Here is a 112280-nt window from a genome sequence, read left to right on the forward strand (position 1 = left end):
GTCAATGAATCTCGGAGTCAAACCGCCACCAGGGTGAACCGGCAACCCCATCATCCCGCCAGAGCGCCAATGGATTTCTGGGTCAGGCAGCCATCAGGACCGGGCCACTCCCATGCTCTCTATGGATCTCGCACCACCCGGCGGGAACACCGCAGCCGGGGATGATGCATCCGCCGTCCCGCAGCGCGATCGCGCGGCGCTGGTAGCGGTTGAACACGCGCTCCTCGGTGCCGAGGCGCAGGATGCGTCCGTTGTCGCCGAGGACCACCCGCTGCACAACGCCCGCGCAGCCGATGTGCCGCGCTGAAGTGAGCGACAGGGGCTCGTCGGTGCCCTCGGTATGCGCCCAGCCGCGGCCGGACTCGAGGTCTTCTGACCGCACGGACACCACCAGGGTGGGGGCCGCGCCGCCGATCGTCGGCAGCTCGCCGCTGACGGCCGCGGCCGCGAGCGCACCCGCGAAGGCATCGTGCTGCTGTTGCGGGCGGGCGCGATCATCGAGGGGCGCCGGGATGTCCGAGGCATTCGCTTCGATGAACCGCACGCCATCGCCCGCGACCTTCGGCGAGAGTGATGCGTCGAAGATGCGCTGCAACTGCGCGGCGACCTCGGGCAGCAGCCGCCCCTGGATCGGCACGAGCCCGTCGCGCGCCGGGCCCAGTGTGAGCGCGCGCTTGAGTAGCGCCTGCCGTTCGCGCGGCTCGGCGCCGTCCTGGTCGAGCACGACCGCCCACACTCGGGCCTGCACCTTGAGCAGGTCGGCGCAGAGGGGCGGGGCGCCGTCGGGCCCCTCGCCGCGGGCTTCGGCGGCGAGAACCTGGTCGGCGACGAGCAGTGCCTCGCGCGACACCCCCGACACCAGCGACGAGAGCGGCTCGGCCACGGCCAGGACGCCGTCCAGCCCGACCTCACCGTCTAGCAGGGCCTCGCGCATCGCGGGAAGCGCGGCGGGCTCGAGCTCACCCGAGAAGACCGAGCGACCCTGCCGAGTGGCCCGCGCCGCGCGCTCCAGACGACCCACGGTCTGCGGGCCGAGACGCGTCGTGCGCTGCACGAGCTCGCTCACGCCCCGGCATCCGAGTCGCGACGTCAGCCGCTCCTCCCGCACCACCGATTCGGACCGCACCGCAACCTCCGAAACGGCCTCGATCGTCAGCGCATCGACACGGCGACCGAGTCGCCCCAACAACTCGAGTGCAACCGCCTGATCGGCATCGGATGCCGCGGCCACGAGCCCCTCGCGGTGCACCCGATCGACAACCTCTCCGACGTGCGCGACCAGATCGCGCAGGGTGTCGACGAGGTTTTTCATACCTCTATTCTGCCGAGGGCCACCGACATTGAAGGGGGTGTTTGAGCCCGGTCAGAAGATAAATCTCAACCAAAATCAGCGACCACTCTCAGCATCCGAAAGGCGCGCCACCCGTACCCTTGATATATGACGCTGACCTCGACGATCTTGCGCCGCCGGGCCATCCTCACCGCTCTCATCAATATGGTTCGCGGTGGCCTGATCGGGATCGCCGAGTTGCTGCCCGGTATCTCGGGCGGAACCGTGGCGCTGATCACGGGCGTCTACGAGCGTCTGATCGACTCTGCGGCCCACCTGACGTCCGCGGTCAAGGTTCTCGCGACGGGCCCGGACCGCAAGCCGGGTTTCGCCGCCGAGATCCGCCGCGTCGAGTGGTCTCTGATCCTTCCCCTCCTGGTCGGGATGATCGCGATGGTCGTGCTCTTGGCGGGCACGATCGAATCCCTGGTCTCGGCCCACGCCGAGGCATCCCGCGGACTCTTCTTCGGTCTCGTCGCGGCCAGCATCGTCGTGCCTCTCACACTGATCCCGAAGCGCAGCCGATCGATCGTGTCTCGTCTGCTCGGGTTTCTCGCCTTCGCCGCCGCCGCCGTGACGGCATACCTGCTCGTGGATCTGGCCAGCGGCACGATCACCGTCGACCCGCCCCTGTGGGTCGTGTTCATCGCCGCGGCGATCGCGGTCTGTGCGCTCGTCGTGCCGGGCATCTCGGGCTCCTTCTTTCTCCTGGCCATCGGGCTCTACTCTCCGACGCTCATCGCCGTGGACGAACGCGACTTCGCCTACCTCGGCGTCTTCGCCGCGGGCGCTCTGCTCGGGTTGGTGACGATCGTCCGGGTCATGAAGTGGTTGCTCGACCACGTCCGCCGCTTCACCCTGCTCGCGATGGCGGGCCTGATGCTCGGGTCTCTCCGCGCCCTGTGGCCGTGGCAGGAGTTGGCTCCCGGGCAGACCAGCGGTGTCGGTGTTCCGATTGCTCCGACCGATCCGGTGTTCGCCCCGGTCGCGTTCGCGGTGCTCGGCGCTGCCCTCGTGATCGGCATGGTCGTCGTCGAGCGACGGTTGGGCGGGCTCGCTGGCAAAGACCGCGCAGAATCGGCCGTCGAGAACTGAACGCGCGCACCCGGCACGTCGGGTAAAGAACCTACAATCCTGACCCGCGGCCTGCGGACTAGCGTTGCCCGCATGGACGTTGACGCCGCTACGAGCACGATGATTGCGAACCTCCCTGAGCGAACGGGGCGGCCTCTCGACGAGTGGTTCGCTGTCCTCGACGATGCCGGTCTCGAGAAGCATGCGCAGGCGATGGCCCTCCTCAAGTCCGAATACGGCGTCACCCACGGGTTCGCCAACCTGATCGTGACGCTGCATCGATCCCGCGGGATTGCGACAAGCGATGAGTCCCTCGTCGACGCACAGTACTCGGGGAAGAAGGGCGCTCTCAGACCGATCTACGAAAGATTGGTCGAGCTCGTGACGACTTTTGGCGACGATGTTCAGGTCGACCCGAAGAAGACGGGGGTTTCGCTCCGCCGGAGCAAGCAGTTCGCCCTGATCGAGGCGCCGAGTGCCGCTCGTGTTCAGCTCGGGGTGAATCTGCGCGACGTGGCGCCTGAGGGTCGACTGCGTGCGGCAACCGGGATGTGTACGCACCGGATCGACGTGACGGCGGTCGACGAGGTGGATGACGAACTCGTCAGTTGGCTGCGGGAGGCGTATCGGCGCGCGTGACGTCGTGCCCGGTTCAATCGGGTGTTGTGGGTAGCTCCGCCAGCGGAACGAATAGGGCCTCGTCCGGACCGAACTCAGCGACAAGGCGCCCGTATTCCGACGGCGTCCAGCCGGTGAATCGTCGAAAGGCCCGGATGACGTGGGGCTGATCGTAGTACCCGGCGGCCGTGGCTAGCGCGCCCCAGTCGGGTGAGCCCGTGGCATCCCGGGCTGCGCCGACAAAGGCGTGAAACCGGGTGACCTGAGCGAAGACCTTGGGGGTGAGGCCCGTCGACGCCCGAAAGTGCGCGATCAACGTGCGGTGCGAGACACCGAGTCGCGCCGCGAGGTCGCCGACCGGTGTCTCTGGTCGGCTCGCCAGTGCGTCGGCCGCGCACTCGGCAACCGGATCCGGCGGGGCCAAGGGTACAGACAGGAGATAGGACGCGAGCTCATCGAGCGCCGCCGATGGCGTGGGCGCGGCGCGGAGTCGCGTGACGAGCGGACCGACGTCCGTGTACAGCGTGCGTGCGTCCTCAACCCGATTTACGATCTGCTCGGCCGGTGCCCGCGTGGTTCGGGCCAACCCGGCGGGGGTGAACGCGGCACCGACATGACGGATCTGCGGCGGTGACTCGATCACCAGATAGTCCGAGTGCACCCCCGAGACGAACGCGTCCGAAACCGTCGTCGGCACGCCGCCGCGATCGAAGAGTCGGTAGGGCGCCGAGAGATTCACGATCAGGTGGGCGGACGGTTGGGGCAGGATCTTTTCGAACGGGCGGCTCCTCGCAGTGTCGAGAAACCACAGTGACGTGACGATCCCGCGCAGTCCCGTCGGGGGCGGGCGCTCGTCGTAGATCACGGGGCAAAGATAGCGCCTAGGCCCCGGGCGCTCACGGCCCCCGCCCAGATTCGCGCCGTGTCCGCCGACGTAGACTGAAGAGGTGCCCGCCGACCGCCTCCACCTCGTGCGGCATGGCGAGGTGCACAACCCGATGCGCGTGCTCTATGGCCGCCTTCCCGGGTTCGGGCTGAGCGCCGACGGGCGCCGGATGGCCGCCGACGCGGCGCGGTACGTCAATGATCTCGACCGGCCCCTGGCATCCCTCGTCTGCTCTCCGCTGCAGCGCGCTCGCGAATCGTCGATTCCGTTCTCCGAACTCTTCGGCTTCGAACCGCGCGTCGATGAGCGCGTGATCGAGCCCACCAACGTCTTCGAGGGGCGCCGCATGAAGCAGGCGCTCGCGAATCCCGCCAACTGGCGGTATCTGCGTCGGCCCGAGATCCCGAGTTGGGGCGAGCCCTACGTGAGCGTCGTCGAGCGGATGCACGCGGCGATGAACGAGGCGTGGGACGCCACCGACGGCGGCGACGTCGCGATCGTGTCGCACCAACTGCCGATCTGGGTCACACATCTCTCGGTCGCGGGGCTGCCGTTGCGCCACGATCCCCGCCGTCGGCGCTGCGCGCTCTCGAGCGTGACGAGCTTCGAGCGCCACGGCGATGTGTGGCGCGAGGTGGACTATGCGGAGCCCGCGAACACCGCTGGCGCCGTGGATGTGGGGGCGGTATGAACGTGCGACGGATGCTGGGTGGCCTTGCCGCTCTGGCGCTCGCGGTGACACTGGCGGCGTGCACGGGTGGCGGTGACCCCCTCGCCGACGAGTACCGCGAGGGTAGCGACAAGGGTTACATCGCCGGCAGCTACGACGTCGTCGAGATTCCCGCCGCCGAGCGCGGCGAACCGGTCGAGTTTGCGGGCGTGACCGAGCTCGGCGATCCGGTCTCGAACGAGGACTCCGCGGGCGAGGTGCTGGTCGTCAACTTCTGGTACGCCGCGTGCGGCCCGTGCCGCGTCGAGGCCCCCTTGCTCGAGCAGGTCTGGCAGGAATATGAGGGACAGGATGTCTCGTTCCTCGGCGTCAACACCTACGACCAACCCGATACGGCCCTGGCCTTCGCCGAGACCTACGGCGTCACGTACCCGAGCGTGATCGACATCAACGACAAGAACGTCGGACTCGCCTTCGCCGATGCGACCCCGATCCAGGCAACCCCGACGACGCTCGTGCTCGATCGCCAGGGTCGGGTCGCTGCCCGGATCATCGGTCAGCTCCAGAGCGCGTCGATCCTCTCGACCCTCGTCGGCGATCTCCTGGCGGAGTCGTCGTGATGGCGGAGAACCTGTGAACCCCGGGGCCACGATCGTTGATGGCGCTCTGTGGCTCGCGATCCCCGTCGCCCTGCTCGCGGGGTTGATCTCGTTCCTCTCGCCGTGCGTCCTCCCGCTCGTGCCGGGATACCTCGGCTTCATCGGCGGCTCCGTCGCGCCGCGCGGCGCGGGTTCGAGCGCCGCAAAAGCGGGTCGTGGACGTCTGCTGGGCGGGGTCCTGCTCTTCATCGCCGGATTCACGGTCGTCTTCATGACCGTCACGATCCTCGGCGGTGCGGCCGGCCGCTTCTTCATCCAGTACGGCGACCTCATCACCCGCATCATGGGCGTCGTCATCATCCTGCTGGGGCTGGTCTTCATCGGCATGTTCGGCGTCGCTCAGCGCACGCTCCGCCCGCAACTGCGAGGCAACGCCGGGCTGATCGGTGCCCCGCTGCTCGGGCTCGCGATGGGCATCGGCTGGACCCCGTGCATCGGCCCGACCCTCACCGCGATCGTCTCGGTCTCCTGGAACCTCGGCGACCCCTGGCGCGCGGCCTGGCTGGGTCTGGCGTATTCGCTCGGGCTCGGCATCCCGTTCATCCTGATCGCCCTTGGCCTCGGCTGGGCGACGCGGTCGGTCGACTTCCTGCGCCGCCACATCCGTGTCGTCAACATCATCGGGGGCCTCATGCTCGTCGCCCTCGGTCTGCTCATGGTCACCGGATTCTGGGGTCAGATCATGTCGCGTCTCGGGGCGGTGATAAGCGGTGTCGAACTCCCTCTCTGACCCGCTTCGCCCGAGCGATCACGCGGACGGCGCGGCGGATGTCTCGGCCCCGCGCCTCGGACCCGTCGAGTGGCTGCGATGGGCGTGGCGTCAGGTCACGAGCATGCGCACAGCCCTCGTGCTGCTGCTTCTGCTCGCGATCGCGGCCATTCCCGGATCCCTCGTTCCCCAGCGCAGCGCCGACCCGAACGGCGTCACGCAGTACTACACCGATCAGCCCGATCTCGCGCCGATCCTCGATGGGCTGAGCCTCTTCGACGTCTACACGTCGCCCTGGTTCTCCGCGATCTACCTCCTGCTCTTCCTGTCGCTGATCGGCTGCGTCATCCCGCGTGCGAAGCACCACGCGAAGGCGCTCATGTCGCGCCCGCCGCGGACGCCCGTGCGCCTGTCGCGTCTCGCGGACTACGAGAAGCACAGCGTCGAGGCTTCGGAGAGGACGGATGCCGCGGCCCAGGCATCCGACGCCATCGACCTCGCCGCCCAGCAGCTGCGCCGCGGCGGATACCGCGTCGAGCGGGACGATTCCCGCGGCACCTGGTCGGTCTCGGCGGAGCGTGGGTACCTGCGCGAGACCGGAAACCTCGTCTTCCACATCGCCCTCGTCGGCGTGCTGATCGCGGTCGGTTTCGGTGGCGGCTTCGCATACACCGCTCAGCGCGTGGTGGTCGAGGGTACGACCTTTGTGAACACGCTCACCGACTACTCATCCTTCAACCCGGGTCGGTTCGTCGACGGCACGAGCCTCGCGCCCTACGCCGTCACCCTCGACGAATTCCAGGTCTCGTACCAGGGCTTCGGCACGAACGCCGTCGGCCAGGCCGGAGACTTCGCCGCCGTCATCACGACGCGCGAGCCCGATGGTCAGTCCGCCGAGGACGCGATCCGCGTCAACCACCCGGTCGACCTCGCGGGCGACAAGCTCTATCTGCTGGGCAACGGCTACGCGCCGACGATCGTCGTGCGCGATGCCGAGGGCGTCGTGCAGTATCGCGAATCGCAGCCCTTCCTGCCTCAAGACACCAACATGACCTCGCTCGGCGTGGTGAAGGTCGCGGACGGCTTCCCCGAGCAGCTCGGCATGATCGGATTCTTCTATCCGACGCAGGACGTACTCACGTCGGGGGCCTACACGTCGACCTTCCCCGACCTGATCAACCCGGTCCTCACGTTGAACGTCTTCCAGGGCGACCTCGGCATCAACGACGGCACACCCCGCTCGGTCTACACGCTCGATGTCGGCGAGATGACCCAGCTCACCGGTGGGTCGACCGGCACCGACTCGATCGAGCTGCGCCCCGGCGAGACGGCGGATCTGCCGAACGGCCTCGGCACGGTCACGTTCGAGGACGAGTCCGCGACGATCGCCTCGGAGGCTCCGGTCAAGCGCTTCGCATCGCTGCAGGTGCACCGCGATCCGTCCGCCGTGTGGGTGCTGGTGTTCGCCGTGCTGGCGCTGCTCGGTCTGCTCACGGCCCTGTTCGTGCCGCGTCGACGCGTGTGGGTCAAGGCATCTGTGCGGAACACGGCCGAGGGCGCCGACCTCGAGTTCGAATACGCCGGCCTCGCCCGCGGTGAGGACCCGGCGCTCCGCGCGGCCGTCACGCAGATGGCAGAACGCCACCTCGCTGCCCTCGGCGAGCCGCCCGCAGAGCAACGCGGCGACCGCCGCGATGCCCCCACCCCCGACGTAAACTGAGGCCATGCCCGCCGACGAAACGCTCTCGCTGGACGCCGTATCGGTGCTCCTGATCTGGACGGCCATCACGATCTACGCACTCGCGTTCATCGCCTACGCCCTCGACCTTGCGCGTCGCTCGGCCATGGCGGTCGATGCCAAGGCGGTTCCCGAATACGCCACGCAGCGCGAGCTGGTCGGGGCGGGCACGCGCCTGGGTTCGGGTGCGCCGGTCCGTGGGACGGGCTCGGTCGACGTCGCTCAGCCGCCCGCGACTCCCCGTCGCCCGCGACAGATGTGGGCCCGCGTCGGCACGGCGTTGACGGTCTTGGCGTTCCTGTTCCACCTGGGTGCCACGATCACGCGCGGAATCGCGGCGGAACGCGTCCCGTGGTCGAACATGTACGAGTTCTCGATGACCGGCACCCTGTTGATCGTCGCGGTGTACCTCGCCGTTCTGTTCCGCTACGACCTCCGATTCCTCGGAACCTTCATCACCGGCCTCATCGTGATCCTTCTCGCTGGCGTGCTGCTCGGGGGTCTGTACACCGAGGTCGTTCCGTTGATGGACCCGCTGAAGAGCGTGTGGCTCGTCATCCACGTCTTCGTCGCCTCGCTCGGCACGGCGTTCTTCGCGCTCGCCTTCGCCCTGTCGGTCGTGCAGCTCATGCAGGCGCGTCGTGAGCGGCGTGCGGTTGAAGCATCCGAGGCGGCCGCCGAAGCGAAGCCCTCGCCGCGCTTCCTGCGCACGCTGCCGACCGCCGATGCGCTCGAGAGCCTGGCCTACCGCTTCGCGATCGTCGGTTTCATCTTCTGGACGTTCACGCTGATCGCCGGCTCGATCTGGGCGCAGGATGCCTGGGGTCGCTACTGGGGCTTCGACACGAAGGAAGTCTGGACCTTCGTGATCTGGGTGCTCTACGCCGGATACATCCACGCCCGTGCGACCCGCGGCTGGCGCGGCACGCGGTCGGCGTGGCTCGCGATCATCGGCTTTGCGGCGGTCATGTTCAACTTCACGATCGTGAACATGTTCTTCAAGGGACTGCACGCGTACAGCGGCCTGTCTTGAGCCGGCTGCACGCGCGCTGATCAGACCGGAGTCGCCGCGAGCAGGGCCCGAGCCGAGGTCGAGCGGCGCTGGGCCACGACGATCATGGTCGCGATCAGCGACAGCGCGCCCCACGCGATGAGGCCGACGGCGCCGGCGGTCACCCCTCCGGCGCTCGTGAGTGCACCGACCATGGCGTGATACGCCGGCGCAGTCGGCAGCAGCCCGGCGATCGAGGCGAGGGGACCCGGAACGGTCGAGACGATGCCGGTCGCGAGTGCCAGCACCCCGATGAGCGCCGCGACCCAGCGGCCCGCGCCCCCGAGAACAGCGACGAGCGCCTGGTTGACAGCCGCGAAGGCGACCCCGGCGATCACGCACACGGCCGCGAACGTCCACCACTGGCCCCAGTCATACGAGGCCGCGAACTGCGCGACGATCGCCACGAGCAGACCCTGGGCCGCCCCGAGAAGGGCGGCGGGCAGGAAGGCCCGCAGCGTCAGGCGCACCGTGGATTCGCGTGCGGCGAGAGCCCGGCCGGTCGCTGCGCGCAGTGCGACGAATGTCGCCACGCCGCCGAACCAGAGCACGACCATCGACAGCAACGGGATCGCGGATGCGCCGAAGAGCGACGTTCCGATGCCCTCCGTGCCGACGGGGTTGCTGAGGACGGTGGCCAGGCTCGTCGCCTCGTCGTCGGTGTAGGTGGGCAGGGCGGCGGTCGCCTGATTAAGGCCGTCCGCGAGCGAAGACGCCCCGGTCGCGAGCGAGCCGACACCGTCGACGAGGGACTGGGCTCCTGCGCCGAGCTGTTCGGCCCCGGTCGCGAGCTGCGCGGTGCCGTTCTGTAAACCTCGGGCTCCGTTCGCGCTCGATGTCGTGCCGTCGGCAAGTTGGGTGAGCCCGGACGAGAGCAAGTTCGCGCCTCCTGCGGACTGCCGCAGCCCGTCCACGACGGGCGAGGTCGGACCGGTGATCTGACCGACACCGGCCGCGGTTCCCGCGGCGGCGGGCACGAGCTGATCGGCGTACGCATCGGTCGTGCTGGACCTCACGAGCGCGCCCTGCAGCGACGTGCAGAATGCGCCCGAAGCCCCGGAGGCCCCGCAATCGGCGACGAGCTGCGTGAGAGCGGCGGTCGTGCCGGCGCTCTGCCCGTCGACAGCGGCGGCGAGTTGCGACGCCCCGTTCGCTGCCTGGGAGAGCTGCGTGCCCGACAGCTGATCCGCGATCTGCGTGATTCCCGAGCCGATCCCCGCAGCCCCTCCCGCCGAGCTGCGAATGCCCCCGGCGATCGTGTCGAGCCCGCCCGCGAGCTGCGCAGCTCCGGTGGATGCCGAACTCGCGCCGCTGGCGAGCTCTGTCGCGCCGCTGGGGAGCGCCGCACCGCCCTCGGCCGCCTGCGCGGCACCGTCGGCGAGCTGCCCTGCCCCGTCCGCCGCCTGACCGATCTGGTCGGAGAGCGTGGTGAAGCTCAGGAACACGTTCTCGAGTGTCAATGTCGAGATCTGCTCACCCATCACCGTCGCGGCCGTCTGCGTGACCTGCGCGGTGATCGCGTCGTCGACGAGCAGGGATTCGGATGACGTCGCCACCTCGATGACCGCCTTCTCGGGCGTCGTCGAGGCCGAGTCGGCCAGAGCCTGACCCGACGAGGTCGCGGCGGACGAGAAGCCCGACGGGATCGTCACGACGGCGTCGTACATGCCGTCCGCGAGCCCTTCGGCGGCGTCCTCGTCGTTCGAGAGCACCCAGCTCAGGTTGGAGTCGAGGTCGTCCGATCCCTCGACGAGTCCGGCCGAGAGCTGGCGTCCCAGAGGCGTGTACTGGTCGTTCACGGTGACGGGCTCGTCGTCGTTCACGATCGCGGCGGTGATCTCGTTCAGCCGCTCGGTCGGGTTGTAGAGGGCGGTGACGAGGATGCCTCCCAGCACCGCGGGCAGCAGCAGCACCCCCAGCACGGTCAGCCAGGTCACGGGTCGGCGCGAGCGCGCGCGCTCAATCGGAAGAGTCATGCGTTCACCTCATTCGAGCTCGTGCGAGCTTCGTTCTTCGTCAGAGTCAATCCCGTCACGTCCGGCCGTCGAGCTTCGGCGAGCAGGGCGAGGGCGGCGGGCTCCCGCCGGGCCGAGGCGATCACGGTGAGCCTTCCATCGGGCGACCGGTCGGCGGCGTCGCGCAGCAGCGCGGATGCCTGGTCTCTTTCGGCGTCGCCGATGACGGCGTCGAGGCCGTCGATCACGACGAGGCGCGGCGACCCGGCGAGCGCTCTCCGCAGCTCGCTCATCGGGTCATCCGTGTCCGTGAGCAACGCGACGCCGACGTGCGAGCGCACCCAGGCGCTCCGCCCGGGCAGCAGGTGCCCGCAGACCTTCAGTAAGCCGTCGCTGGGTGCGATGCGTCCGGCGAGGGTCAGGAGCAGGCTCCGTGCGGCGACGGGGTCGGGTGAGGACACGACCAGGGTCTGTCCGGGCTCGAGGCGCAGGTCGACTGCCGAGAACAGCACGCGGTCGCCCTCTTCGAGCGAGAGGTCCGCGGCGACGGCCACGGCGGACGTGTCGGGCTCGGGCCAGTCCGCGTACTCGATCTCGCGACGAACGGCATCGCCTTCGATGTCGATGTGCGGCAGGATGCGGTCGAGCCAGCGGGGGATCCACCATGCCTTGTCGGCGAGGAGCGCCATGACGGCGGGGATGAGCGTCATTCGGACGAGGAAGGCGTCGATCGCGATTCCCGCGGCCAGCCCGAGCGCGATCGGCTTGATCGAGGTGTCGCCCTCGGGCACGAACGCGGCGAACACCGCGAACATGATCAAGCCGGCCGCCGTGACCACGCGTGCGGACGCGGTGAACCCGGATCGGACGGCGCCGATCGCGGTGAGCCGGTCCGCGCGGCCACGCCGCTCGCGGGAGGCGTGCACGAAGTCCTCGCGCATGCGGGTCACCAGGAACACCTGGTAGTCCATGGCGAGCCCGAACAGCACGCCCATCAGAACGATCGGCATGAAGCTGATCACGGGGCCCGTTCGGGTGACGTGCAACAGGTCGGCGAACCATCCCCATTCGAACACGGCGGCGACGATGCCGAAGGCGGCGGCCACCGAGAGCAGGTAGCCGAGCGCTGCCGTGAGCGGCACGGCGATGGAGCGGAACACGATCATCAGCAGGATGAACGAGAGTCCGACGACGAAGATCGCGAAGGGCAGCAGTGCGGCGCCGAGCCGATCGGAGATGTCGATCGCGATGGCGGTGAACCCCGTCACCTTGAGATCGACGCCGTACTCGTCGAGCAACTGGTCGTGCTGCGCGCGCAGATCGCGCACGAGTTGCGCGGTGGCCGGATCATCCGGAGCGGTCGTCGGAATGATCTGGATGATGCCCGTGTCGGCGGTTTCGTTGGGCGTCGCGAGGGCGATCGTGTCGACCCCCGGAGTCTTCTCGATCTCGGCGGCGAGGTCGTCCATCAGGGCGACGGGGTCCGTCGAGGTGACGATCGTGCCGGTCATGATGAGCGGGCCGTTGAACCCGGGCCCGAACTCCTCGGCGATCAGGTCGTAGCTCTTACGCGCTTCGGACGACTCGGGCAGCATCCCCGCGTTCGGCAGGGCGAGGGCGAGCTGAGTGGCGGGGATCGCGGTGATGCCGAGGCCGACGATCAGCGCCACGGTCGTGATGACCGGATGCCGCGTCACGCCGCCGACCCACCGCTGCGCGAAGCCGAGGCGCGGACGCGCCGGGCCCGACCGGCGGGCGCGGGGTGCACGCGGCCGCGGCATCCGTCCACGCACGCGCCCCTTGATGAATCCCAAAAGGGCGGGGGTGAGGGTCAACGCGACGAGCACGGCGATGGCGACGGCCAGGGCGGCCGCGATACCCATCGTGGTGAGGAAGGGGATGTTCGCGAAGGAGAGCCCGATCAGGGCGATGAGCACCGTGATTCCGGCGAAGACGACCGCCGAACCCGCCGTTCCCGTCGCGCGCGCGACGGACTCTTCCGGATCGATCCCCGACCGCACCTGGTCCTGGTGTCGGGCGACGATGAAGAGCGCGTAGTCGATGCCCACCGCGAGACCGAGCATCAGGGCGAGCAAAGGTGTCGTCGACGAGATGGTCGTGAACACCGTGGCGAACAGGATCAGTGCCATCGACAGCCCGACACCGATGAGCGCCGTGACGAGGGGGAGCCCCGCGACCAGGAATGATCGGAAGGTCACGATCAGCACGAGCAGGGCGATCAGGATGCCGACGGCCTCTGTGATCGTCACGCCCGGGACGGAGGTCGAGAACAGGTCGCCGCCGAGCTCGGCTTCGGATCCGGCGGGAAGTTCGTCACGCAGCTCGGTCACGACGTTCGTCAGCTCTTCGCGTGTTCCGGCCGAGACATCCGTCGCCTGCCCGTTGAACTGCAGCCGGACGATCGCGGCGGACGCGTTCTCGGTGACGAGACCCGAAACCGCCTCGTTGAACGGATCGGTGACGGCGAGCACGCCGTCGATGTCTTCGAGCTCGGCGATGGACGCCTGGATGTCGTCGAGGTAGGGGGCTTCATCGACGCGATCGCCGTCCGCGGCGACGATGATGTACTGGGCGCTCGTGCCGCTCGCCTGGGGGAAGGTGCGGCTCAGTTGCTCAAGCCCCTCTTGCGCCTCGGTGCCGGGGATCGAGAAGGTGTTATCGGTGCCCTGGCCGAGCAGAACAGCCCCTGCGCCACCGATACCGAGCAGCAGAAGCCACGCGATCACCACCCGCCAACCGTGACGGTACGCCCAACGTCCCAGTGAGTAGAGCAGAGTGGACACACGGCCTCCAGGGCGTTCGAGTAGTCATATCGATACGCCGGTGTATCCGATACATAGGTGTATCGTAAATGCTCCCACGGATGCGAGGCTGTGGAGTCGATGTGAGGATTTCTCGAAGGGAGCGCGCATGGGTGAAACGGCTGTCGCGACCACCCGGCGCCGCGAGGCGACCCGGCAGCGACTTCTCGATGCCGCCGCGCAGGTGTTCGCCGAGGTCGGCCTGGACGCGGCATCCGTCGAGGCCGTCTGCGAGCGCGCCGGGTACACCCGCGGAGCGTTCTACTCCAACTTCGAGACGAAGGAAGAACTCTTCCTCGAGCTCGCCGGTCGCGTCGCGCGTGAGCGGGTCGCCGCCGTACGCGCGCGGGTCGGGGAGCTCGAGCACGCTCACGCCGCTCCGAGTGCCGACGCGTTCTCGATCGTTCAGGAGGTCTTGGACGTCTCGTACGACGATCGTCTCGGCGTGCTGCTCATGAGCGAGATCCGGATCCATGCGCTCCGCAATCGTGTGCTCGCCGATGCGTACCTCGCCCAAGAGGCGGAGATGGTGGCGAGCGTCGCTCAGATCATCGCCGACATCGTTCGCGCCCGCAGCCTCGCGCTCCGAATCCCCGCGGAGGAGGCTGCGCGCCTCATGCTGATGGCGTGGGAGGGTGCATCGGTGCGAGCGGTGATGGCAGGGCTCGACTACGAGGAGCTCTGCCGTCGCACGAGCGTCGACATCGGCCGCCTCGCGCAGCTGATCATCGACCCTCCCGCGCACTGATCACGGCCAGGCAGCGCTCGAGGCGGGCGAGCCACCACTCCCGCCGCTCGGGCGGTGCCGCCAACCGTTCGAGCGCATCGGCATCCGGCCAGATGCGTCCCACGGCGATCGTGCCGGCCCGCGGGGCGAAGCTCGCGACGTCCGTATCGAACAGCGCCGAGGTGCCCAGCCCGCAGTCGTAGTCGAGGTCGGGGAGCGCCGCCGCGAGCGCGGCGCCCATCGACAGCCCGATCGCCGTGTCGAGGGCGCTGGAGACGATCACGGGAAGCCCCGCACGTTCGACGATGTCCAGGGCTCGGCGGATGCCGCCGAGCGGTTGGGCCTTGATCACGAGAAGGTCGGCGGCGCCGGCGCGCGCGACCGCGACCGGATCCTCGGCCTTGCGCACGCTCTCGTCGGCCGCGATCGGGATGTCGAGGTAGCGGATGCGTTCGCGCAGCTGCACGAGCTCGTCGATGGACGCGCACGGTTGCTCGATGTATTCGAGGTCGAACTCGGCGAGCGCGTGCACCGCATGCTCGGCCTCGTCGACGTTCCACCCGCCGTTCGCATCGACGCGGATGCGCCCCTCGGCACCGAGCTCGTGCCGGACGGCGCGTACGCGTTCGACGTCGTCGGCGAGTCGCTGCCCGGGCTCGGCGACCTTCACCTTTGCCGTCCGGCATCCCGGGAAACGCGCGAGCACGTCGGCAACGGATGCCGCGGGCACCGCGGGCACGGTCGCGTTGACCATGATCTCCGTCCGCTTCGGCTCGGGCAGCTCCTGCCATCCGTAGTCGAGCGCAGCCTCGAGCCAGGTCGCGGCCTCGTCGTCGCCGTATTCGGCGAAGGGCGAGAACTCGGTCCACCCGGCCGGCCCTTCCAGCAGCAGCGCCTCGCGGACATCGAGCCCGCGGAAGCGGACGCGCAGCGGAAGCGCGACGACGACCGCGCGTTCGCGGAGTTCGTCGAACGAGGGCAGGGGCGATGCATCCGTCATGTCCCCATCTTGCTCCTGCCGGTGCCTAGGCTGAGTCTCATGGTTTCGGAGATCTTCGATTCCGCGGAGTGGCGCCTCGCGCCCGGCGCGGACGCCTACACGGACATCACGGCGCACGTGTCGGTCGACGGTCGCATCGCGCGCGTCGCCTTCAACCGCCCCGAGGTGCGGAACGCCTTCCGCCCGCGCACGGTGGACGAGCTCTACCGCGCCCTCGACGTCGCACGGCAGGACCCGAAGATCGGTGTCGTGCTGCTGACGGGCAACGGGCCGAGCCCGAAGGACGGCGGATGGGCGTTCTGCTCGGGAGGAGATCAGCGCATTCGCGGCCGCGACGGCTACAAGTACTCCGAGGACGAGACTTCCGTCACCGATCCGGCGCGTTCGGGGCGCCTGCACATCCTCGAGGTGCAGAGACTCATCCGGTTCATGCCGAAGGTCGTGATCGCGGTCGTACCCGGGTGGGCTGCCGGCGGTGGACACAGCCTGCACGTGATCTGCGACCTGACGATCGCGAGCGCCGAGCACGGGAAGTTCAAGCAGACGGATGCGGATGTCGGTTCGTTCGATGCCGGTTACGGCAGCGCGTATTTCGCCAAGCAGGTCGGCCAGAAGTTCGCCCGCGAGGTGTTCTTCCTCGCCGAGGAGTACTCCGCCGAGCGCGGCCGCGAGATGGGCACGGTCAACCGGGTCGTGCCGCACGCCGATCTGGAGCACGAAGCTCTCGCGATGGCGCGGACCATCCTGGGCAAGTCGCCGACCTCGATCCGCATGCTCAAGTTCGCGATGAATGCGGTCGATGACGGACTCGTCGGGCAACAGGTCTTCGCCGGCGAGGCGACGCGGCTCGCCTACGGCACGGACGAGGCGACCGAGGGTCGTGATGCCTTCCTCGAGCGCCGAGAGCCCGACTGGGCGCCGTACCCCTGGCAGTTCTAGTGCCCGCATGAGTGACACGTCGAGCGAGCCGCGCGCCGTCGCCGCGGGCCTGCCCGCCGCGCTCAGCGGCGTCGAACCGGTCCTGATCACGACGTCCGGCTCGACGGGCGTGCCGAAGACGGTCGTCTTGAGCCCCGCGGCCCTGCGGGCGTCCGCTTCGGCGACGGCCGCGCGGATCGGTGAGGGTGCGTGGCTGCTCGCGTTGCCCGTGACCTACGTCGCGGGTCTGCAGGTGCTCGTGCGCGCGCACCTCGCGGGGACGAGTCCGGCCTACCTCGACGGGCCGTTCACCCCGGATGCGTTCGTCGCAGCCACGCACGAAATGCCCGTTTCGGCGGCGCGCTACACCTCGCTCGTGCCGGCGCAGCTCGCAACTCTCGTCGCGGCTGCCGAGACCGAGCCGGGCGTGCGGGACGCCGTGCGGTCCTTCGAAGCGCTCCTGATCGGCGGGCAGGCCCTCCCCGTGCCGCTGCGCGAGCGCGCCGATGCCCTCGGCGTCCGCGTCGTCCGCACGTATGGCTCGACCGAGACGAGCGGCGGGTGTGTGTACGACGGCGTGCCGCTCGACGGGGTCGATGTGCGGGTGATGGGCGGCGAACTGGTGATCGCGGGACCGACTCTGGCCGACGGATACCTGGGTGATGACGCCCTGACGGCCGCGGCCTTCCCCGTCGACCGCGACGGCATCCGTCGTTACCGCACGGGTGACACCGGTGCGGTCGAGGATGGCGTCGTGCGTGTCACCGGCCGCCGCGACAACGTCATCGTCTCGGGCGGGATCAACGTCTCGCTCGATCGTGTCGAGGCGGTCGTGCGCGGTGTGGGCGGACTCGAGCACGCCGTCGTGATCGGCGTGGCGGACGAGCGCTGGGGTGAGGCATCCGTCATCGTCGTCGAGTCGATCGAAGGCGGAGACGGCGCCGCGCTGCTCGAAGCCGCCCGCGCCGCCGTCGCCGGGGCGATCGGACCTGCCGCCCGCCCGTCGCGCCTCGTGCGACGACCCGTGCCGCACCTGCCCTCGGGCAAGCTCGATCGGGAAGCTCTCCGGCGCGCGATCCGCGAGGAATAGGATCGCGGCATGGTCCCCTGGCCGCAGCTCGCCGCGTTCTTCATCGCCTCGCTCGTGCTCATCGTCATGCCCGGACCCTCGGTGCTGTTCATCATCGGCCGGTCCCTCGCGCTCGGTCGCCGGGGCGGCGTCCTGTCCGTCGTCGGCACGACGCTCGGCATGCTCGTCCTGGTGGTGCTCGTCGCGCTCGGGCTGGGTGTGATCGTCGCCCAGTCGGTGGTGCTGTTCACGATCGTGAAGTTCGCCGGAGCCGCGTACCTGATCTGGCTGGGCATCCAGGCCATCCGGCATCGCAAGGAGGCAGCCGCCGCGGTCGCTGCGGGAGCTGCCGCCTCATCGACCAGGCGCCTCGTCGGGGAGGGGTTCGTGGTCGGCGTGACCAACCCCAAGACGATCGCCTTCTTCGTCGCCGTCCTACCGCAGTTCGTCGACTATGGTGCGGGGACGATCCCGCTGCAGATGCTCGAGCTCGGTGCCATCTTCGCGTTCCTGGCGTGGGCGAGCGATTCGGTGTGGGCGCTCGGGGCGGGGTCTGCCCGGGACTGGTTCGCCCGCAGCCCGCGTCGCGTCGAGCGCCTCTCGGCGGCCGGCGGAGGCATGATGATCGGCCTGGGCGGAGTGCTCGCGCTGACCGTCTCGAAGCACTGAGCGGCGATCCGCCTAGGATGAACCCTCGTGGCAGGTACAACTCGCAAGCGGACCGGTAAGAAACAGCGTGGCGGCGGCGACCCGCGGCGGAGCGGTCGCCCCGACGCCGTGACCGTCAAGCCCGCAACCGCCCGGGACTGGATCGGTGCCGCGCGTCCCCGAACCCTGCCCCTCGCGATCGCGCCCGTCGTTGTCGGCACGGGAGCCGCCGTGCTCGCGACCGGCATCTTCCACTGGGTCATCGCGCTGGCGTGCCTCGCCGTGTCGGTGTGCCTGCAGATCGGCGTCAACTACGCGAACGACTACAGCGACGGCATCCGCGGCACCGACAACCACCGGGTGGGCCCTGGACGACTGACGGGCGCGCGTCGAGCGAAGCCCCGCACGGTCCTCGCTGTTGCGCTGGTCTTCTTCGCGCTCGCCGCAGTCGCAGGCCTCGCGATCGTGATCCGCACCGAGCAGTGGTGGCTGATCGCCGTCGGCGCGGCCTGCATCGTGGCGGCGTGGTTCTACACGGGAGGCCGCCGGCCCTACGGATACTTCGGGCTCGGCGAGATCTTCGTATTCGTCTTCTTCGGGCTCGTCGCCACGATCGGCACGACCTGGGTGCAGGCCCTGGCGGTGCCGCAGGAGGCCTGGTTCGGTGCCGTCGCTATCGGCTTGCTCGCCTGTGCGGTGCTGCTCGCCAACAACCTGCGCGACATCGATCAGGACCGCAGCGCCGGCAAACGGACGCTCACCGTCCTGATCGGCAAGCGGGCGACGCAGGTGCTGTTCACCCTGTTCGTGCTCGTGCCGTTCGTGATCGCGGGCTTCCTCGCACTGGTCTACCCGATCGCGTGGCTCACGCTGCTCGCGTTGCTCGCGGGGCTTCCGGCCATCCTGATCGTCTGGACCTTCCGTGCCCCGCGTGAGCTCGTGACGGCGCTGGCGCTCACGTCACTGACCTCGCTCGGCTACGCCGCGTTACTCGCGTGGGCGTTCGTCGGCTGACAGCTCGTCTTCGGCGTCCTCGTCCGGCACCAGCGACCGTGAGTCAGACCGGCGCTTCGCGAGCCCCTGGGCGACGGCGGCGCGCGGCTGGCGCAGGAACAGCAGGGACAGGCTGAGCCCGAGCAGGGCCGCGAAGACGACGGCGATGAGCCAGTTCTGGCGGAAGATCGGAAGCAGCAACATGAGGCCGAGCGGCACCAGGAACGCGAGCAGCCGCAGCACGCTGTAGACGAGGACCGGCGGAACCTTCACCCCCTCATCCTAGGTCGGCGGCCCCAGCCCGGAGGCTGCCCTGGGCAGACCCTCACAGTTACGCAACGACGGGTCTCGGCCCACCCTGCGCGCCTAGGATGGTTCCTATGCCCCGCGTGCTCCTGATCGTGGCGGTGCTGGCATTGGCGTTCTACGTCGTGAGCATCGTTGACGTTGCCGTGCAGCCACCGACCCGTCACCGGGGAGTCTCCAAGGCCACGTGGATCGCGATCGTCATCCTCCTTCCGGTTCTCGGCGGCGCCCTGTGGTTCGTGGTGGGACGCTCGCGTCCATCGCGTCTGAAGCTCGCGCTCGCGCCCGACGACGACCCCGAGTTTCTCGGACGCGTCGGAGGGGGGTCGTTCTCGGACCAGGACGAGCGCATCCGTCGTCTCGAAGAAGAGCTCGCGATGCTCGACTCTGAGGCGGACGACCCGCGGAACGCCGCTCCGGCGCCGGTGGACCCGGAGAGTGCCGACCCGGGCGCGATCGATCCGGACTCCGACGGCCCGCGCCGCGGCTCGATCGGCTGAAAGTGTCCCCTGCCGGCGGCGGTACGCCGCGGACCTCGCCGAGCCCGGCCATGGACGCGGCCTCGGCGCTGCTCGATGAACTCGTGACTCTCGGCGTGCGCGACATCGTGCTGAGCCCCGGGTCCCGCTCGCAGGCGCTGGCGCTCGCCGCGACCTCCCTGGAGCGCGCGGGTCTCATCTCGCTGCACGTGCGCATCGACGAGCGCGTTGCCGGCTTCACCGCGCTCGGCCTTGCCCGCGAGTCTCGTCTTCCCGTCCCCGTGATCTGCACGTCGGGCACGGCCGTGGCGAACCTGCTGCCGGCCGCCCTCGAGGCGCATCACGCGGGGGTTCCCCTGTTGCTGCTCACGGCGGATCGGCCCCCTGAGCTTCGCGGAGTCGGCGCGAACCAGACCACGCGCCAGCCCGGCCTCTTCGGCCCGTCTACCCGGTTCGCGCTCGACGCGCCGGTGCCGGAGGACATCGACGACGCGGGGGATTCGGCACAGACCGCGACTTTTCGGACGATCGCCGCGGATGCCTTCGCCGCTGCATCCGGTTCCGCCTCGCTCCCCGCCGGGCCCGCGCACGTCAACCTGCCGGTCCGCGAACCGCTCGCCGGTTCCCTGCCCGCATGGTTCGCCACCGAACGCGAGCCGACGGATGGCGCACCGCCCCCTGTCGAGGCGGCCTCGGGAGCTTTGTACCAGGGGGGTGGCGGCATCGGTCTCGCCGAATCGACCGACCTCGACCAGGCCGTGCCGTACGCGCTGGCGCGCGGACCCCGCACGCTGGTGATCGCCGGTGCCGATGCCGGTGTCGACGCGGAACAGGTCGCCCACGCTGGCGGTTGGCCCCTCGTCGCCGAGATCGTGAGCGGTGCGCGTTTCGGACGCAACCTGGTGCACGGCTATCGCGCGCTGTTGCGGGAGGAATCCCTGGGTGGCGCCGTCGAACGAGCCATCGTGTTCGGCCGGCCGACTCTGAGTCGTGAGGTCGCGGCACTGCTCTCCGACCCCGAGCTCGACGTGATCGCCGTCCGCGGGCCGGGAGAGCGGCTGAACCTCAACGGATGTACCGAGCCGGTGGAGTCCGTGCGGGTGGACCCGGGCGAGACCGACCGGGAATGGCTCGGCGCGTGGCTGCACGCATCGCAGGCGCAGGAGGTCGACCTCGGCGCACCCGCGCCGGACCTCGCCGGTCTCTCCGCCACGGATCCCGCCGCGCGGCGGAGGGCCGTCGATGCCGAACTCGCCGCCGTGCGCGCCCCGCTCGATCGCACCACGCTCGTCGATGCGCTCTGGCGTGCCACGTGGCCGCACGATCGTCTGGTGTTCGGGTCGTCGCGTCTGGTGCGTGTGGCCGACAGTGTGCTCGGGGGCAAGAAGGTGCCCGTGCACTCGAACCGCGGTGTCGCCGGGATCGACGGCACGATCGCGACGGCTACGGGCGTCGCCCTCGCCAGCCAGGCGGACGGGCAATCGGGCGTCACCCGCGTCTTGCTGGGTGATCTGGCGCTGCTGCACGACGTCGGGGCGCTCCTGCTGCCGCCCAACGAACGCGAGCCGCGTTTGCAGGTCATCGTCGGGAACGACGGCGGAGGCACGATCTTCGACGGGCTCGAGGTCGCGCAGGTCGCCTCACCCGAAGACATGGATCGCGTGCTGTTCACCCCGCAGACTGTGCGCCTCGAACACCTCGCGTTGGCCTACGGCTGGGAGTATCACCGGCCGACCACGCGTTCGGCGCTGGATCAGCTTCTCGTGTCCCCGGTCGGCGGACGGCAGCTGATCGAGGTGCCGCTCGCGCGGTGATCAGGCGAGGGCGTCGACGATCGGTCGGAACTTCATCCGTGTCTCGAGCAGCTCGGCCTCGGGATCGCTGCCGAGCACGATACCCGCGCCCGCATGCGCCGAGATGTGACCGCCGTCACCGAACTGGGCGCTCCGCAGCGCGATCGCCCATTCTCCATCGCCGGAAGCATCGATCCAGCCGACGGGTCCCGCATATCGACCGCGGTCGAAAGGCTCGATGCGCCGGATGACCTTGAGCGCTGCGGCGGTGGGCGTGCCGGCAACGGCGGCAGTCGGGTGAAGGACGCCGACCAGATCCAGCGCCGAAACTCCCGGCGCGACGATCCCCTCGACATCCGTCGCGAGGTGCCAGACGTTCGGCAGCTTGAGTGCGAAGGGCTGCTCGCTCGCGGTGAGCGCGCTCGTGTGTGGGCGCAGGGTCCGCAGCACGCTCTCGACGGCGAAGCGGTGCTCGTCCTGGTCCTTGCCGCTGGCGGCGAGGGCGACGGATGCCTCGGTGTCGCCGTCCGCATCGGCACCTCGTGGCGCCGTGCCCGCGAGCACCCGGGCCGTGATCGTGCCGCCCGAGACGGTCACGAGGGTTTCGGGACTCGCGCCGATGATGCCGTCGACGGCATACGTCCAGACATCCGGATAGCCCGTCGCGAGCGCGCGGACCAGCCGCCGCAGATCCGCCCCCGCGGGAACGGATCCGGTGAGGTCGCGGGCGAGCACCACCTTGCTGACTTCACCCGCGGCGATGGCCTCGAGGCCGGCCCGGACCGCGGCCTGGTAGCCGGGCGCATCGAGTTCGCCGGGCCCGACGGTCGCGGACCAGGCCGGACCCCAGTCGCGCACGGAGGGATTGATCGGTGCCTCCGCGCCGGCGCGATGGATCGTGGTGACCCACGACCGTCCCGCTCGACGTCCGAAGACGAACTGCGGTACGACGAGGGTGCTCGCCATCGCGGACGCGGGGTCGAAGCTCAGCGCGCCGAACGCGATGAGGCCGGTTCCGGGCAGCCCGACCTCGTCGGTAACGCTCGCTGCTGCCGCGACCGCTCGCCACGTCTCGGCGAGTGCGGCGGCTTGCGAACCCTCGGGGGGGTTGGCTCGGTGCCCGCCCACCTCGATCATCGCGGCGGAGCCGAAACCCACCATTCCGTCGCCGCGACGCAACCACGCGAGCGGATGCGCGGGGTCGGCATACGCGAGAAGGTCCTCGATCGGATCGAGTTCGCGGGTGGTGACATCGAGGGTTGCGGCGGTGAGCCGAAGCACGCGGGCGGGGGCGGACTCGGTCACTGCTCCAGCCTAGACTCGCTGCGTGAGCGCAGATCCGAATGTGCCGGCCGAGGCATCCATCCGTCCTCCTGTCGGGACTCCTCCGATGGGGACGAAGCTGGAGTTCCGCTGGCGCAAATGGGATGGCTCGACCCACTGGGTGCACGAGTGCGTGTACCTCGGCTCCGACGAGTGGGGCGACTGGTTCGGGCAGCGCGGGGGGTGGCGGAGCGACCGGCCGGGTCGTTCGGTCGTGGTCGTCGAGGACAACGTGATGCTGCTGCCGCCGTCGGGCGATCACGTGCTGACGATGAACGCGCGCCCGCATCCCACCCGGGTTTACATCGACATCGCGTGGGATGCGCGCTGGTCGGGCGGTGAGCCGACCGGTATCGACATGGACCTCGACGTCGTCGATCAGGAAACGCGCGGTGTCTATATCGACGATGAGGACGAGTGGGAAGAGCACCGGGTGCGCTACGGATACCCGCTCGACGTGGTCGAGAAGCTCGAGGCGCTCACCGCCGAACTGTTCGCGGCGGTCAGCGCGCACGAACCGCCCTACGATCCGGCGACCGCGGCCCGCTGGCTGGCACGCCTCGTAGACTCGACGGGTGACCCCGCAATCGGCGAATAACGAGCCCAGTGAGCCCAACCGCGCCGATCTCGGCAAGGATCCGGCCCGCGTGAGCGGCATGTTCGACCAGGTCGCGGGTCGCTATGACCGCACCAACACCGCCCTCAGCCTCGGCAACGATCGGCTGTGGCGCGTCGCCACCCGCCGGGCCGTTGCCCCGCGGGCAGGCGAGCGGATCCTGGACCTCGCCGCGGGTACGGGCGCATCGTCGGTCTCGCTCGCGCGCAGCGGCGCGCAGGTTGTCGCGGCGGACTTTTCGCCCGGCATGATCGCCGAGGGTCGACGCCGGCACGGCGACGTACCGGGCCTGTCGTTCGTCGAGGCGAACGCGACCGATCTGCCCTTCGCCGACGATGAATTCGACGCCGTGACCATGTCGTTCGGTCTGCGAAACGTCGACGAACCCCGAAAGGCGCTCGCCGAGCTGTACCGGGTCACCAAGCCCGGGGGACGCGTCGTGATCTGCGAGTTCTCACACCCGCCGTCGCGCGCCTTCGCCGAGCTGTACGGCTTCTACAACTCCCGAGTGCTCCCGGTCGTCGCGCGCGCCCTCTCCTCGAACGCCGACGCCTACGACTACCTGAACGAGTCCATTCGGGACTGGCCCGACCAGCGAACCCTGGCCGCGTGGATCCGCGGCGCGGGTTGGCAGGATGTCGCCTACCGGAACCTCTCGTTCGGGATTGTCGCTCTGCACCGCGGGCGGAAAAGCCGCCGGTAGGCTGGAGGGGTGACTCCGGGCCCCTCAGCGCGCGGCTCGCGACTGACGAGCCGACTCGGCATGACCGAGCGCGTCTTCGCCGGACCCCGCTCGCGCAAGCTCCTCGCCCAGGTGGAGGACGGTCTCGATCGGGTCGAGGCCACGTTGGCCGACGAGCTGAAGATGACAGATGCTCTCGCCGACGCGACGAGCCGGTACCTGTACGAGGCCGGTGGCAAACGCATCCGTCCGATGCTCGCCCTGCTCTCGGCCCACCTCGGTGAGGGCATCACGCCCGCCGTGATCGAGGGCGCGACCGCGCTCGAGATGACGCACCTCGGCTCGCTGTACCACGACGATGTCATGGACGGCGCGGATGTGCGCCGCGGGGTGCCGAGCGCTCAGACCGTGTGGGGCAACAACGTCGCGATCTTGACCGGCGACCTGCTCTTCTCGCGAGCGAGCCAGATCATGGCACGCCAGGGCGAGCGGGCCATCCGTCTGCAGGCCGACACATTCGAGCGCCTCGTGCTCGGTCAGATGCACGAGACCGTCGGGCCGCAGGAGGGCGACGACCCCGTCGCGTTCTACCTGCAGGTGCTGGCGGACAAGACCGGTTCGCTGATCGCCGCTTCGGCCGAGACGGGCGTCGTGTTCGCGGGTGCTCCCGAGGAGTACGGCATGCCGCTGCGCACCTTCGGCGAGAAGACCGGCGTCGCCTTCCAACTGCTCGACGACGTGCTCGATCTGAGCGCCGACCCCGACGAGACCGGCAAAGTCCCCGGCACCGACCTGCGCGCGGGTGTGCCGACGATGCCGTTCCTCCTGCTCGGGCAGGAAAGCGACGACGCGTCCGTCGCCCTCACGTCACGCATCGACGAAGGCGTCGCTCGCATCGCGGATGGCGAGGACCCGGCCATCCTCGATACTGCGCTCGCCGAACTCCGTGACCACGACGCGACCGCCCGGACGCTGCGCCTGGCCCACGACTGGGCGCGTGAGGCGGTCGAGGCGCTCGATCCTCTCCCGGACGGTCCCGTCCGCGACGCGCTCAAGCGTTTCTCCGAGGCCGTCGTCGACCGCAGCAGCTGAGCGCTCGCCGCCTCGCTCCACCTCTTCGCAAGCATCACCGGAAGGACCCCATGACCAAGCTCAGGCTGGCCATCGTCGGCGCGGGCCCCGCGGGCATCTATGCCGCGGATATCCTGCTCAAGACCGAGCGCAAGTTCGATGTCTCCATCGACCTGTTCGAGCAGCTTCCCGCCCCCTACGGGCTCGTGCGGTACGGGGTCGCGCCCGATCACCCGCGCATCAAGGGCATCATCACCGCGCTCCGCGAAGTCCTCGACCGCGGCGACATCCGTCTGTTCGGCAATGTGCGCTACGGCGAAGACGTCACGCTCGAGGATCTCAAGCGCCACTATCACGCCGTGATCTTCGCGACCGGCGCGATCCGCGACACCGACCTCGACATCCCGGGTATCGACGCCGAAGGCTCTTACGGGGCCGCCGACTTCGTGAGCTGGTTCGACGGACACCCCGACGTGCCACGCACCTGGCCGCTCGAGGCCGAATCGGTCGCCGTGATCGGCAACGGCAACGTCGCGCTCGACATCTCACGCATGCTCGCGAAGCACGCCGACGACTTGCTGCCCACCGAGGTTCCCGACAACGTCTACCAGGGGCTGAAGGCGTCCCCGGTCACCGATGTGCACGTCTTCGGACGCCGCGGTCCGGCACAGGTCAAGTTCACCCCGCTCGAGCTGCGCGAACTCGGCGAGCTGCGCGATGTCGACACGGTCGTCTACGACGAGGACTTCGACTACGACGAGGCCTCGAAGACCGCGATCGCGAGCAACAAGCAGGTCATGGTCATCGACCGCGTGCTGCAGTCGTGGCGCCAGCGCCCGTCCGTGAACAACGCGGGGGGCGAGGCATCCCGACGCCTGCACCTGCACTTCTGGGCGCGTCCCGTCGAGGTCAAGAAGGATGCCTCCGGTCGGGCGACGGCGTTCGTGTACGAGCGGACCCGTCCCGATACGGAGGGCGGCATCGAGGGCACCGGCGAGTTCCGCGAGGTGCCGATCCAGGCCATCTACCGTGCTGTCGGATACTTCGGCTCACCGCTGCCCGACGTGCCTTTCGATCCCCGGCACGGTGTCATCCCGAACCACGAGGGTCAGGCGATCCACCAGGAGTCCAACGAGCGCGTCTCGGGCGTGTACGCCACCGGCTGGATCAAGCGCGGACCGGTCGGCCTCATCGGGCACACGAAGTCCGACGCGATGGAGACCGTGCGCCATCTGATCAACGATCAGGCCTCGTGGTGGCAGCCGGAGGACCCCTCGGAAGAGGCGATTCCGGCTCTGCTCGCCGAGCGCGGCGTGCGCTGGACCGACCTCGACGGTTGGCACCGCCTCGACGAGCACGAGGTCGCGCTCGGCGTGCCCCATGAGCGTGCCCGCGTCAAAGTCGTGCCGCGTGACGAGATGGTCGCGATCTCGCGCGGAGAGTGACACTGCGCAATAGCCTGGGCGGATGACGACGGACGCGGGATGGCGGCCCGATGTCCTCGGTGCGGGGTTCGAGCAACGGACACTTTTCCTTGCGGAGGATGACGAGGGCGAGGTCGTCGCGACCCTCGTCCGTCACCTGCCCGTCGAGTCGTTGGCGGACCGCCTGTTCGGCGATCGCCGTCCGCTCGCCGATGTCGACGTCCTGTACGTCCACGGATGGTCGGACTACTTCTTCCAGGCGCGGTTGGCCCGGTTCTTCGCCGAGCGCGGCGCGCGCTTCTTCGCGCTCGACCTTCGCAAGTACGGGAGGAGCCTGCGGGAGGGGCAGACACCGGGGTACATCACGGATCTCGATGACTACGACGAGGACATCGCCGCTGCGCTCGGCGCGATGGGCCGGGGAGAGCGTCGTCTCGTGCTGCTCGGGCACTCCACGGGCGGCCTGACGCTCAGCCTCTGGGCGTCGCGGCATCCGGGCGTCGCGTCGGCGGTGATCCTGAACAGCCCGTGGCTGGAGTTCCAGTTGAGTGGGTTCGGCCGTGCGGCCCTCGCCCCGGTCGTGAGCCTGCGCGCTCGTATGCATCCGCTGGATGTCGCGCCCCAGGTCGACCTGGGCTTCTATGCGCGTGCGCAGCGCGAGGTCGCGGACCCCGACGATCCGGTCGTCATCGATCCGACGTGGCGTCCGGATCAGACGATGGCGGTGTACGCGGGATGGTTCAACGCGGTGCTCATGGGTCACGCGCAGGTCGCCGCGGGATTGGCGATCGATGCACCGGTGTGCGTTCTCCTGTCGGCTCGATCCGTCTTGCCGACCCGCTGGTCCGACGAGCTCACCCGAACCGACAGCGTGCTGAACGTCGACGAGATCGCCCGCGCGGCTTTGAAGCTCGGATCCTCCATCACCGTCGAACGCGTGGACGGCGCTATCCACGACATCTTTCTCTCGCGGCATGAGGCGCGCGAAGAGGCGTACGCCCGCCTGGATCGCTGGGTGCTCGGCTTCGTCGCCTGACGGGCGCTTGTTCAGAAGCTGCGCGGCGGCGGGGACATCGCCAGGCGGGCGAAGTACAGGCCGGCGACCAACCCCGCGAGCGAGCCGACGATCCCGACGATCAGGATCGGGTGCCCGGTATCGATGAACGCGATGAGGCAGCTGGTGAAGCCGATCGCGCCAGCCACTAGGGCCACAATGGCGAACACTCCGACGATGGCGCGCTTGACGATGATGTCGGGGTCGCGAGATTGTGCGTTCATGGTTCCTCCGGGGACGTTCGCCTCACGCGACGATACCGATGGAATGCCCGCCGACCGACAGGACCCGCCTAGGCCGCGAGAGTCGAGCGTACGGTGGCCAGGAACCACGCGGTCGCGGACGTCGCGTCCGCATCATGGTGCGAGATCAAGTGGACGGATGTCGTGGGAGACGGGAACGGCAGCTCGAGCAGCTTCGCCCCGGAAGGCAGCGCGAGCGCGGCGAAGGCGTCGATCGGGACGATCGCCACGTAGCCGCAGCGGGCGACGATCCACGGGAGCGAGGTGAAGCGCGGCACCTCGACGTGGGCGACCCGCGACAGCACCCCGGCTCCGAGGGTGGTGACCGCTTCGGTGATCGCGCGGTGCCCGGCCGCGGCACCGACGCGCGCTTCGGGAAGCCTGCTCAGGTCTTCGACCCGGATGCGTCCCTCGTCGTCCTCGAGGTCGGCGGGCACGAGGCAGGCGTAGCGGTCCTGGAACAGGACCTCCTGATGGACCTGACCCGTCACCGGTGAGCTGGTGATGGCCGCGTCGATATCCCCCGAGAGCACATCGTGGGCAACCGAGTCGATGTCGAGAGTGACGACTTCGATCGAGACATTCGGCGCGGCAGTCGCTATCGCGAGCAGGATGCGAGGGAGGAGGCCGGCCTCGCCCAGGTCGGTCAGGGCGATGCGGAATCGTCTGTGCGAGGTCGCGGGCTCGAAGCGGGTGCCGTCCTCGGTTCGCGCGACGATGTGTGACAGCGGTCCGCTGATCTCGGCGTAGAGGTCTGCCGCGAGACGTGTAGGCCTCACCCCGGTTCCTGTCCGCACGAAGAGCGGATCGTCGAAGTGCAGTCGCAGGCGTTTCAGCGCGTGGCTGACAGCGGGCTGCGACACGCGCAGCGTCTCGGCGGCCGAGGTCAGGTTCTTGGCCCGATAGACCTCGACGAAGGTGCGGAGCAGATTCAGATCCATGCTGGCGAGCATCCTGACATTATTCACCAAATGAATGAGCATGATGTCGATTATTCATTGGACGCACATCAGGAACCATCCTACGGTGGAAGAAGGTCGCCGATGACCTGAGAAACGGAATCTTGCAGTGACGCAGATGATGAGGGTCGACGATGCTCTCGGCCGCATGCTCGCCGAGTTGGGCCTACGGCAGGTTTTCGGAGTGGTGGGGAGCGGGAACTTCCGGGTGACGAATGCCCTGGTGGCGTCGGGTGCCTCTTATGTCGCCGCGCGCCACGAGGCCGGTGCGGCGTCGATGGCCGACGCGTACTCGCGTGTGACGGGAGACGTCAGCGCGCTCAGTCTGCATCAGGGTTGCGGGCTGACCAACGCGCTCACCGGCATCACGGAAGCCGCGAAGTGCCACACACCGCTTCTCGTTCTGGCCGCCGACACGGCCGTCGGGAACGTCACATCGAACTTCCACATCGACCAGGACACGGCCGTCCGTGCCGTCGGAGCGATACCCATGCGCATCCACTCGGCCGCGACCGCACTCGCCGATGCGGCCCGCGCCTATCGGGTCGCTCAGATCGAGCGCGCCACTGTTGTTCTGTCGATGCCGATCGACATCCAGGATCGCGAGATCGCGTATCCGGGATCGCGGCCGGCATCGAACCTGCGCGTACCGACGCCCGCCGTCTCCGGAGCCGATGTCGCGGAACTCGGCGAGATGCTGGCGCGTGCAGATCGTCCGGTGATCATCGGCGGTCGTGGTGCCCGCGTCGCCAAGCAGGACCTTCGTGACCTCGCCGCGCTGACCGGCGCTCTGCTGATCGCCTCGGGCGGCGCCCGAGGCGTGTTCGAGGGCGACGAATGGGCACTCGATGTCGTCGGGGGCTTCGCAACAGACAACGCGGCCGAGCTCGTTCGGGATGCAGACCTCATCGTCGGTTTCGGCGTCGCGCTGAACGACTGGACGACCCGCGGCGGCTCACTGGTAGCGGAGGCGACCCTCGTCCAGGTCGATGACCGTGTCGACGCGATCGGCAAGTATCGCCTCGTCGACCTCGGGATCGTCGGCGACACGGGCGCCGTCGCACGCGCCGCGATCGCGGCGCTGGAGGCGACGGGGACGACGAGAGTCGGATACCGCACGCCCGAGATCGCCGAACGTGTTCGCGCGGCGCGGTACTGGTCGGATCAGACCGTCGAGGTGATCGACGAGCCGGGTTTCGTCGATCCCGCAGCCCTGACCAACGCGCTCGACGCGATGCTTCCCGACGAACGCGTCGTCGTCGTCGACGGGGGCAACGTCAATGCCTACCCGGGTGCGCATCTGCGCGTTCCGGACGACGAGGGCTACGTCCTGCCCCTGTCGTTCCAGTCGATCGGGCTGGGGCTCGCCAGCGTGATCGGCGCCGCCGTCGCGCGTCCCGACCGGATGGCCGTGCTCGGCACCGGCGACGGGTCGCTGCTGATGGGCGCGGTGGAGCTGGAGACCGCCGTGCGGCTGCGCCTCGGCCTGGTGGTCATCGCCTTCAACGACAGTGCGTACGGCGCCGAAATCCATCTGTTTCCGGAATCCACGGCCGCAGAACAAGAGATCGTCCGGTTCCCGGACACAGATATCGCGGCGATCGCGCGCGGCTACGGCTGCGACGCGATCACCGTGCGCTCGCTGGACGACCTGGGCGGGGTGGCGACGTGGCTCGCATCCGCCCGTGACCGTCCCCTCGTGATCGACGCCAAGATCAGTGGGCGTCCATCTTGGCTCATGGCCCGGGAGCACGGGCACTGACGAAAACCGCACGTCCTCGCACGCAACAGAAACAAGGGAGTTTCACCATGATGCACAACACAGCAATCCGTGCCCGCCGGGCTCTCGTCGCCACGGGTGCCGTCGCCGTCCTCGTTCTCGCAGGCTGCGCGGCCGATCCTGAGGGCGCCTCTTCGGGAGGGGACTCCGGCGGGGGCGAAGCAGGCGGCGAGGGTGGCACGATCCGGGTCGCCTACTTGGCAACAGGCTCGTCGCTGCCCCTCTTCGTGACCGCCGAGAAGTACGCCGAAGAGGTGGGGATCAACGTAGAGCTGGTCGAGGTCGCCAGCGGGAACGAGTCGATCACCGGCGTCGCGACCGCGCAGTATGACGCCGGGTTCGCCGGGATCGGCTCTGCCGCGTACAACGCCGTGGACGAGGGGCTGCCCGTGCGCTACGTGGCGCCGATGCACGCCGGATACATCGAGGATTACTTCATCGTGTCGTCGCAACTCGCGGGTTCGTCGGAAGAGGCCGCCGCGGTCGCCGAGGACATGTCGCAACTCGCGGGTCAGACGTTCGCCGTCAACGCGCCCGGCGTCGTGACCGAGGCGCTGCTCGGCTTCGCCCTGGAGCGCGGGGGACTGTCGATGGACGACATCGCCCTGGAGTACATCCCGTTCCCCGATCAGGTGCCGGCGCTCGCAAACGGTGGCATCGCGGCGGGCATCCTCTCAGAGCCGTTCCCGACGCAGGCGGAGGGCAACGGGTCGGGCTACCGCCCGTGGGAGACCCCGGCGGACGAAGATCCGCTGCCGTTCACGGGAATCATCTACAACACGGACTGGGCGGACGAGAACCCGCAGGTGGCCGAGGACTTCATGCGTGCGTATGCGATGGCCGCCGAAGATCTCGACGCGAACGGATGGGACACCCCCGAGATGCTCGAGCTCGTCGAGCAGTACACGGGTGCCGATCCGGCGATCGTGGCCGCGTCCCGCCAGCACCACATCCCGGCCGACCTGAGCGTGGACTTCGACGTGGTGCTGCGCTACCAGGAGTTCTTCATGGAGCAGGGGTCACTGAACTACGACGAGATCATCCCCGAAGAGGACATCTGGGACTTCAGCTGGCGCGATGCCGCGCTCGAGAACTGACGCGGTGAGCCGATGAGTGCGCAGATGCAACCGAAGGTCCGACTCACGGACGTGAGCAAGCGGTTCCCGGGAAAGGAGCAGGTCACCGCACTCGAGGATGTCTCGCTCGACATCGCCGAAGCCGAATTCGTGTCCATCGTGGGACCGTCGGGCTGCGGGAAGTCCACTCTGCTGCGTCTCGTCGCGGGTCTGTACGCGCCATCCTCGGGATCGGTCGAGATCCAGAGCTCCAAACCCGACAGGCCGAAGACGGCCATGGTGTTTCAGGAGCATGCTCTGTTTCCGTGGATGTCGGTGCGTGAGAACGTCATGTTCGGCCCGCGGAACCGCAATGTGCCCAAAAAAGAGGCGGCCGAGATCGCGAACGAGCAGTTGGCGCGGCTCGGTCTGGCGCGCTTCGGCGACTTCTTCCCCCACCAGCTGTCAGGAGGGATGAAGCAGCGCGTCGGCATCGCGCGTGCGCTCGCGCAGGATGCCGAAGTGCTGCTGATGGACGAACCGCTCGGGGCGCTCGACGCGCAGACGCGCACCCTCCTGCAGGAGCAGATCCTCGAGCTGCGTCAGCAGACGAAACCGACGGTGCTCTACATCACTCACGCGATCGATGAGGCGGTCTTCCTCTCGGATCGCGTGGTGCTCATGTCCGCCCGACCGGGCAGGATCCGGGACATCGTCGAGCTCGACTTCGGGCCGGACCGCACCCCCGAGTTGCGCGGTACGCCCGAATTCGCCGCCCTGTCGCAGGACATCTGGAACCATCTGCGCGACGAGGTTCAGGCCGCCATGGCGGTGGACGACCGGTGAGCTGGCGTGGCCTTCGCGACAAGTGGGCCCTGTTCGTCGGTCCCGTCGTCATCCTGGTCGGGTGGGAGATTCTCAGCCGGACCGGCGTCATCCGGGCCACCTTCTTCCCGCCGCCCACCGAGATCATCGCCCGGAGTGTGATCGTCTTCGAACCCGCTTCCGGGCTGGGTGGCGACATCATCGCGACCGTCCTGCGCGTGCTCGTCACGATCGTGCTGGCCGTGGTTCTGGGAGTCGGGGTGGGTATCGCGATCACCGCCTCGCAATGGATGGACCGCGGCGCGCATACGATCCTGGCGTTCCTCTACCCCATTCCGGGCGTGCTGTTCTTCCCCTTCCTGACGTTCCTGCTCGGGCGGACCGAGATGGCGATCATCCTGACCGCCCTGGTGACTCCGCTCATCGTCATGATCCTGTACACCGTCGCGGGAGTGCGGAGCATCGATCGCACACTCGTCGAGGTGGCGGACAACTACGGCTCCCGGGGAGTGAAGAGGTTTTTCGGCATCCTCGTGCCGGGTTCGCTGCCGTCGATCGTCACAGGTATCCGGGTTTCGCTCGGGTTCACCCTGATCGCCGTGATCGCGATCGAGATGGTGGGTGCCCCGAACGGCCTCGGTCAGTTCCTCTGGTCGAACTGGCAGATTCTGCGCGTCACCGACATGTACGTCGCGCTGTTGATCATCGCCGTCATCGGGCTTATCAGTTCCGTCGGATTCGATGCGGTAGCCGACCGCCTCCTGCCGTGGCGACGTGACGTGCAAGGAGCACAGATATGAACCCGACGGTGAGACGCTGGGCGCAGTCATGGGCCATCCCACTCGCGGTCATCGTGCTGTGGGAGATCGTCACGCGCACGGGACTGCTCGACCCGCGATTCTTCCCGCCGTTGAGCGACATCATCGTGACGGCGTTCGACGGACTCGTGAACGGGCGGCTGGGCTTGGATCTGGTGCTGACCGTCCAGCGACTGCTGATCGCCTTCGCGCTCGCCGCGGTGCTCGGCGTTGCGATCGGGGTCGCATCGGGGCGGTGGCGCACGGTCGAATTGCTGATCCGGCCCATCACCGACACGCTCTACCCGCTGCCGAAGATCGCCCTTCTTCCGCTCTTCATCATCATCGTCGGGCGGGGCGAGGTGGCCTACATCATCACCGCCTTCGCCACCGCCTTCTTCCAGATCATCATCAGCACCCGCGGAACGGTCCGGGACGTGCCCACCGACCTGATCGAGGCGGGCCGCAACTTCGGCGCCACAGGTATCCGGTTCTTCACCAGGCTGCTGTTCCCGGCGATCGCGCCCGGACTGCTCAACGGGCTGCGGCTCGGCATGGCGACCTGTCTGATCACGCTGATAGCCGCCGAGTTCGTCGGTGCCGAGTTCGGTCTGGGAGCTGCGATTCGGAGAGCGGGTCAGCAGTTCGCCATCGACGAGGTGTACGCGGGCATCCTGATCGTGGGTCTGCTCGGGTTGCTGATCAACCTGGCGTTCCGCCTGGTCACGCCGCTCGTGCTGCCATGGCAGCGCAAGGTTCAGCCGGCGCTGCCCGGTAAGCGCGGCTGAAGGAAGCCGCGAACCGCGCATATAAGATAAACGAATGTTGATCTAAGATTGTTTACTATCAACTTTCGTTGATCTAAAATGGTCGATTATGTCTAAGACTCCTATCCCGGTGAAGCGGTCGATGCGCGCTATCGGCCAGAATCTCGCGAACCAGCGAAAGTTACTGGGCCTGACGGCGCGGATGGTCGCCGAGCGTGCAGGAACCACACCGCCCACGATCAGCAAACTCGAGAACGGCGAGGGGACAACTCTCGAGATCACGCTGCGAGTCATGCGCGTCCTGGGATTGATGGATGCCGTTGTCGCGGCGAGTGATCCGTTCCGCACGGAGCGGGGTCGCCTGATGATGGACGAAACACTGCCTGAACGAGTACGCGTGCGCAACGATGACTGACGTCTATGAGGTGACGACGGTCATCGGACGTAGCGAGGTCCTTGCGGGGAGGATATTCCGGACCAGAACCTCTGGATCGTTTGAGTACGACTCTGGCTATCTGCGCATGCGCGACGCGTTCGCGCTCGCTCCGGCGCTGGGTCTGTTTCCGGGCGCGCAACCACTCCTCCCGGCGAACCCATTCAGCGACTCGGCGCCGGATACGTGGGGACGCAAGGTTCAGAATCGCGCGGCGGGTCGACGACTCGATGACCTCACGCTGATGTTTGGGGTCAACGACGAGGGGCGCCAGGGGGCGACGCGTTTCTGGGCTGAGGGCGTTGCGATGGCACCCGATGGTGGCGTGCCTGTCGATACCGATCTGGCGGACATCATCCATGTCGCGGACCAGATCGAGCGCGGCGAGACAGACATTGATGATGTCGCGGTTCGTCGCCTCTTCCGGGCGACCGGCTCCTTGGGCGGTGCTCGTCCCAAGGCGAACGTCAGGATCGGATCTGACCTGTGGCTGGCGAAGTTCCCTAAACCGGTCGGCGACGACTGGAACGTCATGGCCTGGGAAGCAGCGATGCTCGATGGCATGGCCGCCGCGGGAATCACGGTGCCTGCGCACATGACGAAGCGGATGCAGGTGGACGGTACTGATCGCACGGTGTTGTTCCTCCGGCGATTCGATCGAAAGGACGATGGCGTCCGCATCCCGTATATCTCCGCCATGACTGCGCTCGAGGCCATGGACGGCGATGGTGGCGATTGGATGGACGTCGTCGACTTTGCGCGGCTTGCCGGTGCCGACACGGTCGAACTCTGGCGGCGCGCGGTGTTCGGGGCGCTCGTTGGCAATCTCGACGATCACCTCCGCAACCATGGATTCCTCCGAAGGGGACCTGCCTGGATGCTGGCCCCCGCCTTCGACGTCAACCCCGAGCCGCTTGGTGAGGGAAACCAGCACCAGCTGGCGCTGCTGGGCAACCGAGATCTCGATCTCGACGCGCTCATGAGCAGAGACTCACTAGCCCTGTTCGGCGTGAAACCGGCTGTCGCGCAGGACTTCGTGGAACAGCTGGGGCCGGTGGTCGCTGCGCTGCCGCGTCACGCAGCCGCGCATGGAGCGGACGTGCTATCGCGTGACGTCATGACGACTCGCGTAGACGCCGCGGTCGGTGCGGTGCGGGTTTATTCCGGTAGCTGAAGAATCAGTCAGGGGATGATTCCGGCTTCCCGCGCCGGCGCGGCGTAGGAATCCGCGAGCGAGGCGAGGGTTTCGTGCGCGTTGAGACCGCTGGGATTCGGGAGCACCCAGAGCGATGCCCCGGCTATCGACTCGTCCTGTCGGCCAGCCTTCGCGCGGGGGCGCTCGAACCCCTGCCGGTAAGCCGTCAGCCCCAGTACAGCTACAACGAGAGGCCGCCACCGCTCGACATCCGCTGCCAACCGAATCGCCCCGTCAAGCAACTCTTGCTTCGTCAATTCGTCTGCGCGAGCGGTGGCACGGGGCACGACGCTCGTGACCCCGATGCCCGCATCGAAGAACATTGCGCGGTCTTCGTCCGGCATCCCGTCGTCGAGGATGCGCGGCCGTCTCGGGATGATTCCCGCGGCGACGAGTGCCGGGTAGAAGCGGTTGCCGGGCCGGGCGAATGGCGTTCCCGTCGCGACCGTCCACAGCCCCGGGTTGATGCCCACGAACAGCAGCCGCGGGCGCGGCGGAACGAACTCCGGGATCTCGCGGTCACGGAACGACTCGAGCTCCGCGCGCGAAAAGCCCACCCGGGGGACTTACCGGTAGTTGACGAACTGCAGGTCGACGTCGAGATCGGCGGCCTTCAGCACGCGGATGACCTCTTGCAGGTCGTCGCGGCTCTTGGACTGCACGCGCAGCTCGTCGCCCTGAACCTGCGACTTGACGCCCTTCGGGGCTTCGTCGCGGATGATCTTGCCGATCTTCTTGGCGTTCTCCTGCGAGATACCGTCCTTGATCGTCGAGACGATGCGGTATTCCTTGCCGCTCGCGAACGGCTCACCCGACTCGAGGCTCTTCAGCGAGATGCCGCGCTTGATGAGCTTGGACTGGAAGACATCCAGAACCGCCTTGGCGCGCTCTTCGCTGTTCGCCTTGATCAGGACGGACTCGCCGCTCCACTCGACGGATGCACCGGTGCCCTTGAAGTCGTAGCGCTGCTCGATCTCTTTGCGCGCCTGGTTCAGGGCGTTCTCGGCCTCCTGGTGGTCGACTTTGCTGACGATGTCGAAGGATGAATCGGCCATCCACGCAGTCTACAACCGCCGGATTCCCCTCCTCGGGGCTCATCCGTGGGTGTAGACGTTCTCCGAGACCTGAGTCGTGCCTTCCGGTGCCGGTGTGCCGTCGGGCACGACGGTGAACTCTCCCGCCATGCCGCCGATGCCCACGGGGCCGCTCGCGAGCCCGCAGCCAAGGACCCAGGCTGTATCGTCCCGGTACGCGAGGATGCAGATGTCGGTAATCTCTGCGCCGCGCATGAGCCACAGTGAGCTGTCGTCGTGCTCACCCACGAATCGTGCCGTTTCCAGGTCGGCCCCATCTCCCGCATAAGCCGGTAGTTCGGCGGGGAGCTCATCCTCGGGCTGAGCGGCTTCTTCGAGCACGGCGTAAGGGAAGGCTGATGCGATGCATCCGGCCAGCAAGAACGCCGAGAAGGCCACCGCGATCCCGACCCGAAGTCGGGCATGCAAGGACGATCGCTTCGGTTCGATCACTCCGGGGCGTTGGTCGATGATGTCCACGGATGAGTCAGCCATCACGGCACTCTATCCGGCGTCGTTCGTAGACTGGAGGGGCACGATGCATGGAGGTGGGATGCGACCGTTGACCGAGGACGAGGTCCGAGCGTCGTTCGTGAACGTCGTCGACGAAGAGATCCGGCAGCTGCAGTTGCCGCATGACTTTCTGTTGACCGACTGGGATCACCTGGACTTTCTGGCCTGGCGGGATCCCGAGGTGCGCGGGCGCGGCTACGTCGTCACCGAGCAGGACGGCAAGCCCCTCGGCGTCGCTCTGCGAGCCGCGTCGACGACCTCTCGCGCCCGCTCCGGGATGTGCGACATCTGCCACACCCTGCAGCCCGCCGACCAGGTCTCGCTGTTCACGGCTCGCAAGGCGGGCGACGCCGGCGCGCATGGCGACAGCGTCGGTACGTACATCTGTGCTGATCTCTCGTGCCACGAGAACGTCCGCCTCGCGGCACCGCTCGCCCCGTCCGAGATGCGTGCGAGCGTCGACCGCCGGATCGATGGGGCACGACGACGAACTGAACGGTTCGTCGAACGGGTGCTCGCGTAGTCTCGCGTCATGACGCAAGCACGGGTTGTGGTGATCGGCGACGCACTCATCGATGAGTTGCGGGACGATCTCGGTGTTCGCGAGTTCGTCGGAGGTGCAGCCCTGAATGTTGCAGTGGGGCTGGCTCGCCTCGGCGTGCCGACGACGCTCATCGCGATGGTGGGCGACGACGATGCGGGAGCGCGCATCCGCGCCTATCTCGCCGACTTCGATGTCGAGCTGCTCGCTACCCCGTCGCCGCTCGGGACCTCCCGTGCCGTCAGCGAGCGGGCGGGCGGCGCCGAGCCGGTGTACGTGTTCAATGAGGCGGCTCGGGCTCGGCGCATCCATTTCGGCGATGCCGAGCGTGCGGCGATCGCGGATGCTTCGATGACCGTCGTGAGTTGCTTCCCCTTCGACGATGCGGCGCAGGCGGCGGAGTTCGCTACGGCGGTTCGCGCGACCGAAACGCGTCTCGTGATCGACCCGAACCCCCGAACCGGGATGATGGGGGACCTCGCGGAGTTCGTGGCCGGGTTCGAGGATCTCGCGCCGCGAGCCGTGCTCGTGAAGATCGGTGACGACGACGCGCACCTGATGTTCGGGGAGTCGTTGGACGACGCGGTTACACGGATGCGTGAGCTCGGGGTGCCCGTCGTGCTGGGCACTCGTGGTGCCGACGGTGCCTTCGTGCGCGCCGTCGCGCTTGATGAGGGTGAGTTCGGTGACGGTGAGCTCGTCGCGCCGATCGCGGACCTGCCGGGTCGAATCGTCGACACGATGGGTGCGGGGGATGCGACGCTTTCAGCGACCGTCGCCCGGCTCGCGACGGATGGCGAACCTCAAGACGCGGATGCCTGGCGTGCGGTGCTCGACGAGGCGATGCTCATCGCCGCATCCACCTGCCGGTTCGAGGGCGCTCTCCTGCGGACCCCGAGCGAACTGCGCGACGTGGATCTCGACCGCCTCGGTACCTGACGCGCGTTCTTCGGGGCGCCCGCGATTGGGTAATATGGGAGATCGCGCTTCCGGTCGTCTGCAAAAGTCGGACGGGCGCGCCCTGGCGAGTTACCCAAGCGGCCAAAGGGATCTGACTGTAAATCAGCCGGCGTAGCCTTCGGGGGTTCGAATCCCTCACTCGCCACGGAACGAAGAACGCCCCCGCGCATGCGGGGGCGTTCTTCGTTTGTCGGATGCTGCGGGACCCCAGCGCTCCGGCTGTCAAGCCGAAGGTTTGACGCAAGCCGGCCGTCTCGGCGGGTTCGCGAGGTCAGGCGCGCCAGGAGTGCTGCGGGTCGTAGCCGAGCAGGCGCCGCGCCTTCGCGATCGACAGCATGGTGTCGTGCGCGCCGAGCTCGCCGTGGATGGGAACGTTGGGGAACACCTCGGCGACGAGCTCGGCGTTCGGACGCGTCGTGACGGTGTCGGCCGCTGCGATGATGAAGCGGTCGAAGCCCGGGGGAGCGACCTGCAGCGCCCGCTCGATGGCGTGGGCGCCGTCGATGTAGCCCCACAGGTTCCACTTGCGATCCCGCGGATCGGCGTCATACGGGAACGCCTCGTAGTCCTCGGGCACCATGACGTTCGAGAAGCGCAAGGCGGTGATGGAGACATCCGGATGCCACCGCACGAGTTCGATCGCAAGCTGCTCTTCGAGATGCTTGACCAGCGAATAGACGGACTCAGGACGGGCCGGGTAATCCTCATCGACGGGGATGTAGGGCGGCGGCACGTCGAACGGTAGGCCGAGCACCGTCTCGCTCGATGCATAGACGATTCGGGTGATGCCGAGGCGGATGGCCGCCCAGAACACGTTGAACGTGCTCGGCATGTTGTTGTGGAACGTCGCGACATCGGGCGCGATGCCGGGGGCCGGGATGGCAGCCAGGTGAACCACCGCGTCGAAGCCGTCGTGCTGGTCGTTGACGGCCGTGAGGGCATCCACGACCTGGCCGTAGTCGGTGAGGTCGACACGGACAAAGCCCGGACCGCGCTCGCCGACGACGTCCATCCCGATGACGTCGTGGCCGGCCGCGCGCAGTTCGCGCAGGGCGACGGAGCCGAGCTTGCCGGATGAGCCAGTGAGAGCGATGCGCATGTCTCCAGGCTCGCACATGAGCGAATGCCGAGGGCGCTCAGAAGGGTGGAGGCGCGGAACTCGCGTAGCCCGTGGGAGTCTCCACCCTGACCGTGCCATCGCTTCGCGTGATGAACCGGAATTTTGTGATGTGCCGATGCTGATGGTCCGGGGGGCAGAGCGGGCGCAAGTTGTCCTCGTCGGTCTTCCCTCCCAGGGCCCAGGGCCTGTCGTGATCGATGTCGGCGTCGAGCGCGAGGCGGGTGCAGCCATCGCGGGCGCATCTTCCGAAGCGCAGGATCAGCCAGTCCCGCTGCGCCTTCGTCGGGCGATACGTGCGGCGGTCCATGTGGAGGACGACGCCGCGTACCGGATCGGTGACCACGCGGTGGAAGGCCTTCGCATCGCTGAAGATCTGAGCGGCGGTGAGCGGATCGATCGGACCGTGGCCCACGAGCTCGGCATCCTCGCGGGGGAGCGCGGCCAGCCGCGCTGCGAGGTCGCCACGTGCGCCGGCCGTCGTCCCCGTGCCCGCGAGCAGGGATACCGGCACGGTGACGAAGACCTTCGTCTTGACCGCGGTCGGGGTCCCCTCGCCCTTCAACCACGACGCGAACAGGTCGGCCCGAATCTGATCGCGGGTGCGAAGCTCGCGGGCATCCCTCGACGTAGCCTGTGCCGTCGCGTTCAGGCGCCGACCGAGGGCCACCGCATCGACGGTCGGTACGAGGGCGGAGACCCACGACATCCCGTCGTCGACGTGCTCGATGCAGACGCGACGATCGCGCATTGCGGCGGCGTGGCGTACCTCGGAGCGGCGGGTGTCGAGTCGTTCGAGCAGCCGCTTGAGACGTGCGCGGAATGCGGCGCGCGTGCAGGACAGGACCCACTCCGATGTGGCCGCGTCGAGTTCAGCGATCGCTGACTCGGCCTCCGCGATCTCTTCGTGCGATGCGCCGATCGGGGCCCGCAGTCGCGCGGCTCCTGCGACAACCGCCTCCACGAGCACGAGCGGGGCGAAGCCGTCCAGCGCTCGGCGCCAGAGCCACGGCAGGGACTCGGATGCGGACGACGCCGTGTGCGCGAGGGATCGAAGAGTCTGCTCGGCAACGTTCAGCCGCAATGACAGATCGAGCAGAACTCCGCGCTCGGCCAAGTCTTCACCGTCTCGCCCGACAATGTCCGTATAGACGTACGGATGCAGGCGCGCGATCTCGATCGCTTCCGCGATACCGGCCGCGCGACGCGCATCGTGCCGGATCGCCGCGAACTGATCGCCCTGGAGGTCGTCGAACAGGAAGCCCAGCGATTCTTCCATCGACACGCTCGTTGACGATGTCTCCGGATGTTTGAGGTCGTCGATCACAGATCGAGCTTAGCAGATATATTCGAATACAGGAAGGATGTGGGCCTCATTAATAGAACACATCTTCTATCACTACGCTGAAGCTCACCCGAGAAAGGAAAGCCATGACGCAGCCCGCGCCCGTGCGTGCCGTCGGGGTGCGCGATGTCGCCGCGCACGCCGGGGTGTCGACGCAGACGGTGTCGCGCGTGCTCAACGGCCATCCGCACATCCGTCCCGAAACGCGTCAGCGGGTGCTGGATGCGATCCAGGCGCTGGGGTATCGCATCAACAACGCCGCGAGAGCCCTCGGCACCAGCACGTCGCGCACGCTGGGCGTCGTCGCATCCGATGCCGCCCTCTACGGGCCTGCCGAAGGCGTCGCCGCGCTCGAGGCCGCCGCCCGTACGGGAGGGCGCTGGATCGCCACGGCCTACGCGGATGCTGCAGATGCGTCGTCGGTCGAAGCGGCGGTAGGGCACCTGCTCGCTCAGGGTGTCGATGGCATCGTGCTCGTCGCACCGCACACGCGCACACTCGAGGCGGCCACCATGGCGGCGCCCGGTGTTCCGATCGTGGCCCTGCATGGCGGCACCGGTGCGGCGACTCAGTCGGCGGGCGCGGCGCTCGCGGTGGCGTACCTGCTCGACCTCGGGCATCGCCGGATCGCCGAGGTTGCGGGCCCGGGTGACTGGCTCGAGGCGAGGGCTCGCGCCCGGGGCGTCGCTGATGCGCTGGACTCCGCGGGACTGACCCTCGCTGCCCGATGGGAAGGCGACTGGAGCGCTGCCGCCGGGTATGCGCTCGCAGAAGCGGTGGCTGATGCGCTCGGGCGCGAACAGGCCCCCACGGCATTGGCCGTCGCCAACGACCAGATGGCGCTCGGGCTGATGGCGGGACTGCGCGCGCGGGGCATAGACGCGCCCGGGGCGGTCTCGGTCGTGGGGTTCGACGACAACCCCGACTCCGCGTTCTACCTGCCCGCGTTGACGACGGTGCGACTCGACCTCGCGTCCGAAGCGCGGCGGGTGGTTGCTGAGGTCGTCGGCGCGCCGGGGGGCGCGTTCGTCGAGCCTCCGTTGCTCGTCGTGCGCGACTCTGCGCTTCCGCGCCGCGACTGAATGAGCTCCTCAAACGACGGCAAAGCGTTCGCGCAAACTGGATGGTACCGGTAACATCGTGAGGGTCGCCCGAACCCGAGACGACCGCCGCGAGACCGATGGAGCCCCCGTGAGCACGACCGAAACCCCGAATTCCGTCGAGGCAGCGATCGCCGCCACCCGAATCGAGGTCGCCGCGCTGCATGCGGAGTTGGTGCGTTACGGCCTGGTGGTGTGGACGGGTGGGAATGTGTCGGGTCGTGTGCCCGGGGCTGATCTGTTCGTGATCAAGCCGTCGGGTGTGTCGTATGACGATCTCGCTCCGGAGAACATGATTCTGTGCGACCTGGACGGGAATGTCATCGCTGGGACTCCGGGGAGTGATCGTTCCCCGTCGAGTGATACGGCGGCGCACGCGTATGTGTATCGGAACATGCCGGATGTCGGGGGTGTCGTGCACACGCACTCCACCTACGCGGTGGCGTGGGCGGCGCGGGGGGAAGAGATTCCGTGTGTGATCACGGGGATGGCGGATGAGTTCGGGGGTCCGATTCCGGTGGGTCCGTTCGCGGTGATCGGGGATGACTCGATCGGCCGCGGGATTGTGGAGACTCTCACGGGGCATCGGTCTCGTGCGGTGTTGATGCAGAATCATGGGCCGTTCACGATCGGGGTGTCGGCGAAGGATGCGGTGAAGGCTGCGGTGATGTGTGAGGACGCGGCCCGTACGGTCCACATCGCCCGGGAGGCGGGTCCGTTGATCCCGATTCCGCAGGACAAGATCGACGCCCTCTACGGCCGCTACCAGAACGTCTACGGACAGAACGAGGACGATCGTCGATGACCGAAACATCTGCCGCGGACGCAATCCGTTCCGGCCGCACCGCCCTCGGGATCGAGTTCGGTTCGACCCGTATCAAGGCGTGCCTCGTTGACGCCGACAACCCGGCCGACGTCCTCGCCGTGGGCGGCTTCGAATGGGAGAACACCTTCGAGGGTGGGCGCTGGACCTACGCGCTCGGCGAGGTGTGGGCGGGACTTGCCGCCGCCTACGCGAATCTGAAGACGGATGCCGAGCAGCGCCATGGTGTCCGCCCCACCAACATCGGCGCCATCGGCGTCTCGGCCATGATGCACGGCTACCTCGCTTTCGACGCCGATGACGAGCTCCTCGTCCCGTTCCGCACCTGGCGCAACACGTCGACGGGTCGCGCGGCCGCGGAGCTCACGGAAGTCTTCGGTGTGAACATTCCGCTGCGGTGGTCGATCGCGCACCTGCACCAGGCGGTTCTCGACGCGGAAGAGCATGTCCCCGACATCCGCTTCGTCACGACCCTCGCCGGGTACGTGCACTGGCGTCTGACCGGTCGACGTGTGCTCGGTGTCGGGGATGCGTCAGGGATGTTTCCCATCGACCCGGCAACCGGCATGTACGACGCGGAGATGGTCACGGCCTATGACTCGTTGGTGGAAGGGCGCCTGCCCGCACCCCTCCTCGGTCTTCTGCCCGAGGTCCTCGCTGCCGGCGCCGACGCCGGCGAGCTGACGACGGAGGGTGCGGCTCTGCTCGACCCGTCCGGAACGCTCACGCCCGGCATCCGGTTCTGTCCGCCGGAGGGCGATGCCGGCACGGGGATGGTCGCGACAAACTCGGTCTCGCCCCGCACGGGAAACGTGAGCGCGGGCACCAGCATCTTCGCGATGGTCGTGCTCGAGCGCCCCCTGGCGAAGGTGCACCACGAGCTCGACGTCGTCACAACGCCCGCCGGCGACCCCGTCGCGATGGTGCACTGCAACAACGGCGCGAGCGAGCTCGCCGCGTGGGCCGGGATGTTCGCCCGGTTCGCCGAGGCAGCCGGGACACCCCTCGCGGCGGACGCCGTCTACGAGGTCCTCTTCCGTGAGGCGCGTGCGGCCGAGCCGGACGCTGGCGGTCTGCTCGCCTACAACTTCCTCGCGGGTGAACCGATCGCGGGTCTCGACGCGGGCCGGCCTCTTGTCATCCGCACGCCCGACTCGCGTCCTACGCTCGGCAACTTCGCTCGTGCTCAGCTCTACGCCGTCTTCGGCACTCTGAGCCTCGGAATGCGCGTGCTGCATGGCGAAGGAGTAGCCATCGACACCATGTATGCGCACGGTGGCATGTTCCGCACGGCGAGGGTCGCGCAGCGCCTTCTCGCCGCCGCCATCGAGGCGCCGGTCGCTGTCGCCGCCACGGCTTCCGAGGGTGGTGCCTGGGGAATCGCGGTTCTCGCCGCCTATCTCGATGCGGCCGACGACCTCGCCCTCGATGCATACCTGGCCGAACGAGTATTCGCCACGACCGGTTTCGAGACCGTCGCGCCCGACCCCGACGACCTCGCCGGATACGCCACCTACCTCACGCGCTACGAAGCCGGGCTCGCCATCGAGCACGCCGCCGTCGCAGCGCTCTGACTCCTGACCGAAAGTAGAAATCCATGACCCGCACTCCTCTCTCCACCTCGCTCGAGCCCTACGAGGTCTGGTTCGTCACGGGCAGCCAGAACCTCTACGGCGAAGAGACGCTCCGCCAGGTCGCCGACCAGTCGCAGGGCGTCGTCGCCCAGCTCGACGGTCACGTCCCGGTGAAGGTCGTCTGGAAGCCCGTGCTGAAGGATGCCGACAGCATCCGTCGCCTCGCGCTCGAGGCCAACGCCGCCGACAACGTCATCGGCCTGATCGCGTGGATGCACACCTTCAGCCCCGCGAAGATGTGGATCGGAGGCCTCGACGCCCTGCAGAAGCCGCTGCTGCACCTGCACACACAGGCGAACGTCGAGCTGCCGTGGGCCGACATCGACTTCGACTTCATGAACCTCAACCAGGCCGCGCACGGCGACCGCGAGTTCGGCTACATCCAGACGCGCCTGGGCGTCGCCCGCAAGACCGTGATCGGGCACGCCTCCGATGCCCGCGTGCGCGGCGAGATCGCCTCGTGGCAGCGCGCGGCGGCGGGATGGGCCGCCTCGCGCAGCCTCAAGCTCGCACGCTTCGGTGACAACATGCGCTACGTCGCCGTCACCGAGGGCGACAAGACCGAGGCCGAGCTGCGGTTCGGCGTGCAGGTCAACACCTGGGGTGTGAACGAGCTGGCGGATGCGGTGGCCGCTGCGTCCGAATCCGACATCGACGCGCTCGTCGCCCTGTATCAAGAGGAGTACGACGTCGTCCCCGAGCTGCGCGCCGGGGGAGAGCGCCACCAGTCGCTGCGTGACGGTGCCGCGATCGAACTCGGACTGCGCTCGTTCCTCGAGGAGGGCGGCTTCGGCGCCTTCACGACGAGCTTCGAAGACCTGGGTGCGCTGAAGCAGCTGCCGGGGCTCGCCGTCCAGCGCCTCATGGCGGAGGGCTACGGCTTCGGGCCCGAGGGCGACTGGAAGACCGCCATCCTCGTGCGTGTCGCGAACGTCATGGGTGCGGGCCTGCCCGGCGGCGCGAGCCTCATGGAGGACTACACCTACGATCTCGTGCCGGGCAGCGAGCGCATCCTCGGAGCCCACATGCTCGAGGTCTCGCCCTCGCTGTCGTCGCAGAAGGCGCGGCTCGAGATCCACCCGCTGGGTATCGGTGGCAAGGAAGACCCGGTCCGTCTGGTGTTCACGGCCGACCCGGGGCCCGCTGTCGTCGTCGCGATGAGCGACATGCGCGACCGCTTCCGGCTCGTCGCGAACGTCGTCGAGAACGTCGAGGCGCCGGACCTTCCGAACCTGCCCGTCGGGCGTGCGATCTGGAAGCCGCAGCCGGACTTCGCCACCAGCGCCGCCGCGTGGCTGACCGCGGGTGCGGCGCACCACACGGTCATGACCACGGCCGTCGGCATCGAGGTGTTCCGCGACTTCGCCGAGATCGCCAAGACCGAGCTGCTCGTGATCGACGACGAGACCACGCTGCGCGGGTTCCAGCAGGAGGTGCGCTGGAACCAGGCGTACTACCGCCTGGCTCAGGGGTTCTGAAGCGTCCCCACCGGATCCTCCAGCAACCGCGCGAAGGCCGCCTCTGCCGCACCGACCAGTAGGCGGTCTTCGCCGAGCGCGGCGGAGCGGATCTGGACGTCCTCCGCGGCGGCAGGCATCGACAGGGCTCGGACATCCTCGAGTAGCTCGCCGGTGCTGTCGTCGGCGATGGTCGCGAGAAAGCCGCCGAGCACGATCACCTGCGGGTTGAGGACGTTGACGACGTTCGCGAGCGCCGTGGACAGGATGCGCCGCTGCCGCGCGATCTCTTCGCGGGCATCGGGCAGCTCGCTCGCCGCCAGGGCCGCTGCGAGCGTCGGCTCGTCCGCGCCGACCAGCCCCGCAACGGCCAGCAGTCGCGCCCGACTGACCTCGTCCTCCAGCACTCCGTCCCCGGCGAGCCGGTCCGCACTCGACGGTATGCCGGGACGGTTCTGCCCGAACTCCCCGGCATAACCCGAGGCGCCGGCCACGGGCATCCCGTGAACGATCAGTCCGCCGCCGATGCCGCTCGCGCCGCCGTTCAGGTAGACAAGGTTGTCGATACCGCGTCCCGCGCCGAACAGGTGCTCGGCGATCGCGCCGAGCGAGGCGTCGTTGCCCACGACGATCGGTAGGCCCGTCGCGTCGGCCGCGAGCTCGTGGAGCGGAACATCGTGCCAATCGAGGTGCGGAGCGTTTCGCACCATCCCGTCCGCGTCGCGCACGAGACCGGGAACGGCGAAGCCGAGGCCGACGAGCCGCGCACCCCGCAGTTCGTCCGCACGCCAGAGCTCGATCGTCTCGGCCACCAGCCGGACCGTCTCGACCGGGGTGAGCAGATGGTCGACCTCGATGCGTCGCCGTGCCGCGACGGTGCCGTCGAGGCGCACCGCCGCGAGGGCGAGGGCGTCGACCTCGGGGTTCGCCGCGATCGCCATGACCGAGGGGTGTGTCACCACGACCGGGGACGGACGCCCGGCTCGCGTCGAGGGAGCGGGCGGAAGCTCTTCCGCGAGGCCGATCGAGGCGAGTTCGGCGACCAGGTCGGCGATCGTCGAGCGGTTGAGCCCGGTCGTCGCCGTCAGCTGCGCGCGCGACTGCGGACCCACCAGATGCAGAATCCGAACCAGACGTGCGAGGTTCGCCCGGCGCACGGCTTCGAACGTTGTCGCGCGGTCGGTCATCGCACCAGCGTATGGGGTCGCCGACCGCGGGGGAATGCTATAGGTTGTGTTCAACAACATTTCCGTTCAGCGAGGATCAGGATCACCCATGAGCACCCCCACGCCCACGCCCGCCGACAAGTTCTCCTTCGGCCTCTGGACCGTCGGCTACAACGGCTCCGACCCCTTCGGTGGACCGACGCGCCCGCCCCTCGACACGGTGCATGCCGTTGAGAAGCTTGCCGAGCTCGGCGCGTACGGCCTGACGTTCCACGACGACGATCTCTTCGCGTTCGGCTCGTCCGACGCCGAGCGTCAGAAGCAGATCGATCGCCTCAAGGGCGCGCTCGCCGACACCGGCCTGGTCGTCCCGATGGTCACCACCAACCTCTTCAGCGCTCCGGTATTCAAGGACGGCGGTTTCACCTCGAACGACCGCGACGTGCGCCGCTTCGCGCTGCGCAAGGTCTTCCGTCAGCTGGACCTGGGTGCCGAGCTCGGCGCCAAGACGTTCGTCATGTGGGGCGGCCGCGAGGGCGCCGAGTACGACGCCGCGAAGGACATCCGTCAGGCGCTCGAGCGCTACCGCGAGGCCGTCAACCTGCTCGGTGACTACGTGACCGACAAGGGTTACGACATCCGCTTCGCGATCGAGCCCAAGCCCAACGAGCCGCGCGGTGACATCCTGCTGCCCACGCTCGGTCACGCCCTGGCCTTCATCGACTCGCTCGAGCGCCCGGAACTGGTGGGTCTCAACCCCGAGACGGGCCACGAGCAGATGGCCGGTCTGAACTTCGCCGCAGGTATCGCCCAGGCGCTCTACCACGGCAAGCTCTTCCACATCGACCTCAACGGCCAGCGTGGCATCAAGTACGACCAGGACCTCGTGTTCGGTCACGGTGACCTGCACAACGCCTTCGCCCTGGTCGACCTGCTCGAGAACGGCGGCCCCGGTGGCACGCCCGCCTACGACGGCCCGCGCCACTTCGACTACAAGCCGAGCCGCACCGAGGACGAGACCGGCGTGTGGGACTCCGCCGCGGCCAACATGCGTACCTACCTGCTGCTCAAGGAGCGGGCGGCGGCCTTCCGCGCCGACCCCGAGGTGCAGGAGGCGCTCGAGGCATCGAAGGTCCCCGAGCTCTCGGTACCGACGCTCAACGAGGGCGAGTCGTACGACGACTTCCTGGCGGACCGCTCCGCCTACGAGGAGTTCGACACCGACGCGTACCTGGGCGGCAAGGGCTTCGGGTTCGTCCGTCTGCAGCAGCTCGCGACCGAGCACCTGCTCGGCGCCCGCGGCTGAGGGCAGTCAGTGACGCTGGTCGCGGGCGTCGATTCGTCGACTCAGTCCTGCAAGGTGGTCATCGCGGATGCCGCGACCGGCCGGATCGTCCGCACGGGCCGTGCGACGCATCCGGTCGGCACCGAGGTCGACCCCGAGGCGTGGTGGCAGGCCTTGCAGGCCGCGATCGCCGACGCCGGTGGCCTCGACGACGTCGCTGCGGTGTCGATCGCGGGCCAGCAGCACGGCATGGTCGTGCTGGATGCGCAGGGCGCGGTCATCCGTCCGGCTCTCCTCTGGAACGACACGCGTTCGGCCGCGGCGGCACGTGACCTGATCGCCGAGGTCGGTGCCGAGGCGTATGCCGAGCGCACGGGCGTCGTGCCCGTCGCGTCGTTCACGGCGACGAAGCTCCGCTGGTTGCGGGGCGCCGAGCCCGAGAACGCGGCGCGTGTCGCCGCGGTGGCGCTGCCGCACGACTGGCTGACCTGGCGCCTACGGGGATACGGACCCGAGGGCTCGCCGCTCGGGCCGGTCCTCGACGAGTTGGTGACGGACCGCTCGGATGCGAGTGGCACCGCCTATTGGGGATCCGCCGGGTATCAGCCCGACCTCTTCGAACGCGCGCTCGGTCACACGGCGGTGCTGCCGCGTGTGCTGGGTGCGCTCGAGCGCGCCGGCACGACCCCGAGCGGCGTTGTCCTCGGTCCCGGCGCGGGCGATAACGCGGGTGCGGCACTGGGGCTCGGTGCCACGCGTGGCGACGGCGTCATCTCGATCGGCACATCGGGAACGGTTTTCGCGGTCACGGAGACTCCGATCGCGGATGCCTCGGGCACGGTCGCCGGCTTCGCCGACGCCACCGGCCGGTTCTTGCCGCTCGTCGCCACACTCAACGCGGCACGCGTGCTGGACGCGTTCGCGGGCCTGCTCGGCGTCGATCATGACGAGCTCGGCCGACTCGCACTCGAGGCGGAGCCCGGCCCCGCGAGCCCCGTGCTCGTGCCGTACTTCGAGGGTGAGCGAACGCCGAACGTGCCGGATGCCACGGCAACCCTCTCGGGCCTGACCCTGGCCAGTACGACGAGACCCGCGGTCGCGCGCGCCGCCATCGAGGGCATGCTCTGCGGGCTCGCCGCCGGGCTCGACGCGATCCGCGACCAGGGCGTGGAGCTCCATCGCCTGCTGCTGATCGGCGGAGCGGCTCGAAACCCGTCGGTGTCGGGGATCGCCGCGCAGGTGTTCGACCTGCCGATCGTGGTGCCGGCGCCGGGCGAGTACGTCGCGCTCGGCGCTGCGCGTCAGGCTGCGGCCGTCCTCGCCGGTGACTGGCCCGACTGGGCCGCGGCCGGCGAGATCGTGGTGCCCGTCGACACCCGACCCGAGATACGTGCACGGTACGCGAACGCCACGCTAGGGTTCCGTCCGTGACTCCGCGAGAGCGACGCCCCGCATCCGGAACCCAGCACCTGCTGCGATCGGGTGACTACCAAGCGGTCGTCGCGAGCGTCGGGGCGTCCCTGCGGGTTCTGCGTCACAGCGGGCCCGCGGGTGAACGCGATCTCATCGTGCCCTTCGACGCCGACGAGGTCCGGCCCGCCTACCGCGGTGTGACACTTGCCCCCTGGCCCAACCGTATCGTCGACGGTCGTTATCGCTTCGGTGGGGTAGATCACGTTCTGCCCCTCACGGAGCCGGAGCGTGGTCACGCCCTGCACGGGCTGGTGTCATGGCTCGATTTCGAGGCCGTGGACAAGGGCGCTGACCATGTCACGCTCGCCGCAGAGATCGAGCCGCAGGCGGGCTATCCGTGGCGGGTATGTATCGAGTCGACCTTCCGTCTGAGCGCGGACGGCCTCGAGCAGACCGTCACGGGAACGAACATGTCCGACACGGTCGCCCCGTTCGGCATCAGCGGCCACCCGTATCTGGTTGCGGGCCCGGGACGCGTGGACGACTGGACGCTCGAGCTGCCCGCCGATGTCGTCCTCGGCGTGACCGAAGACCGGCTCATCCCCACGGCCGCGGAAGAAGTCGACGCGAGCGACCCCCGTCGTTTCGACTTCCGCCAGGCGCGCCGCATCGATGATGTGCGTATCGACCACGCTTTCACGGGACTGCGGCGGGACGACGGGATGGCGCGTGTGCGACTGACGGATGCCACGGGTTCCGGCGTATCCCTCGTGTGGGACGAGGTTTGCCCCTGGGTGCAGGTGCACACGGCGGATGTTCCCGGGCGGGCGACCGACCGGATCGGACTGGCCGTCGAGCCGATGACCTGTCCGCCCGACGCCTTCAATTCTGAGAACTCTCTCATATACCTTGACCCCGCCTCCCAGGCCGCGGGAAGCTGGACCATCGCAGCGATCTGAAGAGATCCCGCGACACTTTTTCTCTCTCCAATCGCTCCTCTCATCGGTGTTTCGACGATCTGTCCACCGAAAGAGGACATAAATCTATGATTTGTCCCCCAAAAAGGGGACATACGTTGCGTGCGCCGTGGGGTTATGATCTTTGTAGCTCCTTCTAAAGCGTTCGAACCGACGTCCCCAGCGTTGGGCGGGCCGTTTCCCCAAGCGGTTCTGCAATCGGATGGGAAGGAAGCGGGGCCCCCTCGAGTCGCCCAGTCCCCAATGGGCCACCCGAGGGGGCCAATTCTTTCCTCCGGCCCTCGCCGCGACTCACGACTCCTCCCCGCGACTCACAAGCCCGGCGCCGTCCCCAGGACCCCGGTTCTTCTCCTCGCCGGCGCGCAATGACCTGCCAGGATGGGTTCGCATCCGTCAGCCGTGATCGAAGAGAGCCACTATGTCGCAGCCGCAGGGCGCATCGCCCGCCGAGACCGAAGAGGCCCGGAGTCCCTACTGGAAGTTCGCCGTCTGGATCGCGATCGGTGCACTCATCGCCGCCGCACTCGTGTGTGTCATCTGGGTGCTGATCGGTGATCAGAACGGTCTGATCGGTCGCGCTTTCCTGACCATCGTTCTGCTGGCCGGGTTCGCCGGTGCCGCGCTCCTCGACGCGAGCGTCGCGCCCCGCCGCCCGCAGTGGTACGTGCTCGTGAGCATGATCGGGTGGGTCCTCGCGCTGCTCGCCGGAGCCATCAAGATCTGGGCACCTATGGACGGGGGATGGCCGTGGGACTCGTCGCCGTTCATCCGCTTCATCGAATTCGTCGGGATCGTCCTGGTGCTTCGGCTTACCATCCTGCACATCCGGTTGTTCACGAAAACCCAGGGCGAGCCGCGGAGCGCATTCTCGCGGGCGGTCGTGCCGATGACGGTCGTTCTCGTCACGGTGCTCGCCGTCCTGCTCATCCTGCCGATGCTGCTGGCTCGTGCGATCGACTTCTCGGAGTTCTATTGGCGCGTGGTGGTCGCGATCACGATCCTGGCGGCCGTCGGTACCGCTCTCGTTCCGCTCGTCAGGGCGCTGAACGGCCCACGACGTCTCGCGCCGCCCGCCCCGCCCGTGCCGGCTCCCGTCTGGCCGACATATGTCGACGGCGTCACGCCCCTGCCCGCGCTTGCGGACGGCTCGCCGGACTGGAACGCGTACTACACGGGCTACCCGACACAGCAAGCGCCCTATCAGCAGCAGAGCATCGCGCCGACTCCGACTCCGACTCCGACTCCGCCCCCGATGCCGCCGGCGCCGCCCGCACCTCCCACGGCTCCGCCCCGCTGAGCGTCACCGGTCGAGGATCTCGAGCGCAGCCATCGCCGCGTTCTGGCCTCCCACGCCGCTGACCCCGCCCCCGCGTCGCGCTCCTGCTCCACAAAGCAGAACGCGTGGGTGTGCTGTCGCCACACCCCAGCGTTCGGCCGGTCCGGGTGTCGCCCCGCTCTCGGCATCCGAATCATCGTCATTCCACGGCCACGCCAGGGGGCCGTGGAAGATGTCGCCGGCAACCATACCGAGCGACTCCTGCAGATCGAGCGTCGTCCGTGCTTCGACGCAGGGGGTGCCGTCCGGGGCACGATAGATCACGTCCTCGATGGGCTCGGCGAGCACGCTGTCGAGCGAAGTCTGAGCGGCCGCGAGCAACGCGGTGCGCGAGGCATCCGGGTTCCGATCCGTCACGAGCCGATGCGGTACGTGCAGACCGAACAAGGTCAGTGTCTGTGCACCCTCGGCGCGCAGGTCGGGGCCGAGAATCGATGGGTCGGTCAGTGAGTGGCAGTAGATCTCAGCGGGTAGCGGCGAGGGAACCCGACCGGCCTCGGCTTCCGCATGGGCGGAGTCGAGCTGCGTCAGCGTCTCGTTCACATGGAACGTCCCCGCGAACGCGGCCGCCGGATCCACGGCGCCATCGCGCAGCCGTGGCAGCCGGGCAAGCAACATGTTGACTTTGACCTGCGATCCCTCGACGCCCCGGGAAGCTGCGGCCGAATCGCTCCCGGCCGAGCCGACGAGCCGGTCGAGAACGGCGGGTCCCACACCGCTCAGGACGAGTCGAGCGGCCACACGCTCGCCATCCGCCAGCGTGACCTCTCCGTCAGGACTCACGGCGATGACCTCCGCGTTCACGCGAATGGTTGCACCGGCCCGCACGGCGGCGGCGCGCAGAGCGTCCGTCATGCTTCCCATGCCGCCGACCGGGACGTCCCAGTCGCCGGTACCGCCGCCGATCACGTGGTAGAGAAAGCAGCGGTTCTGACGCAGGGAAGCATCATCCGACGACGCGAAGGTGCCGATCAGTCCGTCCGTCATCACGATTCCGCGAGTCAGGTCCGACCGCACCGATTCGCGGACGACATCACCGAGCGGGCGGTCGACGATCCCGTGCCAGAGCTCGTCGTCGCCGACGGCCCGACGGAGAGCGCCCGCATCGGGAAGCGGCTGAGTGAGCGTGGGGAAGACGGCGCGGGCGACGGCACCGACCCGAGCTGAGAACGCGGCGTAGCGGGCTGCTTCGGCGCGGTCGCCGGTCGTGCGCGCGAACGATGCTGCGGTACCCGCTGCATCGCCGTGATCGATCAGGACACCGTGCTCGGGCGAGCTCGGGTCGGGTGTGTACGACGAGATGCGGCGGCGTCGGAGGGTGATGTCGAGCCCGAGGTCGCGCACGATCGAGGCGGGGAGCAGGCTCACGAGATACGAGTAGCGCGAGATGCGGGCGTCGACTCCCGGCCAAGGTCGTTCCGAGACGGCGGCGCCGCCGACATGGGCGAGGCGCTCGAGCAACAGGACGCTCCGACCCGCCAGCGCGAGGTAGGCCGCGGCGACGAGCGCGTTGTGACCCCCACCCACGATCACAACATCATGAAGGGCGTGCGGGCCGGTCGAGCGCGTCATGCGCCCACCCTAGGACGCGCGGCGTCGAGAACCGATGGGTAGCGTAGGAGTGTGGATTCAGACGCGCAGCTTTTGTCCTTGGCCGTCGAGGTCGCGCGGGAAGCCGGCGAACTCGCCCGCACCCGGCGCGACCAGGGCGTGGCTATCGCCGCGACCAAGTCGGGGCTGGCCGACATCGTCACCGAAGCCGACCGCGAGGTCGAGCAGCTGATCCGCGATCGCATAGCTGCGGCTCGTCCGGACGACGGATTCCTCGGCGAGGAATCCGCAGCGAAAGAAGGGTCGTCCGGCCTCACGTGGGTCGTCGATCCGATCGACGGAACCGTCAACTACGCGTACGGCATTCCCGCGTACGCCGTATCGATCGCGGTCGTCGAAGGCCCGCCCGACCCGGCCGTGTGGACCGCGGTCGCCGGCGTCGTCGACAATCCGGCGACCGGGGAACTGTTCCGGGCGTCGCGCGGCGAGGGCGCCTACCTGGACTCGAGGAGACTCGCGATCCTGGGCGAACCGGATGCCTCGGGTGCACTCATCGCGACCGGACTGAGCTACGACCCGGAGCGTCGCATCGAGCAGTTCGAGGTTCTGCGTAGCGTCCTGCCGCTTGCTCGCGACATCCGGCGCATGGGTGCGGCCTCGCTGGATCTCGCCTTCGTGGCGGCCGGAAGACTGGATGCGTACTACGAGTGGGGCCTGTGGCCGTGGGACATGGCGGCCGGTTCCCTCCTCGTCAGCGAGGCCGGGGGAGTGGTGGGTGGACTCGCCGGAGCGCGCGCGAGCCGCGACCTCTTGATCGCCGCAAGTCCCGAATTCTTCGGATCGCTGGAGGCCGCGCTCACTCGTTGAGCAGTCTGCTCACACATGGCATTCTCAGTCCCGACGGGTTAGTGTTTACCTATTCGTTACCTCCGCCCGAACGGATCTGACGAGAATCTCAGAAGCAAGAACCCGCGCAAGACATCCCGAAGCCCGCCGCGTCCCCCCGCGATCCTGATCCGAGAGTTCCATCCGCTTGCAGCCCGACGCCCCCGAGTCGGAGCTCGGCCTCACACGCCGCGCTCGACGTGCCGACGCCTCTGCGTCCGCCCTGGAATCTGCCTCCGATTCCGCCGCGGCACGCTCGTCCGCCGAATCCGAGACACGTGCCGCCCGTCGCCGAGCAGCGATCCAAGACGCTCCGCAGAGCCGTCGACAGGCTCGCCTAGGCGTCGCCTCGGCCGCCGAACCCGTCACCGTCCCGGATTCGTCCGTTCCGCTCGTCCCCTCCCTGGCCGATCTGACGCCCGTGTCTGAGTCCGTCGACAACGATGTCTCGGATGCCTTCGAGGCGGCGGCTCGTCTGTTCAGCTTCACCGGCGAGAACCCCGTGATCGTGCCGGTCGCGGAATCCCTCACTGAGGAGCCCGGGACTCCTGCATCCGCATCGCACCGCGTGCCGCGTCGCGCCCGTCGCTCCGGCGCTGTCCTCAGGCGCGTCGCCGCCACCGGCTTCAGCGTGGGTGTCATGGCTGCCGTGGGGCTGCTGACGGTCGCCGTGACCGTTCCCGCCGAGGCCCTCGCCGCGGCGACCCAGGCCGACTCCGTCACGTCGATCACGGTGGCGTCCGACGACGAGGTCCCGGAAGAGAACGAGATTCAGGCGTTCGTCGCTCCCGAGGGCGCCGACACCGAGCTCAACCGTGACGAGAAGTACTCGACCGCGACGTTCAGCGAGATCGCCGCCGCCACCGGGATCAGCCGTCACACCAACTTCTTCGTCAACGACCCGAGCGCACCGATCCAGTGGCCCTTCGCCGTCGGCGTGCCGATCTCGGACGGCTACGGCCCGCGCTGGGGATCGTTCCACTACGGACTCGACTTCACGCCGGGTGAGGGCGCCGACATCCAGGCCGTCGCCGCCGGGACGGTCCGTGTCGCGAGCGAGAGCGGCGGCGCATTCGGTGTGCACGTGATCGTCGACCACGAGATCGACGGCGAGGTCTTCTCGACCCACTACGCACACATGCTGTACGGCTCGATGCAGGTCAAGGCGGGCGATGAGGTCCAGGCCGGAACCGTCCTCGGGCACGTCGGAGACACGGGTTTGTCGTACGGTGCTCACCTGCACTTCGAAGTTTTCGTCAACGAGGCGCGGATCGATCCGTTGTCCTGGCTGCGTGAGCACGCGGGCGGCTGATCCGAGGTCTCCTCGGTTTCTGGTCGGCGCCCCGCCGATGGTATTCTCTTGTGGTTGCCCGCTTGCGGGTGCGCCCCGATAGCTCAGTGGTAGAGCACTTCCATGGTAAGGAAGGGGTCGTCAGTTCAATCCTGACTCGGGGCTCGCAGCATCCTGGACCGGGATGCGGTGTGGCGGGGTAGCTCAGTTGGTGAGAGCGCACGACTCATAATCGTGAGGTCGCGGGTTCAAGCCCCGCTCCCGCTACAGAAAAGAAGCGCCCCCCGTGGGGCGCTTCTTTCGTTGCGGGAGCGGTTGGTTGGCGCGTCACCCGCGGATGGGCCCACGCCGCCAGAGGCTCCGCACGCCGCCAGCAGGGATCAGCGGCCGGCTCGACGCAGTCGCGCTTCGCGACTCGCGACGTGGATCCCGACGCCCATCGTGCCGACCGCGAATGACGCCAGCAGCCCGAAGAACGCCACCTCGTCCCCGGATGCGTAGATCATGGCAGAGCAGACGAGCGTGACCAGGGCGACGAGGATCACCGCTATGCCGAAAAGCTCACCGGTGCTCGAACCATCCAGCGTTCCGCGTACGGATCTCCACATGTTTTCAGGATGCGGTTAGCCCGGCCGACCCGCAATCGTCCTCGGGTGAACAGCTCGTCACGATCCCGTCGGCCCGGTCACCCGAGTTCGCCGGGGTGTGTCAGCCGCCACCACGAGGTCGGCCGCTCGATCCCGCCCTCGAGGGTCACGTCGGCCGTCGCGGTGTTCGGCCCCGCGGTCCAGGAGATCGTGCCGACAGACTCGCCGTCCTCGTACGTCTCGGGCCTCGTCGTGTCCATGGTCACGGTGATGGGGGTGTCAGACCAGGTCAGGATCGACGCACTGTCGAGCAGGACCATCCGTCCGGCTGATCCCCATGCCGTCGTGTAGGTGCCGACCTGTTGGCCGCGGACGGAGAGGGGCACGTTGTGGAACCCGCCTCGGATGCTGTCGAGCAGGTTGATGACGCCGGTGCTCACCGAGTCGCGCGAGAACCCGCCGAGCACGATGCCCGTGACGCTCAGCGGTTGGCCCGTGCCGACGTCGAGGATGGCTGTGTAGAGCAGGGTGTAGGCGTTCTCGCCGAGCGTTCCGGTCTTGAGGCCGGTGATGCCGGATGTCCCCAGCAAGCCGTTCGTGTTGAACATCGCACCCGGACCAGGAAGATTCAGGGATGCCGTCGCCGCGATCTGCGCGATCACGGGGTTTGCCGCCGCGAGTTTTCCGATCGCGATCATGTCACTCGGCGTACTCGTATTGCGGGGGCTGATCCCGGTCGGCTCGACGATCGTCGTGCCGGTCAGCCCGTTGGCGGCGAGCCACCGCTGCGCCGCACCCACGAAAGCGCCCTGCGAACCGAACGCCCAGGTCGAGACGGCCTCGGCGTAGTTGCTCGCCGAGGGGATCAGCATCGTCGCGAGCGCGTCGTGGAGCGACATCGACGTGCCCCGGGGCATCTCGGCGACCGTCGCGCCGAGCACGTAGTACTCATCGAACAGATCGCGATCGGCCTCGCCGAAGTTGATGGTCGGTCCGGGGTCGTCCGGGCCCGAGAGAGGTTTCGCATCAAGGATGACGAGGGCGGTGATCAGCTTGCTGATGCTCGCCATCGGGCGCGGGTCGGCCGACCCGCTGGACATCCAGATTCCGCTCGCCACCGCACCCAGGTACTCGTCGGCTCCCGCGACGCTGATCGCGGCCGAACCCTCGACGGGCATGGCGATGGTCACGGCCGGCGGAACCGAGACATCCGGTGTCTGCCACTCCACGGTGGGTTCGGGCAGCGGGGCGTTCAGAGCCCACGCCACGTAGCCACCGGTGGAGGCCAGGACGACCGTGACGACGACCGCGACGACGATCCAAGCCTTACGGCGACGGCGTCGGCGAGTCGCGCGGTCCACGCGGACGCGCCGTTCGGGTACGGGTCGCTCGTCGCGCATCAACTCGGTCAGACCGGATAGACCGTCGGTGGATTCGTGCTGAGTCGTGATTGCGGGCCCCCGTCCGTCGAGCTCAGACTCCCCATCCTGACGCCCGAATGCTCACCGCGTCCAGCACTCTCCCGGCGTTCGAGCGCGGTCGCGGTCTACCATAGAAGACCACGATCCCGGAGGCGTAAGCACACCGTGCACACCACCCTGACTGCCGAGTCGTCGCCCGACGAACCCAGCCATAGACCGTATTCGTTCTCTCGACCCCGCCGACGCGGGGCCGGCGCCCGCGACAGCGCGGTGATCAACCGATGATCGCCGCGCTTCTTCTTTTGCTGGCGGGACTGGCCCTGACGGCCGCGATCATCGCCGCGAACGGCTACTTCGTGGCGCAGGAGTTCGCCTACATGTCGGTCGACCGCGTGAAGCTGCGCTCACGGGCCGAAGCGGGGGATGCGTCCGCCAAACGCGCGCTCGCCGTCACCAAGCGCACCTCCTTCATGCTCTCGGGCGCACAACTCGGCATCACCATCACCGGCCTGATGGTCGGCTACGTCGCCGAACCGTTCATCGGCGAATCTCTGGGTGTCCTGCTCGGCGGCGCCGGCATTCCCGCCGCCGTGGGCATCACGATCGGAACCGTCGGCGCGCTCGTGCTGGCGACGGTCGTCCAGATGCTCTTCGGTGAGCTGTACCCGAAGAACCTCGCGATTGCGAACCCCGACCCGCTCGCGCGCGGTCTCGCGCGCTCCACCCTCATCTACCTCACGGTCTTCGGGTGGCTCATCCGATTCTTCGACGCATCCTCCAACGCCGTGCTTCGGCTCATGCGCGTCGAACCTGTCCACGACGTCGATGCCAGCGCGACGGCCGAGGATCTCGAGAACATCATCGAGGACTCCCGGGCCAGCGGCGACCTGCCGGAAGAGCTGGCGGTGCTGCTCGACCGCATCCTCGACTTCCCTGACCGCGATGTCGAGCACGCGATGATCCCTCGCGTTCGCGTCGACACCGTCACGCCCGACGCGACGGTCGCGGATGTTCGTGCGCTCATGTCTCGCGCGCACACGCGCTACCCCGTGATCGGTGACCACGACGAACCCGTCGGAGTCGTGCACCTCGCCGACGTGCTGGGTACCGACACGACCGACGCGCGCCCCGTGACCGCCCTCATGCGTGAGCCACTTGTCGTGCCGACACTCATGACTCTGCCTGACGCGCTGGCCCTGCTCACGAAGACCCGAAACGAGATGGCCTGTGTGATCGACGAGTACGGCGGGTTCGCGGGAGTCCTCACGATGGAAGATCTCGCAGAAGAACTCGTGGGCGAGATCACCGACGAGCACGACCCCGATGACGTCGCGGGATCCGAACAGGACGACGACGGCGTGTGGGTGATGGACGGAGACGTCCACATCGACGAGGTCGAGAGGACTGTGGGGCGCGACCTTCCCCGAGGCGACTACGAGACGATCGCGGGCTTCGTGATCGCCGAGGCCGGGCGTCTTCCCGATATCGGGGAGCTGATCGAGGTCCGCCTGCCCGTCGAGGGAGCGGACCTGGTCGAAGACGTCCAGACGGTGCGGATCATCGACATCGAAGTCGTCGAGATCGAGCGTTTCGTACCCCGGACCGTGCGGATCACACTGCGCGAACAGGAGACGACTCGATGAGCGCCGGTCTCGTCGTCCTCGTGACCATCGCGCTGATCGGACTCAGCGCCTTCTTCGTCGTGATCGAGTTCGCCCTCCTCGGCGCCCGCCGGCACAGGCTGGAAGAGATGGCGCCCGAGAGCGCATCTGCTCGTGCGGCGCTTCGCGGCATGAACGAACTGACGGTCATGCTCGCCGGTGCCCAGCTCGGCATCACGGCCTGCACGTTCGCGCTCGGCGCCATCACCAAACCGTTCGTGGACGGATGGCTCGGCCCGGTCTTCACCGCATGGGGCGCGCCCGAATGGCTCGCCGGCGGGGCTGCGTTCGCGCTGTCGCTGCTGGTCGTGACGTTCCTGCACCTCGTGATCGGCGAGATGGCTCCGAAATCCTGGGCGATCGCCCATCCGGAGCGCTCGGCCCAGCTCATCGGAATCCCGGCACGCGCATTCGTCTGGCCCTTCCGGCCATTCTTGCTGTGGATCAACCGGATCGCGAACGTGCTCGTTCGCCGAAGCGGTGTCGAACCCGTCGACAAGGCAGCGGTCGGTGGCCGTGATGCCGACACGATCAGACACCTGGTCGAGTACTCGACCCAGGTGGGCGTTCTCGAGCCTGAGTTGCGCACCCAGATCACCGGTGTGATCGCTTTGCAGACCCTCACCGCCGACAGCATCACCTCGACCAACGCGCGCCCCACGTCCGTCGCCGGTGGCGCAACCGTTGCCGAGGTGCGTGCCGCGTCGCAGCGCTCGGGTCACCTTCGGATTCTGCTGACGGATGCCTCGGGCAACGCGCAGTCCGTCGTTCACGTCCGCGACACGCTCCTCGCAGACGATGAGTCGGCGGCCGCCGACTTCGCGCGACCCGCGCTGCGGCTCGACGCGGCCACCCCGGTCTACGAGGTGCTGCGCCAGATGCGTGAGAGCCGAGTGCAGCTGGCGGTCGTCGAGAGCGCCGCCCATATGATCGGGGTCGTGACCCTGACCGACGTGATCAAGCGGGTGCTGCCCGGTGCGATCGAAGCTCCACGAGGGGAACGCTGATGGTCGTGCTCCGGGCGACTTCGCTGGTCTGGCCTCGTCTGCGCTCCCAGCCAAAGCCGAGTGGCTCGACCGCGGGGCCAGCCACCTCGCGGTCTACCCGCTAACAGCCGTTCGCGGGGCGCCCGACCAGGCGGAAGCGATCCTCGATTTCTTCGAGGCGGCGTACCGTGGCGGAGCCGCACTCGCCGGTTGGGACATGAAAGCGCCCCGTTGTCAAGGGGTGCGAGGATGCCGAAGTGCCGCCGCACACTGGACGGACAACGGTTGGAGAACCATGTCCAGCATCCACAATCCGCACTATGCGTTGCAGCCGACCACCACAATGATGTGGCTCGTACTCGACTTGGGGCGTCCGCTCGGAGATCCACGCCGCACCGTCGCGCGCATCTACGAGGTCGAAGCAGACGAGGTAGAGGTCGAGTGGCTCCTCGATCTGCCCTTCCCCGCGCGATACAGCTCGCCGGTCGCGGTCGTACGCGACCTGCAGCGGCGCGAAGCGCGCTCCAGGTCTGAGCGCCCCGTCCCGATTCCGCACCGGGGGCCGCCTCGTGCCGCCCTCATGTCGCGGGACTCCTGAAACACACGCGCACAGGTTCTTCTGTGCGCGATCTGCCACGTGTACAGAAGGGCCCTCTCGCGTCGTCGTCTTCCCCAGCCGTCGACACGAGAGGGCTATCCTGATTCCCCCCGAACATTCGTCTCATCGCACGAAAAGACACGCGCCTTTCGGCGCGGATCAGATCGCACAGCAATGAGACACGGTGATCAGTCCCCACTTCACACCGTTGAGATCGGGTTCTCGTAACCTAGCAAAATCGCTCACCCACTGTCCACCGAAAGGGGGACACTTGTGGATAAGTCGCGAGCGTGTTACGCACCGGTTGCGGGCGAGTTGCACGGAGGTGTGCTGGGCTATCCGAGAGAATGCGGACATGACCCAAGAGCGGTGGCGCAAGCTGACCTACTGGCCGCTGATCGTGGCTTCGTTCGCGTTCATCGTGGCCTACTCGTGGCAGGTCATCGCCGAGCTCCGCGGAGCGCCGCGGGTCCTCACGGCGACGATCATCCTCGTGACCTGGATCATGTTCGTGGCGGACTATCTGGTGCAGCTCTCCCTCGCGCCGAAGAAGGGGGCATGGTTCCGCGCGCATCTCTTCGCCCTCGCTGTCGTCATCGTTCCCGCCCTCAAACCGCTCCGCCTGCTCCGGGTCCTCACGCTGTTCCGTCCATTCGGGCGGAGCGCCGGCGATGCGCTGCGTGCCCGCCTCATGATCTACGGCGTCGCGTCCGCCCTGATCGTCGTCTATATCGCCGCACTGTCGGTGCTCGAGGCCGAGCGCGCGTCGACCGAGGCCAACATCACGAGCTTTGGCGATGCGATCTGGTGGGCCTTCGTCACGATCACGACGGTCGGTTACGGCGATTTCACGCCCGTGACGATCGCGGGGCGCGTCGTCGCGGTGATCCTCATGCTCTCGGGCGTTGCGGTGCTCGGCATCAGCACAGCGACTTTGGCCTCGTGGGTCGCCGAGCGCGCGACCGCCGGTCACGAGGAGTACCAGCCGGCGACCCGGGCCGAGGTGCGCAAACTCTCGGCGCAGCTCGCGGCCCTCGGTGCGCCGGCCGATACGTCGTCAACGGCGCGACCGCCGGACGCCTGAGCGCGGCGAGCGCGCGGTCGTGCCTGGACTAGGGTCTTTCTGGTGTGCCCGCAAGGGCGGAGAGGTCGGGCAATGCCAGGACGTGGTGCAACCGGTGGTGACGGCGAAGTCGTCGAGGGTTACCGATGGACGCCGGGGCGGGTCATCCTGCACATCTCGGTCGGCCTGTTCGCCGGTCTGCTGTCGGGCATGTTCGGCGTCGGGGGCGGCATCGTCATCGTTCCCCTCCTCGTGTTGCTGCTGGCCTATCCGCAGCGCCTCGCCTCGGGTACCTCCCTCGCGGCCATCATCCCCGCGGCGAGCGTGGGTGTCATCTCCTACGCGTTCAGCGGCGATGTCGCGTGGATTCCCGCGCTGATCCTGGCCGCCGGCGCCGTGATCGGTGCTCAGGCCGGCACCTGGCTGCTGCCGCGTGTGCCGGTCCGTGTCCTGCAGTTCGGCTTCGCCGCGTTCCTCATCGCCGTCATCGTCAGCCTCTTCCTCGTCATCCCGAGCCGTGGCGAACCGTTCGAGCTCAGCGTGGTGACCGTCCTCGGACTGATCGCGCTCGGACTCATCACGGGGCTCCTCTCGGGACTCCTCGGCGTGGGAGGCGGCATCGTCGTCGTTCCCGCCTTGCTGCTCATCTTCGGCACAAGCGACCTGATCGCCCGCGGCACGAGCTTGCTGATGATCATCCCGACCGCAATCTCGGGCACGATCGGCAACCTCGGCCGTCGGAACGTGAACCTGTTGGGGGCTGCCCTGGTCGGTGGTTCGGCGTGCACGACCACAGCGCTCGGCGCGATCATCACGAAGAGCATCGATCCCTTCTCGGCGAACATCATCTTCGCGGTGTTCCTCTTCTTCATCACCGTCCAGATCCTGGTGCGGGCAATCCGCGGGCGATCCAAGTAGCCCCCGTACGCCGTCATAGGATGGCGGGGTGCCAGTGAACCCCGAGCTCGTCGGTCGTGACTTCCCGCCGACGCAGCCGTACCTCGTCGGCCGGGAGAAGGTGCGCGAGTTCGCCCGCGCCGTCTTCGCCACGGACCCCTCGCATACGGATGTCGCAGCGGCACAAGCGCTCGGGTACACGGATGTCGTAGCGCCGCCGACCTTCGCGATGGTGATCCAAGATCACACCCTGCAGCAATTGCTCGCCGAACCCGACTCGGGCGTCGTCCTCGAGCGCACGATTCACGCCGAACAGAAGTTCCGCTACACGAGGCCGATCGTCGCGGGCGATGAGCTCACCGGCCGACTCGCCGTCACCGGGGTCCGTGCGATCGGCAAAGGCGCCATGGTCACGAGCGAAGCCGAGATCACGGATGCCTCGGGTGCTCATGTCGTGACCGCGACATCCATCCTGCTGATCGGCGGCGAAGAGTGACCGGCCTGCTTCCCACCGTCGGCGAGGTCGTCGCCGAGCGCACCGTCCACCTGACCCGAGAGTCCCTCGTGCGTTATGCCGGGGCATCGGGGGACTTCAACCCCATCCACTACAGCGACGAGGTCGCGGCGCGTGTCGGGCTGCCCGGCGTCTTGGCGCACGGAATGCTGACGATGGGCCTCGCGGGTTCGACGATCGTGCCGTGGCTCGGCGACGCCGGCCACATCACCGACTACGGTGTGCGCTTCACGCGTCCCGTCGTCGTCGACGCCGAGGATGGCGCCGACGTTCGGGTCGTGGCGACCGTGGCCGAGGTCGACGGGGCCGCCCGAACCGCGCGCATCGACCTCGTCGTCTCGCATGCCGAAACGACCGTGCTCGGCAAGGCGCAGGTGCGCGTTCGGTTGGGGTGAGTCCCATGCCCGACATCGAACCCGTTCCCCTCTCGAAGCTGACGACCCTTCGCACGGGCGGACGGCCCGCCCGCATGATCGCCGCGACCACCCGTGATGAGCTGGTTGCAGCGCTCCGTGAAGTCTGGTCGACGGGTGAACCATGGCTGGTGCTCGGCAGAGGCTCGAACCTGTTCGTGGGTGATTCCGACTATGACGGCACCGTCGTACGGATCCTGACGAGCGGCATCGAGCGGGTACCCTCAGCGCGTCCGGGTTATGTCCGCCTGCGGATCGAGGCCGGACACGACTGGGACGACCTCGTCGCGCACACGGTTCGCGAAGGCCTGGCCGGGATCGAGGGGATGTCGGGAATCCCCGGAACGGTCGGAGCAGCACCCGTGCAGAACGTCGGCGCGTACGGGCAGGAGATCGAACAGACGCTCGTCGAGGTCGAGCTCATCGACGAGACGACCGGCGATGTCGAGACGGTGCCGGTGGAGCAACTCGGGCTCGGCTTCCGCACCTCCGTGTTCAAGGCGCACTACGGCTCGGTAGCCGAACGCCCCTCCGTCATCCTCTCGGTGACCCTCGAGTTGGAAGAGGTCGGTGACACTCCGCGCGTCGTTCGAGGCGAGCAGTTGCGACGTGCCCTCGGATACGAGCCAGGGGCATCGGCGACGTTGAGCGACGTACGGCACCGTGTGCTCGCGACCCGTCGGGCCAAGGGCATGGTGCTCGATGACCTTCCCGACGATCGTGTCGATCCCGACACGCGGAGCGCGGGGTCGTTCTTCCAGAACGCGATCGTGTCGGCAGCATTCGCCCGAACGCTCCCGCCCGAGTGTCCTCGGTGGCCGGTGCGTCCCGATGTCGAGGTCGACACCGTGATTCCCCTGGCGTCGTACGACGGGATTGTGCCCGCGGCATCCGGTTCCGCTCCCGACGTCAAGGTGAGCGCCGCGTGGCTCATCGAGCACTCGGGGCTGCGCAAGGGTTTTTCGCTGCCGCGCTCGCGAGCCGGACTTTCGACGAAACACGCGCTCGCGCTCACGAATCGTGGAGGAGCGACGGCGGGCGAGATCGCAGAGCTCGCCCGGTTCATCCAGCAGCGGGTGCAGGCCGAGTTCGGCCTGCTCCTGCAACCCGAGCCCGTCCTGATCGACGTGGAGTTGTAGCGCCCGATCGGACCAATTTCAGTCAGACTGATGACAAGCGGGCGCGCGTCGGATAGAACAAGAGGGATTCCAAAGGAGGAAGCCCCCATGTCGACGATGACATCGCATTCCGATCACCGCCTGTTCGCGGGCGGAGAATGGCTGACGCCCCACACTTCGGCCCGCATCGAGGTCGAGAACCCCTACACCCGAAGGATTGTCGGAACCGCCCCGGACGGGGACGCTGCCGACATCGACGCCGCTGTTCGCGCGGCGCGTGAAGCGTTCGATCACGGACCCTGGCCGCGCATGAGCGCCGACGAGCGGGCGACGTTGCTCGAGCGTCTCGCGGACGAACTGGAGCGTCGCGGCGCGGACATCGCAGACCTCGTGACCGACGAGATCGGTCAGCCGACGGGCCTATCGCGCTACGTGAACGGGATGATGCCGGCCGGCCAACTGCGCTACTTCGCCGGACTCATCCGCGCCTTCGCGTTCGAAGAGGAACGGGCGAACATCGCCGGTCCCGGTGCTTCGACCATCCGGTACGAACCGGTGGGTGTCGCGGGCCTGATCGTGCCCTGGAACTATCCGCAGTCTCTGCTCTCCGCCAAGCTCGCGCCCGCGCTCGCGGTCGGGTGCACCGTCGTGATCAAGCCCGCGGCCGAGACTCCGCTGGACGCGCTCGCGCTGGCCGAGGCAGTCGAGGCGGTGGGATTCCCTCCGGGCGTCGTGAACGTCGTCACGGGTGGTCGCGAGACGGGCGACGCCCTCGTGAAGCACCCCAGTGTCGACAAGATCGCATTCACCGGATCGACCGCCGCGGGCCGCATCATCGCCCGCAACTGCGGCGAGCGGCTCATCCCGGTCACTCTCGAGCTCGGCGGGAAGTCCGCGGCCATCGTGCTGGACGACGCCGACATCGATGTCACGCTGGCGGGGCTGCGCGGTAACTCCTTCATGAACTCGGGTCAGACCTGCTTCCTGCTCTCGCGCGTGCTTGTGCCGCGTTCGCGGCGGGACGAGGTCGTGGACGGACTCGTGGACGTGGCGCGCTCGTTCCGGCTCGGCGATCCCCGAGACGCCTCCACCGAACTCGGCCCGCTCGTCTCGGACCGCATTCGCTCACGCGTTCGCGGTCTGGTCGACGGGGCTCGCGCACGCGGCGCCCAGGTCCTCACCGGCGGACGCGATCTGCCCGGCGAATCGGGCTACTTCTATGAGCCGACCATCCTGGCCGGAGTCTCGCCGGAAGACGAGATCGCCCAGGAAGAGGTGTTCGGTCCCGTCGTCACCGTCATGGAATATCAGGACCGCGACGATGCGGTGCGCATCGCCAACGACTCGAAGTACGGGCTCGGCGGGGCGGTGTTCTCGCGTGACATCGAAGCGGCCCGAGACGTGGCACGCGCGGTGCAGACCGGCACCATCGGCGTGAACGGGTACGCCCCCGACCTTGCTTCGCCTTTCGGCGGCTACAAGGCATCGGGACTCGGACGAGAGCAGGGCCACGAGGTCTTCTACAACTACCTCAACACCAAGTCGATCAACGTCATCCTGGGAGCAGGAGCATGAGGGCCGCGGTCGTCAACGGCTTCGGGGCCGGCTTCGATGTCGAAGAGATCGACATCGAAGAGCCGCGCGGGCGAGAGGTGCTAGTCGACATCAAGGCATCGGGTCTGTGCCACTCCGACCTGCACTTCGCCGAGACGAACTTCGGGATGGAACCGCCGATGGTGCTCGGCCACGAGATCGCGGGGGTGGTTGCGGGAATCGGCCCGGAGGTCACCGAGTTCTCCGTCGGCGACCACGTCGTCGGATCACTGGTGCAGTTCTGCGGGGCGTGCGTCGCCTGTCTCAGCGGCGATACCGTGCGCTGCGCGCACCCCGAGGCGACCCTGCGTGCGCCGGATGAACCCCCGCGCCTGAGCCGCCGCGGAGAGCCCGTGCTGGCCGCGATGGGAACCGCGGGATTCGCCGAGCAGGCGCTCCTGCACGAGAACCAGCTCGTCGGGATCGACCCGGCGGTCCCGTTCGCCGAGGCATCCGTTCTCGGTTGCGGCACCATCACGGGGGCGGGCGCGGCGATCAATTCCGCCGGAGTACGTCCCGGTCAGACCGTTGCGGTGATCGGTCTCGGCGGCGTCGGCCTGAACGTCATCAGCGGAGCGCGCCTGGCGGGTGCCGCGAGAATCATCGGCATCGACCTGAACGACGAGAAGCTCGAACTCGCTCGCGCGTTCGGAGCGACCGATGTCGTCAACGGTCGCGATGGCGATGTCGTCGCAGCGGTGCAGCAGCTCACGGACGGGGGTGTGGACCATGCCTTCGAGGTGATCGGGCGGAAGGACACCGCGCTCCAGGCCATCGCGATGCTCGCCGTCGGCGGCACCGCCAGCCTGATCGGTATCCACGGTGCGGGATCGACGATCGAGCTCGACCCGAACGACTTTCTGCGCTGGCAGAAGAAGGTGCAGGGCGTCTACATGGGGCACGCGAACATCAAGCGCGATATCCCGTTCTACGCCTCGCTGTTCCTGCAGGGTCGGCTCAACCTCACGGACCTTATTTCGGTCGAGATCGGAATCGACGACCTCAACGAGGCCTACGATCAGCTCCGCACGGGGCGAACCGCGCGGAGCGTCATCACCCGGTTCTGAAGCGGCTCGCGCGCCCGCTCGGTCAGGCGAACAGTTGCTGGAGGCGCCGGATGCCCTCCAGCAACTGTTCGTCGCCGAGCGCGTACGAGAGGCGCAGGTATCCGCTCGGCCCGAAAGCCTCGCCGGGCACGACCGCGACCTCGGCCTCTTCAAGGATGAAGTCGGCGAGCTCGAGCGAGGTGTTCAGGGTGCGGCCGCCCCATTCGCGTCCGAGCAACCCGGTCACGTCGGGGTAGACGTAGAAGGCGCCGAGCGGGATGGGGACGACGACGCCATCGATCTTCGACAGTTCGTCGACGATCAGGCGCCGGCGACGGTCGAACGCGAGCCGGAACTTCTCGGCCTCGTCCTGCGGACCGGACAGCGCAGCCAGGGCCGCACGCTGGGCGATGTTGTTGACATTGCTCGACAGGTGCGACTGCAGGTTCGAAGCGAGGGCGATCGCATCGCGGGGACCGACCATCCAGCCGACCCGCCATCCGGTCATGGCGTAGGTCTTCGCGACCCCGTTGACGAGGATCGTGCGGTCCGCGAGTCCGGGAACGGCCTCGACGATCGAGACGGCACGGGCACCCTCGTAGACGAGATTCTGGTAGATCTCGTCCGAGATCACCCAGATGCCGTGCTCGAGCGCCCACTCGCCGATGGCCCGCGTCTCTTCGGGCGTGTACACCGAGCCCGTGGGGTTGGAGGGCGAGACGAAGACGAGCACCGTCGTGCGCTCGGTGCGCGCGGCCTCGAGCTGCTCGACCGTGACCTTGTAGTCCTGATCGGCCCCGGCGAAGACCTCAACCGGCACTCCGTCGGCGAGGGCGATCGCCTCGGGGTACGTCGTCCAGAACGGCGCGGGCAGAAGGACTTCGTCCCCCGGGTTCACGACCGTCTGGAACGCCTGATAAACGGCCTGCTTACCGCCGTTCGTCACGACGATCTGGGCAGGGTCGACCTCGAGACCGGAGTCGCGCTCGGTCTTGTCCGCAATCGCCTCGCGCAGCACCGGAAGCCCCGCCGCGGGGGTATATCGGTAGTTGGCGGGATCCCGCACCGCCTCGGCCGCTGCGTCGACGATGAACTCCGGGGTGGCGAAGTCGGGCTCGCCCGCCGCATAGGAGATGACGGGACGCCCGGCGGCCTTGAGGGCCTTTGCTTTCGCGTCGACCTTGAGGGTCGCCGACTCGGCGATGGCGGACAGTTTGCGGGAGAGCGGAGCGCGTTCGGTCACGTCTTGAATCGTAGTCTTGTGACCCGCGCCCCGCCCTCCCGCCGCCCTACACTCGCGAACCGCCCCCTGACCGCAGACGAGAGAGGGCGTCAACCGTGGCGGCCAGAATCAGCACGCCACCGGTTACCAGCAGGTTGATTCCCGCAGGGAGACCCAGCAGGCCCAGGCCGTTCGTGATGACCGCGATCACGAGGGCGCCGATCGCGGCGTGAACGAGCCGCCCCTTGCCGCCGAACAGGCTGACACCGCCGACGACAGCTGCCGCGACACCGCTCAGGACGATGTCGCGCCCGACGGTCGCGTCGACCGAACCGACGCGCGCCACGCTGAAGAGTGCCGACAGGACGGCCAGCGTGGAACAGATCACGAACGCCCACCACATGATCAGCCGGACCTTGATGCCCGACCGCCGCGCGGCCTCTTTGTTGCCGCCGATCGCGTAGATGTAGCGGCCGAACTTGGTGCGGTCGAGGACGAACGTCCCGATCCACAGCACGGCCAGAACGATCGGCACGATCACCGGAACGCCCTGCACCGCCACGACCGACTGCCCGCGGTCCTGGTTGAGGACGAACACGACGATGCCGCCGATCACGGCGATCGCGGCGAGCTTGATCCAGACGACGGTGATCGTGCGGTTCGGAACGCCGGCGCGGGTGCGTCGTGCGCGGTCCCACCACGACGTGCCGCCCGAGATCAGGATCATGATGGCGAGCAGCGCCCACCCCGCCCAGACGGGCAGATTGCTGTTCTGGATGGCGACGAGCTCGGGAACCTGGAGACGATAGAGGCCACCGTCACCGATGATCAGCAGCGCGAGTCCTTGATACCCGAGGAAGAGTCCCAGGGTGACGACGAAGGATGGTATCCCCACCCTGGCGACGAAGAATCCGATGAGTGCGCCGGTGCCGAATCCGACGACGAAGCCGATGAGCAGCGCCAGCGGCCAGGGCACGCCGAACTGCGCGTTGAGGACGACGAATAGGGCCATCGCCACGCCACCCGTGACACCGGCCGACAGGTCGATCTCGCCCAGCAGCAGGACGAAGACGAGCGCGATCCCGAGCATGACCAGGGTCGCCGCCTGGTTCATCAGGTTCGCGAAGTTGCGCTCCGTGAGGAAGAACGGGCTGAGCAGGCTGAACAGCGCTCCGAGCACGACGAGCCCGCCGATGGCCGGAAGCGCCCCCATGTCGCCCGAACGCACCCGCTGCCACCAGGCGCGGATCTGGTCGCCGAGGCCGCCCTCGATGCCGGAGCCGATCATGCCCTCGCCCATGAGGGGCGCAGCCGCATCCTTGGATGACGTGGTCATTCTGCGCCTCCCGTGGCGATCGTGCTGGTCTCTTGAACGGTGAATCCGGGCGGGGTCTTCGTGCCGGTGATGTATCCGACGACGTCGTCGCGGGTTGTTTCCGAGACCTCGAGCTGTGCGACGAGCTGGCCGAGATAGAGCACGGCGACGTCGTCCGCGACCTCGAAGACATCGGCGAGGTTGTGGCTGATGAGGACGACCGCCACCCCCTGTTCCGAGAGGCGACGCACGAGGTTGAGCACCTGTTCGGTTTGGGCCACACCGAGCGCGGCGGTCGGTTCGTCCAGGATGACGACGCGAGCCTTCTTGAGGACGGCTCGTGCGATCGCCACCGTCTGGCGCTGGCCGCCCGACAGTGACGAGACCCGCTGCCGCACGGACTTCACCGTGCGGACCGAGAGCGACCGAAGGGTGTCGGATGCTTCCTTCTCCATCCGTCCCTCGTCGAACGTTCCGACCGAGAGCTCCTCCCGGCCCAGGAACATGTTCTGCACGATGTCGAGGTTGTCGCAGAGCGCGAGGTCCTGATAGACGACCTCTATTCCGAGCGCGGCGGCTTCGCGCGGCGTGGTCAGGTCGCGGTGGACCCCGTCGATGCGTACTTCGCCCTGGTCATAGGGCTGCACGCCGGCGAGGCCCTTGATGAGCGTGGACTTTCCCGCTCCGTTGTCGCCGACGAGTGCGGTGACCTTTCCGGGGTAGACCTTCAGGTCGATCCCTTTGAGCACGGAGACGGGTCCGAATGATTTCTTCACTCCGACCAGTTCGATAATCGGGTCTGGCATCTTCGCTCTTTCGTTGGTCATGTCGCGGTCGTTGTCGGGGGCGCCGCACCGTGCTGTCGATGCGACGCCCCCGGATGGATCGAGCTACGGTGCCGTGACGCCGAACTCCTCGCACGCGGCCATGACGTCGGGCGTGCAGACGTCGTCGTAGGCGGCGTCGCCGGCGGCGATGACGTCGTTGACGCTGTCCGGCCCGACCAGGATCGGGGTGACCTGGATGTACGGGGTGCCGTCATCGAGTTCCGCGTCGGCCGAGGGCTCTTCGCCGCTGAGCAGCGCGACCGCCACCTCGACTGCGGCGTCCGCCTCATCCTTCACGGGCTTGTAGACCGTGGCGGTCTGCCAGCCGAGGAGGATGTTCTGCAGTCCCGCGACGTTGGCGTCCTGGCCGGAGACGGCGACGCCCGTCAGGTTGTTGTCCTGCAGGACCTTGATGACGCCGGCCGCGTTGGTGTCGTTCGCCGCCCAGACGCCGTCGACGACGCCACCGAGCGAGGTCAGAGCCTGCTCGAAGTTGGTCTGCGACTTGGCCTGGTCCCAGATTCCCGGGGGCTCGGCGGCCGGTGCGATTCCGGCAGCTTCCATGACCTCGGCAGCGCCCTCCTTGAACATGGCGGCGTTGCCGTCGGTCGGGTCCCCGCCCATGTAGACGACGACGGCCGTGGCGGGGTCCTTGCCCGCGGCTTCGAGACCGTCGAGCACTGTCTGGCCCTCGAGTCGGCCGACCTCGACGTTGTCGAACGACACGTAGTAGTCGGCGCCCGCGAACGGACGGTCGTAGGCGATGACCGGGATTCCCTCGGCCTTCGCCTTGGTCGCGACAGCTTCGGCGGCACCCTGGTAGTCGACGAGCAGCATGACGCCGCAACCCTGGGTCAGCTGCTGGTCCGCGATCGTGGAGTACTTGTTGACGTCGCCCTGGGCGTTCTGGATGTCGACGTCGAAGCCTGCGGCCTCGAGACCTTCCTGGAGGTACTTGCGGTCGAAGTTCTCCCAACGGGGCGAGGATGCGGCATCGGGGAGGATCACGCAGGCGCGTCCGGCGGCGTCACCGCCACCGTCACCGCCTTCCGAGGCTGATGGGGTACCCGAACCGGAACAGCCGGCCAAGAGCACCGCCGAGGCTCCGACAGCGGCGAGCGCCGGGAGCAGCAGAGACTTCTTCATCTTTCGCCCTTCCACAATGAATATGCGATTGCCGGGGCTTCAGTGCCCCGCAGGTCGATCATGACGACGCGGGTCGCTAACGTCAAGACTTGAACGCAAGAAGAGCTGGGACCGGTCCCGAATCGATTCAGTCGACGACCGAGTGCTCTGCAGTGATCATGAAGCGCAGCCTAAAGGTCTATAAATGGGCTATCTGATCAGAACGGGGCAGCGCGGCCGCCCGGTGTGGATCGCAACGATTCAGTAACTGAAGGCAAAAAGACGTTTGAGTGCCCGAACAATCAGTTCCGGCCGTGCGCCGCCCGGCTCTTTCGCGACGTCGAATCGATGATCACGGCCAGGACGAGCACGGCACCCGTGACGATGAATCGCACCGACGAATCCAGGTTGAGCAGCGTCAGTCCCGAAGAGATGGACTGGATGACGAGGATGCCGAGCAGTGCCGCCCATGCGGTTCCGCGTCCCCCGAACAGGCTCGCGCCCCCGATCACCGCCGCGGCGATCGCGTTCAGATTCGTGTCCGCAGCGCCCGAACTCTGATTGACGGCCGCGAGCCGAGCCGCGGCGAGGATGCCGCCGGTCGCCGCCAAGGTCGAGCACAGGACGAACGCCGACACGTAGATGCGGTCGACGCGGATCCCGGCGCGACGGGCCGCCTCGACCGATCCGCCGACCGCGTAGACGGCGCGTCCCCATCGGGTGCGGGTGAGCGCGAAGTCGGCGATGACGACGAGACCGACGAAGAACAGGAACGAGAGACCGACGCCACGCGACAGATTCAGATACCACGCGGCCACGCCGAGTCCCCCGAGCAGCGCGAGCGCGCGGAGAACGATCGCGCGCGTGCTCTGGTACGTCAGGTTCGCCCGCTCTCGACGGCGCGCCGTGCGCAGGTGAGCGACGGCATTCGCGGCGACGGCCAGCACGATCACGACGTACGACGCCCAGGCGGGGAGGAACATCTGCTGGGCGAAGACCACCAGCCACGAGTCGAAGGGCAGATTGATCGACCCCGACTCGCCGAGCACCCAGAGCTGAACCCCGAGGATGCCGAGCAATCCGGCGAGTGTGATGACGAAACTCGGGATCCCGAATCGTGTGTAGAGGAATCCGTACAGCAGCCCGGCGGCGGTACCCGCCAGGACGCCGGCGACCACGGCGAGGATCAAGGGCCACCGGGATTGCACGAGACTGACGGCGAGAACCGCGGAGGCCAGCCCCGATACGGATCCGACCGAGAGGTCGATCTCGCCCACCAGGAGGACGATGACCACACCGAGGGTGATGGTCCCGATCGCCGCGGACTGAAGTGTGAGGTTCACCAGGTTGGTGCTCGAGAGGAACACCGGATTGAGGATCTGGAAGATCGTCCAGATCACTGCCAGGCCGAGGACGACGGGCAGGACCCCCAGATTCCCGCTGCGTGTGCGCTCCACGAGCGCGGCGGCTCCGTCGCGGATGCGGTACCCGGCGATCGCGAGCGCATCGCGCGCGGACTCGGACGCGCTCATCTGATCCGCCCCCGTCGTCGGCCACTGCGATCAGCGAGAGACACGATGTCCGCCGCGTGCCCCGGCACGGCGTCCGCGACGGTACCCGTGGGGGTGACGCGGTGCGGCGCGGATGCGGTCGGCTCCATCGCGCCCGTGATCGCGGCGAGCAGGGTCTCGGTCGTGATGTCGGCCACGTTGTAGACGCCGTTGTTGCGTCCGAGGCGCAGGACCGTCACGCGATCGGCCACCGCCATGACGTCGGCCATGTTGTGGCTGACCAGCACCACGCCGTGACCGCGCTCCCGCAGTCGCTCGATCAGGTTGAGTACCTCGGCCGTCTGTGCGACGCCGAGCGCGGCGGTCGGCTCGTCGAGGATCACGATCTTCGGTTCGCCGACGAGGGAGCGGGCTATCGCCACCGTCTGTCGCTGCCCGCCCGACAGCGTCGACACGTGATCACGCACCGACGGGATCCGCGCCGAGAGATCCCGGAGGAGAGACCAGGTGCGCTGCTCCATCTCTACCTCGTCGAGACGTCCCTCGGTGACGAGCTCGCGCCCGAGCCAGACATTCGCGACGACATCCAGGTTCTCGCACAGGGCGAGGTCCTGGAACACCGTCGCGATCCCCAGATCCTTCGCGTCCGCCGGGTCGCCGAGCGAGACGAAGCGCCCGTCGTACTCGAGGGATCCGCTGTCCGGTGCGTGCACGCCGGCCAGGATCTTCACGAGCGTCGATTTGCCCGCGCCGTTGTCGCCGACGAGAGCCACCACCTCGCCCTCGTCCACCCAGAAGTCCACCGCGCTCAGGGCGGTCACGGCGCCGAAGCGCTTCGTCGCGCCGGTCACGGTGAGGATTCGATTGCGGGTCACGGCGCCACCAGCCCGACCACGGCGCACGCCTCGGCGTAATCCTCCGTGCAGACCTGGTCCCACGTCCAGAAACCGTCGGCCAGGACCGTCTCCGCGATGTTCTTCTGCGTCACGGCTACCGGCATCAGCAGTGTGGCGGGAATCCCGCTCACTTCGACGCGCGACGTCACCTCCTCGCCGCGTGCCAGAGCGACCGCGACCTCGGCCGCCTTCCGCGCCTGAGGACGCACATCCTTGAAAACCGTCATGAACTGATCTCCCGTGATGATCCTCTGGATGGCGGTCAGTTCGGCATCCTGTCCCGTCACGAGCGGCAGGGGATCGACGTTCGCGCTGCGGAGCGCAGAGATGGCGCCACTGGCCGTACCGTCGTTCGCGGCATAGACCCCCTCGATCTGCGACCCGAACCGGGCCACCTGCCCGGCCACCCACTCCTGTGCTTTGTCGGGGCTCCAGTCGGGCGTGTCGTACGAGGCGAGAACGGTCAGATGGCTGGAGTCGATGACGCTCAGGGCGCCCGCCTCGAATTGGGGAGCGTTGCTGTCGGTCGGAGAGCCGTTGACCATCAGGATCCCGCCGGTGCCGCCCGTCGCGAGCGCGTTGACGAGCGCCTGCGCCTGGAGCACGCCGACGAGCGCGTTGTCGAACGAAACGTAATACGCGATGTCTCCGCCCGCTATGAGCCGGTCGTAGGCCACGACGGGCACGCCCATCCCGGACGCCGAGTTGACGATGCTGACGGCGGCTTCGGCGTCGACCGGGTCGAGCACCAGCACCGAGATCCCCGCGGCCAGCAGGGATTCCGCCTGCTCCTGCTGCTTGGCCATGTCCTGATCGGCGTTGGCGTACAGCACTTCGTAGTCACCGAGTTCGGCGACGCGCTGCTCGAAGAAGGGCCGATCGAAGCTCTCGTAGCGGGCGGTCTTCGCATCGGGCAGCAGCAGTCCGATCTTGTCGGCGCCGCCCGCGAACGCATTGCACCCCGTGAGCATCGCGGCGAGAAGAAGTAGTGCGGAGGCGCACGCCATCACCGTGCGAGCACGGCCAGGCTGACCATCGCGAATCGCCATCGACACGCGATGAGTCTAGGGTCGCGATCACGCGGGAAGAGCGACGGACTCCGAATCGACGCTCACGTGGTCGAGCGCGAGCGCGATCGCGCCGCGGGTCTCGGTCCACTCCCCGAAGCTGTACTCGACGATCTCGGGCAGCTCGCCCGACGCCGAGAGCGCGGCGCGCTCGAGGGCGTGCCGCATGGGGGCGAGGAGGATCTCGCCGGCCCGGGCGAGTTCGCCCCCGACCACGATCGCCTCGGGGTCGAACAGATTGGTCAGGCTGGCTGCGGCGATGCCGAGGTGCTTTCCCGCATCGGCGATCACCCGACGTGCGCGGCCGTCCCCGAGTTCGGCCGCCTGCACGAGGTCGCCCAGGCGACGGAAGCCTCCGTCGGGCGCGAACAGGCTCAGCAGGGCGGGGCCACCCGCGTAGGTCTCGAGGCAACCGCGGTTGGAGCAGCGACAGACGGGCCCGTTCTCGTCGAGGGTGATGTGCCCGATCTGGCCGGCCTTGCCGTTCACGCCGCGGAAGAGGTCACCGCCCACGACGAGACCCGCGCTGATGGTCTGTCCCACCCGGAGGTAGACGGACGACGCGGACGTGCGCGCGGCCCCCTCCCGCGCCTCGGCGAGGCCGCCGAGGTTCGCTTCGCTGTCGATGAACACCGGGCGACCGGTGCGCGCCGACAGGCTGGCCGCGACATCCACGCCCTCCCACCCGCGCAGCAGCCCGGGGGCAGAAATTCGTCCGGTTCGCGGATCGACCGGCGCGGGAAGACCCAGGCCGATCGCGAGGATGTCGGACAGCGAGCCGCCGATCGAATCCATCATGTCGCTCAGCAGGAGGGCGAGGCGGTCGAGCTCAGCGTCGTGCCGATGATCCACCGGCAACGGCAGTGTCGATTGCGTGACGATCGTTCGGGTCGCGTCCGCGATCGCGATGTGCAGATGCCGCGACGAGAAGTGCGCCCCCGCGACGATCCCGAGGTGACGTGCGAGGGAGACGAGCGTTGCCCGGCGACCACTTCGCGATGTGATCGACGTGTTCAGGACGCCCGCTGCCGTCAGCTCCTTCACGATGTTGGACACCGTGGCGGGGGAGAGGCCGGTGATACCGGCAAGCTCCACCTGTGTGAGGCGGCCATACCGCTTCAGGCTGTCGATCACGCGGGCGCGGTTCGCCTCACGCAGGGACGTCTGCGATCCCGGAGAGGCCTGGAACCGTGCCACGAGCACACTGTACCGGACCTCTCCGGGCTTACATCCTGCTGATTTCGCGGGGCTGGCTCAGCCGAACTGGCTCATCGTGTTGTCTTTGCCGCCCGCCTTGAGCGCGGCGTCGCCCGCGAAGTACTCCTTGTGGTTGTCGCCGATGTCGCTGCCGGCCATGTTCTGGTGCTTCACCGTCGCGATGCCCTCGCGGATCTCTCGGCGCTGCACGCCCGTGACGTAGGCGAGCATCCCCTCGTCTCCGAAATAGCCCTTGGCGAGGTCATCCGTCGACAGCGCGGCCGTGTGATAGGTCGGCAGCGTGATGAGGTGGTGGAAGATTCCCGCGCGGGCCGAGCCATCTTTCTGGAACGTGCGGATCTTCTCGTCGGCCAGGCGTGCGAGCGCCGAGTCGTCATAGGAAACGCTCATCAGGTCGGCGCGGTCGTAGGCCGACACATCGGCCCCCTGGGCGGCCAGAAGGTCGTACGCCTGTTGACGGAACTTCAGCGTCCAGTTGAACGACGGACTGTTGTTGTAGACGAGCTTCGCATTCGGGATCACCTTGCGGATCTCATCCACCATGCCCGCGATCTGCTCGACGTGGGGCTTCTCGGTCTCGATCCACAGCAGGTCGGCGCCGTTCTGCAACGAAGTGATGCAGTCGAGCACGCACCGGGCCTCGCCCGTGCCGGGGCGGAACTGGTACAGGTTGCTCGCGAGCCGCCGCGGGCGGAGCAGCCTGCCGTCGCGTCGGATGACGACATCGCCGTCGGCGAGGTCGGAGGAGGGGATCTCCTCGACATCGAGGAACGCGTTGTATTGGTCGCCGAGATCACCCGGCGTCTGCGAGACGGCGAGCTTCTGCGTGAGGCCTGCGCCGAGCGAGTCGGTGCGCGCGACGATGATGCCGTTGTCGATCCCGAGTTCGAGGAACGCATATCGCACGGCTCGGAGCTTCGCGATGAAGTCGTCGTGCGGAACCGTGACCTTGCCGTCCTGGTGACCGCACTGCTTCTCATCCGACACCTGGTTCTCGATCTGGATGGCGCAGGCACCGGCTTCGATCATCTTCTTCGCGAGCAGGTACGTGGCCTCGGGGTTGCCGAAGCCGGCATCGATGTCGGCGATGATCGGCACCACGTGCGTTTCGTAGTTGTCGATCTGGGAATGGATGAATTCCTCGGCCGTCTCATCGCCTGCGGCGCGGGCTGCGTCGAGCTTCGTGAAGAGAAGGTCGAGTTCGCGCGCATCGGCCTGCCGAAGGAAGGTGTACAGCTCTTCGATGAGGGCAGGCACCGAGGTCTTCTCGTGCATGGACTGGTCGGGGAGCGGACCGAACTCCGAGCGCATCGCGGCGACCATCCACCCCGACAGGTAGAGGTAGCGCTTCTTCGTCGTCTTGAAGTGTTTCTTGATGGAGATGAGCTTCTGCTGCCCGATGAAGCCGTGCCAGACGCCGAGGGACTGGGTATACAGCGACGAGTCGCCGTCGTACTCCGCCATGTCGCGCCGCATGATGTCGGCCGTGTACTGGGCGATTTCCAGACCGGTCTTGAAGCGGTTCTGCGCGCGCATGCGCGCGACGTACTCCGGGTTGATGGCATCCCAACTCGGGCCGTTCTGCTTCTTGAGGGCGTCGACGGCTTCGATGTCGTCTGCGTAGTGGGTCATGTCAATTCCTTAGGCAGGTGGGGTGGATGGTGGGGTCGAAGAGTTCGATCAGGCGAGCTCGACGAGGTACTTCGCGTATGCGGGGAGCGTGAGGAACGCCGGGAAGTCCTGGCCCAGCGCCACCTCGCGGAAGATCTGCGCGGCGTCTTCGTAGCGGTCGTTCTTGCGTCGGTCGGCCTCGCTCAGAACCTCGCCGATGAGACCCTCGATGTACTCGCGGGTGATCGGGTCGCCCTCCGCGGTGGAGCGGTCCTGGTGGATCCACTGCCACACCTGGCTGCGGGAGATCTCGGCGGTCGCCGCATCCTCCATGAGGTTGTCGATCGCCACGGCGCCGAGGCCCCGCAGCCACGCTTCGATGTAACGGATCGCGACCGACACGTTCGCGCGCACGCCCGCGGCGGTCACGGGCCTGCCGATGTGCACGTCGAGCAGATCCTCGGCCTTCACCTGCACGTCGTCGCGCTGGCGATCGAGCTGGTTCGGTCGGTCGCCCAGCACGGCGTCGAACTCGGCCATCGCGGTCGGGATCAGGTCGGGGTGCGCCACCCACGTGCCGTCGAACCCGTCGCCGGCCTCGCGCTTCTTGTCGGCGGCGACCTTCTCGAAGGCGCGTGCGGTCACCTCGGGGTCACGACGGTTCGGGATGAACGCGCTCATGCCGCCGATCGCGAAGGCTCCGCGCTTGTGGCAGGTCTTCACGAGCAGTTCGGTGTACGCCCGCATGAACGGCACGGTCATCGTGACCTCGCTGCGGTCGGGCAGGACGAAGCGCGCTCCGCGTCCGCGGTAGTTCTTGATGATCGAGAAGATGTAGTCCCAGCGACCCGCGTTCAGGCCGGCGCAGTGGTCGCGCAGCTCGTAGAGGATCTCGTCCATCTCGAACGCCGCGGGGAGCGTCTCGATCAGCACGGTGGCGCGGATCGTGCCGTGGGGAATGCCGAGGTACGTCTCGCTGAACGAGAACACGTCATCCCACAGCTTCGCCTCTTCGCTGGATTCGAGTTTGGCGATGTAGAAGTAGGGCCCGCGTCCCGACTCGATGAGCGCCTGCGCGTTGTGGAAGAAGTAGAGGCCGAAGTCCACGAGCGATCCGGATGCCGCGAGCTGCCGTCCCGCACGATCGGTGTATCGCAGGTGGTTCTCTCCCAGGTGCCAGCCTCGCGGACGCATCACGATTGTGGGGGTGCGCTCGGCGGTCACGCTGTAGGTCTTGCCTTCCGGCGACGTGAACGACAGCTCGCCGCGGATCGCGTCACGCAGCGACAGCTGGCCCTCGATCACGTTCTTCCAGGTGGGGGACGTGGCGTCCTCCTGATCGGCCAGCCACACCCGCGCGCCGGAGTTGAGGGCGTTGATCGTCATCTTCGGGTCGGTCGGCCCGGTGATCTCCACGCGGCGGTCTTCGAGTCCAGGTCCGGCGCCCGCGACCCGCCAGCTGTCGTCGGCGCGGATGTGTGCGGTGTCGTCGCGGAAGCGCGGGTCGTGACCGTTGCCGATCTCGAACCTGCGACGCAACCGGTCGGCGAGGCGATCATGCCGACGGGACGAGAAGCGGTGGTGCAGTTCGGTGAGGAACGCGAGTGCATCGGGACTGAGGATCTCGTCGTACCGGTTGCCGAGTGCGCCGAGGACCTCGATCGAGGGAGCGGTCGTGGTCAGGGGCGGCGTGCGGGTTTCTGTGATGGTCATGATCTGTCCTTCGGGATCGGCGCCTCGGTGGGCTTGTCTCCACTGTGGGCGAAATTGGGGCACTGAACTTGTCGATGAGGGTGTGAAGTTCTAGCAAAATTCTGCTTTCGTGACAGAATCGGGGTATGAGCAGCGTCACGCGCCCGGTTCACGGTCTCGAGCCCGACGAGGATGAAGAGGTGGATCCCCTGACGATCGGCCGACGCATCCGTCAACTGCGCACCGCCCGCGGAATGACGCTCGACGAGCTCGCCGCGGCCGTCGACCGGGTGCCGAGCCAGCTGTCGATGATCGAGACCGGCAAGCGCGAGGCGAAGCTCAGCCTGCTGCGCTCGATCGCCCGCGCGCTCGGCACGAGCCTCGACGCCCTCCTCGAGTCCGAGCCCCTGGACGAGCGCTCGGTGCTCGAGATCTCGCTCGAGCGCGCCATGTCGGGGCAGACGTTCCGCGCGCTCGGTATCGAGCCGTTCCGGATCGGCAAGACGCTGCCGACCGAGGCGCTGCGCACGATGCTGGCGCTGCAGGGCGAGATCGAGCGTCTGCGCGACGAGCGTGCCGCCACCCCCGAAGAGGCCCGCCGCGCCAACGTCGAGTTGCGCCACCTGATGCGGCGCCAGCACAATCACTTCCCCGAACTCGAAGAGCACGCCGTCCGCATCCTCGAGGCCGTGCGGCACCCGGGCGGACCCCTCACGCAGCGTTCGGCGTCAGATATTGCGGCGCACCTCGGCTTCACGATCCACTACGTGCCCGACCTGCCGCAGACGACGCGGAGCGTGGCGGACCTGAAGAACGGGCGGCTCTACCTCTCGAGCAGAATCTCGGCGAAGGGTGATCCCCGGACGGCCGTTCTGCAGGCGCTGTCGAGCCGGATCCTGGGGCACGCCGAGCCGACGAGCTACGCGGAATTCCTCCGCCAGCGCGTCGAGACGAACTACCTCACGGGTGCCCTGCTGATTCCCGAGGCGCACGCCGTGCCGTTCCTGCACGAGGCGAAGTCGCGGCGGGCGATCTCGATCGAGGACCTGCGCGACGCCTACTCGGTGTCGTACGAGACGGCGGCGCACCGCTTCACGAACCTCGCGACCCGGCACCTCGACATCCCGGTGCACTTCTTGAAGGTGCACGAGTCGGGCACGATCACGAAGGCCTATGAGAACGACGACGTGAACTTCCCGACCGACCGGCTGGGTTCGATCGAGGGTCAGATGTGCTGCCGACGCTGGACGAGCCGCGTCGTCTTCGACGTCGACGACCGCTTCAACCCGTACTACCAGTACACCGACACCGGCAACGGAACCTATTGGTGCACAGCCCGCGTCGAGGCATCCAGCGAGGGAGCCCACTCGGTGAGCGTGGGGGTGCGGTTCGACGACACCAGGTGGTTCATCGGTCGGGACACCCCGAATCGCGGCGTCTCGAAGCATTCGGTCGAGGTCTGCTGCCGTCGGGCCCCCGCCGACCTCGAGGACGCCTGGCGCGACCAGGCCTGGCCGAACGTGCGCACGCCCCGCACTCTGCTCGCGACGCTGCCGACGGGGTCTTTCCCGGGCGTCGACACGACCGACGTCTACGAGTTCCTCGACGCGCACGCGCCGGGCTGAGCGGGTGCCCCCGGCACCGAAACACCTTTCCTGCGGCGAAACACCCTGTGGCGGTGGGTGTCTCGGCGCAGATGGGGTGTTTCGGCGGCGTGGCTGGCGCTGAGCAGGTCAGCCGAGGGCGCGTAGCGCTGCCCAGAGCTCCGCGCGGGCGGTGAACGTGCCGAGGTCGCGGTCGAGCAGACCTCCGGCGGTCGCGACGCGCGCGCGGACGGTATGGCGATGGATGCCGAGGGCCCGCGCCGTCGCCTCGTGCGACCCGTCGTGCTCGAGCCACGAACGCAGAGTCTCGACCAGCGCGCTCCTGCGCTCGGCATCGTGCCGCAGGAGAGGTTCGAGTTGCGCGCGTCCCGCGGCCCGGGCATCGGGACCGGTAAGCAGGGCGAGTAACCCGCCCGGGGTGAGGTCGGTGAACGGCGCGACGCCGACTACTGTCGCTCGATCCCGCGCCGTCCGCGCCTGTGCAGCTGCGGCGGCGAACGCGTCGTAGAGAGCCGGATCGGACACCCCGATCCGCAACCCGAGATCGGCGGCCAGTCCCTCGAGCTCGCCGGCGTCGTCTGGTGAGAGGACCAGAACGATGCCGGATGCCTCGCGTCCGAAGAACAGGCGCCCCTTCAGTTCATCGGCCAGCAACTCGAGTCGATCGGTCACGGTCTCGCGGCGTACGGACGCCGCATCCGTGACGGCCACGACGATGGGCGCCTCGGGCAATCCGCCCCACATCTCGCGAGCTATGCGTGCGGCGACACCCGGTTGGCCCGCGAGCAAGGACTGAATGACGCCCGAGCGCAGCTGTCTGCGCGCACGGGCGGCGCCCTCGCTCTGCTCGAGTGCCAGGCCGGCCATCGCGATGACCGCGGTCACGACGCTCCGGCTCTCTTGATCCAGGTCGCCGGCGGCGATCGCGATCGCACCGCGCAGGCGTCCCCCGCGCCCGAGCGTCTGGAGCGTGAACGGCGTTCCGCCCACGCGGAGCGTCGATCCCGCCCGCGCCCCGCGTCGGAGGACGCGTCGCGCCTCGTCTCGCAGTCCCTCTGAGATGTCGGGCGACAGGCCCGATGACGGATGCTGGCGGGTCAGGGTGCCCGTCGCGTCGAACAGGCCCACCCAGGTGTCGAGCTGCCGGGCGAGTTCGGCGAGTGTCGCCCCGAGTCCGTCCGGCCGGAGCGCGGCGAGGGCGATCGCCCGCTGTGCGGCGAGCGCCCAGCTGCGTCGGGCGAAGGTCTGTGCCGCTACGGCCTCGGCGTTGGCCCGAGCCACGGCGATGAACGGCGTGCGGTACGGCACCTCGAACAGGGGCATCCGGTACGCGCGACAGGCCACCACGAGACCGTCGGGGATCCCCTCGCGCACCACCTCGGTTCCGAAGCCGAGGGCGACGACCCCGCGGGTCGTCAGGCGTGCGACGTAGTCGTCGTAGATCCCGGCGTCGTCCGCGTCGAGGAACTGGGTCCCCGTGGTCAACAGCGCCAGCCCCTCGGAGAGGAACGGGGTGGGGTCGGCCAAGTCGGAGCTGTGGATCCAGCGGATGGGGCGGTCGAGCGTGTCGCCCTGCCGATCCGCCGAGTTCACGGCTCCGTCCTGCGCGTCTTCGCCGGCGAGCCGGAGCGCGAGGTCGGCGCGTGCGAGCAAAGCGCGGAGCGTCGGGGTCGGCGCCGGGGGAGAGGATGCGACCACGAGGCCGAGACTATACGCGCTGTATGGTCATCGTCGAGAAGTTGTACATCGCGGCGAGTGCGCGCGGCGGACCCGCGGGCCTACGCTCCCGATCATGAGTGTCATCGAGAGCTTCACCGCGCTGCCCCTCGGCGGACCCTCGCTCCCCCAAGAGCGCCGCCTCGTCACCGACCTGCCGGGGCCCCGGTCCCGAGAGATCCTCGACCGCAAGGCCGCCGCGGTCGCGTCAGGCGTCGGGCACACGGTCCCGATCGCGGCCGTCGCGGCCGGTGGGGGCGTCGTCGTCGACGCCGATGGCAACTCACTCATCGATCTGGGGTCGGGGATCGCGGTCACGACAGCGGGTAACTCGAACCCGCGCGTCGTGGCCGCGGTCACTGAACAGCTGAACCGCTTCACGCACACCTGCTTCATGATCGCGCCGTACGAGTCCTATGTGGCCGTCGCCGAGGCGCTCAACGAGCTCACTCCCGGCGACCACGAGAAGCGGACGGCACTGTTCAACTCGGGGGCCGAGGCCGTCGAGAACGCGGTCAAGATCGCCCGCAAGTACACGAAGCGCCCCGCGATCGTCGCGTTCGATCACGCGTACCACGGCCGAACGAACCTGACGATGGCCCTGACGGCGAAGAACATGCCCTACAAGCACGGTTTCGGGCCGTTCGCCGGCGAGATCTACCGCGCGCCGATGTCCTACCCGTTCCACGACGGGCTCACGGGGCCCGAGGCCGCCAAGAAGGCGATCCAGCACATCGAGAAGCAGGTCGGCGCGGACAACGTCGCGGCCGTCATCATCGAACCGATCCAGGGCGAGGGCGGCTTCATCGTGCCCGCCGACGGATTCTTGAACGCGATCGTCGACTGGTGCCGCGACAACGGCGTCGTCTTCATCGCCGACGAGGTGCAGACGGGCTTCGCCCGCACCGGCCGTTGGTTCGCCAGCGAGCACTTCGGCATCGTTCCCGACCTGGTCGTCACGGCGAAGGGCATCGCCGACGGACTGCCCCTCTCGGGTGTGACGGGCCGGGCCGAGATGATGGATGCCACGCACACGGGCGGTCTCGGGGGCACCTACGGCGGCAACCCGCTCGCCTGCGTCGCGGCGCTCGCCGCAATCGAGTCCTACGTCGAGGACGGACTCCTCGATCGGGCAACGGAGATCGGCGACATCCTGACCTCCCGGTTGCGTGCCCTGGCCGCGACGGACGCCCGCATCGGCGATGTGCGTGGTTTCGGCGCGATGATCGCCGCCGAATTCGTCGATCCCGAAACGGGGGAGCCGGATGGCGCTCTCACGGCGCGGATCGCGAAGGACTGCATCGCCAACGGCGTGATCGTGTTGACCTGCGGAACGCACGGCAACATCATCCGGTTCCTGCCACCCCTGACCATCCCGAACCACCTGCTGAACGAGGGACTCGACGTCGTCGAGGGCGCCCTCGCTCGCGATTGAAGGAGAACGCCAGATGAGCGAGATCACCCGTGACGTCGTCGTCATCGGGGCGGGAGCCGCGGGACTGACCGCGGCGAACGCGCTCCGCAAGGCCGGCCTGTCGGTCGCCGTCCTCGAAGCCCGCGACCGCGTGGGCGGGCGCCTCTGGACCGACGAGATCGAGGGCGCGATGTTCGAGATCGGCGGGCAGTGGGTCTCGCCCGACCAGGACGCCCTGATCGACACGGTCGCCGAGCTCGGACTCGAGACATACTCGCGCTACCGCGAGGGCGACAGCGTGTATGTCGGGCCGGACGGTGTGGCGCACCGCTTCACGGGCGAGATGTTTCCCGTCTCGGCGGAGACCGAGCGCGTGATCGCCGAGATCACCGAACGGCTCGACGCGATGGTCGCCGAGATCGACCCCGACCGGCCGTGGGCGCACGAGAAGGCCGCGGAATGGGATCGGATCTCGTGGGATGCCTGGCTGCGCGCGCAGACCGACGACGACGAGGCGGTGCGTAACCTCGCCTTCGCGACCGGTTCGGCGATGCTCACCAAGCCGACGCACACCTTCTCTCTGCTGCAGTCGCTGCTGATGGCCGCGTCGGCGGGGTCGTACTCGCACCTGGTCGACGCCGACTTCATCCTCGACAAGCGCGTCGTCGGTGGCCTCCAGCAGGTTCCGATCCTGCTGGCCGAGCGCCTCGGTGAGGATGTGCTGCTGAACGAGCCGGTGCGCACGCTCGAGTGGGGCGATTCGGGTGTGACCGCCGTCGCCGACACCACGACCGTCCGCGCGCGTTTCGCGATTCTCGCGCTCGCGCCGAACCTCTACTCGCGCATCTCGTACGTGCCGCCGCTGCCGCGGTTGCAGCACCAGATGCACCAGCACCTGTCGATGGGCTTCGTCATCAAGGTGCACGCCGTCTACGAGACGCCCTTCTGGCGCGACAAGGGCCTCTCGGGTACGGCGTTCAGCCCGTACGAGCTCTCGCATGAGGCGTACGACAACACCAATCACGGGGATGCGCGCGGAACGCTCGTCGGCTTCGTCTCCGATCAGACCGCCGATGACCTCTTCCGCCTGAGCGCCGAAGAGCGCAAGGAGCGCATCCTCGAATCGTTGTCGCACTACTACGGGCCCGAGGCGAAAGACCCCGTCGTCTACTACGAGAGCGACTGGGGTTCGGAGGAGTGGACGCGCGGCGCCTACGCCGCGAGCTTCGACCTGGGCGGACTCGCCCGCTACGGCGCAGACCTGCGCACCCCCGTCGGGCCCATCCACTTCGCCTGCAGCGATCTGGCCGGCGCCGGGTACCAGCACGTCGACGGTGCGATCCGCATGGGTCGCGAAGCCGCAGCACACATCATCGAGGAGGCCCGCGCATGAGCGCACGCGTGTTCGTCGTCGGCTACACGGCGACCGATTCCGGCGCCGACGCCACGGCTCTCGCCGCCCGGCTCGCGACCGCGTCCGGGGGACGGATCGAGCTCGTCACCGTCCTGCTGGACGAGGGCCGCGGGGCCGTCGTTCCGCCCGATGCCAGCTATGACGCGTACGTGCGCGAGCAGGCCGCCGGATGGCTCGAGTCGGCGGTCGCCGCCCTCCCCGACGGGCTCGCCCACGGCACGCACGTCCGCTATTCGGACTCGTTCGCTGCGGGACTCCTGGAGGTGGCCACAGAACTGGGGGCGGCGTATATCGTGGTCGGCGCCTCGCCGGGCGGCATCCTCGGGCGCTACACCCTCGGTGCGGTTGCGAACGAACTCCTGCACTCGTCGACCGTGCCCGTCGTACTCGCCCCTGCCGGCGCCCGCACCGTGACGGCGCCGCTCACCCGCATCACCGCCGCGGTCGGCACGCGTCCCGGCGCAGACGCCCTGATCGAGGACGCCGTCTCGCTAGCCGCCGCCACCGGCGCGACACTGCGCCTCGTGTCCCTCGTGACGATCGATCTGCCCTCGGGAGTCGACACCGGCGTCATCCGGCTCGCCGGATCCACGCACGCCGACATGGTCCTCGCACAGGCGCGCGCAGCGCTCCCCGCCGACATCGTGGCCGAAGCATCCGCCGCCCAAGGGGCGAGCATCGAAGATGCCGTCGCCGAACTCGACTGGCAGGACGGCGAGGTCGTCCTGGTCGGTTCGAGCAGGCTCGCGCAGCCGCGTCGCCTCTTTCTCGGCTCGACCGCCGCCAAGATGCTCCGGACGCTTCCGGTGCCCATGATCGTCGTGCCCCGAACGCACGCTGACGACTCGCCCCGCCCGAACGCTGTGGAAGGAGAACGCGCATGAGCACCACCCGAAAGAGCGTTGCCGAAACCGGGGACCCGGTGACCGGGGGACTCTCCAAGAAGGGCCTGAGCGCCGGGACGGTCGGCCTGATCGGCGCGGTCGTCATCGGCATCTCGTGCATCGCCCCGGCCTACACGCTGACGGCTGCCCTCGGCCCCACGGTGTCGGAGGTCGGATTCCAGGTACCCGCGATCATCCTCATCGGATTCATCCCGATGCTGCTCGTCGCGTTCGGCTACCGCGAGCTCAACCGCCAGATGCCGGACTCCGGCACATCGTTCACGTGGGCCGCGCGCGCCTTCGGCCCGTGGGTCGGCTGGATGGCCGGCTGGGGGCTGATCGCCGCCACGATCCTGGTGCTCTCGAACCTGGCGGGCATAGCCGTGGAGTTCTTCTTCCTGCTGATCGACCAGATCGCGCAGACGAACGGCGCGATCGCGGATCTCGCGTTCAACCCGTTCATCAACGTCGCCGTGTGTCTGCTGTTCATGCTGGGCGCCACGATGATCTCGTATCGGGACATGCAGACCACGCAGAAGCTGCAGTACTTCCTCGTCGGGTTCCAGGTGCTGGTGCTCGTCGTCTTCGCGATCGCCGCGTTCGTGCACGTCGCCCAGGGCAACGCGTTCGACGCCTCGATGCCCGAGCTGTCGTGGTTCAACCCGTTCGCGGTCGGCTCGTTCACCGCCGTCGTCGCGGGACTGTCGCTGTCGATCTTCATCTTCTGGGGGTGGGATGTCACCCTCACGATGAACGAAGAGACCAAGGACCCGGAGAAGACGCCGGGTCGCGCGGCGACGCTCACGGTCATCACGATCGTGGTGCTGTACCTGCTCATCTCGATCTCGCTCCTCGCGTTCGCGGGAATCGGGACGGGGGAGCTCGGACTCGGCAACGAGGACATCCAGGCGAACGTGTTCTTCTTCCTCAGCGGCCCGATCCTCGGCCCGCTCGCGTTCCTCGTGTCGCTCGCGGTGCTGACCAGCTCGATCTCGTCCCTGCAGTCGACATTCGTCTCGCCCGCACGGACGCTGCTCGCGATGGGGCACTACGGCGCCCTGCCGAAGAAGTTCGCCGCGGTCACGCCCCGCTTCTTCACCCCCGGCTACGCCACGATCGTCTCGGCGGTGATCGCTTCGGCCTTCTACGCCGTCATGCGCTTCGTCAACGAGAACGTCCTGTGGGACACCATCACGACCCTCGGCCTGATGATCTGCTTCTACTACGGCATCACGGCGTTCGCGTGCGTGTGGTACTTCCGCAAGCAGTGGTTCGACTCGGTGCGCAACGTGTTCTTCACGCTGCTGTTCCCGCTCGTCGGCGGGATCATCCTGGCGGCGCTGTTCGTCATCACGCTCGTCGAGAGCATGGACCCCGACTACGGCAGTGGAACCGAATGGTTCGGCCTCGGTAGCGTTTTCGTCCTCGGGGTCGTGATCATCGGCCTCGGCATCGTCATCATGGTGATCCAGCGCTTCCGCAGTCCCGCGTTCTTCCGCGGCGAGACCCTGTCCCTCGACGCACCCCTCAGCGCACGTTCCGCCAAACGACAGCGCGCAGATAAGGAATCTCTCCGATGAGCATCACCCCCGAGCGCGAAGCAGCGCTGCTGGCATCCATTCCCTCCGGGCTCTTCATCGGGGGAGAGTGGACGGATGCGACGGGTGCTCGAACCTTCGACGTCCGTGACCCGGCAACCGGTGCCGTCATCAAGACGATCGCCGACGCGACGCCCGAAGACGGGATGCGCGCCCTCGACGCGGCCGTCGCCGCCCAGGACGCCTGGGCCGCGACGCCCCCGCGCACCCGCAGCGACATCCTCCGTCGCGCCTTCGACCTCGTCCAGGAGCGCACGGAAGACCTGGCGCTCGTCATGACGCTCGAGATGGGCAAGCCCCTCGCCGAGTCTCGCGGCGAGGTCGCCTACGGCTCGGAGTTCTTGCGGTGGTTCTCGGAAGAGGCCGTGCGGATCACGGGGCGCTACGGGCTCAACCCCGAGGGCACCGGCCGGATGGTCGTCTCGCAGCGGCCCGTCGGTCCGTCGTTCTTCATCACACCCTGGAACTTCCCGCTCGCCATGGCGACCCGCAAGATCGCCCCTGCGCTCGCCGCCGGGTGCACGGTCGTGATCAAGCCCCCGGCACTAACGCCGCTCACAACGATGCTGTTCACGACGATCCTGGAAGAGGCGGGACTGCCGGCCGGCGTCGTCAATGTCGTCAACTCGTCGTCGTCATCGAAGCTGGCCGCGCCGATCATCGCCGACCCGCGGCTGCGGAAGCTCTCGTTCACCGGCTCGACGGGCGTGGGGCGCAAGCTCATCGCGCAGGCCGCCGAGGGTGTGCTGCGCGTCTCGATGGAACTCGGCGGCAACGCGCCGTTCGTCGTGTTCGAGGACGCCGATATCGATAAGGCCGTGGATGGGGCCATGCAGGCCAAGTTCCGCAATATCGGTCAGGCCTGTACGGCCGCGAACCGGTTCATCGTGCACGACGCGGTGGCCGACGAGTTCGCCCGCCGGGTGAGCGAGCGGGTCGCCGCGATGCGGATCGGTCGCGGCACGGAGGACGGCGTGCAGATCGGACCGCTCATCGACGAGGATGCGGTGGCCAAGGCATCCGCCCTGGTCTCCGATGCCGTCGAGCGCGGCGCCCGCCTCGTCACGGGCGGTTCGGCGATCGAGGGCGAGGGATCGTTCTTCGAGCCCACCGTCATCTCCGACGTGGTCGCCGGCAGTGAGATCCTGCGCGAAGAGATCTTCGGGCCGGTGCTCGCGATCGCGCGCTTCCGCGACGAGGACGAGGCGGTTCGCCTCGCGAACGACACCGAGTACGGGCTCGTGTCGTACGTCTACACGACCGATCTCGCGCGCGGACACCGGATGATCGATCGCCTCGAGACCGGGATGATGGGACTGAACGTCGGGGTCGTCTCCAACGCGGCGGCACCGTTCGGGGGTGTCAAGCAGTCCGGCATCGGACGCGAGGGCGGCCTCGAGGGCATCCACGAATACCTGTCGACCAAGTACACGCTGATCCCCGTCGACTGACGCGGACGAATGGGAGCGATCATGACCGAATACGCTGTCGTCAATCCGGCCACGGGCGAGACCCTCGCCACGTACGACACCTTCACGGATGCGCAGATCGAGGCCAGCGTCGCCGCGGCCACCGCTGCGTACCGCGACTGGGCGCGCGACGCATCCGTCGCCGAACGCTCCGAGCGCCTGAATCGCGTGGCAGACCTGCACCGCGAGCGGCGCGAGGAACTGGCCGAGATCATCGTGCGCGAGATGGGAAAGCCGCTCGCCGCGGCGCTCGGAGAGGTGGATTTCGCCGCCGACATCACGCAGTTCTACGCCGACAACGCCGCGAAGATCACGGCCGACCAGCCGATCGACATCCTCGGCGAGGGCACGGCGGTCGTCCGCCGGTCACCGCTCGGCCCGCTGCTCGGGATCATGCCGTGGAACTTCCCGTACTACCAGGTCGCCCGATTCGCGGCGCCGAACGTCGCGATCGGCAACACGATCCTGCTCAAGCACGCCCCGCAGTGCCCCGAGTCCGCGGCCGCGATCGAGCGGATGTACCTCGATGCCGGGTTCCCCGAGGGCGTCTACGTCAATCTGTACGCCACCAACGAGCAGGCCGCGACCATCATCGCCGATCCGCGCGTGCAGGGCGTCTCGGTCACCGGATCCGAGCGTGCGGGCGCGGCGGTCGCCGAGGTCGCCGGACGCAGCTTGAAGAAGGTCGTGCTCGAACTCGGGGGTTCGGACCCGTTCCTGCTGTTCTCGACCGATGACATCGACGGCGCCGTGGAGGCGGCGGTGGAGGCGCGTCTCGACAACGTCGGGCAGTCCTGCAACGGTGCCAAGCGATTCGTCGTCGTGGATGCGCTGTACGACGCGTTCGTGGAGAAGTTCGCTGCCGCGATGAGCGCCGCTACGGTCGGCGACCCGATGAGCGAGGACACGGTGCTCGGGCCGCTGTCGTCCTTGGCCGCGGCCGAACGTCTCGAGCAGCAGGTGCAGCGTGCCGTCGAGCAGGGCGCAACCCTCGTCACCGGTGGCGTGCGCGACGGCGCCTTCTTCCCGGGCACGGTCCTGACAGATGTCACCCCGGACATGGATGCGTACGGCGAGGAGTTCTTCGGACCCGTCGGCGTCGTCTACCGCGTCGCGGATGAGGCGGCCGCCGTCGCCCTCGCGAACGACACGGGCTTCGGGCTCGGCTCGTACGTCTTCACCACGGACGAAGCGCAGGCAGAGCGGGTGGCCGATGCCATCGACGCGGGCATGGTCTACGTCAACCTCGTGCTCGCGGACTCGCCCGAGCTGCCCTTCGGTGGGGTCAAGCGGTCCGGCACGGGCCGCGAGATGGGCCTGCTGGGTGCCGACGAGTTCGTCAACAAGAAGCTCATCCGTGTGGCCTGATCTGCGAGGCGCCTGATATTCACGGCCCCGGGTCATGGCGGGCATGAGGCATCCGGGGGACGATAGTTCTGAGGAGGTCTGTCTCATGGACGAGATGAACGAAGCCGTGAATCGCCTGAGCGAACAAGAATGCTGGGACCACCTGCGGATGCAGCAGCTCGGCAGACTCGTCACGCACGTGGGGCATGTGCTGGACATCTTCCCCGTCAACTACGTCGTCGACGACGAAACCATCGTCTTCCGCACCGCCGAGGGCAGCAAGCTGTTCGAACTCACCGTGAACGACGAGGTGCTGTTCGAGGTGGACGACCACTCGGGAACGGATGCGTGGAGCGTCGTCGTGCGGGGGCATGCCCGCCGACTCGCGACGAGCGACGAAGTCGATGCCGCGGACGAGTTGCCGCTGCGCCCCTGGATCCCGACGCTCAAGTACAACTACGTGCGCGTCACGCCCGTCTCGCTCACCGGCCGCGCTTTCGAGATCGGACCGGAGCCCGACCGGTACGGCGCCGTGGACTCCTGAGGGCGACAGGCATTCGCGACCTTCCCCGGGCATGACGTAGACTTGCGGTGCAGTCGAAATCTGCATTCTTTGCCGTGCCCGCGGTCGGGCGAAATCCTCTTCGTGAGCACGGTGCAAGAGTGCGGGTCCGGGGCCGGAGACGGTCCTTAGGGCGGTAGCTCAATTGGCAGAGCAGCGGTCTCCAAAACCGCAGGTTGCAGGTTCGATTCCTGTCCGCCCTGCGCGTCAGCCCCGAGCTGACACACGAAAGGTACATTCAGGTGAGTGCAGTGGCCCAAGACGAGCCGAACGGCGAGATCGTCGCGGCGGGCAAGACGGATCGCGGAAAGAAGCCCGGCTTCTTCGCCCGCATCGTCCTGTTCATCCGGCAGGTGTTCGCCGAGCTCCGCAAGGTCGTCACGCCGACGCGCCAGGAACTGCTGAAGTTCACCGCGGTGGTGCTCGGATTCGTCGTCGTCATGATGGCGATCGTCTACGGCCTCGACTTCGTCTTCTCCTGGATGGCCTCGGTCGTCTTCGGGACGCCCGGCGAACTCGTCGGCGCATAGCCGAAGCGCACCCAGACCGAATCATCGGCGGCCCGAACGGGCCGTCATCAACGGAAGTGATCCAGTGACCGAAAGATTCACCGACGACGCCGACTGGGCGACGGCCGCCGAGCAGTCCAGTGAGGACGACGAGGCGCAGGAGGGCGACCAGCTCGCCGCCGAGGAGCGCTCGGTCGAGCCCGCAGAGCACGCAGCGCTGCACGTCGTGAATGACGGGGACGAAGATGAAGACTTCGCCGAACTGGATGACATCGAGATCGACGACCCGGAGGCCGACGCTATCGTGAACGACGCCCTGCACATCGACGAGGCCGCTGAGGCCGAAGCGGCCGCTGAGGTCCTGACCGATTCGCTCGAGGACGAAGAAACCGAGCGCGCGGCAGAGGACGCTGAAGAGGTCACCCCTTACGACGGCCCCGACATCAACGGTGAGCCGGACGCGCCCGTTCTGGATGAAGACTTCGTGGCCGAGGTCGACGCCGCCGAGGGTGTCGTCGACGACGTCGAAGCATCCGTCAGTCCCGCCGACGCCGCGACCCCCTCAGAGGACGCCTCGGAAGAGTCGGACGACGACGAGACCGAGGTCGACCCGTACGAGGCGTTCCGCGCCGAACTGCGCTACCTGCCGGGCAAGTGGTATGTCATCCACTCGTACGCCGGCTTCGAGCGCAAGGTCAAGGCGAACATCGAGCAGCGCAAGTCGTCGCTCGAGGTCGAGGACGAGATCTATCAGATCGAGGTCCCGATGGAGGACGTCGTCGAGATCAAGAACGGCCAGCGCAAGATGGTCACCCGCGTGCGCATCCCGGGCTACGTGCTCGTGCGCATGGACCTGAACGAAGACACCTGGTCGGTCGTCCGTCACACGCCTGGTGTGACCGGCTTCGTCGGCAACGCCCACAACCCCACGCCCCTCCGTTTCGAGGAGGCCTTCAACATGCTGAAGTCCCTCGTCGAGATCAAGGAAGTCGCTACGGCCAAGTCCGGCAGCGGCAAGGGCTCGGCTACGCAGGCGCGCAGCATCGTCACCGAGGTCGACTTCGAGGTCGGCGAGACGATCACGATCAAGGAAGGCTCGTTCGCGGGCCTGCCCGGCACGATCAGCGAGATCAAGCCCGAAAGCGGCAAGCTCACGGTGCTGGTGTCGCTCTTCGAGCGCGAGACCCCGGTCGAGCTGTCGTTCGACCAGGTCAACAAGCAGTAAATACAGACCACCGCCCCGGAGAGACCGGACGCGGGAGAAGGATTCGGCCCCTGAGCTTGTCGAAGGGTCCGAATCGTTCGATGAGAGGAAAACAAGAATGGCACCCAAGAAGAAGGTGACCGGCCTGATCAAGCTCCAGATCAAGGCCGGAGCCGCCAACCCGGCGCCGCCGATCGGGCCCGCGCTCGGTCAGCACGGCGTCAACATCATGGAGTTCTGCAAGGCGTACAACGCGGCGACCGAGGCCCAGCGCGGCAACGTCATCCCCGTCGAGATCACCGTCTACGAGGACCGCAGCTTCACGTTCATCCTGAAGACGCCCCCCGCAGCCGAGCTCATCAAGAAGGCCGCTGGCGTTGCCAAGGGCTCGCCGACCCCGCACACGACCAAGGTGGCCAAGCTCACCAAGGCTCAGGTGCGCGAGATCGCCGAGGTCAAGCAGCCCGACCTGAACGCGAACGACATCGAGGCCGCCTCGAAGATCATCGCCGGCACCGCCCGTTCCATGGGCATCACGGTTGAGGACTGAGGGGAATAACGACTATGGCTACCAAGTCCAAGGCCTACCAGGCCGCCGCCGCGAAGATCGCGGCTGACACGTTCTACACGCCCACCGAGGCCGTTGCTCTGGCCAAGGAGACCGGCTCGGCGAAGTTCGACTCGACCGTCGAGGTCGCGCTGAAGCTCGCCGTCGACCCCCGCAAGGCCGACCAGATGGTGCGCGGCACCGTCATCCTGCCCCACGGCACGGGTAAGACGGCGCGCGTCATCGTCTTCGCGACGGGCCCCGCGGCCGAAGCTGCCATCGCGGCCGGCGCCGACGAGGTCGGTGGAGCCGAGCTCATCGAGAAGGTTGCGGGCGGCTACACGTCGTTCGACGCGGCCGTCTCGACGCCCGAGCTCATGGGCCAGGTCGGTCGCCTCGGAAAGGTGCTGGGCCCCCGCGGTCTGATGCCGAACCCGAAGACCGGCACCGTGACCCCCAACCCGGCCAAGGCCGTCGAGGAGATCAAGGGCGGAAAGATCGAGTTCCGCGTCGACAAGCACGCCAACGTCCACTTCGTGGTCGGCAAGGCGTCGTTCTCGGCTGAGCAGCTCGACGAGAACATCAAGGCGGCGCTCGACGAGATCGTTCGTCTGAAGCCGTCGAGCTCCAAGGGTCGCTACATCCAGAAGGGTGCGGTGTCGACCACGTTCGGCCCCGGCATCCCGCTGGACGTCAACGCGATCTGACGCACTGCATAAACGAAGGGCCCCACCGGAAACGGTGGGGCCCTTCGTTGTCGTTTCAGCGGAACACGACGAGGCTGATGCCGAGCCCGATCATCACGACGGCGATCGAGGCATCGAGGATCCGCCAGGCCCGTTCGGTGGAGAGCAACCGGCCGAGGTAGCGGGCGCCGAACGCCAAGCCCGAGAACCAGACCGCGCTGGCGACGATCGCTCCCGCCGCGAAGGCCCACGGGCTCGCGTGGGTCGCCGCGATGGAACCGAGGAGAAACACGGTGTCGAGGTAGACGTGCGGGTTCAGCCATGTCAGGGCGAGCGCCGTCGAGGCGACCGCGACGGCGCTCGTCTGCGTCGCCGTCCTGGCCGTGGTCGCACGAGCGGTCTGGCCTGTGGATGGGACCAGAACCTCGCCGCTCGGGCGCCACGCACGGCGTGCGGCGAGGCATCCGTAGGTCACGAGGAAGACCGCTCCCGCCCAACGCACGATCTCGGTCAGCCAGGGGAGCGCCTGCAGAGCCAGACCGACCCCCGAGACGCCGAGCGCGATCAGCGCGGCGTCCGAGACTGCGCAGATGGTGGCCACGAGCACGATGTGTTCGCGGCGCATACCCTGGCGCAGCACGAACAGGTTCTGCGCGCCGATGGCGATGATAAGCGAGAAGCCGAGACCGAGGCCCGCGACGGCGGAGATGAGCACGAGTCGAAGCTACGGTGCCGGGCTGATTAAGGCCAGCTCATGTTTCTTCCGCACCATTAGCATGGCTTCATGAAGCTTCCGCTCGAACTGGTGGCGACCGTGGCGGCTGCCGTGGACGCCGGCACCCTCGACGCCGCGGCGCGCACTCTGCACATCACGCCGTCCGCGGTCAGTCAGCGCATCCGGGCGCTGGAGGAACGAATCGGGCGGACGTTGCTGATCCGCTCGAAGCCACTGCGCGCGACCGAGGCGGGCGAGACCGTCGTTCGCCTGGCCCGCCAGCTCGCCCTTCTGGAGCACGACACCCTCCGCTCGCTCGGGCTCGACGAAGAGGGGCCCGCGCGGCTGGCGTTGGCGGTGAACGCGGACTCGCTCGCCACCTGGTTTCTCCCGGCCCTGGCTCGGATCGTGGCGGAGGGGGACGTAGCGATCGAACTGCATCGCGATGACCAGGACTACACGGCCCGCCTGCTCGCAGACGGAAGCGTCTCCGCCGCTGTCACGTCGCAGAGCGCCGCGGTCGCGGGCTGCACGGTGACCCCCCTCGGAGTCATGTCGTATCGGGCGTGCGCGACTCCGGCGTTCGTCCGGCGCTGGCTTGCGGACGGGGTGAACACGGAATCGCTCGCGATCGCACCCGTCATCGAATACGACCGTCGAGACGACCTGCAATCGCGGTGGCTCCGCACACGCGGCGCATCCGTCGAGGCGCCGCCACGGACCTACGTCCCCGCGTCGCACGACTTCGCGGCAGCGGTGCGCTCAGGCCTCGGATGGGGGATGCTCCCGCCCCTGCAGGCGGACGCGCCGATCGCCGCCGACGAGATCGTGGTGCTCGAGGGCGACCCGATCGATGTGCCGCTCTACTGGCAGCAGTGGGATCTGCGTTCGCCCCTGCTCGATCGCGTCGCGCGCGTTGTGGTCGACGAGGCGCGACGGGTGCTCAGCCCGACGTGAGTATGCTCCGGCTAGTCGTCGCTGACCCGCAGCACGATCTTGCCGCGCGTGTGGCCGTCTTCGATCTCGCGGTGCGCCGCGGCGGCGTCCCCTAGGTCGAACACGCGGTCGATGTAGACCTGGACCGATCCCGACGCGAGCAGGCGAGCGATCGTCGCGAGCGCCCCGCCGTCCGGAATGACTTTGTAGGTGGAGGCGCGGACGTCCGCCGCCGCCGCATCCTCTTCGAACGTCGGCCAGCTCCCGGTCGGCACGTTCACGATCAGTCCGCCCCGCCGCAGGACTCCCAGAGAGCGACTGCCCGTGGCGTCGAGGGTGTCGCCGACCAGGTCGATCACGACATCGACGTCGGCGACGACATCCTCGAACTTCGTCGTGGTGTGATCGATGACGACGGATGCTCCGAGTTCACGCAGCCAGGCGGCGTTCCGTCCCGAGGCCGTCGCCGTGACGTGTGCGCCGAAGTACGACGCGAACTGCACGGCGAAGTGACCCACACCACCGCTACCGGCATGGATGAGGATCCGCTGACCCTCGTGCGCGTGCGCGGTCTCGATGATGAGTCCCCAAGCCGTGAGCGCCGCGAGGGGCACTCCCGCCGCCTCGACGTGAGAGAGGCCCGTCGGCATCTTGGCGACCGAGAGAGAGGACACGACCGCATACTCCGCATAACTGCCGGGCGTACGCGGGAACGAAGCCATGCCGTACACGGGCGTGCCGGGCTGAAGGGGATGCGTCTCGAACGGCGCGCGAACGACGATCCCGCTGAAGTCGAAACCGGGGACCGCGGGGTACGACGCGATCGCCGTCGACACGCCGCGACCCGATCGTGTCTTGGCGTCGATCGGATTGACCCCGGCGGCGACGACTCGCACGAGCAGTTCGCTCATCACGGGAGCCGGGGTCGCGACCTCGGTCAGATGCAACGAGTCGGCGTCTCCGGGCTCATCGAACACGACGGCGCGCATCGTGTCGGGGACGCTCGGCGCCTCGGCGGGCGCTCCCGCGGGTCGTGGGGGGCGAACTGCCATGGCGGTGCTCCATTCTGCGCGATCCTGCGAACCGGCAAGCGTGCTCATGCGGCATGATGCACCTGGTTCGGGGGCGCTATTGCCCCGAGGATCGGACTGGTCCCAGTAAAGCCGGGGATTGTCTCGACGGTGTTACGCAGGTGCTAACGTGCCGCTACGCCATACGGGTCGTCAGGCGGAGCCGGACGGGGTTTCGCCGGTCGAGGCTGCGCGGAGCAGCCGCGTCAGAGTCCGGATGTCTGACACATCCCAATCCGCGAGTCGGTCGTGCAGGGCGTGAGGGTCGGCGCTCCGGGCGGCTGCGAGCCGCTCCACACCTTCCGGCGTCGCCGTCAGCCGCGTCGACCGGCCGTCGGCCGGATCCGCGGCACGATCGACCAGGCCGGCCTGCTCCAGCTCGCGCACCGTCCGGCTCACCTGGCCCTTATCGGCGACGAGTGTCTCGGCGAGAACGGACGGGCTGATGGGCCCGTGCTTGACGATCGTCGTGAACACCTTGTACGCGCCCGGCAACATCCCCGGACTGAGCCTGTCGGCACGGGCGGCCATGACCTGACGCATCCGTACCGAGAGTTCACCGAACTCCGATTCGAGCTCCCGCACCGCCTCATGCCAGTCCGGGTTGGAGGCACTGCGCGGCTGATCGGTCATCGCTCGACGGTACCCTTCCCCGACGCGGGGATCGACTCCATGCCCTCGCTGGCGGAGAAGGTGGCGAGATCTGCCTCACCGGCGGCAAGCCGCTCGGTCGTCGTCATCCGGGTCAATGGCAGATTGGGCAGGAAGAGGATCGCGATGAAGCTCACGATCGCCAAGGGAACGGCGAACAGGAACGAGTGCGCAATCCCCTGTGCGTAGATGTCCTCGACGATGACGCGAGCGCCGTCGGGGAGCGTGTTCACCGCGGGGAGCGTTCCCGACTGCAACTGAGCCGCGAACGCGAGGCCCGCGTCGCCGAGCGGCGCGAGCGCGGCGCCGATCGCATCCCGGTACCGGACGAATCCGTCGGCCACGCTCGACGCGAGCGCGGCACCCATGACGGACACGCCGATGGTGCCGCCGAGGCTCCGGAAGAACGTGACGCCCGAACTCGCGGCACCCATCTCCTCGGGTTTGGCGGTGTTCTGCACGACCAGGACGAGGTTCTGCATCGTCGCGCCGACGCCCGCGCCGAGCAGGAACATGTACAGCGCAACGAGGGGGTAGGGCGTGTCGTACTGCAGCGTCGACAGCAGCACCGAGCCGGCGATGAGCGAGAGCGAGCCGCCGATCATGTACGACTTCCAGCGTCCGAAGCGGCTGATGAGCTGACCGATGAGGATCGAGGCCACGAGTAGCCCGCCCATCATCGGGATGGTCAGGATTCCGGCTTCGGCCGGGGTCGCCCCGCGCGACATCTGCATGTACTGGCCCAGGAACACGGCTGCCCCGAACATCGCGAGCCCGGTGGCGATCGATGCGATCACCGAGAGCGTGAAGGTGCGGTTGCGGAACAGCGAGAGCGGGATGAGCGGTTCGCGCGAGCGCAGTTCGACCACGACGAACAGGACGGTGGCGACGACGACCCCGCCCACCATGAGAGCCGTCTCGACGCTCCACCAGTCGTAGTTCTTTCCGGCGTTGGTGATCCAGACGAGCAGCAGAGAGACGGCGGTCGAGAGCAGGACGATGCCGAGGTAGTCGATGCGGACCTTGCCGCGTCGGACGCGCGGAACGTGCAAGGTGCGCTGGAGGATCACGAAGGCGGCGATGGCGAAGGGGATCGCGACGAAGAAGTTCCACCGCCATCCGATTCCGTCCGTGATGAATCCACCGAGGAGGGGCCCGCCGACCGTGGCGAGCGCCATCACGGCGCCGAAGAGACCCATGTAGCGGCCGCGTTCACGCGGACTGATGATGTCGGCCATCAGAACCTGGCTGAGGGCGGCGAGTCCACCGGCGCCGAGACCCTGCACGGCGCGGAACGCGATGAGCGTGCCGGAGTCCTGTGAGAAGCCCGCCGCGGCGGTGGCGAGCACGAACAGAGCAAGCGCCAGCTGGATCAGCAGCTTGCGGTCGAACAGGTCGGCGAGCTTGCCCCAGATCGGCGTCGAGATCGCCGTGGTGAGGAGTGTGGCGGTGACAACCCAGGTGAACACGGTCTGATCGCCCTGCAGGTCGTGGACGATGACCGGCAGCGACGTGGAGACGACGGTTGCCGCGAGCATCGAGACGAACATTCCGAGCAGCAGCCCGGAGAGCGCCTCGAGGACCTTCCGGCGCGACATCGGTGCGGGCGGTGTGGCGTCGGTGGACGCAGAAGTCGAGGTGGCCATGGGGCCCTTTCCTGCGGAGCGAGCACCACGAGGCGTGGCGCAAAAGTTGAGTAAAGTCAACTATATCCCTTGATTGACGAAAGTCAACTAAATGGTTCGGGCGCGCCGATGAGCCGGCTCTGCGACCGGAATGCGGAGGAGGGGCTCAGTCCGCGAGGGCGAGCGCGCGGAACGGCTGCCGCGGGGTGACGGACGGCATCCGCTCTTCGACGAACTCGAGCGTTCGTACCGGGGGAGGCGTCGCGGGTCGCGTGGTACGGCGGTGCAGTTCATCGATCAGCGCATCCGCCAGGCGGACGAGGCGCGCGATCTCGCGGTCGTCTCGGTCCACCCACGCGCAGCGGGGTTCGTCGCCGATCGGCACGAAGCCGTCGTGCTGTTCCCACGCCACGAGCGTGCGCTCGGCGCCGAGCACGTGCTGCTGCCACCAGATCTGGCGCATGTACGAGCGGGGGATGGATCGCCACGCCTTGTTCGTGGTCTTGATCTCGGCCAGCGTGATCGATCCGCTGGGTGTCGTGGCCACGCCGTCCGGAGTGGCGAGGTGCCGCTTCTCCGCGACCGCGTGGAACAGGGCCGAGGAGGGAAGGATGCCGTGGGTTGCGGCGACCCACGCGGCGATCTCGGGCTCGCGCCTGCGGCCGTGATCGGTGAAGGCGTTGCCGCTGAAGCGCGTGCCGATGAGCTTCGCGTCTGCGGCCTTCGCGATCGCGTTGTCGCTCGTGAGGCTCGCGACGTCGGTCGCGGTGATGCCGCGGGACCGGGCCCGCACCCACGCCACGCGGTCGCGGGAGTCCGCGACGATGCGGGCGGCGAGTTCGGGAAGCACGAATCGACCCTAACCCCGCGCCGACCTGCGCCCGGCCCCGGCACGCGGCGCCGGCCGCACCCGCCCGCGCCCGCACCCGCGCTCCGCGCCGAGTGCTCGCGAGTGCACGGCTTGTCGTCGAGTGCACGACCTGCGTGCAGTGCAGAAGTCGTGCACTCGGGTGCAACCCGTGCGCTCGCGGGGTACGGGGCTTCCTTCACACGGAGCTCGGACATGCCGATTGCACAGATGTGCTGTGGAGGGCCTCGAATGTCGACCTATCGCCGCAGCGTGGACTCATGTCACGTCATGCCCCGACCGCCGAACTCGCTCAGATGCTCGTGTCGCGCAGGCAGTTGCTCGCTGCCGGCGTCGCGTCCCGGGAGATTGGATCGAGAGCTCGGGACGGTGACCTGGCGGTCGTGCGTCGCGGTTGGTTCGCCGAGAGAGCGCTCGTTGGCGACCTCTGGCCGGAGTCGCGCCATCTGCTCCATGTGCTGGCTGTGGCACGGGATGGTCAGGGCGGCGGCGTCGCCTCACACATCTCGGCGGCGGTGCTGCACGGGTTGCCGCTATATCGCGTGCGGGCCGCGCGTGTACACCTGACCACCGACGCACCTCGTCGGATCGCGAGCGGACCGGATGTCTTTCGGCATGTGGCGCCGTTGCCGCCGTCGGATGTCACGACGGTTGACGGTGTGACGTGCACAACGGTGGCGCGAACAGTGTTCGACTGCGTCCGCTCTCTGCCACTCGAGGCGGCGGTGTCGATCGCGGATGCCGCGGAGCGTTCGGTGGCCTTCCGTCAACGGGAGTGGGACCAGGACGCGGCTGACCGCTGGCGCCACGCCCTGAGGATGCGGATCGAGCAAGCGTCCGGAGCTCGAGGCATCCGTGTCGCGCGCTTCGTCGCAGAGTTCATGAACGGGCGTGCGCAATTGCCACTCGAGTCCGTGAGCCGGCTGCAGCTGCATCGGTTGGGGTTCCGCGCAGTTCGGCTGCAAGTGCCCGTGGCGGCACCGGACGGAGGCTGGTACTTCGTCGACCTTGGTCTCGATGACATCGAGACGTTCGGCGAATGCGACGGGGATGCCAAGTACCGCGACGAAGCGATGCGTTCCGGTCGCTCGCTGGAGCAGGTTCTGCTGGACGAGAAGGCACGCGAGGACTGGATTCGCGGAACTACGAAGTGGCGCATGATCCGCTGGGGTGACCGTGCCGCGGCGTCGGTGCAGGCCTTCGCCACCCGCCTGCGCGCGTTCGGCATTCCCATCCCGCGCTAACTGACGCCCGAGTGCATGACTTGCGAGCGAGTGCACGACTTGGCGCGGTCAAGAAGTCGTGCACTCGGGCGGAACCCGTGCATTCGCGGGAATGGGCGGGGTGCGGGGTGCAGGGTGCAGGGTGCGGGATGCGGAGCGGGCGGGGGCGGAGGCCGCGGGATTTGGGGGACGGATGCCGGTCGCGTAGAGTATTGGTAACCACAGACCGCTGGTCATTGGTGTGCGCGCAAGCGCATGGCAATCGAAGCTCTGCACATGCAGGGGCCCGCGCAGGTGACACGAACGACATAGCCCGTGAGGGTCGTCCAGCTCCGTGCGCTTGCGCCGGAGCTTTTTTCATGCGCGGAACCGGTTTCTGTGGCCGGTGTCCCGCCATCGTGGGGCGCCTCGTACACACAAGGAGTGGCCATGGCGCAGAAGGACGCATCGGTTGCCGAACTCACGAAGAACTTCGAGGGCTCGACTGCCGTACTGCTGACCGAATACCGCGGGCTCACGGTTGCTGAGCTCAAGGAGCTTCGCAACAACATCCGTGAGCACGCCAGCTACGCCGTGGTGAAGAACACGCTGACCAAGATTGCGGCCAACAAGGCCGGGATCTCCTCGCTGGATGACGAGCTTCAGGGCCCGTCCGCCATCGCGTTCGTGCACGGCGACCCGGTCGCCGTCGCGAAGGGGCTGCGCGACTTCGCCAAGGCACACCCTCTTCTGGTCGTCAAGGGCGGTTACTTCGACGGTAACCCCCTGACTGCAGAAGAGGTCGGCAAGCTCGCCGACCTCGAGAGCCGTGAAGTCCTGCTGGCGAAGCTCGCCGGCGCGATGAAGGCCTCGCTGTTCGGAGCCGCCTATCTGTTCAACGCACCGCTGTCGAAGGCCGTTCGCACGGTCGACGCGCTGCGTGAGAAGCAGGAATCCGCAGCCTGACCCTCGGGTCCGGCGCGGCAAGCACGTAAAACCAACACAAGGAGAAACATCATGGCAAAGCTCACCACCGAGGAGCTGCTCGACGCGTTCAAGGAGCTCACGCTCATCGAGCTCAGCGAGTTCGTGAAGAAGTTCGAGGAGACCTTCGAGGTCACCGCCGCCGCTCCCGTCGCCGTGGCCGGCCCCGCCGCCGGTGGCGCGGGTGCCGCTGCTGAAGAGGTCGAGGAGAAGGACTCCTTCGACGTCGTCCTCGAGGCTGCCGGCGAGAAGAAGATCCAGGTCATCAAGGTCGTTCGCGAGCTGACCAGCCTGGGTCTCGGCGAGGCGAAGGCTGTCGTCGACGGTGCCCCGAAGGCTGTGCTCGAGGGCGCGACCAAGGAAGCCGCCGAGAAGGCGAAGGCTTCGCTCGAAGAGGCCGGCGCAACCGTCACCCTCAAGTAATTCGGAACGATCGACGGGCGTTCAACGCCCCGAAATCGTCTCCCGTCAGAAAGCCTCGGATGTCCGCATCCGGGGCTTTCTGCGTGCCCGGGTACGTCAGGTGCTTGGCGGAGCCGCCGTCGACGCGCGCATCACCATACGGGCGGGAGCGGTCGTGCGCTCGGGGGGTTGGGTGCCGTCCATCATCGACATGAGCATCGCGACCGCATCTTCGCCCTGACGACACGGGTCCTGCTCGACCGTGGTGAGGGCGAACATCTCCGCATAGTCGTGCCCATCCACGCCGATTGCGCTCAACTGCGAGGGGACGGCGATCCCCAGGCGCTGAGCGGCGATGATCGCCCCGATCGCGACCTCGTCACACGCCCCCACAATTGCCGTCGGGCGGGCGTCGGCATCAGCGAGGGCGGACGTCGCGGCGGAATAGCCCGCGGTGATGGTGAGGGCTGAGGGGTGCACCGTCACCGGGAGCCCCGCCTCACGCATGGCCTGGACGTAGCCCTCTTGTCGGTCGTCGACATCGCGGGCAGGCGGGTCGCCCTCCGGCGTCGCGCCGATGAAGGCGACCCTCGTGTGGCCGAGCGCCAGCAGGTGCTGCGTGATCATGCGACCGATGGCGACATTGTCGATGCCGAGGGTGACGATCCCCGCCAACGTGTTGCCGATGCAGACGGTGGGTTTGGCAAATCCGACCAGGCTCTCGAGATCGGAATCGTCGGGCTCGAGTGCAACGGCGATCACCCCATCGAATCGCTTGCGGGCCAGGAAATGCCGATACAGGCGGTCCCGGTCGCGCGAGTCAGGCTCGGCCACGTAAAGCGTGAGGTCGTAACCCAACCGCATGAGCGAGCGCTCTATTCCCTCGATGATCTCGCCGAAGTACCAGCGCCCGACCCGGGGTACGACGAGGGCGATCGTGTGAGTCCGCCCCGTGACCAGGCTCGCGGCGCTGCTCGACGCGACATATCCCAGGTCGCGCGCTGCCTGCTGAACCCGCTCGCGAGTCTCCGGTGCGACATAACCATGGCCGGTGAGCGCCCGGCTGGCCGTGGCCTTCGACACGCCGGCCCGGCTCGCCACATCGGCGATACCGCTCATCGCATCTCCCTTGATGTAGCCCGCGGAGGCGCGGATAGCCTCGGTGAAGGAATCGTTTCCATACGGCATGCGACGGCGAGCAGGGAGATCGAGACCCTCAGGGTGACCATATCACGGCGCAAATTGCTCAATTCTTGAGGGTTATCGAGTCGTGACTTTGTGTCGATTGTGGGCCGGTCTGGAGTCATCTACGGTGGTGATGGAATCGGTTCCAAGGCCCGTATGGACCGGACGATTCTTCGGCGCGACTACGCGCGCACTCGATGAGGAGGACCAGATGAAGACAATGCGACGGGGCAGGATCCTCGTCCTGGGATCCATGCTCGCGATCGGCGGCCTCACGCTCGCCGGCTGCACGGGCGGACCCGGGGAATCGAACGGCGGTGGCGACGGCGGCGACGACAACGTCGTCACGGTCTACGGCACCATCAGCAACACCGAGGCCGATCTGCTCAACGAATCGTGGGCGGAGTGGGAAGAAGAGAACGGCATCGACATCGAGTACGAAGCCTCTCAGGAGTTCGAGGCGCAGATCGCGGTTCGTGCCCAGGGTGGTAACCCGCCCGACCTCGCGATCTTCCCGCAGCCCGGGCTCCTGGCAGACATGGCGGACCGCGGATACCTCGTGCCCGCGCCCGAGAGCGTCCAGGAGAACGTCGCGGAGTACTGGTCCGAGGACTGGGCCGCGTACGGCACCGTGGACGGCACCCTTTACGGGGCGCCCCTCATGGCCAGCGTGAAGGGTTGGGTCTGGTACTCGCCCGCGACCTTCGCCGAGAACGGCTGGGAGGTCCCCACCACGTGGCAGGGACTTCTCGACCTGACGGCAGAGATCCAGTCGACGACCGGCGCCGCGCCCTGGTGCGTCGGGTTCGGTTCGGACGCGGCCACCGGATGGCCGGGCACCGACTGGATCGAGGACGTCGTGCTCCGTCAGTCGGGCACGGACGTCTACGACCAGTGGGTCACGAACGAGATCTCGTTCACCGACCCGCAGATCGCGTCGGCGTTCGACGAGGTCGGCAAGATCATCCTCAACCCGGACTATGTCAACGCCGGCTACGGCGACGTCCAGTCGATCGGCACGACGCCGTTCGGCGACCCGGCCACGGCGCTTGTCGCGGGTGACTGCCTGCTCCACCACCAGGCTTCGTTCTACGACGGGTTCATCGTGGACGCCGGCGGCACAGTGGCCGAAGACGGCGACATCTGGGCGTTCCTGACGCCTCCCTTCGAGGAAGGTGCCGAGGGTTCGGTCGTGACCGGTGGCGGCGAGATCGTCGGCGCGTTCAGCGACCGCGAGGCCGTGCAGCAGGTACAGGCGTACCTGTCCAGCCCCGAATGGGCCAACAGCCGCGTCGCGCTCGGTGGCGTGATCTCGGCGAACAACGGACTCGACCCGGAGAACGCGTCGAGCGAGATCCTGGTCGCCGCGATCGAGCTGCTGCAGGACCCCGAGACGACGTTCCGCTTCGACGCTTCGGACCTGATGCCCGGTGCTGTCGGTGTGGGAACGTTCTTCGCGGGAATGCGGGACTGGGTCGGCGGAACTCCGACACAGACCGTGCTCGAACAGATCGAAGCCGGCTGGCCGTCCAGCTGACCGGAAGGAATCCGGGGCCGCCCCTATTCAGGGGCGGCCCCACCTCCGTACTCTGAGGGCAGGCTGAGCGTTCGCGCCCCGCCCCGAGTTCAACGAAGCACTCGAAAGGATTCCCGTGGCCGCTTTCCTGCAGTGGTTGAGCACCCTCTCACCCTGGCTGGAGATTCCCATCATCATCGGCGCGTTCGTCGTGGTGATCGGTCTCCTGCTCTTCTTCATCGAAATAGCCCCTCGGAAGGGCCGCAAGTACACCATCATTCGCCTCGCGGCGTGCATCCTGATCCCGCTCATCGTGCTGTGGGTGCTGCAGTCCTACACCTGGGCGATCCTCGCCGCGGGTGTGCTCGGACTGCTCTTCTTCTGGCTCGACATGCGCGCGAAGTCCGGCGCGGGATACCTGTTCCAGCTCGTCGGGTTCCTGAGCCCCGCGCTCATCCTGCTCATCGTTGGACTCGTGGTCCCGTCGATCCAGACGATCGTGCAGGCATTCATGAACTCGCGCGGCACGGCGTTCGTCGGTCTCGACAATTTCGCGTGGATCTTCTCGACCGAAAACGGTATCCGCACCGTCCTGAACACGATCGTCTGGGTGCTTGTCGCCCCGATCGTCTCGACGATCGCGGGTCTCGCCTACGCCTACTTCATCGACAAGACCCGCGGCGAGAAGTACTACAAGATCCTCGTGTTCCTGCCGATGGCCATCTCGTTCGTCGGTGCATCGATCATCTGGCGCTTCATGTACACGGCGCGCCCCGACGATCAGAATCAGATCGGATTCCTCAACCAGATCATCGTGTGGTTCGGTGGGCAGCCGATCAACTTCCTCGCCGCCGAGCCGTGGAACACCCTGTTCCTCATCGTCGTGCTGATCTGGGTGCAGACGGGTTTCGCGATGGTCGTGCTTTCCGCCGCCATCAAGGGCGTTCCCGCCGAGCAGCTCGAGGCCGCGCAGTTGGACGGCACGAATGGATGGCAGAGCTTCATCAACGTCATCGTGCCGGCGATCCGCCCCTCGCTGATCGTCGTCCTGACGACGATCTCCATCGCGTCGCTGAAGGTCTTCGACATCGTCCGCACGATGACGGCGGGGGCCAACGGCACCTCCGTCATCGCGAATGAGATGTACACGCAGTTCCGCAGCTTCGAGACGGGCCGATCCGCCGCCTTCGCCGTGGTGCTGTTCCTCCTGGTGATGCCGATCATCATCTACAACGCAAGACAGCTCTCCAAGCAGAGGGAGGTGCGCTGATGAGCGCGGTACAACCGGTCGAATTGCCGCTGGACAAGGAGGCTCGCGAAGAGCTCTCGCGCGGTGAGCGCAAGGTCGAGCGGGAGATGCTCGGCCGCACCAAGAAGCGTTTGACGTCGCGCTGGGCGACCGTGGCCGCGCTCGTCATCGCGATCCTGTGGACGATCCCGACCTTCGGGTTGTTCATCACCTCGTTCCGTCCCCGGGAGTTGATCCAGACCACCGGGTGGTGGACGATCTTCGAGAACTGGGGCTTCACCCTCGACAACTACGGCACGGCGCTGCAGTCGGGCAACAGTCAGCTGAACATGGCGGGCGCGTTCGTGAACTCGATCGCGATCACCCTGCCGGCGACGGTCATCCCGATCGTGATCGCGTCTCTCGCCGCGTACGCGTTCGCGTGGATGAACTTCAAGGGCAGAAACCTGCTCTTCCTGTTCGTCTTCGCGCTGCAGATCGTGCCGATCCAGATGGCGCTGATCCCGCTTCTGCAGCTCTTCTCCCAGGGGTCGATCTTCGGAGTCCCGGTGATCCAGGCGATCGGGGCGTCCGGATATTCGCAGGTATGGATCGCGCACACGATCTTCGCCCTTCCCCTGGCGATCTATCTGCTGCACAACTTCACGTCTGAGATCCCGGGCGACGTGATCGAGGCGGCCCGCGTGGACGGGGCCGGGCACGGACAGATCTATTTCCGGATCGTTCTGCCGTTGACGGTGCCCGCTCTCGCATCCATCGCGATCTTCCAGTTCCTGTGGGTGTGGAACGACCTGCTCGTGGCCCTGATCTTCGCGGACGGCAATGTCGCGCCGATCACGAAGCTGCTGGCCGAGCTCACCGGTAACCGCGGTCAGGACTGGTACCTGCTCACCGCGGGCGCCTTCATCGCGATCGTCGTGCCGCTGATCGTGTTCCTCGCGCTGCAGAGGTTCTTCGTGCGCGGCCTGCTGGCGGGCTCGACGAAGGGCTGATTGTGCGGACGGGACGGGCGGCGCAACGGGGGGCCGCCCGTCCCGTCGTCATACCCGGGCACTCGAGGATGCCGCCGATATGGTGAGTGCCATGGATGTTCCGGATGCGCCGGCCACCGTTTCTGCAGTCGATCGCGCGGGGCGGACGGCAGCCGGCCTGAGCGCCGCGGATGTCGCGGAGCGGGTCGCCTCTGGGCGCACGAACGCATTCGATGCAGACACCAGTCGCACCTGGTGGAGCATCATCCGCGCGAACGTCTTCACCCTCTTCAACGCGATCGTGTTCGCGTGCTTCGCGGCGTTGCTCGCACTCGGCCGGTGGCAGGATGCGCTGTTCGGGCTCGCGGCGATCTTCAATGCCCTGATCGGTTGCTACCAGGAGATTCGAGCCAAGATCGCCCTCGACCGTCTCGCCCTGCTCAATGCCCCGCGTGCGCGGGTGCGGCGCGACGGGGTCGAGGCCGAGATAGCGCCCGCCGATGTCGTGCAGGACGACATCCTCGTCCTGCGGGCCGGCGATCAGGTGCCCGCGGACGCAGAAGTGCTGAGCGAGCAGGGACTGCAGGTCGACGAGTCGATGCTGACCGGTGAATCGGACCCGATCGACAAGCATCCGGGCGGGCAGCTCCTCAGCGCCTCGATCGTGGTCTCGGGGCGCGCCGATGCCCGGGCGACGCAGGTGGGCGCGGACTCGTACGCGAACAGATTCGCGGGTGAGGCCAAGCGATTCTCGCTCGTCCAATCGGAGTTGCGGCGCGGCGTCAACAGGGTGCTCGCCTGGGTCGCGTGGGGCATCGGGCCGATTGCACTGCTGGTCACCAACGCCCAGGTGCAGGTTCAGGGCGGGTGGGACGAAGCCTTCGCGGATGGGTCCTGGCGCCAGGCGGCGGTGGATTCGATCGCCGTCATCACTGCCATGATCCCGCTGGGGCTCGTACTGCTGACCAGCATTGCGTTCGCGGTCGGAGCGGCGCGCCTCGCGGCCGAGAAGGTTCTGGTGCAAGAACTCCCCGCGGTGGAGGGCCTCGCCCGCGTCGACATCATCTGTCTCGACAAGACCGGAACGCTCACCTACGGCGACATCGCCTTCGATGCGGTGTACCCGTTCGATGATCGCGCGACGGGCTGGCGGGACGCCCTCGGCTGGTTCGGCCGCGCGCCCGATGCGAACGCGACCGCCCGGAGCCTCGCCGAAGGATTCCCCGCGGGCGCAGCCTTGGTCGCGGAGCGCGAAATCCCGTTCTCGTCCAAGCGCAAGTGGAGTGCGGTTTCGTTCGCGGGAACGGATGCCCGGGGCACGTGGGTGCTCGGCGCACCGAGCCTCGTGTTCCCCGACGCGGCGACGCGTGCGGTGCCGTGGAGCGGACCGTGTGCCGAGAACGACGAGGCATCCCTCGCCGACGCGACGAACGAACTCGCCTCGACCGGTCGCCGGACGATCCTGCTCGCTTACTGCCCCGTGCCGCTCGACGACGGGAACGTGAAGGCGGAGACCTTGCCGGCGCACCTCGAACCGATCGCCGCCCTCACCCTGCAAGAGCACGTGCGAGAGGACGCCGCGCAGACCCTGCAGTACTTCGCCGAGCAGGGCGTCGACGTCAAGATCATCTCCGGGGACAGCCCGCAGACGGTCGCCGCGATCGCGCGCGACCTGGGACTTGACGTGCCGCACGGGTTCGATGCGCGTGAGCTGCCGGAGGACAGCGATGCGCTCGCGGACGTGCTGAGCCAGCACACGGTATTCGGCCGGGTCTCGCCCGAGCAGAAGAAGGGCATCGTCGTAGCGCTGCAGTCCCGAGGCCGTGTTGTGGCGATGACCGGTGACGGCGTGAACGACGCGCTGGCGATCAAACAGGCCGACATCGGCATCGCGATGAACTCCGGGTCCGCCGCCACGAAGGCTGTCGCGCGGCTCGTGCTGCTCGACGGAAAGTTCTCCCATCTGCCGGCGGTGGTGGCCGAGGGCCGGCGCGTGATCGCGAACATGGAACGCGTTTCGATGGTGTTCCTGACGAAAACCGCCTACGCCACCACGATCGCGATCCTGTTCGGCATCATGATCATGGAGATCCCGTTCCTGCCACGGCAGCTCTCGATCACGGATGGCCTGACGATCGGCATCCCCGCCTTCTTCCTGGCGCTGCTGCCGAACACGCAGCGCTACATCCCCGGATTCCTCAGGCGTTCGTTGAGTTTCGCCATCCCCGCGGGGCTCGTCGTCGGCCTCGCTCTCACGGTGTTCTCACGCATAGCCGGGCATCTGTGGGGTGTCCCCATCGAAGAGTTGCGTACCGGGTCGACAATCATCGTCGCCGTGCTGGGTATCTGGGTGCTGGCGCTGATCTCTCTGCCGCTGACCTGGATCAAGGCCGCCATCCTGGTCGCGATGGTCGGCGGACTCGCGATCATCCTCAATGTGCCGATCGCGATCGACTTCTTCCAGCTCGTCTGGCCGCGCGAGGACGCCGTGATGCTGATCGCCGGGCTCTGCGCCGTGGGCATCGTGCTGATCGGCATCATCCGTGCCGTGCAGCAGACCTACATTCGCCGCCAGCTCACGAGCCTTCCCGAGCGTCGGTTGAACTCCGGAAACGACTGAGAGTGATCTATGTGGGCGACCGCTGAACTGCATATTCATGGCGCTGGGAAGCTTGACCTCGCCGTGTGGGCCGCGGAGGTCGACGCTCTTCTACTCGCCGGTTTGGACAGCTGACGTGCGCGAGACGGAGCTCGTGCTCGGGCGGCGCTGGATTCTGGTTCTCGAGCCCGGCGAGGAGGTCATCGCTGCCCTCGACGAGTGGTGTGCGCGAACGGGAGTCCGCGCGGGCACCGTCGACCTCTTCTTCGGCGCGTTCCGTTCGGTGACACTCATCGCGGGTCGGGACGACACCGTGGACCCGGAACTGCCGCTGCCTACGTCGGTCGAGGTTGCCTATCTCGAGGGCATCGGCTCGGGTTCGATCGCCCAGAAGGACGGTTCGGCACGGGTGCATCTCCACGTCGCGGCGGGCGTCAAGAGCGCGGGTGGTGCCGCCTATGCCGGCCATCTGCTGTCGGCCGAGGTGCACTACACGGTGGAGGTCGTCGTGCAAGAGGTGCTGTCTCCCGAACTCACCCTCCGTGTCGATCCTCGCGCGCACGGGATCGGATGCCTCTTCTTCGAGTGAGTGAAACTTTTTCGTCAAGCCCTCGTCGGCCGCAGGTTTACGAGCATCCCAGGCGGAGCGCGGCGGCGGCCATCGAGTCGAGCTCGAACTGCTGCACGTCCTTCATCGACTGGGCGACCTGAAGCACCCGAGGCTCGGACCCGAGGCGCAGGACCGCATCGACCATGTCGATGGCACCCTCGTGGTGTCGCGTCATGAGCGTCAAGAATTGGCAGTCCGCGTCGACGCCCGAAGCGGCCTCGAACGCG

General features: G+C 67.9%; 105 protein-coding genes, 4 tRNA genes and 1 pseudogene (1 of these 110 running past the window's edge). 74 read left to right on the forward strand and 36 right to left on the reverse strand.

What is annotated here, in order from left to right:
• Positions 1-82 precede the first annotated feature (82 nt).
• Positions 83-1312, reverse strand: coding sequence for a DUF222 domain-containing protein (locus ACIQ0W_RS06040; protein ID WP_396641895.1), 1230 nt, complete (start codon positions 1310-1312; stop codon positions 83-85).
• Between the two features lie 126 nt (positions 1313-1438).
• Here ACIQ0W_RS06040 and ACIQ0W_RS06045 point away from each other — a divergent pair, with 126 nt between their 5' ends.
• Positions 1439-2425, forward strand: a complete 987-nt coding sequence (locus ACIQ0W_RS06045) for a DUF368 domain-containing protein (protein WP_396641896.1) — start codon at positions 1439-1441, stop codon at positions 2423-2425.
• Between the two features lie 72 nt (positions 2426-2497).
• Positions 2498-3043, forward strand: a complete 546-nt coding sequence (locus ACIQ0W_RS06050) for a DUF4287 domain-containing protein (RefSeq protein WP_396641897.1) — start codon at positions 2498-2500, stop codon at positions 3041-3043.
• 13 nt (positions 3044-3056) lie between these two features.
• On the opposite strand, the gene ACIQ0W_RS06055 is transcribed toward ACIQ0W_RS06050, so the two are convergent.
• Positions 3057-3887: a helix-turn-helix domain-containing protein gene (locus ACIQ0W_RS06055; RefSeq protein ID WP_396641898.1), complete on the reverse strand. Its 831-nt coding sequence runs from the start codon at positions 3885-3887 to the stop codon at positions 3057-3059.
• Between the two features lie 82 nt (positions 3888-3969).
• On the opposite strand from ACIQ0W_RS06055, the gene ACIQ0W_RS06060 reads away from it, so the two are divergent.
• Genes ACIQ0W_RS06060 through ccsB form a run of 5 tightly spaced genes read left to right on the forward strand, consistent with a single transcriptional unit; the run spans position 3970 to position 8717 of the window.
• Positions 3970-4599 carry a histidine phosphatase family protein gene (locus tag ACIQ0W_RS06060; protein ID WP_036301531.1) on the forward strand — a complete coding sequence of 210 codons (630 nt, stop codon included), beginning with the start codon at positions 3970-3972 and terminating at the stop codon, positions 4597-4599.
• A complete protein-coding gene (locus ACIQ0W_RS06065) occupies positions 4596-5198 on the forward strand; it encodes a TlpA family protein disulfide reductase (RefSeq protein WP_396641899.1) in 603 nt (200 codons plus the stop codon). Before ACIQ0W_RS06060 ends, ACIQ0W_RS06065 begins: the two co-directional genes overlap by 4 nt.
• A gap of 13 nt (positions 5199-5211) precedes the next feature.
• Positions 5212-5967 carry a cytochrome c biogenesis CcdA family protein gene (locus ACIQ0W_RS06070; RefSeq protein ID WP_396641900.1) on the forward strand — a complete coding sequence of 252 codons (756 nt, stop codon included), beginning with the start codon at positions 5212-5214 and terminating at the stop codon, positions 5965-5967.
• Complete coding sequence (locus tag ACIQ0W_RS06075; RefSeq protein WP_396641901.1) at positions 5948-7666, forward strand: cytochrome c biogenesis protein ResB; 1719 nt, start codon at positions 5948-5950, stop codon at positions 7664-7666. Before ACIQ0W_RS06070 ends, ACIQ0W_RS06075 begins: the two co-directional genes overlap by 20 nt.
• Before the next feature lie 4 nt (positions 7667-7670).
• Positions 7671-8717: a c-type cytochrome biogenesis protein CcsB gene (gene ccsB / locus ACIQ0W_RS06080; protein WP_396641902.1), complete on the forward strand. Its 1047-nt coding sequence runs from the start codon at positions 7671-7673 to the stop codon at positions 8715-8717.
• A 20-nt stretch (positions 8718-8737) separates the two neighbouring features.
• Here the strand turns inward: ccsB and ACIQ0W_RS06085 are convergent, their stop codons facing one another.
• Both ACIQ0W_RS06085 and ACIQ0W_RS06090 read right to left on the reverse strand, forming a co-directional pair.
• Complete coding sequence (locus ACIQ0W_RS06085) at positions 8738-10711, reverse strand: YhgE/Pip family protein (protein ID WP_396641903.1); 1974 nt, start codon at positions 10709-10711, stop codon at positions 8738-8740.
• Positions 10708-13494, reverse strand: coding sequence for an efflux RND transporter permease subunit (locus ACIQ0W_RS06090; RefSeq protein ID WP_396641904.1), 2787 nt, complete (start codon positions 13492-13494; stop codon positions 10708-10710). Before ACIQ0W_RS06090 ends, ACIQ0W_RS06085 begins: the two co-directional genes overlap by 4 nt.
• Before the next feature lie 127 nt (positions 13495-13621).
• On the opposite strand from ACIQ0W_RS06090, the gene ACIQ0W_RS06095 reads away from it, so the two are divergent.
• On the forward strand, positions 13622-14260 hold the full coding sequence (locus ACIQ0W_RS06095; protein ID WP_396641905.1) for a TetR/AcrR family transcriptional regulator: 639 nt from the start codon (positions 13622-13624) through the stop codon (positions 14258-14260).
• Here ACIQ0W_RS06095 and ACIQ0W_RS06100 read toward each other — a convergent pair.
• Positions 14238-15239: an o-succinylbenzoate synthase gene (locus tag ACIQ0W_RS06100; RefSeq protein ID WP_396641906.1), complete on the reverse strand. Its 1002-nt coding sequence runs from the start codon at positions 15237-15239 to the stop codon at positions 14238-14240. The two genes, ACIQ0W_RS06095 and ACIQ0W_RS06100, sit on opposite strands and share 23 nt — an antisense overlap.
• Positions 15240-15278: 39 nt before the next feature.
• Between ACIQ0W_RS06100 and ACIQ0W_RS06105 the strand changes: the two genes are divergently transcribed.
• Genes ACIQ0W_RS06105 through ACIQ0W_RS06120 form a run of 4 tightly spaced genes read left to right on the forward strand, consistent with a single transcriptional unit; the run spans position 15279 to position 18888 of the window.
• On the forward strand, positions 15279-16178 hold the full coding sequence (locus ACIQ0W_RS06105; protein WP_304688642.1) for a 1,4-dihydroxy-2-naphthoyl-CoA synthase: 900 nt from the start codon (positions 15279-15281) through the stop codon (positions 16176-16178).
• A 7-nt stretch (positions 16179-16185) separates the two neighbouring features.
• Complete coding sequence (locus tag ACIQ0W_RS06110; RefSeq protein WP_396641907.1) at positions 16186-17247, forward strand: AMP-binding protein; 1062 nt, start codon at positions 16186-16188, stop codon at positions 17245-17247.
• Positions 17248-17256: 9 nt separating this feature from the next.
• Complete coding sequence (locus tag ACIQ0W_RS06115; RefSeq protein ID WP_396641908.1) at positions 17257-17895, forward strand: LysE family translocator; 639 nt, start codon at positions 17257-17259, stop codon at positions 17893-17895.
• A gap of 27 nt (positions 17896-17922) precedes the next feature.
• Positions 17923-18888, forward strand: a complete 966-nt coding sequence (locus ACIQ0W_RS06120; protein ID WP_396641909.1) for a 1,4-dihydroxy-2-naphthoate polyprenyltransferase — start codon at positions 17923-17925, stop codon at positions 18886-18888.
• Here ACIQ0W_RS06120 and ACIQ0W_RS06125 read toward each other — a convergent pair.
• Positions 18862-19140 (reverse strand): DUF4229 domain-containing protein, encoded by a 279-nt coding sequence (locus ACIQ0W_RS06125; RefSeq protein WP_396641910.1) that lies wholly within the window; start codon positions 19138-19140, stop codon positions 18862-18864. The genes ACIQ0W_RS06120 and ACIQ0W_RS06125 overlap by 27 nt on opposite strands.
• A gap of 107 nt (positions 19141-19247) precedes the next feature.
• Between ACIQ0W_RS06125 and ACIQ0W_RS06130 the strand changes: the two genes are divergently transcribed.
• Together ACIQ0W_RS06130 and menD are read left to right on the forward strand one after the other, a co-directional pair.
• Complete coding sequence (locus ACIQ0W_RS06130) at positions 19248-19673, forward strand: PLD nuclease N-terminal domain-containing protein (protein WP_396641911.1); 426 nt, start codon at positions 19248-19250, stop codon at positions 19671-19673.
• Between the two features lie 50 nt (positions 19674-19723).
• The gene (gene menD, locus ACIQ0W_RS06135; RefSeq protein WP_396641912.1) at positions 19724-21466 is read left to right on the forward strand and encodes a 2-succinyl-5-enolpyruvyl-6-hydroxy-3-cyclohexene-1-carboxylic-acid synthase; all 1743 of its coding nucleotides are present in this window, start codon (positions 19724-19726) and stop codon (positions 21464-21466) included.
• On the opposite strand, the gene ACIQ0W_RS06140 is transcribed toward menD, so the two are convergent.
• Positions 21467-22750 (reverse strand): isochorismate synthase MenF, encoded by a 1284-nt coding sequence (locus tag ACIQ0W_RS06140; RefSeq protein WP_396641913.1) that lies wholly within the window; start codon positions 22748-22750, stop codon positions 21467-21469.
• Between the two features lie 22 nt (positions 22751-22772).
• Between ACIQ0W_RS06140 and ACIQ0W_RS06145 the strand changes: the two genes are divergently transcribed.
• The 5 genes from ACIQ0W_RS06145 to ACIQ0W_RS06165 are packed head-to-tail and all read left to right on the forward strand — an operon-like array spanning position 22773 to position 27597.
• Positions 22773-23366, forward strand: a complete 594-nt coding sequence (locus tag ACIQ0W_RS06145) for a DUF402 domain-containing protein (protein ID WP_396641914.1) — start codon at positions 22773-22775, stop codon at positions 23364-23366.
• Positions 23344-24087, forward strand: coding sequence for a demethylmenaquinone methyltransferase (locus ACIQ0W_RS06150; RefSeq protein ID WP_396641915.1), 744 nt, complete (start codon positions 23344-23346; stop codon positions 24085-24087). The genes ACIQ0W_RS06145 and ACIQ0W_RS06150 overlap by 23 nt, the downstream gene beginning before the upstream one ends.
• Positions 24088-24096: 9 nt before the next feature.
• Positions 24097-25158 (forward strand): polyprenyl synthetase family protein, encoded by a 1062-nt coding sequence (locus tag ACIQ0W_RS06155; RefSeq protein WP_396641916.1) that lies wholly within the window; start codon positions 24097-24099, stop codon positions 25156-25158.
• A 50-nt stretch (positions 25159-25208) separates the two neighbouring features.
• Positions 25209-26582 (forward strand): FAD-dependent oxidoreductase, encoded by a 1374-nt coding sequence (locus ACIQ0W_RS06160; RefSeq protein WP_396641917.1) that lies wholly within the window; start codon positions 25209-25211, stop codon positions 26580-26582.
• 22 nt (positions 26583-26604) lie between these two features.
• Complete coding sequence (locus tag ACIQ0W_RS06165; RefSeq protein ID WP_396641918.1) at positions 26605-27597, forward strand: alpha/beta hydrolase; 993 nt, start codon at positions 26605-26607, stop codon at positions 27595-27597.
• A gap of 11 nt (positions 27598-27608) precedes the next feature.
• Here the strand turns inward: ACIQ0W_RS06165 and ACIQ0W_RS06170 are convergent, their stop codons facing one another.
• Both ACIQ0W_RS06170 and ACIQ0W_RS06175 read right to left on the reverse strand, forming a co-directional pair.
• Positions 27609-27839 (reverse strand): hypothetical protein, encoded by a 231-nt coding sequence (locus ACIQ0W_RS06170; protein WP_396641919.1) that lies wholly within the window; start codon positions 27837-27839, stop codon positions 27609-27611.
• Positions 27840-27907: 68 nt separating this feature from the next.
• Positions 27908-28810, reverse strand: a complete 903-nt coding sequence (locus ACIQ0W_RS06175; RefSeq protein ID WP_396641920.1) for a LysR family transcriptional regulator — start codon at positions 28808-28810, stop codon at positions 27908-27910.
• Between the two features lie 124 nt (positions 28811-28934).
• Between ACIQ0W_RS06175 and ACIQ0W_RS06180 the strand changes: the two genes are divergently transcribed.
• From ACIQ0W_RS06180 to ACIQ0W_RS06210, 7 genes are all read left to right on the forward strand, one after another.
• Positions 28935-30578: a thiamine pyrophosphate-binding protein gene (locus ACIQ0W_RS06180; RefSeq protein WP_396642037.1), complete on the forward strand. Its 1644-nt coding sequence runs from the start codon at positions 28935-28937 to the stop codon at positions 30576-30578.
• Between the two features lie 47 nt (positions 30579-30625).
• Positions 30626-31693: an ABC transporter substrate-binding protein gene (locus ACIQ0W_RS06185; protein ID WP_396641921.1), complete on the forward strand. Its 1068-nt coding sequence runs from the start codon at positions 30626-30628 to the stop codon at positions 31691-31693.
• 51 nt (positions 31694-31744) lie between these two features.
• Entirely contained in the window at positions 31745-32497 is a 753-nt protein-coding gene (locus tag ACIQ0W_RS06190; protein WP_396641922.1) for an ABC transporter ATP-binding protein, read from the forward strand.
• Positions 32494-33276 carry an ABC transporter permease gene (locus tag ACIQ0W_RS06195; protein WP_396641923.1) on the forward strand — a complete coding sequence of 261 codons (783 nt, stop codon included), beginning with the start codon at positions 32494-32496 and terminating at the stop codon, positions 33274-33276. Before ACIQ0W_RS06190 ends, ACIQ0W_RS06195 begins: the two co-directional genes overlap by 4 nt.
• Positions 33273-34061 carry an ABC transporter permease gene (locus ACIQ0W_RS06200; RefSeq protein ID WP_396641924.1) on the forward strand — a complete coding sequence of 263 codons (789 nt, stop codon included), beginning with the start codon at positions 33273-33275 and terminating at the stop codon, positions 34059-34061. Before ACIQ0W_RS06195 ends, ACIQ0W_RS06200 begins: the two co-directional genes overlap by 4 nt.
• An 88-nt stretch (positions 34062-34149) precedes the next feature.
• Positions 34150-34455, forward strand: a complete 306-nt coding sequence (locus ACIQ0W_RS06205; RefSeq protein WP_396641925.1) for a helix-turn-helix domain-containing protein — start codon at positions 34150-34152, stop codon at positions 34453-34455.
• Positions 34448-35647 carry a type II toxin-antitoxin system HipA family toxin gene (locus tag ACIQ0W_RS06210; RefSeq protein WP_396641926.1) on the forward strand — a complete coding sequence of 400 codons (1200 nt, stop codon included), beginning with the start codon at positions 34448-34450 and terminating at the stop codon, positions 35645-35647. Before ACIQ0W_RS06205 ends, ACIQ0W_RS06210 begins: the two co-directional genes overlap by 8 nt.
• 8 nt (positions 35648-35655) lie before the next feature.
• On the opposite strand, the gene ACIQ0W_RS06215 is transcribed toward ACIQ0W_RS06210, so the two are convergent.
• The 3 genes from ACIQ0W_RS06215 to ACIQ0W_RS06225 are packed head-to-tail and all read right to left on the reverse strand — an operon-like array spanning position 35656 to position 37236.
• A complete protein-coding gene (locus ACIQ0W_RS06215) occupies positions 35656-36225 on the reverse strand; it encodes a mismatch-specific DNA-glycosylase (RefSeq protein ID WP_396641927.1) in 570 nt (189 codons plus the stop codon).
• Between the two features lie 9 nt (positions 36226-36234).
• Positions 36235-36723 carry a YajQ family cyclic di-GMP-binding protein gene (locus ACIQ0W_RS06220; protein ID WP_396641928.1) on the reverse strand — a complete coding sequence of 163 codons (489 nt, stop codon included), beginning with the start codon at positions 36721-36723 and terminating at the stop codon, positions 36235-36237.
• A gap of 39 nt (positions 36724-36762) precedes the next feature.
• Positions 36763-37236, reverse strand: coding sequence for a hypothetical protein (locus ACIQ0W_RS06225; RefSeq protein WP_396641929.1), 474 nt, complete (start codon positions 37234-37236; stop codon positions 36763-36765).
• Between the two features lie 58 nt (positions 37237-37294).
• Between ACIQ0W_RS06225 and ACIQ0W_RS06230 the strand changes: the two genes are divergently transcribed.
• The 3 genes from ACIQ0W_RS06230 to ACIQ0W_RS06240 all read left to right on the forward strand — a co-directional run bounded on the left by ACIQ0W_RS06230 (position 37295) and on the right by ACIQ0W_RS06240 (position 38900).
• Complete coding sequence (locus ACIQ0W_RS06230) at positions 37295-37777, forward strand: FBP domain-containing protein (protein WP_396641930.1); 483 nt, start codon at positions 37295-37297, stop codon at positions 37775-37777.
• Positions 37778-37786: 9 nt separating this feature from the next.
• Positions 37787-38734, forward strand: coding sequence for a carbohydrate kinase family protein (locus ACIQ0W_RS06235; RefSeq protein WP_396641931.1), 948 nt, complete (start codon positions 37787-37789; stop codon positions 38732-38734).
• A gap of 84 nt (positions 38735-38818) precedes the next feature.
• A tRNA-Tyr gene (locus ACIQ0W_RS06240) sits at positions 38819-38900 on the forward strand.
• Positions 38901-39026: 126 nt separating this feature from the next.
• Here the strand turns inward: ACIQ0W_RS06240 and ACIQ0W_RS06245 are convergent.
• Complete coding sequence (locus ACIQ0W_RS06245) at positions 39027-39854, reverse strand: NAD-dependent epimerase/dehydratase family protein (RefSeq protein ID WP_396641932.1); 828 nt, start codon at positions 39852-39854, stop codon at positions 39027-39029.
• A gap of 37 nt (positions 39855-39891) precedes the next feature.
• Positions 39892-41199: an HNH endonuclease gene (locus ACIQ0W_RS06250; RefSeq protein WP_396641933.1), complete on the reverse strand. Its 1308-nt coding sequence runs from the start codon at positions 41197-41199 to the stop codon at positions 39892-39894.
• A 104-nt stretch (positions 41200-41303) separates the two neighbouring features.
• On the opposite strand from ACIQ0W_RS06250, the gene ACIQ0W_RS06255 reads away from it, so the two are divergent.
• From ACIQ0W_RS06255 to araA, 4 genes are all read left to right on the forward strand, one after another.
• The gene (locus ACIQ0W_RS06255) at positions 41304-42299 is read left to right on the forward strand and encodes a LacI family DNA-binding transcriptional regulator (protein ID WP_396641934.1); all 996 of its coding nucleotides are present in this window, start codon (positions 41304-41306) and stop codon (positions 42297-42299) included.
• A gap of 109 nt (positions 42300-42408) precedes the next feature.
• Entirely contained in the window at positions 42409-43122 is a 714-nt protein-coding gene (locus ACIQ0W_RS06260) for an L-ribulose-5-phosphate 4-epimerase (protein WP_396641935.1), read from the forward strand.
• Entirely contained in the window at positions 43119-44714 is a 1596-nt protein-coding gene (locus tag ACIQ0W_RS06265) for a xylulokinase (RefSeq protein WP_396641936.1), read from the forward strand. The genes ACIQ0W_RS06260 and ACIQ0W_RS06265 overlap by 4 nt, the downstream gene beginning before the upstream one ends.
• A 23-nt stretch (positions 44715-44737) precedes the next feature.
• A complete protein-coding gene (gene araA / locus ACIQ0W_RS06270) occupies positions 44738-46252 on the forward strand; it encodes an L-arabinose isomerase (RefSeq protein ID WP_396641937.1) in 1515 nt (504 codons plus the stop codon).
• Here araA and ACIQ0W_RS06275 read toward each other — a convergent pair.
• Positions 46240-47418: an ROK family protein gene (locus ACIQ0W_RS06275; RefSeq protein WP_396641938.1), complete on the reverse strand. Its 1179-nt coding sequence runs from the start codon at positions 47416-47418 to the stop codon at positions 46240-46242. The genes araA and ACIQ0W_RS06275 overlap by 13 nt on opposite strands.
• Positions 47419-47506: 88 nt before the next feature.
• Here ACIQ0W_RS06275 and xylA point away from each other — a divergent pair, with 88 nt between their 5' ends.
• From xylA to ACIQ0W_RS06295, 4 genes are all read left to right on the forward strand, one after another.
• On the forward strand, positions 47507-48703 hold the full coding sequence (xylA, locus tag ACIQ0W_RS06280) for a xylose isomerase (protein WP_396641939.1): 1197 nt from the start codon (positions 47507-47509) through the stop codon (positions 48701-48703).
• Positions 48704-48712: 9 nt separating this feature from the next.
• Positions 48713-50113: a xylulokinase gene (locus ACIQ0W_RS06285; protein WP_396641940.1), complete on the forward strand. Its 1401-nt coding sequence runs from the start codon at positions 48713-48715 to the stop codon at positions 50111-50113.
• Positions 50110-51054 carry an aldose 1-epimerase family protein gene (locus tag ACIQ0W_RS06290; RefSeq protein ID WP_304688583.1) on the forward strand — a complete coding sequence of 315 codons (945 nt, stop codon included), beginning with the start codon at positions 50110-50112 and terminating at the stop codon, positions 51052-51054. Before ACIQ0W_RS06285 ends, ACIQ0W_RS06290 begins: the two co-directional genes overlap by 4 nt.
• Positions 51055-51490: 436 nt before the next feature.
• The gene (locus ACIQ0W_RS06295; RefSeq protein WP_396641941.1) at positions 51491-52369 is read left to right on the forward strand and encodes a hypothetical protein; all 879 of its coding nucleotides are present in this window, start codon (positions 51491-51493) and stop codon (positions 52367-52369) included.
• A gap of 3 nt (positions 52370-52372) precedes the next feature.
• Here the strand turns inward: ACIQ0W_RS06295 and ACIQ0W_RS06300 are convergent, their stop codons facing one another.
• Positions 52373-53980, reverse strand: coding sequence for a phytoene desaturase family protein (locus ACIQ0W_RS06300; protein WP_396641942.1), 1608 nt, complete (start codon positions 53978-53980; stop codon positions 52373-52375).
• A gap of 51 nt (positions 53981-54031) precedes the next feature.
• Between ACIQ0W_RS06300 and ACIQ0W_RS06305 the strand changes: the two genes are divergently transcribed.
• From ACIQ0W_RS06305 to ACIQ0W_RS06320, 4 genes are all read left to right on the forward strand, one after another.
• Positions 54032-54826, forward strand: a complete 795-nt coding sequence (locus ACIQ0W_RS06305) for an inositol monophosphatase family protein (protein WP_396641943.1) — start codon at positions 54032-54034, stop codon at positions 54824-54826.
• Positions 54827-54992: 166 nt separating this feature from the next.
• On the forward strand, positions 54993-56156 hold the full coding sequence (locus tag ACIQ0W_RS06310; protein ID WP_396641944.1) for a M23 family metallopeptidase: 1164 nt from the start codon (positions 54993-54995) through the stop codon (positions 56154-56156).
• A gap of 72 nt (positions 56157-56228) precedes the next feature.
• A tRNA-Thr gene (locus ACIQ0W_RS06315) sits at positions 56229-56300 on the forward strand.
• Positions 56301-56328: 28 nt separating this feature from the next.
• A tRNA-Met gene (locus tag ACIQ0W_RS06320) sits at positions 56329-56402 on the forward strand.
• A gap of 113 nt (positions 56403-56515) precedes the next feature.
• Here the strand turns inward: ACIQ0W_RS06320 and ACIQ0W_RS06325 are convergent.
• Both ACIQ0W_RS06325 and ACIQ0W_RS06330 read right to left on the reverse strand, forming a co-directional pair.
• A complete protein-coding gene (locus ACIQ0W_RS06325) occupies positions 56516-56743 on the reverse strand; it encodes a hypothetical protein (RefSeq protein WP_396641945.1) in 228 nt (75 codons plus the stop codon).
• A gap of 77 nt (positions 56744-56820) precedes the next feature.
• Positions 56821-58083: a D-alanyl-D-alanine carboxypeptidase family protein gene (locus ACIQ0W_RS06330; protein ID WP_396641946.1), complete on the reverse strand. Its 1263-nt coding sequence runs from the start codon at positions 58081-58083 to the stop codon at positions 56821-56823.
• Positions 58084-58424: 341 nt separating this feature from the next.
• Here ACIQ0W_RS06330 and ACIQ0W_RS06335 point away from each other — a divergent pair, with 341 nt between their 5' ends.
• The 11 genes and pseudogenes from ACIQ0W_RS06335 to ACIQ0W_RS06385 all read left to right on the forward strand — a co-directional run bounded on the left by ACIQ0W_RS06335 (position 58425) and on the right by ACIQ0W_RS06385 (position 68053).
• The gene (locus tag ACIQ0W_RS06335) at positions 58425-59786 is read left to right on the forward strand and encodes a hemolysin family protein (RefSeq protein ID WP_396641947.1); all 1362 of its coding nucleotides are present in this window, start codon (positions 58425-58427) and stop codon (positions 59784-59786) included.
• Positions 59783-60811 (forward strand): hemolysin family protein, encoded by a 1029-nt coding sequence (locus ACIQ0W_RS06340; RefSeq protein ID WP_396641948.1) that lies wholly within the window; start codon positions 59783-59785, stop codon positions 60809-60811. Before ACIQ0W_RS06335 ends, ACIQ0W_RS06340 begins: the two co-directional genes overlap by 4 nt.
• Positions 60780-61004 (forward strand): annotated as a pseudogene (locus tag ACIQ0W_RS06345) (DUF5996 family protein); the annotation flags it as partial. The gene ACIQ0W_RS06340 and the pseudogene ACIQ0W_RS06345, both read left to right, overlap by 32 nt.
• A gap of 81 nt (positions 61005-61085) precedes the next feature.
• Positions 61086-61388 carry a hypothetical protein gene (locus tag ACIQ0W_RS06350; RefSeq protein ID WP_396642043.1) on the forward strand — a complete coding sequence of 101 codons (303 nt, stop codon included), beginning with the start codon at positions 61086-61088 and terminating at the stop codon, positions 61386-61388.
• A gap of 355 nt (positions 61389-61743) precedes the next feature.
• The gene (locus ACIQ0W_RS06355) at positions 61744-62472 is read left to right on the forward strand and encodes a potassium channel family protein (RefSeq protein WP_396641949.1); all 729 of its coding nucleotides are present in this window, start codon (positions 61744-61746) and stop codon (positions 62470-62472) included.
• Between the two features lie 72 nt (positions 62473-62544).
• The gene (locus ACIQ0W_RS06360) at positions 62545-63369 is read left to right on the forward strand and encodes a sulfite exporter TauE/SafE family protein (protein WP_396641950.1); all 825 of its coding nucleotides are present in this window, start codon (positions 62545-62547) and stop codon (positions 63367-63369) included.
• A gap of 28 nt (positions 63370-63397) precedes the next feature.
• Entirely contained in the window at positions 63398-63844 is a 447-nt protein-coding gene (locus ACIQ0W_RS06365; protein WP_036298767.1) for a MaoC family dehydratase N-terminal domain-containing protein, read from the forward strand.
• A 5-nt stretch (positions 63845-63849) separates the two neighbouring features.
• The gene (locus ACIQ0W_RS06370) at positions 63850-64257 is read left to right on the forward strand and encodes a MaoC/PaaZ C-terminal domain-containing protein (protein ID WP_396642038.1); all 408 of its coding nucleotides are present in this window, start codon (positions 63850-63852) and stop codon (positions 64255-64257) included.
• A gap of 5 nt (positions 64258-64262) precedes the next feature.
• The gene (locus ACIQ0W_RS06375) at positions 64263-65414 is read left to right on the forward strand and encodes a UDP-N-acetylmuramate dehydrogenase (protein ID WP_396641951.1); all 1152 of its coding nucleotides are present in this window, start codon (positions 64263-64265) and stop codon (positions 65412-65414) included.
• Between the two features lie 87 nt (positions 65415-65501).
• Entirely contained in the window at positions 65502-66968 is a 1467-nt protein-coding gene (locus ACIQ0W_RS06380; RefSeq protein ID WP_304687848.1) for an aldehyde dehydrogenase, read from the forward strand.
• Positions 66965-68053 carry a Zn-dependent alcohol dehydrogenase gene (locus tag ACIQ0W_RS06385; protein WP_304687846.1) on the forward strand — a complete coding sequence of 363 codons (1089 nt, stop codon included), beginning with the start codon at positions 66965-66967 and terminating at the stop codon, positions 68051-68053. The genes ACIQ0W_RS06380 and ACIQ0W_RS06385 overlap by 4 nt, the downstream gene beginning before the upstream one ends.
• A 22-nt stretch (positions 68054-68075) precedes the next feature.
• On the opposite strand, the gene ACIQ0W_RS06390 is transcribed toward ACIQ0W_RS06385, so the two are convergent.
• From ACIQ0W_RS06390 to aceB, 10 genes are all read right to left on the reverse strand, one after another.
• Positions 68076-69275, reverse strand: a complete 1200-nt coding sequence (locus tag ACIQ0W_RS06390; protein WP_396641952.1) for a pyridoxal phosphate-dependent aminotransferase — start codon at positions 69273-69275, stop codon at positions 68076-68078.
• 46 nt (positions 69276-69321) lie between these two features.
• Positions 69322-70590 (reverse strand): sugar ABC transporter permease, encoded by a 1269-nt coding sequence (locus tag ACIQ0W_RS06395; RefSeq protein ID WP_396641953.1) that lies wholly within the window; start codon positions 70588-70590, stop codon positions 69322-69324.
• Positions 70587-71375, reverse strand: coding sequence for an ATP-binding cassette domain-containing protein (locus ACIQ0W_RS06400; protein WP_396641954.1), 789 nt, complete (start codon positions 71373-71375; stop codon positions 70587-70589). Before ACIQ0W_RS06400 ends, ACIQ0W_RS06395 begins: the two co-directional genes overlap by 4 nt.
• 84 nt (positions 71376-71459) lie before the next feature.
• Positions 71460-72542, reverse strand: a complete 1083-nt coding sequence (locus tag ACIQ0W_RS06405; protein WP_396641955.1) for a sugar ABC transporter substrate-binding protein — start codon at positions 72540-72542, stop codon at positions 71460-71462.
• A 281-nt stretch (positions 72543-72823) separates the two neighbouring features.
• A complete protein-coding gene (locus ACIQ0W_RS06410) occupies positions 72824-74053 on the reverse strand; it encodes a sugar ABC transporter permease (protein WP_396641956.1) in 1230 nt (409 codons plus the stop codon).
• Complete coding sequence (locus ACIQ0W_RS06415; RefSeq protein WP_396641957.1) at positions 74050-74883, reverse strand: ATP-binding cassette domain-containing protein; 834 nt, start codon at positions 74881-74883, stop codon at positions 74050-74052. The genes ACIQ0W_RS06410 and ACIQ0W_RS06415 overlap by 4 nt, the downstream gene beginning before the upstream one ends.
• 20 nt (positions 74884-74903) lie before the next feature.
• The gene (locus tag ACIQ0W_RS06420) at positions 74904-75977 is read right to left on the reverse strand and encodes a sugar ABC transporter substrate-binding protein (RefSeq protein WP_396642039.1); all 1074 of its coding nucleotides are present in this window, start codon (positions 75975-75977) and stop codon (positions 74904-74906) included.
• Positions 75978-76004: 27 nt separating this feature from the next.
• Positions 76005-77192, reverse strand: a complete 1188-nt coding sequence (locus ACIQ0W_RS06425) for an ROK family transcriptional regulator (protein ID WP_396641958.1) — start codon at positions 77190-77192, stop codon at positions 76005-76007.
• A gap of 57 nt (positions 77193-77249) precedes the next feature.
• On the reverse strand, positions 77250-78845 hold the full coding sequence (locus tag ACIQ0W_RS06430) for an isocitrate lyase (protein ID WP_396641959.1): 1596 nt from the start codon (positions 78843-78845) through the stop codon (positions 77250-77252).
• A 48-nt stretch (positions 78846-78893) separates the two neighbouring features.
• Positions 78894-80537 (reverse strand): malate synthase A, encoded by a 1644-nt coding sequence (aceB, locus tag ACIQ0W_RS06435; RefSeq protein ID WP_396641960.1) that lies wholly within the window; start codon positions 80535-80537, stop codon positions 78894-78896.
• Between the two features lie 125 nt (positions 80538-80662).
• Between aceB and ACIQ0W_RS06440 the strand changes: the two genes are divergently transcribed.
• On the forward strand, positions 80663-82141 hold the full coding sequence (locus ACIQ0W_RS06440; RefSeq protein WP_396641961.1) for a helix-turn-helix domain-containing protein: 1479 nt from the start codon (positions 80663-80665) through the stop codon (positions 82139-82141).
• Between the two features lie 108 nt (positions 82142-82249).
• Here ACIQ0W_RS06440 and ACIQ0W_RS06445 read toward each other — a convergent pair whose 3' ends face one another.
• Positions 82250-83818 carry a PucR family transcriptional regulator gene (locus ACIQ0W_RS06445; protein ID WP_396641962.1) on the reverse strand — a complete coding sequence of 523 codons (1569 nt, stop codon included), beginning with the start codon at positions 83816-83818 and terminating at the stop codon, positions 82250-82252.
• Positions 83819-83912: 94 nt separating this feature from the next.
• Here ACIQ0W_RS06445 and gabT point away from each other — a divergent pair, with 94 nt between their 5' ends.
• From gabT to rplA, 12 genes are all read left to right on the forward strand, one after another.
• Positions 83913-85271: a 4-aminobutyrate--2-oxoglutarate transaminase gene (gene gabT, locus ACIQ0W_RS06450; RefSeq protein ID WP_396641963.1), complete on the forward strand. Its 1359-nt coding sequence runs from the start codon at positions 83913-83915 to the stop codon at positions 85269-85271.
• 13 nt (positions 85272-85284) lie between these two features.
• Positions 85285-86643, forward strand: coding sequence for a flavin monoamine oxidase family protein (locus tag ACIQ0W_RS06455; RefSeq protein ID WP_396641964.1), 1359 nt, complete (start codon positions 85285-85287; stop codon positions 86641-86643).
• On the forward strand, positions 86640-87548 hold the full coding sequence (locus ACIQ0W_RS06460; protein WP_396641965.1) for a universal stress protein: 909 nt from the start codon (positions 86640-86642) through the stop codon (positions 87546-87548). Before ACIQ0W_RS06455 ends, ACIQ0W_RS06460 begins: the two co-directional genes overlap by 4 nt.
• Entirely contained in the window at positions 87545-89128 is a 1584-nt protein-coding gene (locus ACIQ0W_RS06465; protein ID WP_396641966.1) for an APC family permease, read from the forward strand. Before ACIQ0W_RS06460 ends, ACIQ0W_RS06465 begins: the two co-directional genes overlap by 4 nt.
• Positions 89125-90597, forward strand: a complete 1473-nt coding sequence (locus tag ACIQ0W_RS06470; RefSeq protein ID WP_396641967.1) for an NAD-dependent succinate-semialdehyde dehydrogenase — start codon at positions 89125-89127, stop codon at positions 90595-90597. The genes ACIQ0W_RS06465 and ACIQ0W_RS06470 overlap by 4 nt, the downstream gene beginning before the upstream one ends.
• 21 nt (positions 90598-90618) lie before the next feature.
• Positions 90619-91983: an NAD-dependent succinate-semialdehyde dehydrogenase gene (locus tag ACIQ0W_RS06475; RefSeq protein ID WP_396641968.1), complete on the forward strand. Its 1365-nt coding sequence runs from the start codon at positions 90619-90621 to the stop codon at positions 91981-91983.
• Between the two features lie 85 nt (positions 91984-92068).
• A complete protein-coding gene (locus tag ACIQ0W_RS06480) occupies positions 92069-92506 on the forward strand; it encodes a pyridoxamine 5'-phosphate oxidase family protein (RefSeq protein ID WP_396641970.1) in 438 nt (145 codons plus the stop codon).
• A gap of 148 nt (positions 92507-92654) precedes the next feature.
• Positions 92655-92727 (forward strand) — tRNA-Trp (locus ACIQ0W_RS06485).
• Positions 92728-92775: 48 nt separating this feature from the next.
• On the forward strand, positions 92776-93054 hold the full coding sequence (secE, locus tag ACIQ0W_RS06490) for a preprotein translocase subunit SecE (protein WP_396642040.1): 279 nt from the start codon (positions 92776-92778) through the stop codon (positions 93052-93054).
• 64 nt (positions 93055-93118) lie between these two features.
• Positions 93119-94258: a transcription termination/antitermination protein NusG gene (gene nusG, locus ACIQ0W_RS06495; RefSeq protein ID WP_396641971.1), complete on the forward strand. Its 1140-nt coding sequence runs from the start codon at positions 93119-93121 to the stop codon at positions 94256-94258.
• Positions 94259-94355: 97 nt separating this feature from the next.
• The gene (gene rplK, locus ACIQ0W_RS06500; RefSeq protein ID WP_036302113.1) at positions 94356-94787 is read left to right on the forward strand and encodes a 50S ribosomal protein L11; all 432 of its coding nucleotides are present in this window, start codon (positions 94356-94358) and stop codon (positions 94785-94787) included.
• A gap of 14 nt (positions 94788-94801) precedes the next feature.
• Positions 94802-95491, forward strand: a complete 690-nt coding sequence (gene rplA / locus ACIQ0W_RS06505) for a 50S ribosomal protein L1 (RefSeq protein WP_396641972.1) — start codon at positions 94802-94804, stop codon at positions 95489-95491.
• 55 nt (positions 95492-95546) lie between these two features.
• Here rplA and ACIQ0W_RS06510 read toward each other — a convergent pair whose 3' ends face one another.
• Positions 95547-96185: a LysE/ArgO family amino acid transporter gene (locus ACIQ0W_RS06510; RefSeq protein ID WP_396641973.1), complete on the reverse strand. Its 639-nt coding sequence runs from the start codon at positions 96183-96185 to the stop codon at positions 95547-95549.
• A 69-nt stretch (positions 96186-96254) separates the two neighbouring features.
• Here ACIQ0W_RS06510 and ACIQ0W_RS06515 point away from each other — a divergent pair, with 69 nt between their 5' ends.
• Positions 96255-97142 carry a LysR family transcriptional regulator ArgP gene (locus ACIQ0W_RS06515; protein WP_396641974.1) on the forward strand — a complete coding sequence of 296 codons (888 nt, stop codon included), beginning with the start codon at positions 96255-96257 and terminating at the stop codon, positions 97140-97142.
• Positions 97143-97153: 11 nt separating this feature from the next.
• On the opposite strand, the gene ACIQ0W_RS06520 is transcribed toward ACIQ0W_RS06515, so the two are convergent.
• The 4 genes from ACIQ0W_RS06520 to ACIQ0W_RS06535 form a co-directional block, all read right to left on the reverse strand.
• Positions 97154-98173, reverse strand: coding sequence for an NADP-dependent oxidoreductase (locus ACIQ0W_RS06520; protein WP_396641975.1), 1020 nt, complete (start codon positions 98171-98173; stop codon positions 97154-97156).
• Positions 98174-98344: 171 nt separating this feature from the next.
• The gene (locus tag ACIQ0W_RS06525) at positions 98345-98824 is read right to left on the reverse strand and encodes a MarR family winged helix-turn-helix transcriptional regulator (RefSeq protein WP_396641976.1); all 480 of its coding nucleotides are present in this window, start codon (positions 98822-98824) and stop codon (positions 98345-98347) included.
• Positions 98821-100488, reverse strand: coding sequence for an MDR family MFS transporter (locus tag ACIQ0W_RS06530; protein ID WP_396641978.1), 1668 nt, complete (start codon positions 100486-100488; stop codon positions 98821-98823). The genes ACIQ0W_RS06525 and ACIQ0W_RS06530 overlap by 4 nt, the downstream gene beginning before the upstream one ends.
• A 145-nt stretch (positions 100489-100633) precedes the next feature.
• A complete protein-coding gene (locus ACIQ0W_RS06535) occupies positions 100634-101317 on the reverse strand; it encodes a YqaJ viral recombinase family protein (protein WP_396641979.1) in 684 nt (227 codons plus the stop codon).
• Positions 101318-101595: 278 nt separating this feature from the next.
• Between ACIQ0W_RS06535 and ACIQ0W_RS06540 the strand changes: the two genes are divergently transcribed.
• From ACIQ0W_RS06540 to rplL, 3 genes are all read left to right on the forward strand, one after another.
• Positions 101596-102579, forward strand: a complete 984-nt coding sequence (locus tag ACIQ0W_RS06540) for a hypothetical protein (protein WP_396641980.1) — start codon at positions 101596-101598, stop codon at positions 102577-102579.
• 408 nt (positions 102580-102987) lie between these two features.
• Positions 102988-103503, forward strand: a complete 516-nt coding sequence (gene rplJ, locus ACIQ0W_RS06545) for a 50S ribosomal protein L10 (protein WP_396641981.1) — start codon at positions 102988-102990, stop codon at positions 103501-103503.
• Between the two features lie 51 nt (positions 103504-103554).
• On the forward strand, positions 103555-103944 hold the full coding sequence (rplL, locus tag ACIQ0W_RS06550; protein WP_100811881.1) for a 50S ribosomal protein L7/L12: 390 nt from the start codon (positions 103555-103557) through the stop codon (positions 103942-103944).
• A 96-nt stretch (positions 103945-104040) separates the two neighbouring features.
• Here rplL and ACIQ0W_RS06555 read toward each other — a convergent pair whose 3' ends face one another.
• Positions 104041-105042, reverse strand: coding sequence for a LacI family DNA-binding transcriptional regulator (locus ACIQ0W_RS06555; protein ID WP_100813386.1), 1002 nt, complete (start codon positions 105040-105042; stop codon positions 104041-104043).
• A gap of 277 nt (positions 105043-105319) precedes the next feature.
• Here ACIQ0W_RS06555 and ACIQ0W_RS06560 point away from each other — a divergent pair, with 277 nt between their 5' ends.
• The 5 genes from ACIQ0W_RS06560 (at position 105320) to ACIQ0W_RS06580 (ending at position 112032) form a co-directional block, all read left to right on the forward strand.
• A complete protein-coding gene (locus ACIQ0W_RS06560; RefSeq protein WP_370651753.1) occupies positions 105320-106645 on the forward strand; it encodes an ABC transporter substrate-binding protein in 1326 nt (441 codons plus the stop codon).
• Between the two features lie 115 nt (positions 106646-106760).
• Positions 106761-107894 (forward strand): carbohydrate ABC transporter permease, encoded by a 1134-nt coding sequence (locus tag ACIQ0W_RS06565; protein WP_100813335.1) that lies wholly within the window; start codon positions 106761-106763, stop codon positions 107892-107894.
• The gene (locus ACIQ0W_RS06570) at positions 107894-108865 is read left to right on the forward strand and encodes a carbohydrate ABC transporter permease (protein ID WP_100813336.1); all 972 of its coding nucleotides are present in this window, start codon (positions 107894-107896) and stop codon (positions 108863-108865) included. Before ACIQ0W_RS06565 ends, ACIQ0W_RS06570 begins: the two co-directional genes overlap by 1 nt.
• Positions 108866-108944: 79 nt before the next feature.
• Positions 108945-111464, forward strand: a complete 2520-nt coding sequence (locus ACIQ0W_RS06575) for an HAD-IC family P-type ATPase (RefSeq protein WP_396641983.1) — start codon at positions 108945-108947, stop codon at positions 111462-111464.
• A 115-nt stretch (positions 111465-111579) separates the two neighbouring features.
• Positions 111580-112032, forward strand: a complete 453-nt coding sequence (locus tag ACIQ0W_RS06580) for a PPC domain-containing DNA-binding protein (RefSeq protein WP_157811218.1) — start codon at positions 111580-111582, stop codon at positions 112030-112032.
• Positions 112033-112069: 37 nt separating this feature from the next.
• Here the strand turns inward: ACIQ0W_RS06580 and ACIQ0W_RS06585 are convergent, their stop codons facing one another.
• Positions 112070-112280: the 3' portion of a DUF305 domain-containing protein gene (locus ACIQ0W_RS06585; protein WP_100813338.1), read on the reverse strand. It continues 452 nt past the right edge of the window; the window shows 211 of its 663 coding nt (coding positions 453-663); the start codon falls outside the window, past its right edge; its stop codon occupies positions 112070-112072.

The sequence above is a fragment of the Microbacterium sp. genome, assembly GCF_044340635.1.
GTDB lineage: Bacteria > Actinomycetota > Actinomycetes > Actinomycetales > Microbacteriaceae > Microbacterium.

What these genes read in the sequence shown, in the direction of transcription:
- xylA (WP_396641939.1), top strand. Translation starts at nt 47,507, where the DNA reads ATGAGCACCCCCACGCCCACGCCCGCCGACAAGTTCTCCTTCGGCCTC.
- ACIQ0W_RS06255 (WP_396641934.1), top strand. Translation starts at nt 41,304, where the DNA reads ATGACGCAGCCCGCGCCCGTGCGTGCCGTCGGGGTGCGCGATGTCGCC.
- gabT (WP_396641963.1), top strand. Translation starts at nt 83,913, where the DNA reads ATGAGTGTCATCGAGAGCTTCACCGCGCTGCCCCTCGGCGGACCCTCG.
- ACIQ0W_RS06340 (WP_396641948.1), top strand. Translation starts at nt 59,783, where the DNA reads ATGAGCGCCGGTCTCGTCGTCCTCGTGACCATCGCGCTGATCGGACTC.
- ACIQ0W_RS06245 (WP_396641932.1), bottom strand. Translation starts at nt 39,854, where the DNA reads ATGCGCATCGCTCTCACTGGCTCATCCGGCAAGCTCGGCTCCGTCGCC.
- ACIQ0W_RS06530 (WP_396641978.1), bottom strand. Translation starts at nt 100,488, where the DNA reads ATGGCCACCTCGACTTCTGCGTCCACCGACGCCACACCGCCCGCACCG.
- ACIQ0W_RS06520 (WP_396641975.1), bottom strand. Translation starts at nt 98,173, where the DNA reads ATGGCAGTTCGCCCCCCACGACCCGCGGGAGCGCCCGCCGAGGCGCCG.
- rplA (WP_396641972.1), top strand. Translation starts at nt 94,802, where the DNA reads ATGGCTACCAAGTCCAAGGCCTACCAGGCCGCCGCCGCGAAGATCGCG.
- ACIQ0W_RS06185 (WP_396641921.1), top strand. Translation starts at nt 30,626, where the DNA reads ATGATGCACAACACAGCAATCCGTGCCCGCCGGGCTCTCGTCGCCACG.
- ACIQ0W_RS06180 (WP_396642037.1), top strand. Translation starts at nt 28,935, where the DNA reads ATGATGAGGGTCGACGATGCTCTCGGCCGCATGCTCGCCGAGTTGGGC.
- ACIQ0W_RS06175 (WP_396641920.1), bottom strand. Translation starts at nt 28,810, where the DNA reads ATGCTCGCCAGCATGGATCTGAATCTGCTCCGCACCTTCGTCGAGGTC.
- menD (WP_396641912.1), top strand. Translation starts at nt 19,724, where the DNA reads ATGGACGCGGCCTCGGCGCTGCTCGATGAACTCGTGACTCTCGGCGTG.
- ACIQ0W_RS06050 (WP_396641897.1), top strand. Translation starts at nt 2,498, where the DNA reads ATGGACGTTGACGCCGCTACGAGCACGATGATTGCGAACCTCCCTGAG.
- ACIQ0W_RS06230 (WP_396641930.1), top strand. Translation starts at nt 37,295, where the DNA reads ATGCGACCGTTGACCGAGGACGAGGTCCGAGCGTCGTTCGTGAACGTC.
- ACIQ0W_RS06160 (WP_396641917.1), top strand. Translation starts at nt 25,209, where the DNA reads ATGACCAAGCTCAGGCTGGCCATCGTCGGCGCGGGCCCCGCGGGCATC.
- ACIQ0W_RS06110 (WP_396641907.1), top strand. Translation starts at nt 16,186, where the DNA reads ATGAGTGACACGTCGAGCGAGCCGCGCGCCGTCGCCGCGGGCCTGCCC.
- rplK (WP_036302113.1), top strand. Translation starts at nt 94,356, where the DNA reads ATGGCACCCAAGAAGAAGGTGACCGGCCTGATCAAGCTCCAGATCAAG.
- ACIQ0W_RS06410 (WP_396641956.1), bottom strand. Translation starts at nt 74,053, where the DNA reads ATGAGCGCGTCCGAGTCCGCGCGCGATGCGCTCGCGATCGCCGGGTAC.
- ACIQ0W_RS06525 (WP_396641976.1), bottom strand. Translation starts at nt 98,824, where the DNA reads ATGACCGATCAGCCGCGCAGTGCCTCCAACCCGGACTGGCATGAGGCG.
- ACIQ0W_RS06205 (WP_396641925.1), top strand. Translation starts at nt 34,150, where the DNA reads ATGTCTAAGACTCCTATCCCGGTGAAGCGGTCGATGCGCGCTATCGGC.
- ACIQ0W_RS06395 (WP_396641953.1), bottom strand. Translation starts at nt 70,590, where the DNA reads ATGACCACGTCATCCAAGGATGCGGCTGCGCCCCTCATGGGCGAGGGC.
- rplJ (WP_396641981.1), top strand. Translation starts at nt 102,988, where the DNA reads ATGGCGCAGAAGGACGCATCGGTTGCCGAACTCACGAAGAACTTCGAG.
- ACIQ0W_RS06105 (WP_304688642.1), top strand. Translation starts at nt 15,279, where the DNA reads ATGGTTTCGGAGATCTTCGATTCCGCGGAGTGGCGCCTCGCGCCCGGC.
- ACIQ0W_RS06130 (WP_396641911.1), top strand. Translation starts at nt 19,248, where the DNA reads ATGCCCCGCGTGCTCCTGATCGTGGCGGTGCTGGCATTGGCGTTCTAC.
- ACIQ0W_RS06560 (WP_370651753.1), top strand. Translation starts at nt 105,320, where the DNA reads ATGAAGACAATGCGACGGGGCAGGATCCTCGTCCTGGGATCCATGCTC.
- ACIQ0W_RS06375 (WP_396641951.1), top strand. Translation starts at nt 64,263, where the DNA reads ATGCCCGACATCGAACCCGTTCCCCTCTCGAAGCTGACGACCCTTCGC.
- ACIQ0W_RS06335 (WP_396641947.1), top strand. Translation starts at nt 58,425, where the DNA reads ATGATCGCCGCGCTTCTTCTTTTGCTGGCGGGACTGGCCCTGACGGCC.
- rplL (WP_100811881.1), top strand. Translation starts at nt 103,555, where the DNA reads ATGGCAAAGCTCACCACCGAGGAGCTGCTCGACGCGTTCAAGGAGCTC.
- ACIQ0W_RS06455 (WP_396641964.1), top strand. Translation starts at nt 85,285, where the DNA reads ATGAGCGAGATCACCCGTGACGTCGTCGTCATCGGGGCGGGAGCCGCG.
- ACIQ0W_RS06100 (WP_396641906.1), bottom strand. Translation starts at nt 15,239, where the DNA reads ATGACGGATGCATCGCCCCTGCCCTCGTTCGACGAACTCCGCGAACGC.
- ACIQ0W_RS06385 (WP_304687846.1), top strand. Translation starts at nt 66,965, where the DNA reads ATGAGGGCCGCGGTCGTCAACGGCTTCGGGGCCGGCTTCGATGTCGAA.
- ACIQ0W_RS06065 (WP_396641899.1), top strand. Translation starts at nt 4,596, where the DNA reads ATGAACGTGCGACGGATGCTGGGTGGCCTTGCCGCTCTGGCGCTCGCG.
- ACIQ0W_RS06430 (WP_396641959.1), bottom strand. Translation starts at nt 78,845, where the DNA reads ATGACCCACTACGCAGACGACATCGAAGCCGTCGACGCCCTCAAGAAG.
- ACIQ0W_RS06200 (WP_396641924.1), top strand. Translation starts at nt 33,273, where the DNA reads ATGAACCCGACGGTGAGACGCTGGGCGCAGTCATGGGCCATCCCACTC.
- ACIQ0W_RS06540 (WP_396641980.1), top strand. Translation starts at nt 101,596, where the DNA reads ATGTCACGTCATGCCCCGACCGCCGAACTCGCTCAGATGCTCGTGTCG.
- ACIQ0W_RS06235 (WP_396641931.1), top strand. Translation starts at nt 37,787, where the DNA reads ATGACGCAAGCACGGGTTGTGGTGATCGGCGACGCACTCATCGATGAG.
- ACIQ0W_RS06350 (WP_396642043.1), top strand. Translation starts at nt 61,086, where the DNA reads ATGTCCAGCATCCACAATCCGCACTATGCGTTGCAGCCGACCACCACA.
- ACIQ0W_RS06295 (WP_396641941.1), top strand. Translation starts at nt 51,491, where the DNA reads ATGTCGCAGCCGCAGGGCGCATCGCCCGCCGAGACCGAAGAGGCCCGG.
- ACIQ0W_RS06475 (WP_396641968.1), top strand. Translation starts at nt 90,619, where the DNA reads ATGACCGAATACGCTGTCGTCAATCCGGCCACGGGCGAGACCCTCGCC.
- ACIQ0W_RS06275 (WP_396641938.1), bottom strand. Translation starts at nt 47,418, where the DNA reads ATGACCGACCGCGCGACAACGTTCGAAGCCGTGCGCCGGGCGAACCTC.
- aceB (WP_396641960.1), bottom strand. Translation starts at nt 80,537, where the DNA reads ATGACCATCACAGAAACCCGCACGCCGCCCCTGACCACGACCGCTCCC.
- ACIQ0W_RS06400 (WP_396641954.1), bottom strand. Translation starts at nt 71,375, where the DNA reads ATGCCAGACCCGATTATCGAACTGGTCGGAGTGAAGAAATCATTCGGA.
- ACIQ0W_RS06265 (WP_396641936.1), top strand. Translation starts at nt 43,119, where the DNA reads ATGACCGAAACATCTGCCGCGGACGCAATCCGTTCCGGCCGCACCGCC.
- ACIQ0W_RS06480 (WP_396641970.1), top strand. Translation starts at nt 92,069, where the DNA reads ATGGACGAGATGAACGAAGCCGTGAATCGCCTGAGCGAACAAGAATGC.
- ACIQ0W_RS06440 (WP_396641961.1), top strand. Translation starts at nt 80,663, where the DNA reads ATGAGCAGCGTCACGCGCCCGGTTCACGGTCTCGAGCCCGACGAGGAT.
- ACIQ0W_RS06045 (WP_396641896.1), top strand. Translation starts at nt 1,439, where the DNA reads ATGACGCTGACCTCGACGATCTTGCGCCGCCGGGCCATCCTCACCGCT.
- ACIQ0W_RS06115 (WP_396641908.1), top strand. Translation starts at nt 17,257, where the DNA reads ATGGTCCCCTGGCCGCAGCTCGCCGCGTTCTTCATCGCCTCGCTCGTG.
- ACIQ0W_RS06460 (WP_396641965.1), top strand. Translation starts at nt 86,640, where the DNA reads ATGAGCGCACGCGTGTTCGTCGTCGGCTACACGGCGACCGATTCCGGC.
- ACIQ0W_RS06325 (WP_396641945.1), bottom strand. Translation starts at nt 56,743, where the DNA reads ATGTGGAGATCCGTACGCGGAACGCTGGATGGTTCGAGCACCGGTGAG.
- ACIQ0W_RS06170 (WP_396641919.1), bottom strand. Translation starts at nt 27,839, where the DNA reads ATGAACGCACAATCTCGCGACCCCGACATCATCGTCAAGCGCGCCATC.
- ACIQ0W_RS06040 (WP_396641895.1), bottom strand. Translation starts at nt 1,312, where the DNA reads ATGAAAAACCTCGTCGACACCCTGCGCGATCTGGTCGCGCACGTCGGA.
- ccsB (WP_396641902.1), top strand. Translation starts at nt 7,671, where the DNA reads ATGCCCGCCGACGAAACGCTCTCGCTGGACGCCGTATCGGTGCTCCTG.
- ACIQ0W_RS06465 (WP_396641966.1), top strand. Translation starts at nt 87,545, where the DNA reads ATGAGCACCACCCGAAAGAGCGTTGCCGAAACCGGGGACCCGGTGACC.
- ACIQ0W_RS06570 (WP_100813336.1), top strand. Translation starts at nt 107,894, where the DNA reads ATGAGCGCGGTACAACCGGTCGAATTGCCGCTGGACAAGGAGGCTCGC.
- ACIQ0W_RS06300 (WP_396641942.1), bottom strand. Translation starts at nt 53,980, where the DNA reads ATGACGCGCTCGACCGGCCCGCACGCCCTTCATGATGTTGTGATCGTG.
- araA (WP_396641937.1), top strand. Translation starts at nt 44,738, where the DNA reads ATGACCCGCACTCCTCTCTCCACCTCGCTCGAGCCCTACGAGGTCTGG.
- ACIQ0W_RS06575 (WP_396641983.1), top strand. Translation starts at nt 108,945, where the DNA reads ATGGTGAGTGCCATGGATGTTCCGGATGCGCCGGCCACCGTTTCTGCA.
- ACIQ0W_RS06380 (WP_304687848.1), top strand. Translation starts at nt 65,502, where the DNA reads ATGTCGACGATGACATCGCATTCCGATCACCGCCTGTTCGCGGGCGGA.
- ACIQ0W_RS06420 (WP_396642039.1), bottom strand. Translation starts at nt 75,977, where the DNA reads ATGGCGATTCGCGATGGTCAGCCTGGCCGTGCTCGCACGGTGATGGCG.
- ACIQ0W_RS06355 (WP_396641949.1), top strand. Translation starts at nt 61,744, where the DNA reads ATGACCCAAGAGCGGTGGCGCAAGCTGACCTACTGGCCGCTGATCGTG.
- ACIQ0W_RS06405 (WP_396641955.1), bottom strand. Translation starts at nt 72,542, where the DNA reads ATGAAGAAGTCTCTGCTGCTCCCGGCGCTCGCCGCTGTCGGAGCCTCG.
- ACIQ0W_RS06555 (WP_100813386.1), bottom strand. Translation starts at nt 105,042, where the DNA reads ATGAGCGGTATCGCCGATGTGGCGAGCCGGGCCGGCGTGTCGAAGGCC.
- ACIQ0W_RS06095 (WP_396641905.1), top strand. Translation starts at nt 13,622, where the DNA reads ATGGGTGAAACGGCTGTCGCGACCACCCGGCGCCGCGAGGCGACCCGG.
- ACIQ0W_RS06165 (WP_396641918.1), top strand. Translation starts at nt 26,605, where the DNA reads ATGACGACGGACGCGGGATGGCGGCCCGATGTCCTCGGTGCGGGGTTC.
- ACIQ0W_RS06225 (WP_396641929.1), bottom strand. Translation starts at nt 37,236, where the DNA reads ATGGCTGACTCATCCGTGGACATCATCGACCAACGCCCCGGAGTGATC.
- ACIQ0W_RS06210 (WP_396641926.1), top strand. Translation starts at nt 34,448, where the DNA reads ATGACTGACGTCTATGAGGTGACGACGGTCATCGGACGTAGCGAGGTC.
- ACIQ0W_RS06515 (WP_396641974.1), top strand. Translation starts at nt 96,255, where the DNA reads ATGAAGCTTCCGCTCGAACTGGTGGCGACCGTGGCGGCTGCCGTGGAC.
- ACIQ0W_RS06470 (WP_396641967.1), top strand. Translation starts at nt 89,125, where the DNA reads ATGAGCATCACCCCCGAGCGCGAAGCAGCGCTGCTGGCATCCATTCCC.
- ACIQ0W_RS06220 (WP_396641928.1), bottom strand. Translation starts at nt 36,723, where the DNA reads ATGGCCGATTCATCCTTCGACATCGTCAGCAAAGTCGACCACCAGGAG.
- ACIQ0W_RS06085 (WP_396641903.1), bottom strand. Translation starts at nt 10,711, where the DNA reads ATGACTCTTCCGATTGAGCGCGCGCGCTCGCGCCGACCCGTGACCTGG.
- ACIQ0W_RS06360 (WP_396641950.1), top strand. Translation starts at nt 62,545, where the DNA reads ATGCCAGGACGTGGTGCAACCGGTGGTGACGGCGAAGTCGTCGAGGGT.